Origin of the sequence: Halomonas sp. MCCC 1A11062, assembly GCF_021404355.1 — a bacterium.
GTDB classification, from domain to species: domain Bacteria; phylum Pseudomonadota; class Gammaproteobacteria; order Pseudomonadales; family Halomonadaceae; genus Halomonas; species Halomonas aerodenitrificans.
Window position 1 is genome coordinate 1 of the sequence record NZ_JABFTW010000013.1, and the last position, 115,343, is coordinate 115,343.

Consider the following 115,343-nt stretch of genomic DNA (forward strand, 5'->3'; position numbering starts at 1 on the left):
GGAGGGTAGAATCGGTCATGGCGTATCCACTCATGTTGATTGAGATCTTGGTCGTGATCAATCAACAGGATACGCCACCCTTCCTACCTCCTCCCATACACCAGAAATCACCATAGCTCGTTCCGCGAGAGCAGGCGGCGTAATGCCGCAGGTGTAACCGCCCAAGCGGCCGGCAAGACGGCCGTACGGGTACCAGAGAGCAGGGGACGACGGCGATGAGCATGAAAGAACTGATGCGACAGAGAACAACGGCCAAGCGAGGCCAGAGCGGTTTCACCCTGATCGAACTGCTGATCGTGGTGGCCATCATCGGGATACTGGCGGCGATAGCGATTCCGCAGTATCAGAACTATACCAACAGGGCTCAGGACTCTGCTTGTTTGGCTGAAGCAAGGTCTTATGCATCTGGTGTAGCCGCCGAAAGAGCGACGGGGGGCACTGCTACAAGCCTGACTGACGTTTTTGGTGCTAACTATGCGGGGGATTGCGGTTTGACTGATGTTACTCCAGCAGACGCCGCTGTTACTTATGATTCAGGTACAGGTACAGCCAACGCGACAGGCAGTGTTAATATTGGAATAACTGGAAGTTAATTCACTAATAAGAATTCAAAGGTCGGCGTGTTGTCGGCCTTTTTTTGATTTATATATAAGGTTTGGGCATGTCCTTGGTAGGTATTGCCTTCCCCTTTTTAGTGGTGGGGGGAGGGCTTTTATTTTCTGGCTTGGGTGGTTTTTTTGATGTGCAGCGACTGCTGCAGTTTTTTATTTTCTCTGTGGTTTTGTTTTGTTCTGTTTTTTCGGTAGGTTTTTTCTTACGCTGTAAGGTTTTTTTGTTTCAGGTCAAATCTTGTGAATTTTATGTGACGCTATTGGTGCTGGCGTGGCTGTCGTTGGTGGTAACTCAGTCGCCTTTTGTACCGTTGTCCTTGTTGGAGCTGATTTTTTTCATCGTTCTGGTGGTGGTGGTCTCTTTAGTTTTAGCGGCGGCCAAGAGGTGGGTTGAGTTTAGTTGGTGGTTTCTTGGTGGGGTAGTACTATTTTTCTTGTTTTTTTATTCTTTCTTGTCGTTTGACTCGTTGCTATTTCAGAAGGATTTTTTGCATCGAAGATTTATTGCATACAGCTTTGATAATATTCGGCACTTCTCCGACGTGGCCGTCGGCTTGATGCCGTTGGCGCTGCTCTATATCGTCAGCCGGCCCAGACCTTCCGTGATCGCTGCCGTGCTCTGCTTCCTGCCGCTTTCGTTCTGGTGGTATCTGCTGTTCCTGAGTGAGGGGCGGGCGGGCATTCTCTCACTCGCCCTGGCCATGGTGATTGCCTTGGCATTGTTCAGGCAGTCTGCCTACTGGCCTGTCACGACCTTGTTTGGCTCTTCCCTCGCTGGGTTGGCGGGCTGGTGGTTCGTCAATCCTCTGCGTAAAACAGTCGAGGGAAAGGAGGTTATATTTCATCGTGATATTACCAGTGACAGTAATCGCTTTGATCTATGGCGTACCGCCATAGAGTACAGTCTGGAAAACTTCCCGTTCGGTATCGGCCCGATGCAATTCGCGGGAGATGGAAGGCTGAGCTACGCCCACGCCCATAACATTATCTTTAATACCGCGGCGGAGTGGGGGCTACCAATAGCGCTCATGCTGCTCGCGCTGATACTGTATGGCTGCTGGAAGATTTATCGGCGCTCCCGAGTCATTCCCGATCAAGACCAGCCGGTTTACGCCTGCCTGGTCATGGCCTTCGTTGGTGTCATCGTGAACGTGCAGTTTGCCGGTGCTCATATCTTCCCCTTGAGTTCACTGGTCATGGCTCTCGCCATAGGGTTGGTCTTCGGCTATCGCGATTCACGGCAACCGCTACCAGAGCGTCCCGTTGGGCCCGTGCCGATTCAGGCGACTCTTCTTTGGGCGGGCATGATGTTGATGATGGCCTATTTGCTCCATGCCGGCATGGAACTCTACTGGCTTTCCTTGGATTCTCGCCTGATTTGCATGCAGGAAATCGGGCGCGCTTACCTATATCCTCGCTTCTGGGCTCAGGGTCGCTTGGAGTGCATGCAAATGGTCGCACCGGACCACTGGCTGTTCTGGACGTGGCGATAGAGCAGAGGCTGGCCTCATCGTGATGCTAAGTTCTCCTAATGCTTAAGCGTGACCTCGTCTTGCTCTTAATGTAAAATTGTGTATCTGAATGGTTCCAGCTCGTCTGGAGGGCTAATGCCAGATACACGACACAAGCAGCAGGGCGCGGCGCTGGTGGTGGTGCTGTCCTTGCTGAGCATGGCGCTTATGCTCGGCATTTCCGCCATGAGCGGCAGCCTGGTCAACGAGAGGCTGGCCGGGAATTATCGTGCTTCAGTGATGGCGCAAAACGAAGCCGAAGCGGGGCTCTATGCTTTCAATGACGAGCTTCGCACCGCCATCGAGGCGATCAATAACGCTGAAACGCCTATACCGCCCGTTTATGCCGACCAGGGGAACGGCTTCGTTGCTGCGCTGCGTAGTGCGGCAGCTCAAGCTCGAAGTGAACAATCGACAGAAGCCTTGCAGGGCGCGCTCACGGGCTCCTGGTCGCCACAGGGCAATATCTCGGATAACGGACGCCACCGCTGGCGGCTTGCGCCCGCGCTGCCTGAAGACGATGTGCTGCTGGGTGGCCAGCTCGGGGTGAGAATCGAGAGTGAAGGCTATTTTGGTGCCACTGGCGATGAAGCCATGCGCACTGCGGTGGGGCTCGTGGCCCTGCCGGAACTGCCGCCACCAGGTTCGCGTGGTTTGTTGAGTTGCGATGGGGTGCAGGTTACGGGCAGCGGCATCATCGACAGCTACGACTCGCGTGAAGGGGCCTATGGTGGCAGCAACGCCCAGCGCAGCAACGTCGTGGTGGGAACCCAAACCGAAGGGGCGGAAATCAGGGCGACCGGTGCATCGCCCATCTACGGTGACGTAGCTGCCAGCGGCAAGTTCACTGCCACGGGCTCGGCTGCCGTGCACGGAAGTATCAGAGGTAACGATACGGTGACCATCAGCGGTGGCGGTGCCAATGTCTACGGCGATGTGGTCGGGTTGGGTGATGTAGCCATCACCAGTAGTGGAAGAGTCCACGGCGATGTTCAGGCTGGCGGCACGCTAACGCTGGGAAACTGGAGTTCGTGGATTGGTGGCAATGCGCTGGCATCCGCCGTCAACTCCGTGCGTAACCCAGCCGACCAGGTCGGTGGCGAGCTCAATGCCGGCAGTGGCGGGCCGCAAGGTCTCACGCCGGTATTCTCCGTTCCCACGGCAGCCGATTGTGAAATCCCCGTGCAAACGGCCCGGTACTCCCAATACCTGGCGCAAGTCGGTACTTCTTCCGGTGCGCTGAACATGCAGGGCGGCTCACGTAACATCGTTCTCGATGCGACGGGTTTGTATGACCCCAACAATGCCGTACCCAATGTAGGCACGCCCATACAGTACCAAGGCAAATCCATAGTGCGTTTCGATTCTCTCCGGTTAGGGGGAAGCGTCAACTTCCGCATCGGTAGCGTTGGCAATCCCGTCGACATGGTCATGGTCGTTACGGGAGATATCGATATAGGCGGTGGCGGCACGTTTCGCATTGCGGAAGGAAGTAGCCTCACCATCGTCACGGCCGGTGAATTCCGGCTGGCAAGCGGCATTCAAGTTGGCGATGGCAAGCCCACTCGAGTTGCCAATGACGGTAGCGTTAGCCCCATACTCTCAGTCATCTCCGTTTTCGACGACTCATCTCACAACCGTGCCGGGGTATTCATCGGCGGGGCATCGAATTTTTACGGCCAGGTCATAGCACCTCATTCCCATGTGGATATAGGTGGCAGTGGCCAATTTTTCGGAGAAGTCATGGGTCGTACCGTCGAAGTCAGAGGGGCGGGAGGTTTTCACTACGATGAAGCGTTTGGGGATACCGAGGGCGGTATTGGCGGTGGCGGTGGTCTAGTGTTGCCTCGGCTACAGGGAATTTGGGTCGGCTAGCGCTTCGTGTTCCACACTCCCTGCGCATTCCTTACCTAGGCTGAAAGAAACACAGCGGTAAGGAGCGGCCCATGCGTATTTCCCAACGAGCGGTACTCCACGGTGCTGCGGCACTGCTGCTGGCCGGTGCGACCTTTGCCCATGCCCAGCCTGCCGATAACCGTGGTCAGGGCCAGGGCCAGCATCAAGGGCAGGGCCAGGGCCGGGGGCAGGCTCAGGAAGCGGCGCCGGGGCAACAGGGGCGGGCTCAGGGGCAGGGCAGAGCCCAGCCCGGCGAGCGGGCGTCTCGAGGCGGGGAAGGGTGGCAGGGCGAGGCTCGCACAGGGCGGAATGTCGACTACGGCCCGCGCATCGATGAGCGCGAGATCCGCCGGTTGCTGCTCGAGCGACGTGACTGGATCGAGATCGACCGCAGCCGGGAAAGCCTGCCGCCTGGCATCCGCATGAACCTGGAGCAGGGCAAGCCGCTGCCGCCGGGCATCGCCAGGCAGCTGGACGATCGCATTCTGCGCGACCTGCCACGCTACGACGGCTACGAATGGCACCGCGTCGGCCCCGACGTCATCCTGGTGGATGCCGCCAACGCCATCATTTACGAGATACTGCGCGATATTTTCTATTGAGGCCGTAGAAGTAGCGAACTTCTAAGCGGGAAGCGCGAGGTTATCCGCTCTGAAATCTCCCAGCGCGGCCAGGCCGCGCCAGTTGTTGATGCGGATCTGCCTGTGGTCGCAGCTTTCGATTAGCCCCTTGCGCTTGATCTTGTTCAGCGAGCGGCTTACGTGAACGCTGGAAAGGCCTACCACTTCCGAGATTTCCGTTTGGGTGAGGGGGAAGAAATAACGCCCCTGGTAGGTCATGCCGGCCGCGTGAGAGCGGGCGAAGCATTCGCATAGCAAATTGGCGATTCGCCCTTCGGCATTGCGTGCCGAGATGTTGACGATCCAGTTCATGGCCACGCTGTGGCTGATATGGCCCGAGGCCTTGAACAGGCGCAGGATGCGTGGCCGCTCGAACAGCCGCTCGGCGCTTTCCGAGTCGATGGTGGTAAAGCGCAACGGCGTGATCGCCTTGATGGAATAGTCGAGCCGGTTGTACAGACCCTGGCCGTTGTCGCTGATATCGCCCGGCAGCAGCAGCGAAGTAATCGGCTCCCTACCGTTGCGCAGCATCGTGTAGCGGCAGGCCCAGCCCTTCTCGATCAGATGCAGGCACTCCAGTACCTCACCTTCACGGGCCAAATGGCTGCCCTTCTTCACTTCCCGCACGGGGCCCGTGTAGCTATCGAAAACGCGCTTGTCCTCGTCGCACAAATCCAAGCGTGACTTGAGGTTATGAAACAAATACATGCCATCCTTAGTATGCTTGACCAATGTCTCCATCCCCCCAGTGTAGCAAACGACCGAGCGGCAACAAGGCGGTAAATTAGAAGATGCCGATGGTAGGGCGGCACTTGGAAATCATCATACAAAGCAGGCGGCGGCTTCTTCCTCGTGCCGCAGCAGTTGCGGTTTTCCGAATTTCGTTTGACACATCTATTTGACGTTGCCGATAAAGTCGATGAAAATAAGATTGAGTGTTGTCATTTCGGCCGGGTTGTTGTATTTATAAGCCGCATCCCGCAAAACTCCCAAATGAATTACAGGATTGCCAATGTCCCTTCTTAGCGAATTCATGCAGAAAGAGCAGCAGCTCAAGCAGCTTCAGGCTGAAATGGAGCGGCTGCAAAACGACGAGCGCCTGAAGGCCGAGCTCGAGTTCAAGGACAAGCTCGAAGCGCTGATGCGCGAGTTCAGCAAGAGCTCCACCGATGTCATCAACCTGCTGGAGCCGCAGGGTGGCAAATCGGCACCGGCCAAGTCGGCTGCTGCCGGTGGTGGCGCCCGTCGCAAGCGCAAGCTGAAGATCTACAAGAACCCCAATACGGGTGAAGTGGTGGAAACCCGCGGCGGTAACCACAAGACGCTGAAAGCCTGGAAAGACGAGCACGGTTCCGACACCGTGGAAGGCTGGCTGGTTCGCGTCGAATCTTGATTGCGTACGAAGCCGGGCCATTGGCCCGGCTTCGTTCGATTTGCTTGTCCTTGCTCAAGGTTTAGTTGCTCGGATGTAGCGGTTATAGGACAAGCGTAAGGCTCATCGATTCTTTTGGACCGGTAGCCGCATCACGATCTCTTCCTGCGTCCACTCCACCTGAAGCGCCTCTCCCGTAGCGTGATAGCGCTCTGCGGGCAATCCTTCGCAAATCAGGTACTGCACCACGTCTGGTATCTCATCCAGCAATTCGACCGTAACGCAGGCCTGATACTGAGAAGGCACCTTCAGCAGGCGGAACGAGGGTGGAATGGGGATGCCCTGCGCTTCGCTCTGGCTGACAACCGGCCCGACGTCGATTCGATCCGTTTCGCTGGGCAATGGCGTGTTATACATCAAGGCAATGATACGGCCGCGTTTCAGGCGCTCGGATAGGCTTTCCGTGCCCTTGGCGTGTTGCCGCCATGTCTTCAGCATGCCCAGAGCGGGGCTGTGCGGCTGACGATAGAGCCGGGTCACCAGGGCATGGCGCATGTCGGAATGACGTATTTCAAACGTTGGTGGTTTACGGCCCCCTCCCTTGCAATAAGGGTTGTGGTGAAGCCTCAAACGTAACGCCTGGCGGTATTGGCGAGGTGTCTGTTTGTGGTATCGTTGGAAAGCACGGCTGAACGCGGAATGGTTCTGGTAGCCGCACTGGCTGGCAATGGTTCGTATCGAAAGGGGGGTCAAGGTCAGTAAACGCGCTGCCTTCTCCAGGCGTAAACTGTCTCGGTATGCACTTGGGGACAGCCCGAAGCACTGCTTGAACCTGCGCCGGACCTGTGAGGTCGAATAACCGAGTCGGCTGGCGAGGTCTTCTATTCCCTGCTGGCTATCCAAATGGTCTTGCAGCCAGATCTCCGCCCGCATCATCTCGTTAAACATAACTGTCCCTTGCTCGATTCGGCAGCAACGTTTCGTTTGCTGCGTCTGCCAAAACACTGGTGCCCTCACTGGCGCCTGGGCAGAGCCCGGCAGGCATAACGCCCGCTTTTCTTATGGCTTTTATGCACCTCTTTATGCGCTGAGGGGACGGGCAAAGGCAAGTTTGGTTAGCGAGTTTGACTGTTTGTGCATAATACGTACTGGGAATGATACGCAGCTCCTTCACGTCATACAGCCTCTGTTTTCAGCGTAGCGTAACGTCGTTTCTTCGCTACACAGCGGTTTGACGGTATACTGGGGCTCTTCGACAGCAGGTGCCGCGGGGGAAAGGCCCAGGTGCTTGAGTAAAAACGGATACACATGAGAAACCAAAAACCCAACCGTTCCATGGATGAGCGCGAAAAACTGCGCAAGTTTCGAGAACTGGACGACGCCTTCGCCGAGGCGCTGCGTGAGCTGGAGAAGCCCAATCCGAAGCTCGATATCCCCACGGGGCCGCCGGTGCGTAGCCTGGCAGAGCTGGAAGCGGAAGAGCAGCAGCAGCGGCAGCAAGTCTTCGAGCAGCGGCTCAAATCGCTGATGAACGAATACGCACAGCCCAGGGAAAGCGTGACAGTCCTGCTGCGCACCTTGCAGACCCTTGGGCGCATTGCCTGATCTGCAGCCTTCTATGACCTACTTCCTGGTGATGGGTAGCCTGGCGTTATCCGTCCTGTTCACGCTGGGGTGGGCGCTTTCCCGCCTGCTGCGCTGGGTGGCTTCCGGCCTCTCGCTTGGCGTCGGCAAGGGGAGTGCCAGGTCCCGGCGCTCGGCAGGGCGCGGTAGCCGGGCCGCCAAAACCGCCAAACCCAAACCCAAACCCAGGGCCAGCGCAAAAGCCGCTGCCAAGGCTGGGGCAACCGCCAAGGCCAAGCCTGTCGGCGAGCCCTGGCGTATCACCCGGCATCTGGCCGAATGGCGCTCCAGTACCGCGCTGGCGCTCGTCGCTGCGCTCACCTACCTCGTGGCACGCCTGGCCGAACACGGCATGAGCTATCGTCCGCCCCATACCCTGCCAAGCGGATTCAGTACCTTGCTGCTCGGCCTCGGTTGGCTTTCCGCCGGTTTGATCCTGCTTGCGCTGCTGCATCGGTTGGCAGTGTGGCGCTGCCGTTGATCCAGCGTCGGTCAGCTGTATGGCATGGGTTTGTAACACGAAAGACTGGCAGCGACCTCATGATCCAGAACTAATTGAACAACTGCTTGAGTTGTCAAGATAATTTGCGCGCAAGTAGCGGTAGAGCATCACGCGCAAGTGCCGTAGAATTCGGCTATTCCAATAACGATACCCGGCAGGGAGAAGGGGAGTGCCGTACGAATCGTTAGCAGGCGATTCGTAGCGCTGCCTGAAGTGTCGAGCCCCAGCTCGACTAGGGACCGAGAAAGCACTGCCCAGGGCTTGGAGCGCCTGTGGCTCTTTCATACGCGATTGCGCACGCCCCGTCCCGGCACATGATATCGCTACGTGACCAGGGCCAGGGAACCGCCCGGAACAATCCCCGGGCGGTAGCGTGCCTGGGCGGTGGCTGGCGAAGAGGGAGTTACCATTCAGGTTCTATGCTCGGCCAGGTTCGGTTAAGAAAAAATGGGCAAAATGCCAGTAAGTGAAAATTTTGTTGTTCAGCTGACAAAAAAATGACCGCAGCAGGCGGAAGTGAAAGCAAGCATTCGGTCGGGCGCTCGAACCAGACCAAGCAAGGCAGAGCGAATGAGCCCAGCCCGAATGAGACAGAGCATGAAACGGCTCGCATGAGACAGCTCGTATGAGGGCAGTAGGCTACGAACACATTCGTCAAGCCCATGGTTTGAGTGCTTTTCCCCCCGAGCGGCCTGCATACGTTCGGCCAGTGACGCGCTTAGCCCAGATAGAAGGCGGCCTGGCCGTCCCGGCCAATCGAGCCCCGGAGCAGGACAGCCTCCTGGAGCACCTGCTGTTCGCGCTCAAGCATGAGGGGGTTGAGCTGGCCATTCTGGCCGAGGTGCTGCCGAGGCTCGACCCCACAGAATTGATAGCCGCGCTACGTAAGGCCCCAAATGGTGCTTACCTGCGCAAGCTGGGCTTTCTCTTCGAAGCATTTACCGGCTCGCAGCTCGATTATCAGCCGGAGGTGCGCGGTAAAGCCGTGCCGCTGTTCGACCCACGCGCCTATGTGACCGGGCCGGTCCGGCGCGATTCACGCTGGCGTGTCGACTTCAATGGACTGGGCTCGCTTGCGTGGTGTGCCACAGTGCGGCGTTCGGCGCAGATCGAGAACCTGTTGCGGGAGGATATCCTGGCGCAGGCAGCAGAGTTCATCGAATCTCTGCCGACGGAAACGCTGGATCGAGCGGTGCAGTGGGCCTATCTCAGCGAAACCCAGTCATCGTTTGCCATCGAGCGCGAAACCCCCTCTGCAGACAAACAACAGCGTTTCGTACAGTTGCTCCAACAAGCCCATGAGCCGCGTGAGCTCAGCGAAGCCTATTTAGTCGAGCTGCAAAACGCCACGATAGACAACCCATTCGACAAAGCCTTCGGTTTTCGCGACGAACAGAACTACCTGCACAACGGGGCCCGTGGGGCGCTAGGGGTCAGCTATTTGCCGCCGCCACCTCCTCTCTGCCATGAGCTCATGCACGAGCTGCTGGAGTTTGCCAATGGCAGCGGTCCAGCCGTGCCGCCTCTTGTCGCGGCAGCCGTCACGTCATTCGGCTTCGTGCTGATTCATCCCTTCATGGATGGCAACGGGCGCATCTCTCGCTTCCTGGTGCATCAGCAGCTATGCCAGGCGGGGGTACTGAGGAAGGGGCTGCTCTTGCCGGTTTCGGTGGCCATGAAACGGCATGAAGCCGAATACCTGGCAGCGCTGGAGGCGTTTTCCCGCCCCGCGCGTGAGCGCTGGCGGGTCGAGTGGATCGATGCGGAGCATCATGAGTTCAGCTTCACCGGTAGCGAGGTGATTTACCGCTACTGGAACGCGACCCCCGCAGTCGAGTTCCTGCTGCGCATGGCCAAAGCCGCGTTGGAGAACGATCTGCGAGAAGAAACGCGCTACCTCGAGCGTTTCGACAAGATCTACCAAGCCGTCAACGCACGCTACGACATTCGCGGGAGTGACCTCGCCAAGCTGATCATGCAGTGTCTGAGCCACCACGGGCAGCTGTCGAACAACCGCCGTAAGCAATATCGCTATCAAGTGCCGGAAGCTGCGCTCGATTTCATCGAAAGCGAAGCCCAGCGCCTTTTGCACGAAGAGTGCGCATTCAAGTTAGCTAAGGGAAGCGAGTGAAACTGCTGATTACCGGCATTGCCGGCTTCATCGGCCACGCCGTGGCCAAACGCCTGAGCGGGCAGGGCCATGAGATCGTCGGTATCGACAATCTCAACACCTACTACGATGTCTCGCTCAAGCAGGCGCGCCTGCACGACCTGGCCGATTGCCACGACGTTCGCTTCATTCATCTCGATCTCGGCGATCGGGAAAAGATGGCCGCGCTGTTTCGCGAGAACGAATTCGACCGGGTGATCCACCTGGCCGCCCAGGCCGGGGTGCGCTACTCGCTGGAAAACCCCCACGTGTACGCCGACTCCAACCTCATCGGCCACCTCAACGTGCTGGAGGGCTGCCGCCAGCACAAGGTGGGGCACCTGGTGTACGCCTCCTCGAGCTCGGTGTACGGCATGAATGCCAAGACGCCGTTCGCCACCAGCGACAGTGTGGATCATCCCGTCAGCCTCTACGCGGCCACCAAGAAGGCCAACGAGCTGATGAGTCACACCTACGCCCATCTCTACGGCGTACCGATGACGGGGCTGCGCTTCTTCACCGTCTACGGCCCCTGGGGCCGGCCCGACATGGCCATCTTCAAGTTCGTCAAGGCGATGTTCGAGGGCAAGCCGATCCAGGTGTACAACCACGGCGACATGTCGCGGGACTTCACCTATATCGACGATATCGTAGAGGGCATCGTGCGTATCGCCGACGTGATACCCCAGCCCAACCCCGACCGCGCCGCCGCCACCGCCCGGCCCGACCAGAGTACCGCTCCTTACGCGCTCTACAACATCGGCTACGGCGCCCCGGTCTCGCTGATGAGCTTCATCCGCGCGCTGGAAAACGCCACCGGGCGTGAAGCCATCTGCGAATACCTGCCCATGCAGCCCGGCGACGTACCGCGCACCTGGGCCGACACCGAAGCGCTGCTCAAGGCCACCGGCTACCGGCCCAAGATGCAAGTGGAAGAGGGCGTGAAGCGCTTCGTGGCGTGGTATCGCGGGTTCTATAATGTCTAAATAGTCAAGTAGCTCTGAGGAGGGTCGCCATGCGTAACCTGCAATCAAGAATTACGATCAATCTCGAACAGTGCGGCGGTCGCCCTTGCATCCGTGGCATGCGCATCAGGGTCGTGGATGTGCTTGATCTTCTGGCTCAGGGGTTGACGACTGAGCAGATCCTGGAAGAAATGCCCGACCTCGAGCAGGATGATATCTATGCCGTGCTTCAGTTTGCAGCGCGTTGCATCGAGCCTTCGGTACTGGATCTGCAGGGTGGCCTGGAAAAATCCTCTAGCTTTGCTGGGAACGCTCTGAAAGTTCAAGATCACCTTCGTGATGAATGGAGCCAGCGCGATGGCTGGTTGAGCTGAGCGATAGGCGAACAATGCACCAGGAACAGTGATATGCCAGTTCTATCCATCTTTTTTGGCATAGTGGTACGCATGTGGCATGACGACCACCCGCCGCCTCACGTGCATGTCGAATATCAAGGGTTCGAGGCATTGGTCGATATCAGCTCCTGAGAAGTGAAAGCTGGAAAACTACCAAGAAAGGCGGCTAACATCGTTCGGGAATGGTGCCTTGAGCATCAGCATGAGCTACTCGAAAACTGGGAAAGAGCGCAGCAATTCGAGCCCTTGGAGCGAATTAGAGGAGCCGATTATGATTAAGCTGCTTTATGTCAATTATCTGAAAAATTTTCAATTCGAACTTGAGTTCTCGGATGGCACTCAAGGGGTATTCGATTTGGCGGAATACCTGAATAATCATCATGGGCCTTTACTCGAGCCTTTAAGAGATGAAAAGTATGCCAGACGCTGCTTTATCGATGCAGGAGCCCTCTGCTGGCCCAATGGGCTGGAGTTAGCGCCTGCTCGTCTTCACGAGCCACGATATCCTGGATTCATAGAATAACCGCAGCACTTTGGACACCACGGTGGAGGCAGGAGGGCCAGCGCCGGTACCCTTCTCGGCTCACCGACCAAAGTGAAGCAGAGCATGGGATACCGACAGCTGACCCAGACCCAACGATACCAGATCCACGCCCGCTATGACTTGGGCGTGAGCCAGCGTCAAATCGGCAGAGAGCTAGGAATCCACAGCAGCACGGTCAGCCGTGAGCTGCGTCGTAACGCCACTTCTGGTGGCTACAACCCCGAGCAGGCCCAGTCCCTCAGTGATCACCGCCGCCGCACCGCCTGGAAGTGGACGAAGCGCTTGCCCAGCCTGATCACCGCCGTTGCCGACCGGCTGCGAGAGGAGTGGAGTCCGGAGCAGATCAGCGGCTTCATGGCACCGTTGGCCGGCGTAGGCGTCAGTCACCAGTGGATCTACTCCTTGATCTGGGATGACAGAGCGCAAGGTGGCGATCTATGGCGGCATCTCCGCCAACCGAAGCGTCGCAGCAAGCATCGGGCTCAGGCCAAGAGCGCTGGGCTTGGCAAGATCCCCAGCCGCGTGGGCATTGAGCATCGCCCGGCAGAGGTCGATGCCAGGCTCGTCATCGGGCACTGGGAAGGCGACACCGTCATCCAGGGGCATAAGCAATCGGGACTGGTGACGCTGGTAGAGCGCCGTAGCGGCTATCTGCTGGCGGCGAGGTTGCCCAGGGTCTCAGCGGAGCTGACGCAAGCGGCCATGATCCGGCTGTTGAAGCCTCGCCGGGGTGCTGTGAAGACCATCACCCTAGACAACGGCTCGGAGTTCGCCGGCCACATAGCCGTAGGCAAGGCGGTGACCGCAAAGACCTACTTTTGCGATCCCTACTGCTCTGGCCAGCGTGGGAGCAACGAGAATACCAATGGCTTGATACGGCAGTACTTCCCCAAGGGAACGGACTTCCGCCAGGTCACCGATGCCGAGCTGCGCAAGGTGGTCGAGAAACTAAACGACCGCCCTCGAAAGCGACTCGGTTACCGGACACCGGCACAGGTGTTTCTGGGGGAGTACTCAGGAGCCCTGGACACAGCAGGTGCTGCGCTTATTGCTTGAATTCAGGTATCTAAAAAGCGTCGCATAGTTTACGTAAGGGATGACTTCTTGAACATTCTCCACCACGGCGGCGGGGCGGGTGTCACCGGCAGCTGCCACCGCCTGCAAATCGCCGAGGACCGCGCGCTGCTGGTGGATTGCGGCCTGTTCCAGGGCCAGGATGCCGATCACCTCGAAAGTCTGGAGCAGCACAGCGTGCGCTTCCCGGTGGAAGACGTGCTGGCGCTGGTGGTCACCCACGTGCACATCGACCACATCGGCCGGCTGCCCTACCTGCTGGCGGCGGGCTACAAGGGGCCGATTCTCTGCTCGGTGCCATCCCAGCGGCTACTGCCATTGGTCATACAAGATGCGCTTAGGGTCGGCTTCACCCGCGACCGGGCCCTGATCGAACGCTTTCTGGCCGAAGTGGAAGGGCGCCTGGTAGCGCTGGAGTACAAGCAGTGGCACACCGTACTCGACGACGAGCGCCACCGCATTCGCGTCAAGCTGCAGCGCGCCGGTCACATCCTCGGCTCTGCCTACGTGGAAGTGGAAACGCACGACAAGGCCAATGGGCAGAGCCAGCGCACCGTTTTTTCAGGTGGCCTGGGCGCGCCCCATGCACCGCTGCTGCCCGCGCCCAAGCCGCCGTACCGGGCTGACGTGCTGGTGCTGGAAGCCACCTACGGCGACCGCCTGCACGAAGACAGGCGCCACCGCCGCCAGCGGCTCAAGGCCGCCATCGACAGAGCGCTGGAAAACGGCGGCACCGTGGTGATACCCGCCTTCAGCGTAGGCCGCACCCAGGAGCTGCTCTACGAACTGGAAGGGCTGATACACAACGCACGCAGCAAACGCTGGCGCGAGCTCGAAATCATCGTCGACTCGCCCCTGGCTGCGCGTTTCACTGAAGTTTACCGCGAGCTCAAGCCGTGGTGGGACGCCGAAGCCCACCGCCGCCTGCGCAGCGGACGCCACCCGCTCAGCTTCGAGAACCTCTACACCGTAGACGACCACGCCGCCCACGAGCGCACCGTGGCCTACCTGGCCGAGAGCGGCAGGCCCGCGGTGGTAATCGCCGCCAGCGGCATGGTCAGCGGCGGCAGGGTGGTCAACTACCTCAAGCGCATGCTGAGCGACGAGCGCCACTGCGTGCTCTTCACCGGCTACCAGGCCCAGGGTACGCCGGGGCGCAACATACAGCGCTACGGGCCCAGCGGCGGCTGGGTGGAACTGGAAGGCCGGCGCATCGAGATACGCGCCCGCGTGGAAACCGTGAACGGCTACTCGGCCCATGCCGATCAGCACGACCTGCTCAACTTCGTACGCCGCATGCGCCACCCGCCAAGGGAAGTGCGCCTGGTACACGGCGACGCCCACGCCCAGGCTGCGCTCAAGGCCAAGCTGCTGGCATGGGCCGCAGGGGCAGGGCATGAGATGAGCGTGACGCTGGGTGGTGACTATCTCGCGGAGAGCACGAACGCAGAGGCGCCCGATCAGGCCTTGGCATGAGACTCAAGCTGAGCGGGTGTGAAATAATAGCGACCACGGATGGAAGAGCACAGACACATGGCAGGCCACGATAATAGCTATAAGCTACTTTTTTCGCATCAGCGAATGGTAAGAGACCTATTGACCGGCTTTGTGCATGAAAAGTGGGTCGAAGAGCTGGATCTGGATTCGCTCGAGAAAGCGAGTGGCTCCTACGTGACGGACGAGTTACGTGACCGCGAGAGCGATATCGTCTGGCGTGTAAGGTGGGGCGATACTTGGCTTTACGTTTATCTGCTCATCGAGTTTCAGAGCCGAGTCGACCGCTTCATGCCCGTACGCATCATGAGCTATGTGGGCTTGCTCTACCAGGATCTGATACGCCAGAAGGCGTTCACTCCGAGCGGCAAGCTGCCGCCTGTGCTGCCCATTGTGCTTTATAATGGGGAAAGGCGCTGGAACGCGGCACAAGATGTCGCCGAGATGGTCGAAAATGTAAGCGGCGGCCTGGAGAAATACTGCCCCACCGTGCGCTACTTGCTGCTGGATGAAAAGGCAATTGTCAACGATCCCGACTGGCCCGAAGAGACGCGAAATGTCGTTGCAGCGTTATTCAACCTTGAGCATTACCGTGGCGTCGATGAAGCCTTGAACGTTCTGGGGCGGCTGGTCGAGTGGCTTTACTCTGAACCACAAGAGGAGCTGCGTAACGCGTTCACAAGCTGGCTGAAGCAAGTCTGGGCCAAACGCCAGGCACCCAAAGAACACTGGCAGGAACTCAACCGACTGGAAGACCTGCGGGAGGTATACACCATGTTGCAAGAACGCACTGGTCAGTGGCCGAAGCGCTGGAAGCAGGAAGGCCGCGAAGAAGGCCGCGAGGAAGCGCTGCGCAGCACGGCACGGAATCTTATCCAGACCACCGATCTGAGCGATCGCGCTATTGCTGATGCCACCGGGCTGCCGTTAGATGATGTAAAAGCCATGCGCGATGAGCTGCAGCACTAAGAGAAGCTTCATATGCCCTCCCATTCATCCGCCGATCTCCGGGTCATGAGCGTCAGCATCGATGATGACCGTCTCACAGTTGAGCTGATGGACGGGCGGGCGATTTCCGTGCCCTTGGCATGGTACCCCCGGCTGGCCAACGCTAGCCAGGCTGAGCGCGAGCACTGGGAGCTGGCTGGCGCTGCACTTATTGCTTGGATTCAGGGAATCCACTGGCCGGATATCGACGAAGACCTGAGTACCGAAGGACTGCTACAAGGCGCTCGTGCGCCTCGTGTGCCGACTCCACCCCCATGCGCCTGACGGATACCCAACGCCAAACCATCCAGCGGATCGTTCATGAAGAGCTGGGTGAGAGCGCCACAGTAAAACTGTTCGGATCGCGTCTTGATGACACCGCTCGTGGCGGAGATATCGACCTGTTCGTGGAGCTTGATAAGCCCGTTGAGCATCCGGCACAGCTCTCGGCCCGGCTCAGCGTACGGATCATGCGCGCCATGCACGGGCGCAAGGTCGATGTGCTCGTGAGCGCACCGAACCTCAGTGAGCAGACGATACACAAGCTGGCACGAGAACAGGGAGTTCGCCTGTGAAAGACAATCTTTCGGAGCGCTTGCGCTTCTTGAAGCGAGTGGTCGAGCGGGAAGTTCATCACCTCAGCTACTCCTCGCGCAATGTCTTTACCATACCATTTACCGAGGAGCGTGCCGCCAAGCTGGGTGAAGAAAGTCTGGGCCAAACGCCAGGCACCCAAAGAACACTGGCAGGAACTCAACCGACTGGAAGACCTGCGGGAGGTATACACCATGTTGCAAGAACGCACTGGTCAGTGGCCGAAGCGCTGGAAGCAGGAAGGCCGCGAAGAAGGCCGCGAAGAAGGCCGCGAGGAAGGCCGCGAAGAAGGCCGAGAGGAAGCGCTGCGCAGCACGGCACGGAATCTTATCCAGACCACCGATCTGAGCGATCGCGCTATTGCTGATGCCACCGGGCTGCCGTTAGATGATGTAAAAGCCATGCGCGATGAGCTGCAGCACTAAGAGAAGCTTCATATGCCCTCCCATTCATCCGCCGATCTCCGGGTCATGAGCGTCAGCATCGATGATGACCGTCTCACAGTTGAGCTGATGGACGGGCGGGCGATTTCCGTGCCCTTGGCATGGTACCCCCGACTGGCCACCGCCAGCCAGGCTGAGCGCGAGCACTGGGAGCTGGCTGGCGCTGCACCTCGTGTGGCGACTCCACCCCCATGCGCCTGACGGATACCCAACGCCAAACCATCCAGCGGATCGTTCATGAAGAGCTGGGTGAGAGCGCCACAGTAAAACTGTTCGGATCGCGTCTTGATGACACCGCTCGTGGCGGAGATATCGACCTGTTCGTGGAGCTTGATAAGCCCGTTGAGCATCCGGCACAGCTCTCGGCCCGGCTCAGCGTACGGATCATGCGCGCCATGCACGGGCGCAAGGTCGATGTGCTCGTGAGCGCACCGAACCTCAGTGAGCAGACGATACACAAGCTGGCACGAGAACAGGGAGTTCGCCTGTGAAAGACAATCTTTCGGAGCGCTTGCGCTTCTTGAAGCGAGTAGTCGAGCGGGAGGTTCATCACCTCAGCTACTCCTCGCGCAATGTCTTTACCCTACCTTTTACCGAGGAGCGTGCCGCCAAGCTGGGTGAAGATGAAGCACTGGCAGAAAGAGTGGAAGCATACACCAGCCGCTTCTGTCGTCTTCAGGACACGGCTGGAGACAAGCTTCTACCGCTTTGGCTTCGTGCTTTAGGTGAGAAAACAGGAGCCGTGGCCGACAACCTGGACCGCGCCGAGAAACTGGGTGTGCTCGACTCTGCCGACAAGTGGCTCGAGATCCGTCAGATCCGAAATCAGATGATCCACGAGTACATCGAATCGCCCCAGGTGCTAGCTGATGCCCTGACAACCGCGTACGACTATCAGGAAACGCTAATTGCGTTTGCCCAAGCCATGCTTGCTGATGCCGAGCGAAGAGGTTTGCTGGATTAAAGACCAACACGACCTGCTCAACTTCGTGCGCCGCATGCGCCACCCGCCAAGGGAAGTGCGCCTGGTACACGGCGACGCCCACGCCCAGGCTGCCCTCAAGGCCAAGCTGCTGGAATGGGCCGCAGGGGCAGGGCATGAGATGAGCGTGACGCTGGGCCGACATCACACTGAACAATCACTCTCAATGAGCGTTTAATCATAAAGGAACGGCGATGAACGTTACCGTATTCGGAACCGGCTACGTGGGTCTGGTACAGGGAGCCGTGCTGGCCGATGTTGGCCACCACGTAGTGTGTGTGGACGTGGATGCCGCCAAGGTGGAACGCCTCAAGAAGGGCGAAATACCCATCTACGAGCCGGGCCTGGAGCCGCTGGTAAAAGAGAACTTTGTCGCCGGGCGGCTGGAGTTCACTACCGATGCCGCCGCTGGTGTGAAGCACGGCCAGGTCCAGTTCATCGCCGTGGGCACCCCGCCGGACGAAGACGGCAGCGCCGATCTCAAATACGTGCTGGCCGTGGCCGAAACCATCGCCCAGCACATGGAGCGCGACCAGATCATCATCGACAAATCCACCGTGCCGGTAGGTACCGCCGACAAGGTGCGCGACAAGGTGGATGGCGTGCTGGAAGCCCGTGGCCGCAAGGACCTGCGCTTCGATGTGGTCTCCAACCCCGAGTTCCTGAAAGAGGGCAGCGCGGTAAGCGACTGCCAGCGGCCGGACCGCATCATCATCGGCACCTCCAGCAAGCAGACCGAAGACGTGATGCGCGAGCTATACGCTCCCTTCAGCCGCCAGCACGACAAGATGATCGTGATGGACGTGCGCAGCGCCGAGCTGACCAAGTACGCCGCCAACTGCATGCTGGCCACCAAGATCAGCTTCATGAACGAAATGGCCAACCTGGCCGAACGCCTGGGGGCGGACATCGAGATGGTGCGCCAGGGTATCGGCTCCGATCCGCGCATTGGCTACCACTTCATCTACCCCGGCGTGGGTTACGGCGGCTCCTGCTTCCCCAAGGACGTACAGGCGCTGATTCGCACCGCCGACGATATCGACTTCGACGCCAAGGTGCTCAAGGCGGTGGAAGCGCGTAACGAAGAGCAGAAAACCACCCTGTTCCAGAAGATACACAAGCACTACCAGGGCAACCTGGCAAGCAAGACCTTTGCCATCTGGGGCCTGGCTTTCAAGCCCAACACCGACGACATGCGCGAAGCCCCCAGCCGCGTGCTGATGGAAGCCCTGTGGCAAGCCGGCGCCAAGGTGCAGGCCTATGACCCGGAAGCCATGGAAGAAACCCAGCGCATTTACGGCAACCGCGACGACCTCACCCTGTGCGGCACCAAGGAAGCCGCTCTGCGCGGCGCCGACGCCTTGGCAATCGTTACCGAATGGCAGAGCTTCCGCGCCCCGGATATCGAACTGATCAAGCAACAGCTCGCCCAGCCGGTGATTTTCGATGGGCGCAACATGTTCGAGCCGAGACGCATGGCGGTGAAGGGCATGACCTATTACTCAGTAGGGCGCACTTGATGGTACCGTTCCACCATGTGCCAATGCCGACAAGATTTAGATAGCCAGATGAAGAGTGCTGATTGGAGATGAAGCGTCCTTCGCGCCGGATGCGCAGAAAACCGAAAGAAGCTCTCTTGGAAGCGGAGTTGCTGCCCCCCGAGCAGCGTCAGGAACTTGCCGAGCAGGTATGTTACCGCGGGAGCCCTTACCATAAGCGTTTTCCGGCTGATTACGGCTTTTCCGAGCCAAAACCGAGACCTGACAAGACGCTTTGTGATGCCGATAGAACATTTTCACTCCATGAAGCTCAGGAATTGCTGCGGGCCGGCGTAAGGAGAGCTATGGTGAGCGTACAGTCCCGGAATGGTTGGCCGCAGAATATCTGGGCGGTACATGACGGCCTTGTGTTCGAGTCACAGCTTCAGAATCAGGAGCTTGGAGAGTATCATGGCTATCCAATGGTCTTGGACTCAGCCTTTGCAGGCGTAGTTCTTGAGGAATGGGAGAGGCGAGCCCCATGAGCATGCAGATCGGTGCACGATGGTTGGAAGCCTACCCGGTTAGCCGGGGCGCCAAATGGGAGTCGATAGCGGACAATGCCACCTTAGCCGAGCTTGAGCTGATGGTGGCAGACCTCTGTTTGACTCGCGCTGAGGATACATTGACTGGTGGAGTGCGCCGTCATGCCGTGTTGGCAGCCAATCGCCTCGCTGAGTGGCTGGTGTGGAATTGGTGGCGCCTTTGCTATGAGCCGCGTAGTAGCGGAAAAGAACAAGTCCCTGGCTGGTTCGAAGCTCACCGCATGCCGAATGTTGGCGGTGGTTGGCTGTGGCCAAATGTGGAGTTTGTCAGCGATGGCGTACGCATGCGGATCAGCGCAAAGCAAACTTCAGTGACTGCACATCAACCCTTGCGCTATCTATCCTCAGATCATGCCATTATTCCTCTTATAAGTTTTGAAAAATCCGCGGATGACTTCATTGAAAAGGTCTGCGAGCGTCTTAACGATCAGAGAGTAGCTGAAGCAGACCTACCATTGATGTGGGAAGAGCTGCAAGCAGAGCGTGCCGATCCTGAATTGACTGTCTACCGTCGCCTTGAAGCTCTGTTGGGCTTTGATCCAGATGAATGCCCTGAACAGCTGATAGTGACCTTACACCATGATGCGGCCCTGCTAGGGCAGGCGGCTGTTGAAGAACTGGCGGCGGGCGCGGGCAATGCGGTAATCAGTGCAAGCCAACTCCAAGAGTGGGCACACTCTAAAGGTGTTGCATCGGTCAAGAAGGATCGGCTGAAGTGGGCTGGACATGAGTTTCGGATCGATCATCAATTGGCAGCCTGGCGTAATGGCGTAAGCGCAGCGCGAACACTGCGCGCTCAAGAAAAGCTGGATGGGCACCCCATCACCAATCGATGCCTTGCCGAGTGGTTTGCAGTACCCATAGAGCTACTTGAAAGTGGCAACCATAAGCCCGAATTGGCTTATGAACTCGACTGGGAAGGTGGGCAGAGCCGAGTATTGCTCCGTTCAAAGTGGGAGACTGGTCGGCGTTTCGAACTGGCACGGCTATTGGGTGATACCCTGGTGCAGGGCACGAACGAGCGCCTACATCTGGCAACTATGCAAAACACCTACCGACAAAAATTTCAGCGCGCTTTTGCAGCAGAGCTATTATGTCCCATCGAACCTTTGAAGGACGTGCTGGAAGGAGACTATACAGATGATGCTATCCAAGGAGCGGCTGATAATTTCAAGGTAAGTCCGCTGATGGTGACAACGCAGCTTGTCAATAACGGTGTGCTGCATAGCGATGAGCTCAACGGCTTGGATCAAGACTTGGCGGTTGCTTAACGGCGCTTTCTATTGGCATAGATCTATATCTCGTTAGGCGATAGCGCGCTTTTTTCGCATCACGCACCTTTTAAGCGGTAAATCATCCTTTATGTTATCTTTGCTAAAAGAACTCTACAGCCTGCTCACACCTAGGCAGCGCAAGCGTTTTCTGCGCCTGCAAGTGCTGGTGGTGATCATGGCGTTTGCGGAAATTGCCAGTGTTGCCGCCATCGCGCCCTTCATGGCTGTGGTGGGCGATATGTCGCGCCTGGAAGGCGATGGCATGCTGGCGCAACTCTACGCCGCCAGCGGGGCAGATTCGCCGGGTACCTTCCTGTTCTGGCTCGGCTCCGGTGTACTCCTAGTGATGGTGGTGGGCACTGGCTTCTCGATGCTGACCACTTGGCGCATGGCGATGTTCGCGCATAGCGTGGGGGCACAGATCAGTCAGCGGCTCTATACCCACTACCTGCACCAGCCATGGCTATTCCACGCCAGCGGCAGCAGTAGCCAGCTGACCAAGCAGGTGGCACAGGAAACCGGCCGGGTAACCAATGGCATTCTCAACCCGGTGCTGCAACTCAATGCCAAGCTGACCATGGCGGGCTTCATGGTGGTGGGGCTTGTTTTCTACGATCCAAAAGTAGCCTTCGTGGGCTTGGCAGTTTTCCTGTTCTCATACGTGTTGCTGTTCAAGGTGGTTCGCAAACGCTTGGCTGACAATGGCCACCGTATCTCCAACATGAATACACTGCGCTACAAGTTGATGAATGAAGGATTCGGTGGCATCAAGGACGTTCTGCTACTCGGCAGACAAGCTCTGTTTACCCAGCGCTTCATTCAATCCAGCGATAAATTGGCCAGGGCGCAGGGAGTGAACCAGGCTTTGAGCGAAGTGCCTCGCTACGCCATGCAACTGATCGCCTTCGGTAGCATCATGTTGCTGGTGCTTTATTTGCTGGGGGTACACCAGGGTAGCTTGGGCCATATGCTGCCGGTACTTTCTGTTTACGCCCTGGCCGGCTTCAAGATGCTGCCCGCTTTCCAACAGGCCTACCAGAGCCTGGCGAAGATCAAGGGCAATACGGCAGCCTTCGAATCGATTCGCGAGGCCATGCAGCAGAGCTACCAGCAAGCCATTGACCAGGATGCAGTAGTTGCCATGGCCGCCGGTGAGTTAGCGACGACAGACAAACTGGCCGTTAACGAAGAAATTCAGCTGCGCAATATTTCGTTGACTTACCCAGGTAAGGAAGAGCCGGCTTTGAACGATCTGACATTGACTATACCTGCGAGGCAGGTAATCGGCCTGGTAGGAGCATCCGGTTCGGGCAAGTCGACGGCAATCGATGTGCTACTGGGCCTGATTCAGCCTCAGCAAGGAGAGTTGTTGGTCGATGGGCAACCGATCAACGATGCCAACCGTCGGCAATGGCAGAACAGCATCGGTTTCGTACCCCAGAGCATCTTCCTGGCGGATGCCAGTATTCGCGAGAACATTGCCTTCGGTATTCCGCCTGAAAAGATCGATGAAGCACGGGTACAGCAAGCTGCTCAAATGGCACATCTAGACGAGCTGCTGGAAGAGCTCCCACAAGGGTTGCATACGCGTGTCGGTGAACGCGGCGTTCAGTTATCCGGTGGGCAGCGCCAGCGTATCGGTATAGCAAGAGCACTCTACGATGATGCTGATGTGCTGATTCTCGATGAGGCAACGAGTGCGTTGGATGGCATTACCGAGAAGCTGATCATGGACGCTATCCACGATTTTTCGGGTAAAAAAACCATTGTCATGATTGCCCACCGTTTGGCGACAGTGAGGCAGTGCGACAGTATTTATTTGTTGGCTAACGGTCAGTCTGTGGATGATGGTTGCTATAGCGAACTGGCCGAGCGCAATACCATATTTCAGCGCATGGCTGAACATGCTTGACGATTGTTGAAAGGAAATTTCTGAATGTTCAATGACGCATCCATTCTTGTCACCGGCGGCACTGGCTCTTTCGGCCATACCTTCATCCCCATGCTGCTTGAGCGCTATAATCCCAAGCGGGTGATCATCTTCTCGCGTGACGAGATGAAGCAATGGGAGATGGCCAAGAAATTCGAAGGGGACTCAAGGGTACGCTTTTTCATAGGCGATGTACGTGACCGGGATCGGATCTATCGTGCCTTGGACGGTGTGGATTATGTCGTGCATGCAGCGGCTACCAAAATCGTGCCTACCGCCGAGTACAATCCCTTCGAGTGTGTCAAGACCAACGTCATCGGCGCGATGAATCTGATCGATGCCTGTATCGATAAAGGCGTCAAAAAGGTGGTGGCACTTTCGACCGACAAAGCTAGCAGCCCCATCAATCTCTATGGTGCTACCAAGCTGACCTCCGACAAGCTGTTCGTGGCGGGCAACTCCTATGCCGGTGGGCATGACACTCGCTTTGCGGTGGTGCGCTATGGCAACGTGATGGGCTCACGTGGCTCAGTGATACCGTTCTTCATGTCGATCTGCGACAAGGGCGTGCTGCCGATTACGGATGAGCGCATGACGCGCTTCATGATCAGCCTGGAGCAGGGCGTAGAGCTGGTGTGGCACGCTTTTGAGGATATGGAAGGCGGTGAGATCTACGTAAAGAAGATCCCCTCCATGAAGGTCACTGACCTAGCTCGTGTCGTAGCCCCCGAGGCAAAGCAAGAAGTGGTCGGTATTCGACCCGGCGAGAAACTGCATGAGCAGATGATCGGCGCCGAAGATGCCTATTACACTTACGAGTACCCCGAACATTTCAAGATCCTGCCGGCAATCAACAGCTGGGACAAGGACGCCAACCGCATCAAGGATGGCCAGAAAGTGCCGGAAGGCTTCGTCTACGCTAGCGACAACAATGCCGAGTGGATGAGTGACAGCGAGCTTCGGGCATGGATCGATGCCAATTGGGATAAGATCGGAGCCATCTAATGATTCCCTACGGTCGCCAGGACATTCAACAGGCCGATTTCGACGCCGTGCTTGAGGTACTGCAGTCGGATTTCCTAACCCAAGGCCCGGTGGTACCGCGCTTCGAGCAAGCCGTCGCCGACAAGGTTGGCGCCCGCCATGCGCTGGCGGTGAACAGCGCTACCTCTGCTTTGCACATTGCCTGCCTGGCGCTGGGCCTGGGCGAGGGCGACTGGCTGTGGACCTCTCCTATTACCTTCGTCGCCTCAGCAAACTGCGGACTTTACTGTGGTGCCAAGGTGGATTTCGTGGATATCGATCCACGCACCTACAATCTCTGCCCCCAGGCGCTGGTAGCAAAACTGGAGCAAGCCGAGCGGGTAGGGCGCCTGCCAAAGGTCGTGGTGGCAGTGCACCTTAGCGGCCAGCCCTGCGATATGCAGGCTATCCACGCGCTAAGCCAGCGCTACGGCTTTCGCATTATCGAAGACGCATCCCACGCCATCGGTGGTAAATATCAAGGCGAGTACATCGGGAACGGCCGCTTCAGCGACATCACGGTATTCAGCTTCCATCCGGTGAAGATCATCACCACTGCCGAAGGCGGCATGGCGCTGACCAACGACGATACACTGGCCAGACACATGGATCTGCTGCGCAGCCACGGCGTGACCCGTGATCCGGCGCTTATGACTCACGAGGCCGACGGCCCCTGGTACTACCAGCAGGTCGAGCTGGGCTATAACTACCGTATGACCGAGCTGCAGGCCGCCCTGGGGCTTTCCCAACTTGAGCGCCTGGACGACTATGTGGCTCGGCGCAACGCCCTTGCCGAACGCTACGATGCCGCCCTGGCCGAGCTTCCGGTCACCACGCCCTGGCAAAATCCGGACAGCTACTCAGCGCGCCACCTCTACGTTATTCGCCTCAAGCTCGATCAGGTCACCTCTACACATCGCCAGATCTTCGAGCGCCTGCGCGAACAGAGCATCGGCGTCAATCTGCACTATATCCCCGTGCACACCCAGCCCTATTACCGTCAACTGGGCCAGGGGACAGGCGACTACCCGGAAGCGGAGCGTTACTACGCCGAAGCCATCAGTCTGCCGCTCTATCCCACCATGAGCGAAGCGCAGCAGGATAAAGTCGTGACGGCGTTGACACAGGCGGTGGTGGGAAAATGACCCAGGGATTTGAGGAGCAGGCCATTGCCATTATCCCCGCTCGTGGTGGCAGCAAGCGGATACCGCGAAAGAATATTCGTGAATTCGCCGGCAAGCCAATGATTGCCTGGTCGATCGAGGCCGCATTGGCCACTGGCTGCTTCGCGCGGGTACTCGTTTCTACCGATGATGACGAAATCGCGTCGGTGGCTCAAGCGTATGGCGCTGATGTGCCGTTTTTCCGGCCAGCCGACCTATCCGATGACCATACAGGCACGATTCCGGTCATTGCGCATGCCATCGACTGGCTGCGAGAACAAGGTGAGGCCCATGAGGCGGTCTGTTGCCTCTATGCCACGGCTCCCTTCGTGTTGCCGGAGGATTTATTTGCGGGTTACGAGGCACTGCAGAGCGGTCATGACGTCGATTATGCCTTTTCTGTCACTAGTTACGCCTTTCCCATTCAGCGGGCGCTACGCCTGACCCCCCAGGGCCGAGTGGCCATGTTCCAGCCGCAACACTTCCATACCCGTTCCCAGGATCTCGAAGAGGCCTGGCACGATGCCGGCCAGTTCTATTGGGGCAGGGCCGACGCTTGGTGTGCCGGGGCGCCCATCTTCAGTGAGCGTGCCGTGCCGCTAGTGCTGCCACGTCATCGTGTACAGGATATCGACACTCCTGAGGATTGGCTTCGAGCCGAATGGCTGTTCAAAGCTTGGCGGGCTCAGCAGCAGAGTGGTGAAGCATGACTGCAGCACCCTCGCCATCCTGCTTTCATGGGAAAGCAATAGCTTTCCGCGTTGACGCCTCGTTGGAGATTGGAAGCGGCCACGTCATGCGCTGCCTGACACTCGCCGATGTCCTCCATGAGCTAGGTGCCGAGTGTCATTTCATCTGCCGTGAACATCCGGGGCATCTGTGTGACGTAATCGAAGCGCGTGGCTTTGTTGTGCACCACTTGCAAAAACAAGATAGCGAAGTTGAGCCTGCGTCTGAATTTGAGACGAGACCCGCTCATGCGCATTGGTTAGGCGGAAGTTGGGAGCAGGACGCCGCTGCATGTTTACCGATCCTGAGCGAGCTGAGTCCCACCTGGCTGGTGGTGGACCATTACGCTCTGGATCATCGCTGGGAAACGACAGTGCTTGATGGGCTTCCCGCCTTGGCGCCGCGACTGCTAGTGATCGATGACCTGGCGGATCGACGCCATGTTGCCGATCTTCTGCTAGACCAGAACCTCGGCCGAAAGGCGGAGGACTATCGTGGTCTGGTGCCTGATGCCTGCCAGGTGCTGGCAGGCCCAGGCTACGCCTTGCTACGCCCCGAATTCCGCGAGTGGCGTGAGGCCAGCCTCAACCGACGTTCCCGGGAGCCTCGCTTGCAGCGCCTACTGATCAACCTCGGCGGCGTGGACAGGGACAACGTGACCGGCCAGGTACTGGACGCACTGGCAGCCTGCGACTTACCGGATAGCCTGCAGATCTGCGTCGTGATGGGCGCCACCGCCCCCTGGCGGGAAACGGTGACAGCCCAGGCCAGGGCGATGCCCTGGCCTACCGAGGTGGTGTTCAACGTCAGCGATATGGCCCAGCGCATGGCCGAGGCGGATCTCGCAATCGGTGCCGCCGGTAGCACCTCTTGGGAGCGCTGCTGCCTGGGGTTACCCACCTTGATAGTGGTATTGGCAGATAACCAGGAAGAGAGTGCCCGCGCGCTTGTAGAGAACCGAGCCGCGTTACTTCTAAACGTGGCTGAACTGAAGGAAACTTTGCAGAGGCAACTGGGCGCACTGGCTTCTCCCGGCGTGTTGAGCACGATAAGTAAAAAAGCAGCCGAGTTGGTGGATGGGCAAGGTGTAGCTCGCGTGTTAGCTGAGATGCAACACGTTAGCCGTCATAGGCTACGGTCTATGGAAGAGCACGACCTTGAGCGAGTGCTGGCCTGGCGCAACCATCCTGACGTACGTCGCTTCATGTACACTCAGCGGATGATTACGCTGGATGAACATCTCACCTGGTTTGAACGTGCTAGGCAAACCCCCGAGCGTCATTTGCTAATCTATGAGCAGGACGGACAGCCGCTGGGCGTTGTCAACCTCAACGTGGTGGACACCCAGGCAAGGCGCGCCGAATGGGGCTTCTATCTTGCACCAGACGCACCACGCGGCAGCGGTCAGGGGCTAGGACGGTGCACCTTGTATTATGCTTTTGCCACCCTTGGCTTGAATAAGCTGTGCGGTGAAGTCCTTGCCGATAACCAGCGTTCACTTCATTTTCACGAGCGCCTAGGGTTTCGTCGCGAAGCAACCCTGCGTGACCATTTCCATGACGGCAGTGCCTACCATAATGTCATCGGCTTCGGTCTATTGGCCGATGAATGGTATGACTCACAAGGAGCCAAGCACTAATGACACAGCCTTGGATCGAAATCGACGGCCGTCGGATTGGCCCCGGCCATCCACCGTACATTATTGCTGAGCTTTCAGCGAATCATAACGGCAAGATAGAAACAGCGATGCGCATCATTGAAGAAGCCGCTAAAGCCGGTTCGGATGCCGTCAAGCTGCAGACCTACCGCCCTGATACCATCACCTTGGATTGCGATAGCGAGGACTTTAAGATCAAAGGTGGCCTATGGGATGGGCGCACGCTCTACGAACTCTACGAAGAGGCGCACATGCCGTGGGAGTGGCATAAGCCCCTTTTTGAGCATGCCCGTAAGCTAGGCATCACCATCTTTAGCTCGCCCTTTGATCCCACGGCCGTGGATTTTCTTGAAGATTTGGGGGCGCCTGCCTACAAGATCGCCTCGTTCGAAGCAGTCGATCTCCCCTTGATCGAGTACGTGGCCAAAACCGGCAAGCCGATGATCATCTCCACCGGCATGGCCGACGCCGAAGAGATCCAGGAAGCAATCGACGCCGCTCGTGGTGCCGGTTGCAAGCAACTGGCGGTTCTGCACTGCGTTAGCGGCTACCCAGCACCGCCAGAGGATTACAATCTACTCACTATTCCCGATATGCTTGAACGCTTTGGGTTGGTGACGGGACTGTCCGACCATACCATCGATAACACCACTGCTATCACTAGCATTGCTCTAGGAGCCAGTCTTGTCGAGAAGCATTTTACGCTAGACCGTAATGGCGGCGGTCCCGACGACAGCTTTTCGTTGGAGCCTGCAGAACTTGCTGCCCTATGCCGTGATGCTAAAACTGCTTGGCAGGCTTTGGGGAAAATAGACTATGGAAGAAAATCCAGCGAACAAGGAAATATAAAATTTCGGCGCTCTCTCTATTTTTTAAAAGATTTAAAAAAAGGAGAGCTAATATGCTCTTCTGCTGTAGGAAGCATAAGGCCTGGCTATGGTCTTTCTCCTAAATATCTAAAAGATATAGTTGGAAGAAGAGTTAATAGAAACTGTAGTGCTGGCATGCCTGTTAGCTTTAAAGAACTTGATCCGGCGGAGTGAGTTTTAAGGTGTTGAAATGGAATATGTCGAGAAAAAGATTGCTACTTATTTTTATAAGGAAAGTGCTGGGCGTGAGATGCTATATCAGCTTCTTGTCCAAAATGGTTTTAAAAGGAATAGATAAAGAAAAGCCAGTTGTTTTATGTGTTGGGAGGAGTCTGTTCAAAAAGGACTATAAGCAATTTAGTCAAGACAAGACGTTTGCTTGGATCTGGGTAGACACGTATATGCTTAAGCTTGCTCTTGATGATATAGTGCCTAGCGAATACCAGCATCAAACGCAGTATATAGATTCATTAGAACTACATAAGGAAGAATGGCGTTCCGCAATAAATTTAATGAGCAAATTCCTTGAAAAAATCAAAAAGAGGGTGGCGGTAAATTCAGTGCTAACAGCGAATATTGATTATTGGCAAGATTACGCACTGAAAAAAGCTGCGCAAGACCAGTCAGTAAAAGTGGTTGTTCTTTCTAAAGAGTTCCCAATAAATAAAAAAGTTTCGGAGGAGTATAGGAGAAAATATTACAAATTTGAACATTTAGCTGACTATATCTGTTGTTTTGGAAGCAGGTTGCAAGACATATTTATTGATTCAGGCCTAGGCAACAAAAATAACATTGTCGTCACTGGAGCACCCCGTCTAGATGCATGGCGATCGGCCCAATACATACAAAGCGGTAATATCGTTACACTTCTAAGTTTCAGAGAGGGCTATGGGGGGGATAGTGAAATTTTTTTTTATGACGTAATGGAAAGAACTATAAAAGCACTAGAAATCAAATCTGAGAAGTATGTTCTATACATTAAAGCCAAGAATAAAATTGATGAAAAATTAATTAAAGAAGAGGTGGGGGAGTCAAAGAATGTAATAGTAACTAGTTCGGTTGAACTAACTGACCTTTTACCTAGATCTAAAATAATAATAGGATTTAATAGCTTGTCATTAGTTGAGGCGCTATTAACTGAATCTGTAATATTAGTACCTGATTGGCATGGCCTAGATAAAAAGGAAGATATGTTAAGCACTTTTTCCTTTGTTCCTCCTGGGACAATAAACCTAGTTACTAAAGAAAAGCTTTCAAAGCTGTTAGAAAATATAGAAAGTACAGTTGATGAATTAGCACCCATTAGGGAAAATAGGTTGAGTATGCTAAAAGAATTTATGCAATGGGATGACGACGAAACAAGTACTGAGAAGCTGGTTAAAATTTTAAAGAAAGAAGGATTAAAAGATAAAGAAATATGCTGAGTCGATATTTGTATCTCCCGGTAGAGATCTATAAAAGAGAGTTCATGGCTAAGCTCTTTTTGGGAATGAGGGCTGCTTCAAAAGGCATGGTTGTTGTAATAGGCAGCCACTCTTCGCACTGTTTTAAAAATGTCTCTTCTGGTTTTTTGCTACATAAAGATCATGCTCCATGGAGCTATGAAAAAATATTGAATCTAAAAAGGAGTGGTGTCTGTGTCGGGGTGTTGGATGAAGAAGGTTTAATCTACCGCTCGGAAGAGATATACAAAACAACACGGGTGTCAGAAAAAGTATTTCAAGAAGTAGATGTGGTTTACCTATGGGGCAGTGAGCAGAAGAGATTAGTAGAAGAATATGTGGATAAAGGAAAAATAAAAATTGTTGGAAATCCACGGTTTGATTTATTAAAGTACATCAAAAATCAGAAGCAAGCTCAGCCAAATGAACCGTATAATATTTTAATAAACACTAGATTTCCTTCATGTAATAATATTAGAGGTAGTGGCGAGTTAGACAACTTGATAAAAATTGGAGTTATTAGTAGTGAAGAGCAAAAGCAAACCTATTTAAACTACGTGGAAAAAGATGAAATAATATTCAAAGAATTTTTGAGGCTGATAAAACTATTTGGTGATGAGAAAAAGTTCTTTGTAACTATAAGGCCGCATCCGGCTGAAAGCATTGAAATTTATAAAAAAATAGCGGAAGGCTATTCAAATGTAATAGTTGACAATGAAACAGAGTTAGTAAAGCAGCTTATTTTAAATAATTGTGTCATTCACGACGGCTGCACTACAGCGATAGAAGCCTATGCAGCAGGGAAACCTGTAATTGGCTTAAGGCCGCAAAATCTTTCTTTCGAATATGGTGATTTTTGTAATCGCTTTTCTAATAACTTCAGCAATGCTGACGATGTTTTAAGTTACTTGAAATCTAGTGATTTTAAGTCTTTTGCTTTAATGCCTAAGCAAGAAGTCAAAAAATATATAAAAAATTGGCTTAGCGAGAGAGATTGTGTAGATAAAATAGTTTCCTCAATACAAGAAATGAATATAAATGAGGAGTATTACGATATAAAAAAATTTAAGCAAGAGGCAGGTTTTAAGTCAAAACTAATAAGCTACGTCGTGAGCGGGAAAATTAATCACTATTTAATGAGCTTTTTTTTCAATAAAAAACTCAAAAAAATCATGGCCAAACATGCTGTTGCCAATTCAAAGTTCCCAATCATCAGCAAGCAGTTGGTTTCAGATAACATTGAGTTTCTAAAAAACCTTACTGACATTGAAGAAGCCTATCAAATAGATATGATTGACGATAAATCCTTCGTTTTGAGAATTAAATAAAAGGCTGAGCTTTGAAGATAGTATATATATCAAATTCTTTTGTTCCTTCGCATGCAGCAAATAGCGTTCATGTGATGCGGATGTGTCAAGCGCTCGCTTCAAATGGTAACGATGTTGAGTTGATAATTCCTAGGAAGGATAAAATATATTCTGATCCGTTTTTGTATTACGGTATAAAGCCAAATTTGTTCAAGATAAGCCGTGTATTATGGTTGCCTATCAAAGGGAAAGGTTATCTTTATAGCCTTTTTTCGGCAGTAAAGGTAAGGTTTACAAATCCCGAAATTGTTTATTCTAGAAATCTTGTTGCTGCTTGGGTTGCTGCTTTTTTGGGATGTAAGGTGATATTTGAGTCACATTTTCCTGTTTCTAGCTCTGGTTTTATCTCTAAACGTATTTTTAACTCCCTTATAAATAAAAACAAGCTTATTAAATTGGTAGTTATTACTCATGCACTAAAAAAATATTATGAGGAGGATAGTCCTAGCTTAAGAAAGAAAATTCAAGTTCTACCTGATGCTGCTTATGCGTATGATGAACAATGTTCTCCATTACCTTTGCAAGGAAATGTTGATAATGTGAATGTTGGCTATGTAGGAAGTCTGCATAAGGGAAAAGGACTTGAGATAATTTCCAAGCTGGCTATTATTTGTAGTTATGCTAACTTCCATGTGGTGGGGGGGGAAGCTTCTCAGGTGAAATACTATACAAAAAAATTTTCAAATATTCCAAACTTGTTTTTTTATGGCCACGTGGAACATCATAAAACAAAGAGTTATATAAAGGCATTTGATGTGGTGCTTCTTCCTAATCAGCAGGAAGTGAAGACGTCTGGCAGAGGTGTAAATATTGGGAAATGGACATCTCCCCTAAAGGCCTTTGAGTATATGGCAGAAAAAAAACCTATCATTGCTTCTGATTTGCCAGTGTTGCGTGAAATTTTAATTCACGAAAGCAATGCGCTGTTGTGCTCCGCAACAGACATACTCCAATGGCGAGAGGCTTTAGATAAGCTTAGAAACGATAGTCATCTTTCTCGAAGCCTAGCAGAGAAAGCTTACAATGACTTTTTAAATAATTACACATGGACTGCGAGGGCTAAGAAAGCAGTTCATGACGTTGGTGGGAATAATGAGTAAGGTCATGTTTTTTCTCCCATCTCTACGTGGCGGTGGGGCTGAGCGTGTTATGGTCACCGTAGCCAATGTTCTAGCCTCAAAAGGTTTTGATGTTGATTTGGTTGTATGTCAATTAGAAGGCCCTTACTTGAATAATGTATCTCCCCAAGTCAATGTTGTGAGTTTGCAGGTAGGCCGTGTTGTATTGGGTCTACCTAAATTGATTCGTTATTTAATCATTACCAGACCACTGGTTGTGCTTTCTACATTAGTGCATGCTAACGTGACTATGTCTCTTGCACATATGGTGTCGCTTTCCTCTTCTACGCTGGTTTTGCGTGATGCTAATGTTGTGCATGCCGGAAACTCTTCGTCTGTATCAATGTATATAGTGAATCTTGCCTCTCGTTTTTTCTATCGTCGTGCTGATAAAATCATAGCAGTTAGCCAAGCAGTAAAGGATAGCCTTGTTAAATACAGAAAAGTCCTTATAGAAGATATAAATATTGCTTATAACCCTGTAGTCGATGATGAGTTAAAAACACAATCTTATCTACTGCCAGAACATTCTTGGTGGAGCAATGAGGCTAATTTAACTAATGGCTGCGTGAAAAGGGCTCCAATAATTTTGGCTGCAGGGCGGCTAGCGTATGCTAAAGGGTTTGATGTTCTTATAGAAGCTTTCGCAAAGCTAAATATTGATAACGCTAGGCTGGTTATTCTTGGTGAAGGTCATTGCCTTAAAGATTTACTAGCATTGTCTGACAGGCTGGGAGTTGGTGCACGTGTTTCTCTTCCTGGTTTTGAAAAAAATCCGTTCAGCTTCATGAGGCATAGTGATCTCTTTGTACTTTCATCTCGTTGGGAGGGATTGCCTAATACCTTAATACAGGCAATGGCATGTGGCACCCCTGTGATTAGCACTGACTGTCCTGGAGGGTCGAGGGAAATTCTGGAAGGGGGGAAGTGGGGAAGGCTAGTGCCGGTTGATGATTCGGAAGCTCTAGCCTTGGCCATGCATCAGTCCCTTGAGGCTGAAGATCATCCTGACGTGACGCGTCGTGCACAGGATTTTTCTGTCGATGCTGCAGTCGAACGTTATATGGAGATAATGGGCCTTCCATGCCCTACATAAACCACATGAAAATTGTATTCTTTATCGGTGATATGTTTCAGGGTGGAGCAGAGCGACAAATAGTCTATCTTTGCAATGGACTTGTTGCCAAAGGGCATGACGTAACGTTGCTGACTTTGAGAAGAGGAGATGCCTACTCAAGCTTCCTCTCAAAAGATGTTAAACGTCATGTGTTAGATGAATATTCATCTTTTGGTATTTTTTTTCGTCTTGTCAGCTATCTTTGTAATAACCGCCCCGATGTGTTGGTTAATTTTTTGTTTCATGCTACCCTTTTGGGTAGGGTTGCGGCTTTTTTTGGTAGGGTGAGGGCAGTCACGTCTCATCGGAACACTAGCTACTCGCGTAAGTCACGGGATTTTCTGATTCGTCTGACAGAACCCTTGGATAGCGCAACCCTATCGAATGTTGCAGGAGCGGATCAAGCACTGAGACCTATCTTTGGAGCCCGTTCTGTACGAGTTATTCCAAATATTTTTCTACAGCAAAGCAGTGACCCCGGCACTAAAAACACATTCCTGAAGGCTACGGAATTCCGCTGGTGTTATGTCGGCCGACTTGAACAGCAAAAAAACCTGCCAGCATTGCTGGAGGCGATAAAAATTCTCTCACTCGATCAGTCGCTACACTTGGATGTTGTTGGAGGCGGAAGGCTGCATTCGGAGCTAGAAGAACATATTAATTGCCTCGGCCTTGAATACTGTGTCGCTTTACATGGCCAATTGGATGATACTCACCTTGTGCTATCTCAGGCAGATGCCTTTGTATTGCCTTCTTGCTGGGAGGGCATGCCCAATGCACTGATGGAGGCAATGGCTGCCGGACTGCCCTGTGTTGCTACGCCCGTCGGTGCGGTTCCCGACATGCTACGGGATGGACGAGGCATTTTGGCGGAAGGCACGGATCCTGGAGCACTGGCTGAGGCCATGCGAAAGGCCATGTCGCTAACTGTGGAAGAGCGGCAGGAAATGGGGTGTCGGGCTAAGGCCTATATCGAACAGGAGTGTAGCCCTGAAGCTGTTATCGAACGTTGGGAGCGAGTGCTGCTCAGCGTCGTCAAGGAATAGAGAGTGAGTACAAGGATATGTATACCTCCGCAGATTGGCTGGCAGTGTCTCCGTTGCGGCTTGGTGTGGTGGCGGGTACCTGTTCGCTGGCTGCTACCTGGTTTATTCAGCTAGTTCTGCTTGGGTTGATTCTGCCACATTGGAGTGATGGGAGTGGATTGATTCCCGGCCAGGATGTGGTGGGCTTTCATCGAGTGGCGGCTGAACAGGCCGAAGCCATTGCTTTGTATGGATGGTCCGCCTGGGAACTGCGACCAAACGGTTGGGGCATCTCCGGCTTGATGTCGGCCTGGTATGCGCTCACCTTGCCTGAGCCTTGGGTATTGGCGCCCATTCAGGCACTGCTTTACGGCGTGAGCGTGGCACTGCTTGCCAAGCTGGTTTTCGCCGTTACTGAGAATAATAGGATTGCGCTGCTGTCTGTACTGCCCGCAGTGCTGCTGCCTTCTGCCGCCATTATCTATGCCCAGCCCCATCGCGATCTTTACGTGATGTTTGGGCTGATGCTGGCTATCTATGGTTGGTGGTTACTGTTTCGCATGCAGCAGGTGCCTTTGCAAAAAGCGCTTGGGCTGGCGGCTTGTGGATCTGGGTTGATTGCCGTCGGTTTCATCGTAGCGTGGTTGGTTCGGGAGTTTTCCGCTGAGATTTTCCAGGGGCTTGGTGGGCTTTTCGTATTGCTTTTGTGTCTGTTGGCTGGATACGGTTTACGCCAAACTCGCCGGTATCTGGCCAGTACTTTGGCCAGCCCTGTGGTTGCTTTACTGCTGCTGTTCGCTATGGCGTCGTTTCACTCCGGTGACTTTTTTACCCGTGAGCTTCAGGTGGCGCCTGAAGTAACTGAGTCACCCGGTGCGCCGGAAATGGATGTAGGAGACGGCTGGCGCTCAGTCAATTGCTTACCAACACGAATCGACGACTCCTTGCGCCGCCTGGCAGGAGCTCGTGAGCACTTTATTCGAGGCTACAGTCACGGACGTACAGCAATCGATACGCATATCCACTTTCGTGATGTGACGGATTTGCTGGCCTACACCCCCCGTGCCGTGCAAATCGGGTTGTTCTCGCCGTTCCCCCATCAATGGCTGCCGCACCCTGAGGCCGAGCCGGTGCGCAATGCTTACCGCGTGTTGGGTGGCGCGGAGATGGTCGTGCTCTATCTTGTGTTGCCGTTCCTGCTTTATGCCGGCTGGTGCTGGTGGCGGCGACCGGCCTTTTGGGTAATGTTGGTGCCAGCCTTGGCCTGGGTCATGGTGTATGCCTATACCGTACCGGTGGTAGGCTCGTTGGTTCGCTATCGCTTCCCCGGGTATGTGATATTGGTGGCGTTGGCTGTGGCCGGTCTGTGTCAAGCGGTGCTGCATTGGCGTGAGTTCCGTCGCAGCCGGTTGGTGGCTCCGAAGTGACAGACTGCGGAACGAACCTAAAGTTTTGTGAACAAATGCCGCTATAGCGGGTGAACTAAGGACGGGCGGCATTTGATGAAAGTAGCTTTCATTGCCAATTCGGTTTGGTATCTCTCCAATTTTCGTGCCTCTACGCTCGAGGCTTTCTCCCGACGGCATACGGTCAGTTGCCTGGTTCCCACCCAGGACGACCCGAGCCCGTTGGCCAGGCTCGATGTGGCCATGTCGCCGTTCTATCTGGATGCCGTGAGCACCCAGCCGTTTAAGGAAGCGCGGGCATTGCTTTCTCTTATCGCCACGCTGCGCCGTGTGCGTCCCGCGGTGGTGTATAGCTTCAACCCCAAGACCAACCTCTACGCGCTGATTGCCTGCTGGCTGTTGCGCCTGCCCTGTGTGCCCAACGTTTCCGGCGTGGGCGTGGCGTCGCAGCTGGGCGGGGCGAAGGGGTGGCTGTACCGTGGGCTGGCGGGCTTTTTCTATCGCCGTGCCAGGCATGTGTTCTTCCAGAACCGGCAGGACCGCGAGGCCTTTCTGCAGGCGGGGTGGGTGAGTGAGGCACGCAGCGAGGTGATCCCCGGTTCGGGGGTGGATCTCGCACGCTTCGTTCCCAGGCCGCGTGAGCCCGGTCGGCCGGTACGCTTCCTGATGGCGGCACGTTTGCTCAAGGCCAAGGGTGTGCCGGAGTATTTGCAGGCCAGCCGTGAGCTGCAGGCCCACATGCCTGGAAAAGTGGAGTTTCTGTTGGCTGGAACGCTGGAGCCCACCGAGCGTGGGATACCGAAAGCGAGCATCGAGGCCTGGGCAGGCGAGGCCGGTATGACGTTTCTCGGCCACATTGACGATATGCCGGCCTTGCTCGATACGGTAGATTGCGTGGTGTTGCCCTCTTACTACCCTGAAGGCGTGCCCCGCAGCCTGATCGAGGCCGCTGCGGCAGGCAAGGTGATCGTCACCACGGCCATGCCTGGCTGTGAGGAAGTGGTACTGCCTGGGGAAAATGGCTGGTGTGTGCCGCCGCAGAACGTCCCGGCACTGTGCCAGGCCATGCAGCGCATTGCCGAGCTCGATGAGGCCGGGCTCGCTCGCATGGGGCAGTCATCACGGGCATTGGCAGAGCAGCGCTTCGATGAGGCGCTGGTGATCGAGCGCTACTGGCAGGTCCTGCCGCAGGATGAGGCAGGGAACGAGAAAGTCGAGGGGTCACGGTGACCAGGAGTACGTTAGTGGCCGAGAATTACGAGCGCCGTCATTCCCGTTGGTACGAGCAACTGCTGCTCGGTGTGCCGTTCCAACTGCTGGTGGGCCTGCCGCTGGTGCTGTTGATCCCGGGGTTGGACCGTTGGGGCTGGGGCTTCTGGCACTTTCTGCCCGATTTCCGCAGCAATACCTTGATCGCCATTGCCGTGGCATTCGTGGTGATCATGTTCACCCTGCGCCGGCTCAACCGCTTTCCCGGCGCGCAGATGGTGGCCTATACGCTGCCTACGGTCAGCATCGTATTTTTGTTGGCGGTGGCAGTGTTGTTTTTCCTTAGGGAAGAGTACACGCGCCAGGTGCTTTTCACGGGCTACCTTGCCTGCCTGGCGTGGTTCTTTGCCGGCAACTTTCTTGGCCGGCGCTATCGGCGCATGAAGTTCGCCGTGGTGCCGGTGGGGCGGGCCACCCGGCTGCGAGGCACGAAGCAGTTCGATCTGCGCCATCTGGAGGCGCCGGACATGCAGGGCATACGTTACGACGGCATCGTTGCCGACCTGCACAGCAGCGAGCTGGGGTCCGAGTGGCAGCGCTTCCTGGCCAAGTGCACGCTGGCGCATATTCCGGTGTATCACGTTACCCAGATTCGCGAATCGATTACCGGGCGGGTGGAGATTACCCACCTTTCCGAGAATGAGTACGGCGCACTGCTGCCTTCTGCGTTTTACCAGGGCTTCAAGCGACTGACCGATATCGCGGGGGCGTTGATACTGCTGCCGCTGCTGGCCATTCCCATGCTGATAACCGCCTGGCTGATCCGGCGCGACAGCCCCGGCCCGGCGCTGTTCGTTCAAACCCGCATGGGCTACCGCGGCCGGCCGTTCAAGGTTTACAAGTTCCGTACCATGTACTGCGACCGCAAGGGGCGCGGCTTCACCGAGGGGGAAGACGACCCCCGCATTACGCCCATCGGCCGGGTACTGCGCAAGTACCGCATCGATGAGCTGCCGCAGATCTTCAACGTGCTGAAGGGGGAGATGAGCTTCATCGGCCCGCGCCCGGAATCCATGAGTCTTTCAGCGTGGTATGAGAAAGACGTGCCGTTCTTCAGCTACCGCCACGTGGTACGCCCCGGCATTTCCGGCTGGGCCCAGGTGGAGCAGGGCTACGCCGCCGAAGTGGATGGCATGATCGAGAAGCTGCAGTACGACTTTTACTACATCAAGCACTTCTCACTGTGGATCGATGTGCTGATCACCTTCAAGACGTTGAAGACAATTTTTACGGGGCACGGGGCAAGGTAGGCAAGGGGGGCGTTCGTGAGGCGTAGGCGACATGGTGTATTCAACCCCAAGCGAGTGCTGGGAGAGTTAACCCTGAGAGAGTGTGAAGAGTTGGCTGAAAGGGTAAGCTATGGAGGCAATCCTGAGCATAAGGCGAACCCCGGTGATTTTGGCTTGACGCCACCTGTCGCGCCTAGGTGCGACAAGACACTCTGCGATACAGCAGGTATTTTTGAGCGCTCGGTTGCACTGGCATTATTGCAGGCGGGTGCGAGGAGCGGTCTCGTTAGCCAGCAGGTAAAGAACGGCTATCCTCAAAATATCTGGTCTGTCTCTCAGGGTGGTGTGCCGATGGAGGCTCAATTGGAAAATTCCGAGCAAGGTGTCTATCATGGCTACCCCATGCCGGAAGGTGATCCTATGCGGCATGTAATTTTGGGTGCCTGGCGTGAACGAGGTCATTATGTCTGACCGCATGGATTTCCGACTGGAGTGGTGCCATAACGACGCCTCGGACAGGCAGGCTGGAAAGGCCCTGTGGGCCTTGGCAATCAATGATCAACTGGCAACCGAGCTGGAAGACTTGTCGACCGAAGCAGTCCGTACCCGAGTCGTAGCGCCAATGGAACTGCTTGGCGAATGGTTGGCCCATAACTGGTGGCGGTTGCGTTGGGAGCCGGAGCAGCTTCACTCCAATCATGACTGGAGAATGAGCCACTCTTTGCCTGCGATTGGTGGGGGTATGGCATGGCCAAACTTAAGCTTTTCTAGTGACGGTGATTATATCCAGTGTCGTTGCGTGCCTACCGAGAGGTCAAACGATAGTGGAATGCCTGTCAGGTATTTGTCGCGTTTTGAAGAAACAATAACGGCGGGTGAGTTCGAGCGCTCTATTGATTGCTTTATGGAGCGTTTGAGCAAGCGACTCAGGTCTTCCAAATATCGGCAAGATGTCGTGGCGCTTTGGCAAGAGGTTAACGCTGAGAGACGTGACCCTGTCGCTTTTATTTGGCGTAGGCTTGAGGCGTTGCTCGGTTATGATGTCGATGCAGGCCCAGAGATCCTATTGAGTTCATTGATAGAGCGTTTCGATAGCTTGGGGAAAGAGGCCGTCAACGAAGTGGCTGCGGTAGGGCGAAGTAATACGTTAGCTGTGCTTGAAACCCTCGAAGCCATGGCGGCAAGTGGTGCGCATGGAGAGCGTCCACCCGATGAGCGTAAAATACGAGATTGTATATCGAACATTCCTCGCAACCAGCCTATTTGGCGACGCGCTGCCATGGCTGCTGACATGGCGAGACGGCAGTGGGGGTTGGGAAGCGGCCCAATTTCAGACAGCCAACTGCTTGAGCTTTTCGCTTTGCCTAAGCAAGTTCTTGAAGACTCCTCGATAGAAGGTGTCGAACAACCTGTCGCGATGCGCACCGAGCAGGGGTTGAAAATTGTACTCAATAGAAAAAGGGTTACTGGAAAACGGTTTGCCTTGGCAAGAGTGCTGGCAGACGAACTCTATGCCCCGTTAGAAGATAAACTACTCCCTGTTACGGATAGCAAGACGGCCCGTCAGCGCTTTCAGCGTGCTTTCGCGCAAGAGTTTCTTTGCCCCTTCAGCTCTTTAGAAGAGGCATTGGGGGAGCGCCACGTCAATGAAGAATTCATCGAAGATATGGCCGAGCACTATAGGGTTTCACCACAAACAGTCAGTTATCTTCTGCAGAACCGTGGGGTTTGGCATGCTGCTTGACGTAGCTGGTCCAGATACAATACTTCTCGCCTTTCTCGTACAGGGCATGTAGAGAGGAACGCAAGGAAATTCTTTCATGATATACTCGCGCGGGCGCCCGGTTGGGCGCCCGCGGCGTTTGAGGGGCCGCCGTTTTTGTGCCTTTGCTCCTGCTCATGCTTCAGGGTGATCATGAATCGTTTTTTCTCTCCCCCCATGGCCGTTAGGCTCAATCTTGCCGCGCTGTTCCTGATTGTGGCGGTACTGATCGCCACCCCCATACGCAGCCAGATCTTCGCCGCCTTGCTGATGCTTTACGCCATCGGCTACCTCATCACCCATCGGGCCACTCTGCACGTGACGCGTTTCGATTGGGCGGTGGTGGGGCTATTGAGCCTCTATCTGCTCTCTCATCTGCCGGTGTTCGTGCTCAGCGGTTACAGCTCGCGCTACCTCTCGCCTGGGTTCCATATGCTGGCCATGGTGCCGATCTACCTGATGCTGCGACACCTGGTGGAGCCGGTGGCGCTGCCGCGCTTTCGTACCTGGCTGGAGTGGGGTGTGATCGTGGGCAGCTTGGGGGCCTTCCTGCTGGGCATGTATCAGCTGCTGTGGCTGGGGGAGAGGCGTATCGACGGTTTCCTGTTCAGTATCAATTTCGGCTATCTCAGCTGTGCCATGGGCTTTTTGGCATTGGCGCTGGTGCGTGGCTCCGTGCGCAAGGCGTGGCTGATAGCGGCGGGCATTGCGGTGTTGGTGGCCTGTGTGATGACCCTGGCGCGCGGGGGGATTCTGGCCATTCCAGTGCTGATGGTGCTGTTGATGCTGCTGAACGCCGACCGGCTGGGCTGGAAGGTGCCGGTTGCGGCCCTGGTTAGCATGGTGCTGCTCTCGCTGCTGGCCTATGCCACGGTGCCGGCAATAGAGCGGCGAGTTCACTACACCATTGATGAGGTGGTCAATCTGGTACAGGGCGATGTGGGAGCGGCAGTATCCAGCGGTGGGCGGCTGCAGCTGTGGAAAGCGGCTTCCCATGCCTTTGCCGAGCGCCCGTTGATCGGTCTGACCTACGTGGAGCGTGAGGCGCAAATCGTCGAGATGATCGAGCAGGGCGAGCTGACTCGCTGGGTGGGCACGGTAAGCCGGGGCCATGCTCACAGCCAGTATTTCGAGATGGCGGCCACCGGCGGGTTGCTCGGCCTCATCGCGCTGGCGGGGTTTCTGGTGGCGCCGGGGGTGTACCACTTGCGGCTCTATCGGCGAGACCGCAGCAATGGCTACGCCTTGACGGCGCTGGTATTCACCAGTGGTTTCGCGCTTTACTGCTTGACGGAAGTGGCCATCAACCATGAGCTCATGGTGACCTTCTACAGCTACATGCAGGTGCTGCTGCTGGTACTGGCCATCGAACATTCGAGAAAGGGAGCCCTGGCATGCCCGGAGCCTTGACCCACAGAATTCGCGCCTGGCGGGACGATACGCGTCGTGCCATCGTGTCCCGTTTTTTCGACCGGGAAAAACCGGAGGTGGAGCGGCTGGAAGGGCTGCGCCGGGTGCTGTTCGTTCGTTGGGATGCGAAATGGGGCGATTCGGTGGTGTTCTCCTTCGTGCCGCGTGAGCTCCAGCGCCACGGTATCTCGGTAGAGGTGATTGCAACTTCCGAAATGGGGCCGATGTTTCGCGACCAGTTCGGTGTCGATGCCGTACACGAGACGAAGAAGCGCCCCGGCTATGGTGAGATCCGTCGCTTGGCCAGGCGGATCGGCCCGGTCGATCTGGTGGTGTTCTTCAGCCATCTGGCCAATCATCGGGCGGTGTATCTGCTCAGCCAGCTGCAGGCGACGCACATTGCCGGGCTGGACGACAGCGTAGGCCTGGTGGATCTCAAGCTGGGGGCGGCCACTCGGGGCAAGCATTTTGCCGAGAAGTACCTTTCCCTGCTCGAGCGCTGCGGGGTGCAGGGTGCGGATACCCGCTATATCGTGCCGCGCGAGGAGCAAAGCGAGAAGAGTGTGTCGGCCTTTCTTCAGGGGCGTCGCCCATTCGTTTGCTTGAATGCCTACAGCAAGGGCAGTGCGCGCAGCTTGAACCTGGAAACCGCAAAGCGCTTGATCGAGCTGTTGCTGAACCAGCTCTCCGAGCACGACGTGTGCGTGCTTTCGGCGCCGGGCAAGCAGCAGGAAGTCGAGGGGCTGTGCCGGCAGATGGCGGACGAACGGGTTTTCTGTTTGCCCGAAACGCAGACCATCTACGACAACATCGAACTGATTGCCCGAGCCGATGCGCTGGTTTCCGGTATTACCGCCACGGTGCACATGGCCGATGGCTTGGGTGTGCCTTCCTTCGTGCTGTTCCCCTTCGACCCGGCGGATCGTGATGACTGGCACAGCCGGCATCCGCTTTCGGTGAATTTTCTGGCCGAGCCCAGTGAGCCGCTGGACGTGAATCGGTTGGATTGGGCGCGTCTGGAAACGGAATTCTGTGCCTTCTCCGCAGCGCTGCAACCCCCGCATGGAGGCCAGGCAGCGGCGACTTCCGCCTGACTTGTCATGACACCTCGCATGACCATGGCCGTCGGCCAATGGCGGGCAGCCATTGATCGACAGGCATTCATGCTTGCTTGGGTGGAGAGTTCCGAAGGGTTTGGTTCAGCTTATCCAGCGCGTTCATGCACTGCGAAAGCGGAAGTTCGGCCAGCGGCCCTTTTATCAGCGTTACCACGTTGGCGCTTGCGCGCGGTCGCCATACCGGTTCCAACCTGTGGTAGAGCCCCAGGGTAGGGATGTCGTAGGCGCTGGCAATATGAATGGCGGCCGTATTGGGTGAAATCAGTAGCCGGGCGTGCTTGATCATCACGGCCGTGCGCAGAATGCTGGGCTCGCCGGGGTAGGCGTGCACGTAGGGAAATTCCTCGGCCAGTGCCTCGGCCTTTGCGCGCCCGGCGGGGTCGAAAGGGATCACGATGGCCAGCCCCTGGGCGCGGTGTATTTCCGGAATCATTTCCCTCGCCTTGGCCAGCGATATTTGCCTTTCGCGCACGCTGCCATCCAGGTTGAACACCAGGTAGGGGCCCGAGTTATCGAGCAAGTCATCGAGCCAGGGCTTCACTTCATTTTCCACGGCGGCGGGTACGGGGAGCTCGAAGCGGCCGGGTACCTCGGCAATGCCGGCATCGCGCATCAGCCATGCCCAATTCTGTGGCGGTGAGGCTTCCTGATAATGTGCTGCGTGCTGGTTGCACAGTGGGGCATACAGCTTCATGCGCGAGCCGCTGAGCTGCAGGTTCATGCGTGCCCGCAGTGTGCCGACGAAGTAGATGGAAGGCGAGGAGATCAGCGTGGTGGCTTCTACGCACAGGTCTATCTGGCCTCTTGAGCGGCGAATTTCCCTGGCGATGCCGCGTACGGCGCGGTAGTCGCGGTCGTGCGAAACCTCGAATACCTCGACGCCTTCCGGCTTGAGCGCCTCGTAAACCGGGGCGCTACGGTGTGAGGCAACGATACCCAGCCACTCGACGCCGCGTGCCTGCAGGGCACGTATTACCGGATAGATGCCCATGCCGTCGCCGATGGATTTGGGCATGAAGATAACGGCCGAGCGGATGGCGCCCGGATCGAAAGGCTCGGGCTGGTAGTCGTACCATGCTTCCAGCAGGTACCGGCCCACGCGTCTGCGGTTCATTGATTTCGTCCTGGATATCGAAACCGCTGCGGCTTTTACGCAGCTTGGCCCCCCCATGCTGCGCAGAAGAGTAAAGCATGCTAAAGGTGTGTTCTCAATACGCCGGGAGTATGGTTGGCGGGTTAACCACGCATGAGAAACCGGCCGGTGACGATATGAGGCATCGTCACGGGTCGGTCACGCACGGCATTCTGTTACCAGTGGTAGCCTACCGTAAGGCGAGCCCCATGCTCGGTTTCGCGGTTCGAGAACGAACCTTCGTAGCTACCGCTGAACGCTAAACTGCTGTTGCCGTTCAGTTCCCGTTCCCAGCGCAGGCCGCTGTTGATATCGGCAGAGTGCACCGTGCGGTTGTCGGGCGAAATGACGAAGCTGTCGCCGGTGGTATCGGCGCTGAGCGTGGCGTGGGTGCTGCCGCCGGAATGTGCGCGCATGCCCCAGGCCAGGCCGCCGGTCCATAGGATGGAGGTCTGCTCGGTTTGGCGCAGTAGCTGTCCGGCATCCAGGCCCAGGCTGGTGCGCCACACTTGCTGGCGCTGTGAACCGTAGGTCATGGTGAGCGCCGAATCGCCGCTTTCCTCGTAAGCGCTCTGGTGCAGCCAGCTGTGCATCAGCCTGGCGTGGGGCACCAATTCCAGCCCGTCTCCGCGCTCGATCACGTAGCTGGCGCCCAGCCCCAGGGTCACTTCTTCGCCGCGGTTGCTGCCTTCCACTACCTCGGTTGTCAGGCCGGCCACTTCGCGACGATGTTCGTTGTCGCTGAAGCCGGCAAGCAGGGTGGCGTCGAGGATGACGTTGCCCTGCCTACGCGCGGTGTACACGCCGGTGGTAACGCTGTCGATCTCGGTGCGGGCATTTGCGGCGTCGTCGCCCTGTACCCGACCCTGGCCGACGCCGATGAACAGCCCGCCCAGCCAGTGTTCGTCGAAGCGCCGGTCCATGCCGAACAGGGCGCCGTGGGTGCGGTAATCGTAGTGGTCACCGCTACCACGGCTGACGAAGCCTTCGGCCCAATTGCTGCTGTGGCCAACCCGGGAACTCCCCTGGTGCGAAAGCTGGGAGGCCAGGCCAAGCAAGCCTTCCAGCGAGTCATGGTCGCCGTACTGCAAGATGCTGCTTCGTGGGTCGTTGCCGGGCATCATGCCCAGTACGGTACCGCCTTCCAGCTGACGGCCGGCGGTATGCCCGGCGAAGGTGAAGGGCGCCACCAGGCCGCGGCTCATCTGGCCGCCCAGGCCGGTGCTGCTGAAGCGTTTGCCCACGGTATTCAACATGCTGCGGCCGGCATTCAGAGTGGCGTCGCGCATGCCGTCGCGGGCAACGTTGGAGCTCATGCTCTCGACGAACCGAGCGCGCTGCGATTCGTCCAGGGTGGCAAGGCTCTGCAGTGCCAGGACGAGCGGGCTGTTGGGGTCTTGCAGGCCGAGTTCGTTGACGACCCGATCCAGGTAGGCGCCGCCGGGCTGGCTGCGCTGGCCCTCTACCGGGGCTTCGAAGATTCCGTCGCGACCTACCAGCATGACGAAATCGGGCCCATGCACGAAGAAGGATTGCGGAAAGCCGATCTCCATGTCGGGGTTGTAGGTACTGATCACCACGGTGTATCGCGTATTGCCCTCTAGCGTCAGTTTCAGGGCGGGCAGCGCTGGGGGCGTTGCTGAGAATCCGAAGAGCAGGAGACCAGCGTGATGCCGGCTGCTGTCAGGTCGCTGGAAAGGTCGGAGCCGTCGAGCTGGTGTATCCAGTCGTCGTTGCCCGTTATCCAGCCGTTACCCGGCTGGTTGGCATCGAAAGCGCCTTCGAAGATCAGCAAGACGGTATCGACCGGGGCGGCCGTTTGGCCAAGCAGGTAATCGCCGGCGGTGTTGACGATGAATTGCTGACCCACGTAGCGAAAGGTGTTGGGGCCCGTGGCGAGCGGGACGTCGCGCAAGTTGGCGGTGCTCATTCTCTCCCAGTCGATCGACATGGTACCGACGTTGGGGTGGCCATCCGTGAGGGTGAACTCGGTGAGGCTGCCGGCCTGGGCCGTGGCGGCCAGGGGCGCGGTGGCCAAAGCGGTAGCGGAGGCAAGCAGGGTTTGGCAAAACAGGGGAGTCTTGTTTTTTTGTCGTCATCGATCTCGGCCATGGTGCAGTGAAAGCAGGCAAACGGTTGCCGCTCTCCAAGGTATCGGCAGCCGGGCGAGGTGACTTTAATGTTGATTGGCCTTGTGTGTCGCCGGCCGCCGGTTGGTTCTCTCCCTTGGCGAGGGCATGGTAGAGTAAGCCGCTTTCCCGGAACCGTACGGCCTGGGGCGTGTCGTAGCTGGGGTTTTCTCGAAAGGGGATGAGCTTGAAAAACATCGGTGTACTGGCCTTCGCCAGAGTCGTGAAGCTGTTGGCCAACGTGACGAAGCTGGCGGCCTATCCCTTCCACTACCTCTTCCCCAACAAGCGGTTCACCATTCCCGAGCGCGCCGCGCCGTGGTGGCAGTCGAGCAAGCCGGCCAAGGTGCCGCGCATCATCTGGCAGACCAACTTCACCGATCAGGCCACGCTGCCGGTCTACCTGAACTACCTGTTCAACCGCCTGATGGCGCCGAGCTTCGAGTATCGCTTCATGATCACCGAGGCGCGGGCCAGGTTCATCGAGGAGAACTATCCGGGCGAGATCCATGAGGCCTTCTCGCGGTTGCAGGTAGGGGCGGCCCAGGCCGATTTCTGGCGAGTACTGGTACTGCAGAAGCACGGCGGGGTGTATCTGGATATCGACGCCCACGCGGTGTGGCCGCTGGCGCGGATCGTCAAGCCGGAGATGGATGAGCTGTTCGTCACCACCAAGCGTGGCGACATCAGCAACTACTTCATTGCCAGCAAGCCCAACAACCCGCACCTGCAAAAGGTGATCGACGCCATCTACGCCAACATCGAGAGCGACGAGGACAAGGGCATCTTTCACCTCACCGGCCCCACGGTTTACAACGAGGTGCTGCCCCGTGACGAGGTACGCACGGCTTCCTACCGCTACACCTGCAACCAGGGCAACTTCACCAACGAGTACTTTCAGTACATCGACAAGCCCCAGGGCAAGTGGACCAGGGAGCAGTACCAGGTCGACGTGGTGCGCAAGCGGTAGTGGGGCTTCGTCAAGCCGGCTCGATATCGAAGGCGACGATCTGCCGTCGCTCTCGGGAGAACTCGACACCGATCAGGCGGATGGCCAATAGCGCAATGGTGCTTTCGGTGGTATCTCATGCTGCCAGCATATGCCCGTGGCCATAGACCCTTTTGAGTTCGAGAATCAGCCCTGGCACCGGCCATGGGGAAACGGTTCAGCTGGCTCGAACATGGGCGGCATGCAATTGAAGCTGCTCCTTGATTTGGGCATTGCCTCGGCCACGTGCGCTTCATCTGAAGCGCTTGCGGATCTTCTCCATCCAGGCCAGCATGCCGGGCGTGGCGGCAAATACCTCGCGCATGGCTTCACGGTAGTACCAGGCTTGGTCGGCGCCGCCTATGGTCATGCCGGTGGGGTCCAGCTTGGGCGGCTTGCGCTTGCTGGAAATCAGGTAGGTGAGCACCTTGGGCAGTGCCCGGTGGGCGACCTGCAGCGCTTTTTCGGCCTCATACAAGCGGTTGAGTTGTACCAGGGCGAGGACGCGGCCGTAGTGGGTATCGGCAAGGTGGTCACCAGCATGGTAGCGCTCGGCAATGGCCAGGGCCTCGGCGGCTCGGTGTTGACGCAGCAGCTCGTTGATCAGAAGTGCCCTGACGCCGAAATTGTCCTGCGGGCATAGCGCCAGCACGCGGGTGAGCAGTGCAATGGCGGCGTCTGTATCCGGTTCGGCTCCTTCGAGCTTGACCAAGGCCTGGTTAACCATCATCCGCAGTAACGGGCGATGCTCGATCCAGCCCCAGCTCAACGTTGCCCCTTGAGACAGTGCTGCGAGAATGTGCTCGATCAAACGCTCTCTTTGCTGGCCCAGCGCATCATTGAAGGCCTGCTGTACACGGTTCATCGGGCTGCCGGCGTAGTCGCCGAGCTGTTCGATGAAGGCGGCGCTCTGCAGCAGCGCGGGATGCTGGCGGATCAGCGCGATGTCGAGCGGGTCGATGCCTTCCGGGGTGCTGTAGAGCACACCTTCTGCCTTTTCCACCTGTGGCGGCAGTATCAGCACTTGGCTGTCGGCGCCGATGTCGGGCTCCGGTGGGCCGGGCTCGAAACGCACAGGGTAGAGCGGCTGGTTGATGGCGCGAATGAGCTGCTGCGTGACCGCTTGCAGTTTTTCGTCCGGCGCGCCGAAGAGCAATCGTGTGTCCTTATCGTCGCCGGGCGCCGGTTCGTCGGCTGCTGGCTCGGTCAGGAGAGGATCATCGTAGTCAGGCGGTTCCATGGTAGCCAGACGCGCCTGCGCTTCGAAGAATGCGATAGCCTCATCGTTGCCGAGCTCCCGGGCGAGGGGTAGCCACTCCTGAGCGGCGCGTTGGGCCTCGGCGTCTGCCCCCAGGGCACGCAGAGAGAGAATCTTGTGCAGCGCGACACCGAGGCTTCCCGGATCGAGCGCTTCCGCCTGCAGGACATGGAGCATGGCTTGATCTGGGTTGCCATCTTTCACCGCCTCGGCGCTGAGCCAGCATAGCGCCTCTGAGGCAGCAGGCGGCTCGAGCGAGGGCAGGAGTTGGTGGAAAGCCTTCTGACCCGCGATATGGTGGCCAAGTTGCTCGTAGGTTTCACTCAACAGGCCAACGGCATGCTGCTGTAGGTCGGATTCCAGCCCGCCCTTGCGCAGCAGGGCCAGTAGCTGGTTGCGGGCCTTGCCGGGATGGTTGTCGTCGAGCTCCCTTTGCGCCACCGCCAAACGCACTTTCGGCGGAGCCGATCGCGCGGCGGCCTGGCACTGCTGTTGGGTGAACATAGATACCGCCATGTGAATGACCGGCATCTCCTCGGTCAGGCTCATGGTGTGAGCCGACGCCAGCTGCTGGCAGCAGCGCTTGTACTTCTTGCCCGAGCCGCAGGGGCAGGGGGCGTTGCGCTGTGGCTCGGCGATAGGCTGTGGGCGGAAGCCGTGGGCAGGCTGCGGGGTGACGTTCCAGATCGAGCGCCCGATATCCCAGAATGGCATGGCGGCATCGAACCAGTCGGTCACTTTCGTGATGCTGGCGATCTCGGGCACTGCCTGGAGGAAGCGCTCGGCGTTCTGGTGCCGCAGGATGTACCATACCGAGGCTTGCACGAAATGGTTGACGGCCTCTTCCAACTCTTGGTGGATAGCTGGTAGTTCGTCGTATTGCATGTCTCTCACTTTTTCCTCTTTCTCAAGCCGCCGCGACATCGAAGGCGACGATCTGGCGCCGCTCGCGGGAGAATTCGACGCCGATCAGGTGGATGGGCTTGCCCTGGCCGCGGTATTTGTCGGCGTAGCCCTTCTGCTGGAGCTGCTGCAGCGCCTTCCCTTGAGGCAATTGCTCGACCACCTTGAATTCGAACAGGTAGAGGTGGCCGTCGAAATCGACGGTCATGTCCACCTTGCCGGTGTGGCTGGCGTCCTCCACCGTCACGCTCACACCCAGCGCGGCGAAGTGGCTGTAAAAGACGCTTGCATAGTGTCCTTCGTACTTGGCGATTGGATTGTTGCGGTACCAGTCGTGGGGCAGGCCGGCGTAGAGGGCCTTGAGGTGGGTTTCCAGTGCTGCCAGATCGTGAGCTTTGAGCACGTCCAGCAACCCCAGTTGGGTCTCCTGCATGGTTGAGTCCGAAATGCCAAGCGCTGGCAGCAGCAGCTCGTTGAGGCTGGCCTCGACCTCTTGATTGGGGAAGCCCAGCGTGTAGAGATGGTAGCCCAGTATCGGCTCTTCCCATTTCTTGATGGTGAGATAGCCGGTCTGGAACAACAGCCCTTCGGTGGTCATGTCGTCGACATCGAAGCGGCCCAGTAGCTGTGCCTTGGCCTGCACTCGGTCGAGACGGGGCGTGAAGACGCCACGCTCCTTGAGAACTTCGATCAAAAAGGAGGGTGTCGCGGTCTCGAACCAGTAGGGGCGGAACTCACGCTTCTGCAACAGCAGCAGCACGTCGAACGGGTTGTAAACGGAGGGCACGGCTTCTCCACCCCAGCGATAGCCGTTGTACCAGTGGCGAATCTGCTGGCGGTCCAGGCCGGGCAGCTCTGGCGCGAAGACCGTATCGATGTCCTCATCGGTATAGCCGCAGATGGTAGCGTGAGCGGTGTCCAGTGTGATGTCGTTGAGGTTGTTGAGCCCCGAAAATAGGCTGACCTTGCTGAACTTGGAGACCCCGGTGAGCAGGCAGAATTGCAGGTGACGGTCGGCGTCCTTGAGCACGCTGTAGAGGTTGCGCAGACCGTCGCGTAGTTCGCGGGCGCGCTCCGGCTCGGTGATGTTATCGAGGATCGGCTTGTCGTACTCGTCGATCAGCACAACGACGCGTTGGCCGTGATGCTGGTTAGCCTGGCGAATCAGCTCGGAAAACTCTCCCGGGATATCTGTATCGCGAGAGAGGGTGAGCCCCAGGCGTTCGCGGTTGATGTGCAGCTGGTCGCGTATCCGCCGGTCCAGCGCTGCGCGATCCTGCAGGTTGCCGTCGGCGAAACTCAGGTGGATGACCGGGTGATGCTTCTGCCAGTCCCACTTGTCGTGAATGTAGAGCCCTTGGAATAGTGGCTCCCGGCCTTCGAACAGGCAGCGTAAGGTATCCACCAGCAGGCTCTTGCCGAAGCGGCGCGGGCGCGAGAGGAAGAAGTACTTGCCCTGCTCGATCAGGCGGTGGATGTGTGGGGTCTTGTCGACGTAGTAGTAGCCGCCTTCGATGATGTCGGAAAAGGTCTGGATGCCGATGGGCAGCTTGCGACGAGACGGGGCGGACACGGCGACGCTCCTGCGCTGGAAACATGATGAATTGAGCATACCACGCCGGTGACTCTGAGGCTGTGTGGGAACAGGGCACATGGCGCTTGCGCTATGTCAGGGCGCGCTCGAGCATGCCGGGCCGGCGGGGTGGCTGGCCACATTGTCAGCTCAGCATGGTCATTACAGGTCGTATTCATCGAGTCGACTGCTGGCCTGCTGCCTGAGGAGATGCGGAAAGGCGCGTTCTACTGCCTGCGTTGCCGAGAACTCGCGTAGCTCGTCGCGTAGTAGCGTGGCGACGAGGCGTGCCTGGGCCTCATCGCGATGGCGCTTGAGGGGCTCTCGGTCGGGCTGCTGACTGACATACCACTTGTGAAGCACGAAAGCTCGCGGGTCCACGGTCGAGAGCCTTAACGGCATGCCTTTCTCGTCGAAGACGACGGCCTCGAAGCGTGGTGAAGCGATGGCCCACTTTAGCGAGTCGATCCCTACCGGTTTCAAGACTTCCGCTTCCAGATAGCGCTCGAAGTCGCTCATCTTCATCGGATCAGCGGCTTGAGTGATGAAGTCGATCATGTAGCCTTTGGCGTTGGCAGCACGAAACTCGTAGGGCGCTTGGGTGAGCGGCTGGAAAGATCGGTCGCTGGCCCGTATCACCGATAGCAGCGTTTCCCCGGCGAGGGCGGTGATGATTCTCAAGCCTTGCCGGGCATCCATGAGCACATCGATATCGGCGGTTGCCAGGTGCTCGGGCTCGATCAGCACCCCGGCGCGGGCTTCATAGGCATACAGGGCGTTGGTGCCGATTACCCTGAAAGGGATTTCCTTGCGTTGAAGCGCCCTTATCGCCCTGGCGCCGGCCAGGGGGAAGCGGTTCAACCGGTTGGCCCGTACATAGGCCGCATGCAGCTGAAGCTGCTCCTTGAGCGACTGTTCTCGGGCATGGTAATTCGTTTTTTGCGCCTCGAACGCTTGCTGAATGGCTTCTGTTTCGGGGGAGCGCGGGCCGAGAGAGTGGTTCTTGCCGCCTGTGTACGCGCGGTAAAGATACTCTCGTCCATTGATGTGTTTCCAGTGCATCGAGCCCTTTACCTTGCGCGCTTGAGCACGATGCTGCTCCAGTGCCTCGAAGAGCTGAATGGCGTTTACGGCTACACGGGATGCCTCGGATTGAAGGCGTTGGTAGGACATCGAGAGCCCCCTGGATGGGCTTTAACTAATTTTAATCAGTTTATGATCAATGATTAGTTAAAGTCTAGGGGACACGGTTGATGCCGCTTGGCGCTACGTTAGGGCATGTTCGAGCATGCCGGGCTGGCGCGGGAGCAGGCCCACCTTCAGGCCCAGCGGCCGATATACGCGGTTCATGGTGTCCAGCGTGATGTTGGCGCGGTTGCGTTCCAGGTCGGAGAGGGTGCGCCGGCTGATGCCCACCAGCTTGGCGTAGGCTTCCTGGGAGAGGCCCAGCACGTCCCGCCGCAGGATACGCAGGGCATCGCCCTCGTTGATCTCTTCGGCAAGCAGCTGGCGCACGACCGCCACCAGCTTCGCTTCGCGCTCGTCAGGGCTCAGTTGGCGCCTCTTCATGGCGTGCTCCCGTTCATCGACCTTCCCTTGATAAAAGCCCCCAGCGCTCCAGGCGCCGTTCCAGCGTGCCCAGGCCTACGGCCGGTAGGGTGAGAATGCGCTCGGGCACGCCGCGCCCCGCGAGCCGTTGTTGCAACCCACAGAGTCTGGCGGCCAACTCTCGAAGTTCTTGCATGAGCTGAGAGGCGGGCACCAGGTCGTCGAGCGCATTGGCGATGGCGGGCCAGTCGAATTCGCCTCCTTCTTCAAAAGGCGAGCCCCAGCGCGTAGTGCGGGTCACTCCTTCGGGGTCGGCTTTCATGGGAGCAAAGTCGTAAACGGGGCTGTGCCAGATGCCTTCCGGGCGCTTGAGCAGGGCGGCATTGCGTCCGTGATTGTCGGAATTGCCGAAGGCCACGTTGAGCAGGTCGCGCTTGACCCATTCGCTGACGAAGGCGGCAGTATCGAAGCCCCCTTTTCCATGCGTGACGCGGTATTGCCGTTCGAGCCGCTCGACCAGGCCGCGAATCACCTGAAAGTGGTTGAGGTAAGAGCCAGGTGCGGCACCGAAGATGGCATAGATGGACTCCAGCCCATAACGAATCTGGCCCTCTTCGCGCATGGCGATATCGAAGCGTGGTAGCCACAGCGAGGGGTAGCGTTCGCCCTCGATCAATTCCATGGCGTCGGTATCGATGGTGTCGATGCCCAGAGCCGCCAGTTCCCTGTAGTAGTGATATTCGGCGCGCACAATGTCGCAGTCGTCCTGGCTGCGCTGGCCGCGAGGAAATTTCACCAGGTAGGCGCGGTCGCGGTTGTGCGGGTCGTCCTGCCAGGTGTCGATCCAGACATTGTCGTCAGCGGTGCGGCGCAAGAGCAGCTTGGGCGCCTCGCCACCTGCACCGGTGGCGCCGCCGCTGGCCGCGCCCATCTGCTGGGCATATTCCAGAAAGTCGGCGTGGCGTTCCACCACGTCTTGCAGGGTGAAGCGGCGCTCTTCCAGGCGCGAGCCGGCGATACGTTGGGGAACGGCTTCCTTGATCCTCAGGTTGCCCACCGGGGCGATGGTGCCATGGCGAAGCAGGGCGCTGTCTTGCTCACCGGTAGCGGCGCTTTGCAGTCCCAGGTGGGTCACCCAGTAGCGACGACCGGCGCCGGCGGGCATGATGTCCTCGAGAAAGCCGAACCAACGCTCTGCGTGGTGCTTCATCATGAGTTCCACCGGCAGCGTAAGGCTGCAGGCATGCTCGTCGTCGTGGAACAGCCAGGTAAGAGCATGCTCCTGCAGGTAGGTCAACGCCGCAGCGCCATCAACGCCCCGCTCGGGGTGGGGTATCTCCAGTAGCGCTGCATCGTGCCAACGCTGGTCATGGTAGATCTGGATCGTCAGCTGCATGGTTGAGCCATATGAGCAACATGATGCTCAATTGTAGCCTTTATTTTTATTTTTGAGTATTTAAATGCTCAATTTTGAGCCAGGACGTAAGATTTGAGCAACTTGCTGCACATTTTGCATGCGCGAGGAAATTATCCCGATTGGGAAAATTCTCACTGGTTGGGAGGCGAGGAGCTGAGTTTTTTCCCGTTAGGGAAAAAATGCGCTAAGTGAAGGGCGCATGCTGTGCCACCGGCCGGCACGCGAGGCGTGCCGGCCGGGATGGAGCGGGGCTTCAGGGTGCCGGCGGTTCGCCCAGGATGTCGAGCCCGGTGCCCAGCTTGGCCTCGATGGCCTGGCCGATGGCCAGCAGGCGGGCCTCTTGCCAGGGGCCGGCCAGTACTTGCAGCCCGACCGGCATGCCGGCGGCATCGCGACCGACCGGCAGGGTCAGCCCGCACAGCCCCATGAAGTTGGCCATCACGGTGTTGCGCAACGCCTTCATGTTGGCCTTGGGGTAGGCGCCTTCCGGCGCTAGGCTTTCCAGCGTGGGCGGTGTGATGGCCACGGTGGGGGTGAGTACGGCATCCACCTGGCCCATGCGCTCGGCGGCGGCAGCGCAGAGCTTGTCGAGCAGGCTGCGGCGCCGCACGTACTCCCAGGCAGGCATGTCGTCGGCGGCGCGTACGCGGGCTGCTACGTTGGGGTCGAGCGCGTCTTCCATTTCGGGCAGTTCGGCCTTGAGGAAGGCGGCCAGCTCGGCGGCGGCCAGGCCGCCTTTCTGGAACAGCTCGTAGGCTTCGTCGGTGTTGGGCAGTTCCAGGGTGACCACCCGCGCACCGGCGGCTTCGAGCTGGCGAATGGCCTGTTGCACGGCTTCGGCAATGCCGGGGCTGCAGTCGTCCCAGAAGAAGGTTTCCGGCACGCCGAAGGTGAGGTCGGCCAGCTCTGGGGTGGCGCTTACCCGTGAAGGCCGCGGGCTCAGGTTCGCATCCAGGGCATCGAAGGCATAGGCCAGGTCGTCGACCCGGCGGGCCAGCAGCCCGGGGGTGTCCAGCGTGGTGGAGAGCGGCACGATCTGCTGCGCCGGCCAGCGGCCTGCGGTGGTCTTGAGGCCGACAACGCCGGTCATGCTGGCAGGGATACGCACCGAGCCGGCGGTGTCGGTACCCAGCGCCAGGCCGGCGGTGCCGCTGATCAGCGAAACCCCAGCGCCGGAGCTGGAGCCGCCTGGGGTGCGGTGTGCTTGGCTGTCCCAGGGGTTGCGCGGTGCGCCCCAGTGGGCGTTGGTGCCCAGTCCGCCGAAGGCGAACTCCACGGTGTGGGTCTTTCCCATCAGGCTGGGCAGTTGCGCCAGCAGTGCCTTGACGATAGGCCCCGGCCGCTCCCAACTTTCCGGCAGGCGACGCGAGGAGCCGGCATAGGTGGGCAGGCCGGGCACGGCGTAGATGTCCTTGATCGACACCGGGATGCCCATCAGCGGGCCGCTGTCGCCGCCTTGGGCGATCAGGGCGTCGGTGGCGCGGGCGAAGGCCAGGGCGGCCTCGCCTTGCCAGGTGAGGTAGGCGTTGTCGTGCTTGCCTCGGCTGGCGTAGGCCGCGCAGGCGGCTTCGGCCAGCTCGCTGGCGCTCAGCGTGCCGTTACGCAGGGCAGCGGCCTGTTGGCGCAGGGGCTGAAGCAGCGGTGAATTCGTGGTCATGCAGTCTCTCCTGGACAAGAGGCCCTGTTCAATCGCGAATCTCGAAGATCGCTTCGACTTCCACCGCGGCGTTGCCGGGCAGGGTTGCCACGCCAATGGCGGTGCGGGCGTGGCGGCTGGCTTCGCCGAACAGGTCGACGAACAGCTCCGAGGCGCCGTTGATGACCAGCGGCACGTCGTGGAAGCCTGGTGCCACGTTGACGAAGCCGTTCATCCGCACGCAGCGCACCACACGCTCGATATTGCCATCCACGGCATCGCTGAGCGAAGCGAGCAAGTTCAGCGCACAGGCCTGGGCGGCAAGCTTGCCGGTTTCGAGATCGAACTCTGCGCCGACCTTGCCGGGGTATAGCACTTCGCCGCCGCGCTCGCAGATCTGGCCGGCTAGGAACAGTTGGTTGCCGAGCCGCGACCAGGGCACGAAATAGCCGCGGGGCTGTGGGATGGCCGGCAGTGTGAGGCCGCGCTCGGCGACGGCTTGGGCGATGGTCGTCATTTTCGTTGTCCTTGTGTCATGGGTTGAGCAGTCTTTCGACGGAGTCGGCGAGGGCGCGTACGGCCGTTTCGGCGTCGCTGCGCTCGATGTGTTCATCCGGGTGGTGGCTGATGCCGGCGCGGCAGGGCGTAAACAGCATGACGGTGGGGCAAACCCGTGCCAGGTGAATGGCATCGTGGAAAGCTCCGGAGACCAGCTGCGGGGCGTTTGGGCTGTACGACTTCGCGGCGCTGTCGGCGAGTTCGACCAGGGCTGGATCGAAGCTCACCGGTGCGACTCGCGACGTGACCCTAAGGCTGACATCGCAGCCGGACCACTGGCGTTGGGCCAGCCGATGAAACGCGGTATCCAGCCTTTCGAGTACGGCCTGGCTGGGGTGGCGCAGGTCGATGGTGAAATCGGCTCGTTGTGGAATGGTATTGGTGGAGCCGGGCGAGACACTGAATTTGCCGATGGTGAAGCGTACTTGTTCGTCCTGCCCGGCGACGGCATCGCGCAGTGCGCCGATCAGTGCATGGGCGCCCATGAGGGCGTCGCGGCGTGCGGCTTCCGGCGTGGTGCCGGCGTGATTGGCCTGGCCGTGCACCTCGATCTCGTACCAGTTCACCCCTTGGATGCCGCTGACGGCGCACACCGGCACGCCCAAACTCTCCAGCACCGGGCCCTGCTCGATATGCAGTTCGAGGAAGGCATGAGGCACGAAGGGCGCGGGACGGAAGGCGGATGCCCCATGCCGCTCGAGTTCTGCGAGGCATGCCGCCAGGGCATCGGCAAAGCGGGTGCCTTGATCGTCACGGGCTTCTAGGATGGTGGCGGCGTCGCGCTGGCCGGCGAACCAGGAGGAGCCGGAGGCTCCGGGCGCAAAACGTGCGCCTTCTTCGTTGGTCCAGGCCACCACTTCGATGGGGCGTGCATGCTCGATGCCTTGTTCTTGCAGCGTGCGTAGCACCGCCAGTCCTGCCACCACACCTAGCGTGCCATCGTAGCTGCCGGCGCTGGGTTGGCTGTCCATATGGCTGCCGATGAGCAGCGCCGCCAGCTCCGGCTGCTGCCCCTCGCGGCGCAGGAAGACGTTGCCCATGGCGTCGTGAAAGGCGTGACAGCCCAGCGCCTGGCCCTGGTCGATCAACCACAAACGAGCGCGGTTGTCGTTTTCGTCGAGCGCCAGGCGGCGCAGCCCCCGCGGGTGCAGCGCGCCGATTTCGGCTTGGGCCTGTAGGTCGGCCCAGAACAGCTCGCCATCGAGACGCTCGCCCAGGGAAGGAGTTTGACTCATGTTCGGGTTTCCTCTTTCTGGTGAGCGTCAGTAGATCAACGAGGGCACCCAGGTGCTGAACCAGGGTACGTAGGTGAGCACGATCAGGGCGATGAACATCATCACGATCAGCGGGATGCAGGCACGGAACACCTCGAGCAGCGACATCCGCGAGATGGCCATGGCCACGAACAGGTTGAGGCCCACGGGTGGGGTGATCATGCCCACCGAGAAGTTGACCAGGGTGATGATGCCGAAGTGCACCGGGTCGACGCCGACCTGGGCCGCAATGGGCTGCAGCAGCGGCGAGAGCACGATGATGGCCGAGGCGCTGTCGAGGAAGAAACCGGCAACGATCATGACCACATTGAACAGTGCCATCACCTGTACCGGATGGTCGGTGAGTGAGAGTACCTGGCTGGCCAACTGGGTCGGGGTGCCGGTGATGGCCAATAGCCAGGAGAAGGCCGAGGCGCCCGCGGTGATCAGCAGCAGCGTGGCCGAGGTCAGCCCGGAGTTGCGCAGGGTGCCGAGTAGCTCGCGCCAGCTGATGGTGCGATATACCACCATGCCGACGAAGAGACCATACATGCAGGCGACGGCGGCGGATTCGGTAGGCGTGAAGATGCCGCTGTAGATACCACCGAGCAGGATGACCGGGAGCCCCAGCCCCCAGGCGGCGGACTTCACCGCGGCAGCGATCTCGCGCAGGGTGGGGAAGGGCGCACGGGCGTAGCCCTTGAACGAGGAATAGACCATGCAGTAGGCGATCAGCAACGAGGCGATCAGGATGGCCGGCAGCAGGCCTGCTGCGAACAGGCGCCCGACCGAGGTGCCGGTTACCGAGCCGTAGATGATCAACGCGATGCTGGGCGGCACGATGGGGCCGAGCGTACCGGCGGTGGCGATCAGGCCGATGGCGAAGCGCTTGTCGTAGCCGGCCGCCACCAGCGCGGGGAACATGATCGAGCCGATGGCTACCACGGTGGCGGGGCTGGAGCCGGAAATGGCGCCGAACAGCAGGCACGAAAGCACCGTGGCGGCAGCCAGGCCGCCCGGTACCCAGCCGACCAGGGCCTTGGCCAGGTCGATCAGTCGACCAGGGCCTTGGCCAGGTCGATCAGTCGACTCGACAGGCCGCCGATACGCATCAGCTCTGCGGCCAGAATGAAGAAGGGGATGGCCATCAGCGAGAAATTGTTCATTCCCGTGAACATGCGCATTGGCACGATCACCGGATTGGTGTTGCCGAAGAAGTCGATAGCGAGGAACACGGCGAAGGCCAGTGAAGCGAAAATGGGCAGCCCCAGCAGCAGCACCGCGAAGAAGATGGGAAGCAGAGCCGTAATCATGAGGAACTCCAGTCGTCAGACGAGCTTGTCTTTTTCGGCGGCGAGCTCTTCGGCGAGGCTGACCGGTGGCTTGGTCCAGGCTTCGTGAATCACCCACAGATAGCGCAGGATCAGCAGAATTCCCGAGATGCCTATAGGCAGGTAGAACCAGGCCATTGGCAGGCGCAGGGCTGCGGTGAGCTGGCCACGCCCCAGGGTATTGAAGTAGAGCTGGAAGCCGTAATAGGTCAGGTAGCCGGCGAAGGCGATGCCGAGCAGGGCGGCGATGATGTGCAGCCAGCGATTGACGGCAGGCGGCACGAAAGCGTTGAGGACGTCGACGGAGATGTGCACCCCATGACGTACGCCCATGCTGGCGCCGACGAAGCTCATGCAGATGATGGAGTAGATGACGACTTCCTCGACCCAGAAGATCGAGCTGTTGAAGCCATACCGATAGACGACTTGAAGCGTGGTGAGCACGGTGGCGATCGACATGAACACGACCATCGCCACGCTCTCCAGAAAGTCCAGAACCTTGTTGAGTGCGTCGAACATGGTTGAGGCCACTCGGTTGGAGTCAGGGAAGGCACGGTACCGCTGCCCGGCGCTCATGGCGCGGGCAGCGGCAAACCTGCGGGTGCGTGGCTTCAGTAGGAGATGCCGACCTCGTCGTATACCTTGTGCAGCAGCTCGGTGGTGACCACGCTTTCGTATTCGCGGTGAACCGGCATGCTGGCTTCGATGAACGCCTCGCGGGCCTCTGGGGTGAGCTCGTTGATGGCGATCTCGTCCTGGATGGCCTCGAGAATGCGCTCTTCATCCTGCAGGGTCAGTTCGCGGGCCATGTCGCGGCCGTTGTCGAAGGCTTCGCGCATGACCTCCTGAAGGTCCTCGGGTAGGGAGTTCCAGGAGTCGCTGTTCATCACGGCGGCATAGCCGTGGTAGGCGTGGTTGGTCAGGGTGAGGTAGTCCTGCACTTCATGGAAGCGCATGGTGTAGATGTTGGCCAGTGGGTTCTCCTGACCGGAAACGACACCCTGCTGCAGGCCGTTGTAAACCTCGGTGAAGGCCATGGCCGTGGCGTTGGCGCCGAAGTTCTGATAGGTGGAGATGATGATCGGCGCCTGCATGGTGCGCATGCGAATGCGCTCCAGGTCGTCCGGGCCCTCGATGGGTCGCTCGTTGTTGCTCATGTGACGGAAGCCGGCTCCCCAGAAGTTCACACCGTACATGTTGTGGGCTTCCAGGGTGTCGAGGATCTCACGGCCCACGTCGCCGTCCAGCACCTTGACCATGGTGTCGTAGTCCGAGATCAGGAACGGTAGATCGAGGATCTGCAGGCGCGGCTCGAAGTTACCCAGGGTGGCCGTCGGCGGGATGCCGATGTCGATCAGCCCCATCTGGATCTGTTCGATGATCTCCACGTCGCCGCCCACCTGGGCTGCCGGCAACACGTCGATACGAATTCTGCCGTCCGAGTTCTCTTCCACTTCCTGCTTGAAGCGCAGCGCGGCCTGACCGTTCGGGGTGTCCTCGATCAGTACGTGTGCGAAGCGGAAGGTGTATTCGGCGGCCTGGGCCTGACCCATGCCAAGGGAGGCGGCGGCAATGGCCGCGACCAGCGTTGCTTTGCTCAGTTTGTTTTTCATCTTTCACCTCGTTGTGGGTTCTTGTCGCGTGTCCAACGTTGTTGGTTGCGCATGGGCAGCCGATTGCGGCTCGTACGCCATGCGTCATGACCTCGTTTCCCTGCGAAACTCGCCCGAGGCAGGTTCCTGGCTCATGCCCGCTATGGGGCGTCAGGCGGCCAGGAGTTTCACTCTCTCCGCCAGTGGCTGAGCGCCGGTGGAGGCAAGTAGTGTCGATAACGCCAGGCGTGCCTTGCGTGCGCTAAGGTCGGTAACCGGCATGACCCCCGCCGACTCCAGGCTGGCGAGGCTGCCGATGAACTCGTAACTGGCGTGAACGGGGCCGCTGGCGCAACTGCTGACCACCATGACCGGTATGCCGCGTGCGGTGATATTGGCGATGGCTTGCATCCAGTCGGGAGGTACGTGGCCACGCCCAAGCCCCTCGATCACTAGTCCGACTGCACCGCTTGCCACCGCCGCTTCGACCAGGCTTGGCGAAGCGCCGAGATAAGCGGGCAGGATGTCGACCCGGGGCATGGCGCTCTCTATCGGTAAGGGCGTGCCTGCAGGACGCTGAGGGGTGGCGCTCAGCCGCACTTGGGCGCCGTCCACGTACCCCAATGGCCCGGTGTCGGGGGCGGCGAAGCCGTGCACCTGAAAGGTGCTGACCTTGCGTACCTGTCTGGCGGCGAAGATCGATTGGTTGAATACCACCAGCGGACCGAGCCCGGCCGCTTGTGACGAGGCTGCTACCTTCAAGGCATCGGCGATGTTGCAGAAGGCGTCGGTGCCCGGCTCGTGTGGGGCCCGCTGCGAACCGGTCAGCACCACTGGCTTGCCGTCGGGTAGGGTGATGTCGAGAAAGTAGGCTGTCTCTTCGAGGGTGTCGGTGCCGTGAGTGATGACGATGCCTTGCACGTCGTCTTGTGCAGCGATATCCAGGCACGCTTCACGTAGGCCCAATAGGTCTTCGAAGGTAATGGCGTTGCTGGGCTTTTGCAGGAGCGAGCGCACCTCGACCTGTGCGGTGAAATCGGTCGGCAGGCTGACCTGGGCCAGCAGAGTTTCGCCCTGGAGGGCGCCGGAGCGGTTGCGTCCCGAGGCGTCGAGTTGACTGGCGATGGTGCCGCCGGTGGCCAGTACGACGATTCTGCTTTTTGTCATTGCTCGTGTCCGTGGTGTTGCGCAAGCGTAACCTTGAACGCCTGCTGGCAAGACATCTGATGTCTGATGTCAGTTGTGATATGCTATGCAAAAATTTGCTACAAACGCAAGAGCGCGACACAATCGAGAGGCTATGGACGATTCTTGAGGGGCAGGTAGAGGTGCGTTAACTGGTTGTTGTGTCTAATAAAAATTTGTAAGTTCGTTAACCGTAAAACGAGAGGCCACATGAGTACGAAACGCCAGCTCACCGCCCGAGCCACCCCATGCGACTCTTTTGGTGGCTCCATCGAGAGAAGCTCAGTGGCCATGCAACTGCTCGAGCGAATCAAGGGCGCTCTGATCCGTGGCGAGCTCAAGCCTGGCGATTTCCTGCCCACCGAGACGGAGTTGACGCATAGCCTGGGCATCGGCAAGTCCAGCGTTCGTGAGGCCATCAAGATGCTCCAGGCAATCGGCATCGTGGAGGTGCGGCGTGGGCAGGGCACGATGATTCGGCGCGAACCCGGTGAGCCGATCGTCGACCCCATGGCCTTCGGCATGATCCTGGCCCGCGGCATGACCCGCGACTTGCTCGAGTTTCGCCGTATGTTCGAGCCGGCCTACACCTTGCAGGCGATGGGCAATGCCACTGCGGAGGATCATGCGCGGATTCGCCAGGCCATCGACGACATGGAGGCGGCCATTGCCAACGGTGAGCAGACGGCGCGACACGATGTTGCCTTCCACCGGGCCATTCTTCACGCCACCCACAACCCGATGACCATTCGCGTCGGCGAGACGCTGCTGCAATTGATCGAGGCGGCGCTGGAAACCTCCATGCAGACCCTGCCCGACGTGGCACTGAAGGATCACAAGGCGATCTACCAGGCGTTTCAGCAAGGCGATGGCGAAGCCGTTCGCGCCGCCATCGAAGTCAGTAGCAAAAGCTGGGAAACCAACCTGACCTACGTGGAAGGAGAGACCTAGCGGTTGATCAATGCGCGGTCCAGCCGCCGTCGACCATCAAGGCGCTGCCGGTGATCAGGTTGGCGGCGGGCGAGGCGAGAAACACCACGGGGCCCATCACGTCTTCGATGTGGCCGAGCCTTTCCAGCGGTATTTGCGCGAGCACTGCCTCCCGGAAGCCGGGTTCCTGGAAGAAGGGTTGTGTCATCGGGGTTTCGATGAAGGTCGGGCAAAGGCTGTTGACGCGAATGCCACGAGGGCCCAGTTCGACCGCCATGGCGCGGGTCATGCCTTCCACTGCCGCTTTCGAGGCGCAGTAGAGGCTGCGGTTCTTGGCGCCCACGTGTCCCATCTGTGAGGAGACATTGATCACGCTGCCGCCGGCGGACATCTCTTCGATCACCGTTTGGGTCAGGAAGTAGGTAGCCCGGACGTTGAGCGCCATGACCGCGGCGTAGTCCTCTTCCGTGACCTGGTCGATCGGTTTGGGGCGGTTGGTGCCGGCGTTGTTGACCAGTATGTCGAAGCGCCGGACCGCCAGGGCGCGACGGGTGGCGCCCTGGTCTTGCACGTCCAGTGCCAGGCCTTCCGCTTCGTGCCCGGCGGTGCGCAGAGCCGCGACCACTTCTTCCAGCCGCTCGGCGTTGCGGGCCACCAGAGTCACTCGTGCGCCCGCTTGAGCCAGGGCGCAGGCGCAGGCCAGCCCGATGCCCTGGCTGGCGCCGGTGACGAGAGCGCTGCGCCCATCCAGGCGCAGGCTCGGGGTTTGCGGCAGCTTCATACCGGTACCGCGGAGGCATAGGGTACGTCACGCTTGCCGTAGCGGCGTACGCGTTCGTTGGCCTGCTCGCCGTGTCCGGCAAAGCCTTCCAGCGCACACAGGCGTGAGCAGTAGCTCCCAATTTCGGCGGAAGCCTCGTCGGTGAGCACCTTCTGATAGGTGCAGGTCTTGAGGAACTTGCCGACCCACAGCCCGCCGGTATAACGCGCGGCTTTCCGGGTCGGCAGGGTATGGTTGGTGCCGATCACCTTGTCGCCGTAGGCCACGTTGGTGCGCGGGCCGAGGAAGAGGGCGCCGTAGTTCGTCAGCCTGTCGAGATAGAGGTTGGGGTCTTCGGTCATCACCTGGACGTGCTCGTAGGCCATCTCGTCGGCGACCTGCAGCATTTCTTCGTGGCTGTCGCAAACGATGACCTCGCCGTAGTCGTTCCATGCCTGGCGGGCGATCTCGGCGGTGGGCAGCTTGGCCAGCAGCTCATCGATGGCGGTGAGCGTCGCCTTGGCCAACGCCTCGGAGTTGGTGAGCAGGGCTGCGGGCGAGGTGGGGCCGTGCTCGGCCTGACCCAGCAGGTCGGTAGCGCAGAGCAGGCCGTCGACGGTTTCGTCGGCGATGACCAGGGTTTCGGTGGGGCCGGCGAACAGGTCGATGCCGACCCGACCGAAGAGCTGTCGCTTGGCTTCGGCAACGAAGGCATTGCCTGGGCCGACCAGCATGTCGACCGGTTCGATGGACTCGGTACCGATGGCCATGGCGCCAACCGCCTGTACGCCACCAAGCACCAGGATTTCATCGGCTCCGGCCAGATGCATCGCCGCCACGATGGCCGGATGCGGCTTGCCTTGATAGGGCGGGGCGGCAGCGATGACGCGTTTGACACCGGCTACCTTGGCGGTCAGCACGCTCATGTGCGCAGAAGCGACCATGGGGTAGGCGCCGCCGGGTACGTAGCAGCCAACGGAATTGACCGGGATGTGCTTATGCCCGAGCACTACGCCGGGCCGTGTTTCCACTTCGACGTCTTGCATACTGGCCAACTGGGCCTCGGCGAAGCGGCGAATCTGCGCTTGGGCGAAGCGGATGTCGTCGAGTTCTTGCGCCGTGAGCTCCGATATTGCCCGTTCGATCTCGGCTTGGCTCAGCCGGAAGGTGGCGGGCGACCAGCGGTCGAATTTTTCCGAAAGCTCTCGCACGGCTTCATCGCCGCGTGTCTCGATGGCTTGAAGCGTTTGTTCGACGGTTTCCCGAACCTTACGGTCGGCTTCGGCGCGGGCTTCGCTCGGGGCGCCCGCTTTCAGTCGTCGGATCATGGCGGTTTCCTGCTGAATTGTACGAGTAATCGAGTTGCCTCGACAGACGGCTCACCGCAAAGTTAGTATCGATTGCATACGAATGCAATTGTCTTGTTTCAGCCATTCGAGCCGAAAGTCATTTGAGTCAATAGGAGGCAGCATGTCGGAGCCTATCGCGGTAGTGGGGGCAGGACTGATAGGACGGGCTTGGTCGATGGTCTTTGCTCGGGCGGGGCGCTCGGTGAGGCTGTATGATGCCCAGCCGGAGGCCCTGGCGGGTGCGACGCAAGCGATTCGCCAGTCGTTGCAGGACCTGCAGCGCGCCGGCCTGGTCGATGATCCCGAGGCGATTCTGGCGCGCATCGAGATCGAACCCGACCTGGCACTCGCGGTGGGTGAAGCCGCCTACGTGCAGGAGTGCGGCCCCGAGAATCTCGAGGTGAAGCAGGAAATATACTCGCGCCTCGAGGCGGCAACGGCGCCCGACACCATTCTTGCCAGCTCCACTTCAGGCATTGCGGCGTCGCGCTTCACGGGGCACTTGACGCATCCGCAGCGCTGTCTGGTGGCGCACCCGGTGAATCCCCCTTATCTGGTGCCGGTGGTCGAGGTGGTGCCTGCACCGAACACAAGCCCGGATGCGGTCGAAAGAACGCTGGCCTTGATGTCCGAGGTGGGCCAGGTGCCGGTGCTGGTCAAGCGCGAGTTGCCTGGCTTCGTTCTCAATCGGCTGCAGGGGGCGCTGCTCAACGAGGCGCTGCGCCTGTTCCGTGACGGCTATGTCTCGGCCGAGGATCTGGACAAGACCGTCAAGCATGGCCTGGGGCTGCGGTGGTCGTTCATGGGGCCGTTCGAGACGATCGATCTCAATGCCCCGGCGGGGGTGACCGATTACGCTCGCCGCTATGGCCCGCTCTATGCCGATGTGGATGCCCAGCGCGATGGGGCCTCTCCCTGGCAGGCGGAAACCCTTGCGGCGCTGGAGGCGGAACGACGCACGGCGCTGCCTCTCGAAGGGCTGGCCGAACGCCAGGCTTGGCGTGACCGCCAACTGATGGCGCTTGGCGCTTACAGCAAGCTGCAAGACGAGCGCGACGCATGAAGCGGAGGTCCGTGACCTCTCGCGATGTGGCTCTACTGGCCGGATCTCGGATCACGAGTTCTTCACGCACCAGAGGGGCTGAGGGCCGGGCCTGACGGCCCGACCTGCATGCCCTGACGTTTTCGTATCCAATTCTCGCAATCGACACGAAGAGCCTGCCTGCAAGGGCCGGCTCATACTCCTGCTTACGGCACGCCTCCGCACGCCGATTGTTAGGCTCAATCGTCCTGCCTCTGGAAATTTATTTAAATACATATGGTTAGTTAAGACTTTCGCTTTGGCGGTGAAGAGCCTTGTGAGCGATACCCTGCTGTGCATCAGCTGGACAAGGTTAGACAAAGGTCTGGTTATAGGCTTTCTTGACTGATCGTATCCAATAAACTAGTTTGGGATACAAGTCAGGGCGACTTTGGTCAGGGTTGAGCCCGCCCGAATCGCTCGTATCGCCAAGAACAATTACTAAATGGGCACATGAAGCGAACGTAAAACGATCGCAAACAATCGCAAAAACAATAGAAAGAGAGGAGCAGGCATGACTGTCCAGCCCAAGATGAAAACGACCGCCAAGGCGCTCTTTGCCGGCGCTATCCTCGTGGCCGCAGCGCCGGGAGCAGCCTTTTCCGCCAATGCTGCCGAATGGCCGACGGAAAACGTCAGGCTCATCCTGCCTTTTAGTGCAGGTGGCTCCATCGATCGTTTTGCGCGCGGGTTGACCCAGCATTGGGAGGAGTTTCACGACTACGCCATGATCGTGGACAACCGTGGTGGGGCTTCAGGCTTGCTGGGCTCCAGAACGTTTCTCGGTTCTCCGTCCAACGGTCACTACCTGTTCGCAGGCATTCAGCCGACCTTGAGCATGAACATCGTGGCTCAAGGTGCCGATTTCGATCTGGACGACTTCACCTTCATTAATATCGAGCAGCGCGACTATACCTCGATCGTCGTTCGTGCCGACTCTCCCTATGAAACCATCGAAGAGCTGGTCGAGAGCATTCGCGAGAACCCGGGTAGCGTTACCATGTCCATGGCGACCGGCTCTGGAACGCACCTCTTTGGCCTGGCATTTCTCGATACGCTGGAGCTGAATCCCAATATCGTGACCTTCGATGGTGGTGGCGAGCAGCGCACGGATCTGCTTGGCGGTCACTCCGATGCCGCGTTTTCTTCGGCATATGGCGATATGACACTCGGTGATCAGGTGCGTGTGCTGGCCGTTTCTTCACATGAGACATTCCCTGGCTGGCCGGATGCCCCGCCGGTGAACGAAGCCTTTCCAGAGGCGGACCTTCCCGCCATTGGCGATAACCGCTTTCTTGCCGTACATACCAGCTTTGCTGAGGAAAACCCTGAAGCTTTCGAAGCCATCGTTGCAAGCTACCAGGAAGTGTTCAACAGCGATGCTTACCAGGCACATATCGAAAACCTCGGCTCCGACTTGATTTCAGGCTACTACGGGCCTGAAGAGTCGAAGGAAATTATTTATGAAATCCATGAGGTCGTGGAAAGATACGGCGATATGCTGTCAGGAAACTGATCGATAGGGAGGGGCGCTAGCGCGCCTCTCCTTTTCCTTGGCACGCACTAATTGCTTTATGGGATGAACGCTTATGGATTTTTTAAGGCAGTTGGGAAAGAAGGGCGGTGAGTTTATCGTTCCTTCTATCATGCTGGCTTACGCAACTTACTACTACATGGAAGTAAGCGGGTTGCCAAGGCGTGAAGTTAACTTGCTGCTCATTCAGCCGGTATATTTCGTTATAGTCGTGGCGTTTACCATTCTGGTAGCTGCTTACGTGTATAGCTTGCTGATTGGTAAGCCAGTATCCGCTTCCGGCAGCGAAGCAGGCGAGAGAAAAATCACCAACAAAGCAGCAACGGTGTCGTTTGCGGTGCTGACAGTGGCTTATGTGTTTGGAATTGAGTGGGTGGGTTTCGTGATCTCATCCTGGCTCTATATGGCATTGCTTTTGATTTTGTTCTCCGTTAAATCTTGGCTGATTATTGTAATTTTTCCCGCAGGAACGGCTCTGTTCATTCATTTGACTTTCGATATGTGGCTGAGCATCCCGCTTCCTAAAGGAATTCTATTTTAACCGCTTGGTCGGAGATTTTTTATGTTCGATGCTGCTCCTATCTTGGAGGGTCTTGGCCTTCTTGCCGATTGGAAAGTCATGTCCATTATTCTTTTAGGAGTGTTTTTCGGAATCATTACCGGTGCCATTCCTGGGTTCAGTACGCCTCTGGCCATCAGCATCATGCTGCCGCTGACTTACCCAATGAGCCCGGTTCTGGGGATAGCATTTCTCACTGCCATTTATGCGGGAGGGAATTTCGGCAGCTCTATCTCCTCGATTCTGCTGAACATACCGGGCTCTCCCCAGGCTATCGTGACAGGCTTTGACGGTAACCCCATGACGAAGCAGGGAAGAGCGAGTGAGGCACTGGGTATGGCAGTCGCCTCCTCCGCCATGGGTAACCTGCTCGGTGCTTTCTTTCTGATTCTGGTCATGCCGCTTATCGTCACGGTTGCGTTGATGTTCGGTCCGCCCGAACTGTTTCTGGTGGGTGTGTTGGGACTTACGGTTATTGCTGCGTTGCATAACAGCTTTCTCAAGGCCATCATCGCGGGTGGTTTTGGGGTACTGTTGGGAACCGTAGGCATGACGTCGACCGGTGCAATTCGTGGTACCCACGGTTATTTTGAATTGATGGACGGCATTCCTGTCATACCGGCTTTGATAGGACTGATCGGTTTTTCAGAACTGTTCTATATGTTGCAGCAGCGTTACGTTACCGGTGGAAGCAAACGCAAAGGCGAAAGTGAAAAAAATCTGCATAGTCTTCTCTACGGTTTCGGTCGTGTTTTGAAGCATCCCTTGACAGTGTTAAAGTCAAGCACCATCGGTGTTATCATCGGCGCTCTGCCTGGTGCTGGTGCCACCGTGGCTAGCGTCGTAAGCTATAATGAGGCCAAGCGAAGCTCAAAGAAGCCGGAAGGATTTGGAAAGGGAGCGGAAGAGGGGTTGATCAGCGCTGAGTCGGCAAACAATGCATCCGAAGGGGGTGCTCTGGCTACCATGCTGTCCTTGGGCATTCCGGGTGGTTTAGCGACTGCGGTAATGGTAGGTGCCTTCATGCTGCAAGGGCTAATTCCCGGGCCGAGATTGTTCATCGATCACCAGGGCCTCGTATACGGGATCATGTTTGCGCAAGTCGTAGCTTCTTTCTTCCTGTTCATGGCTGGTCTGCTGGTATCGCTGTACGCAGCCAAGGTAATCAATATACCTACTATCGTTTTGATTCCCTTGATTGCTGTATTTTCAGTGGCGGGAACTTACGCTATCAGCCTGCAAATGTTCGATGTGAAGATCATGCTCGTTTTTGCAGCGTTGGGAATCTTGATGAGAAAATATGACTACCCCCTGATAGCGGTCATTCTCGGTATCATCCTCGGCCCGATACTGGATCGCCAGTTGATGAGAACCTTCCAGGGGGCGGGTGAGCTCTCCATAGGCATTTTCCTGAACCGACCTGTGAGCCTCATCCTGCTATGCATGATCTTGTTCTGCTTGGCGCCTATCGCCTTTAAGATATATCGTAATGCAAAAGAGAGTCTGGGGTATGCAAGGCGTACCTGATTGATCTATGGAATGAGAAAATATCGTGCAAGGTGGGAAAATATGGAAGTTTTAGACACAGCTAGCCCAAGATTCACTAACCTTCCCGCTCCTGAAAGGGCTTATATCATCATACGCGAAGCGATTCTTGCCGGTGAATACCAGCCCAATGACAGGCTTCGTGAAGATGAGCTGGCAAATCGGGTGGGTACCAGCAGAACACCCGTGCGAACGGCGTTGCATCGCCTCGCCCAGGATGGATTCGTGGTGTTTCATCCCAATTCCGGTGCTGCGGTGCGTGGCTGGACAAGGAAAGACGCGATAGAGATATTTCAGGTCAGGGCCTGCCTTGAAAGCTGTGCCGCCGGGCTTGCGGCGCGAAATGCCACGCCGAGGGATATCAGAGATCTCGAACTGATCTGCGAGGAAATGGAAAGCTATCGGTTGGCGCCTGAGACGGTCGAGTCTCTGTCGGTATTGAACAGAAAGTTTCATACCAAGATTCTGAAACTGGCAGACAATTCCAAGCTTGAGGAAACGGCGCTGTCTCTCATGGATATCGGTTTCTTGATTCGGTCGTATCGATTCTTCTCGGCCAAGGATGAGCAGCGCAGTTTGATACACCATCGTGATCTCGTAGCGGCCATAGCGGCAGGTGATAGTGACTGGTCCTCATCGATAATGAAGTCGCACATCATGGCAGCATGCGATCTTGTCAGGACGAGCGAGGAGGAATAATGCCAGGTTTCGTTTTCAATACTACGCGACAGCTGATCGTCGAACATGGCGCGGCTGAGCGTCTTCACGAAGTGGTGGGCAAGTTTTCGGCCGAGCGTATCTTTGTGGTCACGGACCCGGGGATTGCCGAGCTAGGTTTGCTGGGGCCGGCGATAGAAAACCTCGAAAAGTATGGAGCCAAGGTCGAGCTGTTCGACGGCGTCGTGGCGGATCCTCCCGAAGCGGTTGTGCTCGAGGCGGTGGAGCGGGCCAGGCGGATGCGTGCCCAACTGGTCATCGGGTTTGGCGGCGGCAGCTCAATGGATGTTGCCAAGCTGGTGGCGTGCTTTGCCCATCTGCATTGTCGCCAGTCGCTGCAGGAGGCCTATGGGGTGGGCAATCTCGAGGGAGAGAGGCTGCCACTCGTCCAGGTGCCGACGACCGCAGGTACGGGCTCCGAGGTGACGCCCATCTCCATCGTGACGACAGGCGAGACGACTAAATCGGGCATCGTCTCGCCGGTGTTGCTCCCGGATGTCGCCGTACTCGATGCCACCCTGACGGTGGGGCTGCCACGCCATGTGACGGCGGCGACGGGTATCGATGCCATGGTGCATGCGATTGAGGCCTACACGAGCAAGATTCGCAAGAATCCGATGTCAGATACGCTCGCCAGGGAGGCTCTGCGCCTACTCGTCACACATATCGATCGGGTCATGCAGGATGGCCGGGATCTGGAAGCGCGACAAGCCATGCTGCTGGGTTCCTGCTTGGCCGGGCAGGCTTTTGCCAACGCTCCGGTAGCTGCAGTACATGCCTTGGCTTACCCGCTGGGGGGCCATTACCACGTGCCCCATGGGCTATCCAACGCCTTGGTGCTTCCTGCAGTACTGCGTTTCAATGCGGTGACGGCTGCCGATCTCTACGCGGAGCTGGCTCCCATTTTCACGCAAGAAGCGCGCTCCCGCTCTAACGTAGACGATTGCGAAAGCTTTATTGCAAGCATCGAGGCCCTACTTAAAAGAAGCGGTCTGCCGCTCAGGTTGCGTGATGTCGGTGTTCTCGAGTCCTCTCTTGATGAGTTGGCGTCAGACGCCATGCAGCAGCAGCGCTTGCTCGTGAACAACCCTCGGGAAGTGACGGAGCGGGACGCTCTCGAGATCTATCGAACTGTCTATTGAGGTCACGATACGGGCGGAGGGGGTAAAACCCCAGCCCGCCGGCCGCTAGTCACTCGACTTGCTGATCATCAGTCGGCGCAGCAGAGGAAAGCTGAGGGCCATGAACATCAATCTGGCCAAATGATGGATTCCGACGAACCCTGCGTCGTGACCGACTGCGAGAGCGATCAAGGCCATGACTTCCGCACCGCCGGGGGCGTAGGCCAATAGCAGCTGGGTAAAGGGTATGTCGGCTGCCACGCTGATGGGAAAGGCGATCGCGCCGGTTGCCAACAGGGTCAACGCTACGGAAAAACACGACACGGGCAGCAGCTTGGCCATTCTGCCGAGGCTGCTGTCGGTGAAGCGTGTTCCGATCATCGCTCCGGTCAGAATGAAGATCGTTACTTTCAGGCCCGTGGGCAGCCTGCCCACTTCGAACCCACTGAGGGAAACCAGGGCCGCCCCCAAGATGGCACCCAGGAGAGCGGCAGCAGGCAGCCGACAGCGCTGACATATGGCGGCGCCCAGGCCCGCTGCGAGAACGAGCAGGGCGAGTGCCGTGTAGTGGGTACCCTGAACTTGATGAACTCTTTCGCCTACGGCTCCTTGTGCAAGTAGCGGAAAAAGCACGACGAGAAAAAGTAGTCGTATGCTCTGGATCATCGTGACTTGCGGTACATTGCAAGGGTATTGCGATGCCGTTTGCAGAATCAGCACCATGTGCCCGGGGTAGGCTGAGAGAAAACTGGTATTCCCGGAGAGCTTGGTAAGTCTGGCAAGCGTATAGGAGACGGTAAACGTGATGGTGAGCATGGCGACCATCAGCCCTGCCAGGCTGGGAAGCCAGGAAGCCGCTTCGGAGAAGAATCGTGGGCTCAAGGAGCTGCCGATACTGATCCCCACTAGTACCAGGACCAATGACTGGAGCTCGCCGGGGTAATGGAGGCGAAAGCCGGCGAGGCTGGCTGCCAAGGTTGCGCCGATGGCGCCAAGCAGCCAGCCTGCAGGAAGCCCGGCAGCGCTGCCGACTAGCCCGCCCAGGCTGGCCAAAGCCAGGGTTCGGGCCGTACTCGAAATATGGGTGTCCAAACCGTGAGTCCTGAGTGGCTGGGCATGGAAATCTCACCGGGCCAATGCCCGGTGAGTCATCGGCAGAGGCTAGCCCATATAATGCTTTTCGAACTCCCAAACTTCCGGGAAGCCAATCAGCTTATTGAACTCACTGAAGCTATACAGCTGGGAAGAGTCGGTTACGTCGCCGTTTTCCTTCAAGTCCGCATAGCTCTTTTCCAGCGCCGCGGCGGTGGCCAGGAAGCCGGCGGCAGGGTGGATGGCCAGAGCGAAGCCCAGCGACTGCAGCTTTTCGGCTGACAATAATGGTGTACGACCCCCTGGTACCATGTTGGCGATCAGCGGCTTGTCGATGTGCTTGCCTATGGTTTCCATTTCCTGCTCCGACTCGGGCGATTCGATGAAGATGACGTCGGCACCCGCATCGCTGTAGGCCTGCGCGCGCTTCAATGCTTCATCGAGTCCCAATGCCGTGCGCGAGTCCGTCCGTGCAATGATCACAAGATCGTCGCTACGCCTTGCATCGCAGGCGACCTTGATCTTTTGCACCATGTCTTCCAAGGGGATGACTCGACGGTCTGGCGTATGACCGCATTTCTTCGGGAATTCCTGGTCTTCCAGTTGAACGGCGGATGCCCCGGCTTCCTCATAGCCTCGTACGGTATGATGAACGTTGAGCAGGCCGCCATAGCCGGTGTCGGCATCGGCGATTATGGGGGTGTCGGTCATTTTCGCCATGGTGGCGATTCTGCCGACCATGTCGCTGTAAGTGGCAATGCCGGCGTCGGGTAGGCCCAGGTGAGAGGCAACCGTGCCATAACCCGTCACGTAGAGAGCCTTGAAGCCCATGCGATCGGCTATCAGGGCTGAAATCATATCATAGATGCCTGGTGCAACGACGATTTCGCCAGAGTTAAGCTGTTCTTTAAGTGACTTGGCTGTCATTTTTTACTTCTCCTTTGTATATACCGATTGTTCACCTTCGGCACCCTCATGATGCTGGTGGTGTTGCGACCCATGGGTTGGCGTTGATGTGGTGTGTTTCGAATTTTTTGATTTTATCTAGCAGACGATAAGTCATTTGAATTTCCGACTCGCCTTTTAATAGAGCTTCTTTTCGATAGGCATCGATTTCAAAGGGGTAACGTAAATCTGAGCTGTTGATGATGCTTTGCTGAGGCAAGTCAACGGTCAATATTTGGGGTTGACCTTCTTCTTGCATCAGAGACTGGATGCTTTGCTCATCCAGGCGAATCACTAGCAGACCGTTCTTCAGGCTGTTATTGAAAAAAATATCGCCAAAATCCGGAGCAATGACGACACGAAAGCCATAATCGAGAAGTGCCCATACGGCGTGCTCGCGTGATGAACCACATCCGAAGTTTCTCCCGGCAATGAGAATAGTTGACTCTGCCTGGGTGGGGTCATTGAGGGGAAATCCTACTTTCGGCTTGCCATCAGGCGTAAAGCGCAGATCATGAAAGAGTTGATCCTCGTATCCGGCTTCACGGGGCCGATGTAGATATCGCGCCGGTATGATTTGATCGGTGTCGATGTTTTCCCAAGGCAAGCTCAGAGCCTGTCCACGGTGAGTGGTAAAAGCTAGCATTTGGTGCCCTCCAGCTCCCTGACGTCGGTGAGGTGACCGGTAATGGCAGCGGCGGCGGCCATTGCTGGGCTCATGAGATGCGTACGACTTCCCGGGCCTTGGCGGCCAGCGAAGTTGCGATTGGAGGTGGATGCGCAACGAGCACCGCTTGGTACCGAATCGCCGTTCATGGCAACGCACATGGAGCAACCAGGCTCACGCCACTCGAAACCTGCCTGGTGAAAGATTTCGTGCAATCCTTCTTTTTCTGCTTGCTGACGGACTTGCTGAGAACCGGGCACGACGATAGTAGGCACTTTGGCTCTGCCAAGCTTTGCAATTTTCGCGGCTTCACGAAGGTCTTCCAGGCGGCTATTGGTGCAGGAGCCGATGAATACCCGGTCGACTTTCAGAGAAGTGAGTTTCGCACCCGGCTCGAGACCCATGTATTCGATGGTGGCTTGGTATTGCTCCATCTTGCTTGTCTCGATGTCTCCAAGGTCCGGAATGTGACCGGTAATGGGCAGGGCCGTTTCGGGGGAATTTCCCCAGGTTACCGTGGGGGCAATCGAGCGGGCATCTATGGCAACTTCCTTGTCATGATGGGCATCGTCATCGCTCTTGAGGCCTCGCCATGCTTCTACGGCACGTTCGAAAAGCTCTCCTTGTGGCGCAAAGGGCTTGCCCTTCAAATATGCAAACGTGGTTTCATCGGGTGCAATCATGCCGCCCCGAGCGCCGGCCTCTATCGACATGTTACATAGCGTAAGACGTGACTCCATCGACAGGTTGTCTATGGCTTCACCCGCATATTCAATGACATACCCGGCACCACCATTGGCACCGATGGTTCTGATGATGGTGAGGATCAGGTCTTTTGCCGTGACATGCACTCCCAGCTCTCCATCGATGCGGATCCGCATTGTCTTGGGGCGCTGCTGCCAAAGCGTCTGTGTGGCCAGTACATGAGCGACCTCAGAGGCACCGATGCCAAATGCCAGTGCGCCTAATGCGCCGTGGGTGGAGGTATGGCTATCGCCGCAAACGAGCAGAGTGCCTGGCAGGGTCAGCCCCAGCTCGGGACCCGCTACGTGTACGATCCCCTGGCGCTCATCATTCGCTCCGAAGGAGGTGATTCCCTGCTCGCGAGCATTTTCTGCCAGTGTCGTCACCATGGCGTCATGCACGGGATCGCGATCAGGGTCGTCATGAGTGGCAATGTAATGGTCGGCCATACCGAACGTAAGGTCGGGCCTTCTTACCTTCTGTCCCTCGCTCTTGAGCTGGTCGAATGCTTGCGCTGTGGCGTCGTGAACTAGGTGGCGGTCGATGAAAAGGAGTGCAGTGCCATTGTCTCGTTCGCTGATGACATGCGACTCCCATATCTTGTCGAAAAGTGTTCTTCCCATCGCTGCGTGCCTCGCTGTCGTTGGCCTCGCTGTCGTTGTTAGCCATCGCTGGGCGTGTGATGCCAGCTAGAGTATACATATACCACATATCGTATCCAATCAAGCGCTACGAGGGATGTTTCCCCATGCCGAGGCGATGCGCTGGCTATTGATGTTGCTGCTGAGTCCGTTAGGCGGGTGCAACATGTCGGTGAACATAATCTATTGATATTAAGCAATTAAAATTCTAATTCTGACAGTTGGTGCGGCCTTTCTTTCGGATCGTCAATTTTTTTCCGCTCGTCCGAAAGGGCTGGGATTTGACAAAACGTATCCAATGAGCAAGGCTGAGATTCGCCAGTATACAGACAAGAATCTATCAACTGGAGATGAGACATGGCACAGCACGGATCAGGGCCTGAAATTTGGGAAAAAGGTTTCTCAAACAAAAGCTTGAACTCTTCCGGAGGAACTGGGCCATGTGCCGGTGGCGTTGTCGGCCCCACGCCGAGGGCTTGGAAAAGCCAGGAGGTGGTAGATGCTGAGGACGCCTGGGTCAGGGTGTTGTCGCAGGAAGAGCGTGAAGGGCTGCTCGGGGGCTTGGCGGCTTTTGAAAATGCCGGTAAGCCGCTGCTGGCAACCTGTGCCCGAGACTTCCCATTCGGCAACCTCGATCGCTTGCTTGCCGATGTAAAAGAGGCGGTCTCGCATGGGTTGGGCTTTGTCGTTCTGCGTGGGTTGCCTATCGAGTCGTTGTCCGTTGAACGTATCCGGGCGCTGTACTGGGGCTTGTGCAACCACTTGGGAGTACTTCGGCCGCAGGGAGTGAATAGCGACTTGCTCGGCGACGTGCGTGATGCCGGCGGGAATTACCGCTCTGCGAGCGGGAGGGGCTACAACACAAACGCGCGTCTCGACTACCACACAGACATGGCGGATCTGGTCGGCTTGCTTTGTATCAATACTGCCAAAAGCGGCGGAGAAAGCCGTATTGCTTGCTCGATAGCGGTGAGAGACGAGATTGCCTCTACATCTCCGGAGCTTTTTGAAGCCCTCTACAAGGATATTTATTACTCTCGCAAAGGTGAGGAGAGTTCCGACGAACCGCCATATTATGCTGCTCCTATATTTTCTGAGCGAGATGGCGAGTTCTGTTGTCGGTATGTTCGCAACCACATTCGCTATGCCCATGAGTTCGATGGCGTTCCCCAGCCTGATGCCACTCAGACTGAAGCGATGGATATGCTGGATAGGCTTGTTGCATCTGATGATTTTACTTTAGAGATGGTGTTGGAGCCGGGGGATATGCAAATTCTTAACAATCATGTGATCTTGCACTCGAGAACTGATTTTATCGATTTTGAGGAGGAGGAAAAGAAACGCCATTTGTTGAGATCGTGGATTTCTACCCCGTACAGTCAGCCGCTCTCTTCCGCGCTTGAAGCAGCCTACCACGATGTTGCCGCGGGTGCCGTGCGTGGCGGAATCGTTGGCAAGAAATTCGATGGAGCAAAAAGAGAGTACACGAAGCAGGCGGCTGAGTTTCACGGCATGCCCTATCTGATACCAGCCTGAAGCATAAAAAGTAACTTGTCCCGGGAGATAACAATGAAAAAATTGTCTATTGTTGCCGCAGTATCTGTCGCCGTTGGCTTGAGTGGTGTAGCAACGGCACAAGCCAATAGCTACCAAATGCTCGTTCCCTTTCCGACCAATCATGCCCTGAACGACATTGCTCACCTGTTTGTCGAAATGGTCGATGAGAAGTTCGATGGTCGTTATCAGATACGCCTGGTTGGCGAGGACGCAATCCCCGGGTTCGAGCAATTCGACCCGGTGAGCTCCGGTGTTTTCCCGATGGCGCTCTCGACTGGACCGTATCATACCGGAGTCACTGGCGTGGGGCTGGCTGCCGACGCCATTGATGCGGACCCGCAAGCGCGCCGGGAGTCAGGCATCTGGGAGGCCTATCAGGACTACTACCTGACACACAATGTTCGGATGATCTCGTTTCCCTCCGCCAATCCTGGTTACCATTTCATGTTGACCGATCCTATCGGGGATGATGGTGGGTGTGAAGGCCGTATCATTCGTGGCACGCTGACCTACCATGGCCCCATCCGTGCCTTTGGCGGATCCCCAGCTGTGATGCCTGTCTCGGAAATTTATACCGCTGCAGAACGTGGTGTGATCGAGGGTGCTGGTCACAATATTTTCGGTAATTACCAAATTGGGCTGCACGAAGTACTGCCCTACCTGGTTCGGCCCGGCTTCGGGGTAACCAGCTTGATGGTGGTCTTCAATGAAGACTACTGGGCAGAAATTCCCGAAGAGGACCAAGCGGCGTTTTTGGAAATTGGGCGTGAGTTGGAGGATGTCTCGCTTGCTCATTATGACGGCCTCATCGCTGAAGAAACGGAGTTGATGGAGGGGGTGGGTGCAGAGCTCACTTACCTGGGTGAGGAGCAGCAGCAAATGCTCGATCAGGCATTTGCAGATGGCTTATGGGAAGAGGCTATTCGTATTTCGGGAGAGCCTGCCGAAAGCATGCGCGAACTCGCCCGTGAGGCTGGCCTTACCCCCTGAAAGTCAAACCACGAAAGGAGTTCATCGTCACTGGCCGCCTGATGCGTGGCCAGTGACGATTTAGAATCAAGCATCAGAGGGCTGAGGTGAAATGAATAAGATATACTCTGGCCTTGGCAAGACGCACGATGCGATAACGGATATAGGCTACTGGCTTGGTGTGCTGGCCTTGTTTGCTATCTTGCTCATGTTTTGCTATGAAATTACGGCGCGTTATTTTTTTCGCAGCCCTACTCAGTGGATCAACGATTTTACAGGGTATTTTCTGCTCTTTTCGACCTTTCTTTTGGCCCCGAGGTTGACGCGGGAGCGGGCCCATATTGAGATAACCTTCATTAAAGATGCCTTGTCGGATAGGGCTAGGGGCTTTTTCAATTCACTGTTGTTTTTACTGGCCACCATAGCTTGTATATGGGCAGGTTGGTATGCCTTCGAGGAAGCCATGCGCCAATACGATCGTGGTATCAGAACCATGGCGGTGATGTCGGTTCCCAGGTGGTGGATGAGCGCTGTTATCTCGTATGGCCTGATGAGTTCAGGGGTATATTTCTTTCGAGCTAGTGTCATGGAGTTGAAGAGCTCTTTGGCGAGTCGAGATCTTTGAGGCCTTATAAAAAATTCAACAAAGGAGGTAAGTATGGAATGGCTACAGATCTTGCTTGCAGGTTTGGGGATTCTTCTCTTCCTGTTTGTGCTCGGCGTTCCCGTATTTGTGGCATTTCTATTCACAAATCTGGTTGGAGCAATGTACTTCTTCGGCGGGCGTGGGTTCAGTATATTTACCAACAGCATTTACGATACGCTTGCTTCTTCGTCTCTTGCTACCATAGCACTTTTTATTTTAATGGGTGAGGTCTTGTTCCGTTCGGGAGCTACCGATGCCGTCTTTCGCTCGACCGATACGCTGATTGGGCGTGTGAAGGGTCGCGATTTTGTTCTTTCGGCTGCACTGGGAACGATCTTTGGGGCTCTGTCCGGGGCTGCTATGGGGGTCGTGGCGATGCTGGGGCGATCCCTTCTTCCTCAGATGCTTGCCAGGGGTAGCGACCGACGACTATCTATCGGGGCCATTCTGGGTGGGGCAAACCTGGCGCCTATCATACCGCCTAGCGTGCTTATCATTGTCATCGGCATGTTGGCCAATATCTCGATATCACGCTTTCTCATTGCAGGTATAATACCTGGGCTCATCATCGCTTGCCTGATTCTCTTGTATACGTCCGTCCGCATTGCAATCAACCCTGGATTGGCTGGCCAGGCTTCCCAGCATGATGTGCCCGTAAGGAGTTTCAAGGATAAGGTTGTTGCCGTCATTCAATTGCTACCTTTCTCGGTCATTATTTTCTTCGTGATGGGATTCATTCTGCTGGGGATCGCCACTCCTTCAGAGTCGGCAGCTTCCGGAGTGGTAGGGGCTCTACTTGCGGCTGCTTATTACAAGAAACTTTCCTTTAGGATGATTCTTGAGTCTGTGCAGTCTGCTGCTGCAGTTTCGGCCGTCATCCTGATCATCATGGCCAGTTCAAAGCTGTTCAGCCAGTTGCTTTCTTTGAGTGGTGCAACATCTGCCATAGCTCAACTCTCCGTTGCGACTTCTCTGGATCCGCTTGTCATGCTGTTTATCATGATGTTGATACCATTTATTTTCTGTATGTTCATGGACCAAATAGCGATTAGTATCGTCATTATTCCCATCTATGCGCCTGTCATAGCCGCGTTGGGATTCGATCCGCTGTGGTTCTGGGTTCTGTTTCTCATCAATGTGACTATAGGTGGTTTTTCTCCACCGTTTGGCTATGTTTTGTTTGCTTTCAAGGCGGCGGCACCTGAACTAAAAGTGAGTGACCTCTATGCTGCCGCCTGGCCTTTTGTGGGTGTCTTTATTCTGGCCATGGTGATCATTGCCATGTTCCCCGCCTTGGTGACTTGGTTGCCGGGCATGTTGTGATAAGCATGTTATGATCAACGGAGAAGAAAAATGACGAACGACAATCTTCAGGAAAATTACCGCGACACCTTCAATGGTTCGACCGGTTTCGGTAATGCTTCGGCTGTACTGGCAATAGACTTCATGAAGGCTTATACACTTCCTGATAGTGGGCTGTATGCGGAAGGTGTCGTCGAGGCGATCAATCATGCGGAGACATTATATAAATGTGCGCGTCGATGCGAAATTCCAGTCATCCATACCCGTGTTGTCTTTTCGGAGGATGGGGCTGATGGCGGAGTGTTCATAAAGAAATTGCCTGTTCTCCGCCAGATGACGGAGAGCAGTGTTTATTCGCAATTCGATGAAAATGTCTTGCCTGCTCAAGGCGAGACTGTCTTGCGAAAACAATATCCAAGCGCCTTTTTTGGTACGCCTCTTGTTTCGATTCTAGTTGCTCAGGGGATCGATACGGTTGTCATTACCGGTTGCTCAACGAGCGGATGCGTTCGTGCCACCGTGGTCGACGCCATCTCATATGGGTTTCGTGTGGTCGTTCCTCGTGAGTGCGTGGGAGACAGGCATCAGAATCCACATGAGGCAAATCTGTTCGATATTCATGCCAAGTATGGCGATGTCATGAGCATGAGTGAGGTGATGCGATACTTCGAGGAGCGAAAATGACATGCTCTATAGCGATTATGTCGAACGAAATTTCATGCTCCTGACCGGGGTTGAGCCTCGAAAGGGCGATGTCGAGCGGACTTCTGAAGTACTTGCTCGGGTGCTTGGCGCTATCGATTATTCCTGTTGCTCAGTGGCTGGTGAAGATGCTGAGGAAGTAGGGGATTTCGATCGTTTGATAGAAGAGTCCAAGGTTCATGGGGGCCGCAATGAATGATCCGATGAAGTGGACATTGAAGGAGGCCGCTGCAGCCGTTTTGAAAAGAAGGATCGGGTGTGTCGAACTCGTCTCGGCGAGCCTCGAGGCGGCTCGCCGCATCAATCGGGTAACGAACTGCTTCACTCGCATAGAGGAAGAGTTTGCCTTGAGTTCGGCACGAGCGGCAGATTGCCGTTCTGCTCATGGAAAAGTCCCTATGGCGGGTATCCCATTGGCCCACAAGGATATGTTTCATCGCAAGGGTATGCCTTGCTCTTATGGGTCGTCACCTGAGCTGGCCCAAGTGCCGAAAGCGACTTCTCACCTGCTTGCTGAGCTTGACCGCTCGGGAGCGGTGCAGATTGGTAGCCTCCACATGTCTGAGTTCGCTTTTGGCGCGACGGGACATAACGATCATTTCGGCCCTTGTCGCAATCCTTGGAATTCGGCGTATATCTCAGGAGGTTCATCCGGTGGCTCCGGGGTTGCTGTCGCTGCCGGTGCTGTTTTTGCAGCATTGGGCTCCGATACGGGAGGCTCGATTCGCATACCGGCTGCCGCTTGTGGTGCCGTTGGCCTGAAACCGACGCATGCATTACTGAGCAGTGATGGCGCCATGCCGATGTCGCGTTCGCTCGACTGCTTCGGGCCGATTGGCCGCACTGCAGAGGATGTCGCGTTGATGATGGACTGCCTTGCATCGGCGGGGGAAGGAGAGGCTGCACGCTTTTCCTGTCGTTTGGAAAGCGATGTCAAAGGTCTGCGCGTCGGCATCCCTGAGAATTACTACTATGACGATATAGACCCTGTGATCGAGTCGCTGATGGAAGCAAGCCTGTTGCGGCTCGAACGGCTCGGCTGCAAGCTGGTCAAGGTCAAGGTGCCCGATCATCAGGAACTCACCAGTTTGTCCTACATCATTCTGGGGGCTGAATCTGCCACCTATCATGCGGAGCGCTTCGCCAGGCACGAGGCAAGTTACGGCCAGCAGACACGGGCCCGGTTATTACACGGCTTCTTCATTCCCGCAGCGGCTTACGTTCAGGCAAAGCAGCTCAGGGGCCTCTATTTCAAGCGATTCATGAAAGACGTGATGAGCCAATGCGACGTTCTGCATACCCCTGTGCTTCGGCGGCCAACCCCGACGCTGGAAGAGACGGACCTTGGGCATTCGCTCGAATCGACAAGTATGATTTCGGATTTGAGTCATTGCACCCGGTTGACGAATTACCTCGGGCTCCCGGCAGTGTCTCTACCGTGTGGATTTTGCCCCAACGACCTTCCGGTCGGCTTTCAGCTCATTGGTAGGCCTTTCGATGAGCCGACGTTGCTGGGCTTGGCTCACGCTCATGAAAAGGTATCTGGCATACGTAATCTCGTTGCGCAGGTTGCCTGAGCCGCCAGGCGCCATCCCCGGTGATCTGGCGATCTGGTGGGTGGCGATGGGGCGATGGGCCAAGAGTTTTGTAACAAAGCGTTTACTTGACCGCGGTCATGTCTATAATAGCTAAGACCTAAGAAAACTAGGTCGCTCAGCTCATAACAATGATGACAAATGCTGGTTGGGTGCGTGGTAAGTGTCGCTCAAGCGTCACGTTTGCCTGATACCTTCGGCTGGCTTCCTGACGGTGAACAAGCTGACCATGGCCCTGATCTCATTTGCCAGTAGAGAGTACTCCGAGCGCGAGCGTCTCGATGCGGCACGCGAATTCTATGCGGCCGTTGCCAACGTCGAGTTGGCGGTCCCCCATGGGCAGCCCCCCGAGATCGAGGCGCGTATCCGGCTGCTGCCGGGCGTTTCCATTGCCAGCGTCGAATGTTCCCCTCTGATTGCCCAGCGTGAGCTGACGAACCTTGCCGACGGCAATGACGATCTCTCTTTTCTGCTGAACCCCTCGGGGCAGGGCGGCTGGACCTCTTCACAACCCAGGCTGGGTGAGGCGACCTGCCGCGCCGGAGAAGGGTGTCTGGGGTTCAACGAGCTTCCTGGCCAGGTCGCTTTCCATGGCTCGCGGGCACGCTTTCTCAGCATCGGTTTTTCACGCCAACTATTGTCGCCGCTGCTGAACCAGGACATGCGGCCCGCAGTGAACAAGGTGTTGCGTTGCGAGCCGCTGGGTCACCTGGCCCAATTGGCGCTGGCGCTTACCACGGGCAGGGCGTCACAGGCCGAGCAGGATCCTGTCGCGCTGACCGAACAGATGACCGATTTGGCGGTGCTGTGCCTTGGGGCGACGCCGGAGGCAGACCGCCGTGCCCGAGGCCGTGGCCTGCGTGAGGCGAGGCTGCGTGCTATCAAGGCCGATATGTTCGCTCTTGCCGGCCGTGGTGATCTCACGCTGACCGACATGGCCAAACGGCACGGTGTTTCACCAGGCTACCTGCGGGCGCTTTTCCGGCATGAGCACACCACCTTCACCGATTACCTGTTGACGCTGCGCTTGCAGTTGGCGTGGCGGCGGCTGACGGATCCGCGCTTTGCGCAAAGAGCCGTCAGCGAGATCGCTTTTTCTTCCGGCTTCAACAACCTTTCCTGGTTCTATCGGGCCTTCAAGCAGCAGTTCGACACGACGCCCACCGAGGCGCGTGCCGAGGCTGGCGCTGATGCCTCTGCTATGAGGGTGAGTGTTTAGGCGTCGATGTGACGCTGAGTGGAAGATAAGAAAAAAGTGTGCTGATAGGCTCATGCCAAAGCAGCAAGCATAAGTAAAACGATAATGCGACGTGGCTGTGACCGCGTCGAGTGCGCAGTAGGAGCAACATGACAATGAAGGTACGCGGGACCCTTCCCCTTCGGCGCCTGGCCGTGGTGCTTGGCTTCGGCTTGATGTCGCCTCTGGCGATGGGCAGCAGCCTATTGCAGCTGCATGAATTGGCCACCAGCAACGACCCTCAGTTCCAGGCCGATTTCTACGGTAAGCAGGCCACCGATGAGCGCTATTACCAGGCGCGTTCGGCGCTGTTGCCGCAGGTCAGCGTCAATGCCAGCCGCAGCGAGATCACTCAGGACATCGTCAGCTCCGACAACGAAGTCTTCGACAGCGGCAGCACCTCCTATCCCACCACCGTATACGGTGTTTCCATCGAGCAGTCGCTGTACGACTACTCACGCTGGGCGGCCTTCAGCCAGGCCAAGCAGGAGATCCAGCAGGCGGCCTCCGAGCTCGAGGCGGCGCGTCAGGATCTCTACTTGCGCGTGGCCGAGCGCTACTTCACGGCCTTGGCGCTGCACGAGAACCTGAGCTTCCTGCGCGCCGAGAAACAGCAGGTGGGTACCAACCGCGACCAGGTGCGTGCACGCCACGAGGATGGCCTGGCTCGTGAGATCGATCTGCTCGATGCCGAGGCGCGTTTCCTGCAGGTGGAGGCCCGCGAGCTCGACGTCGAGAACCGCCTGCGCGATGCACTGAATGCGCTGGAAGAGGTTACCGGCTTGCTGCCCAGCCGCCTGCGCCTGGTCAACGACAACCTGCAACTGGAGCGCCCCCAGCCGGATTCACCGGATGCCTGGACCGAGCTGGCCCTGCAGCGCAACCCGCGCCTGCAGGCTGCCAGCCTGGCGGTGGACGTGGCCATGCAGAACGTGAGGGTGCGGCGCGGCGGTCACTTTCCCACCCTGGGCCTGAGCCTGAACTACGAGAACGACGATACCGAAGGGTCGCTGTTCGGCGGTGGCAGCCAGGTCGAGACCCAGACCATCCGCCTGGGTCTGAACGTGCCCGTTTACAGCGGTGGCATGGTCTCTTCCCAGGTGCGTGAGGGCGAGCAACTCATCGAGGCCGGTCGGGCGCGTCAGGAGCAGGTGCGCCGTGAATTGCAGCGCAACGTGCGGGCCGGCTATCAGGGCATCGTCACTGCCATGGCACGCGAGCGAGCGCTGCGTGAGTCGCTGCGTGCCAATGAGCGTATCGCCGAGAGCCGTCAGGTGGGATTCGAGTCGGGTGTGATTCCTCTGCTCGACCTGCTCGATGCCGAGCGTGACCTGTTCTTTGCCCGTAGCGAGCTGGCCAGTGCCCGCTACGACTACCTGATCAGCGTGCTGCGCCTGAAGCATGCGGCGGGTGTGATCAACAGGGAGGATCTCGCCGAGATCGATGCCCTGATGAGTCAAGAAGTGGATCTGGTGGCCTTCAGCCGCCTGTAAGCGCTGCCTGCGCGACAACGGCTCCCGACCGCCGGGTGGGGAGCGACGACAAGATGCAATGCAAGGAGGCCAACTTGGCTACTCAACTCCTGATCTATCGCAACGTGCAGCCGATCACCCGTGACAAGCACGGTGAGCTGTCTCTCAAGGTCGGCAAGGATTTCGGTTTTGCCGGTCAGGTCAATTCGGTGCCGCTGATGGCCGCTGAGTTTCCCGCGGCGGCAAGCGACCTGCCGATCGTGTTCACCGATGCCGAGGGCAGCGTGCTGCCGGTAGCGGTGCTGGGCATCGACCAGGACTCGAACCTGATGGTGGACGGCGAAGGCCAATGGCGTGGCGAGTACGTGCCGGCCTTCCTGCGTCGTTATCCCTTCGTGTTCGCCTCCAGTGAGGATGGCAAGACGTTCACCCTGTGCATCGATGAAGACTACGAAGGCCTGAATGCCGAGGGCCGCGGCGAGCGCTTCTTCGACAGCGACGGCGAGCAGACCCAGTACATGGCCAAGGTGCTGGACTTCCTGCAGGACTATCAGGCGCACTTCCAGCGCACCCGCACCTTCTGTGCGCGGCTGGCCGAGCTCGACCTGCTGGAGGCGGTGGAAGCCCAGATCAGCCTGCCCGAAGGCGGCAAGCGCACGCTGACCGGCTTCAAGGCGGTGAATCGCCAGAAGCTCAAGGCGCTGCCGGAAGATGCCTTGAAGAGCATGCTGGCCACCGATGAGCTGGAACTGCTCTACGTGCACCTGCAGTCGATGCGTAACTTCAATCGTCTGAGCCGCTTGGCGCGCGGCGGTTCCCGCGTGGGAGCACTGAGCAAGGGCGATCCCGCCGATGAGGCGGTAAGCCAGAGCGATACCGACGAGAAACCGGTGCATTGATGCCGATGGCGGCTCGCGTGCGATACGCGAGCCGCCTCTAGCAGGCGCCATGTGAGGCGCTATGCGAAAGAGGTGTGCCGCGCGTCGGCATGAGTGGCAGCCCGTTTTCGCATAGCGGTTTGACTACGTAGCGGAAAAAAAGAAGAACCAGGAGCATCGAGATGAATCGCCCCCTGCGCAAGCCCCTGTCGGACCTGATCTCTTCGCTGGCGCGCAAGTCGCGTCGGGCCAAGCGTGCCCAGGCCGAGCCCTCGCGTTTCATCTTCGAGGGGCTCGAGCCGCGCATGTTGCTCTCCGCCGATCCGCTGACGGCAGCGGTGGCCGCCGGCAGCGATATGGTGCTGCGCATGTCGGAGGACAAGCAGCGCCTGGAGTTGGTGGAGCGTCTGGAGGAGCAGGAGCAACTGCTGCACAGCTTCGATCTGGCCGCGGCACGCGATGCGGGGAGCATCACGATTCAGGGCAGCGAGGACGACGATTCGCTGAGCTTCGATGCCAACCTGCTGGATGCCGATCTGAGCGGGCTGCTGATCAATTTCCACGGTGGCGACGGCGACGACACCCTGAGCCTGGCCAACAGCCAGGGGCTGGTCATCAACTTCGTGGGGGGCGAGGGCGATGACCGTATCCAGGGGCTCGAGGCCGGCACCGAGTGGACCGTGACCGGTACCGGCGAGGGCCGAGCCGACTATCTGGCCAACGAAGTGCTGAGCGCCAACTGGCTCAGCTTCAGCGGGATTACCGACATCGATGCGGCCTGGTATCGCGAGGCGGGCGATATCGCCCCCGAGGATGACGGCTTCACGCATCGTCTTTCCGCTACCGTGGACGGCATGAGCTGGGCGCTCTACGACGAGCGCAGCCTGGCCCTGGGAGGTATCGCCTTCGAGGGCGTCGACGTTCTCGTCGGACGGCACAGCCAGACCCTGGACTATTCCGACTATGCCACTTCGGTGGCGGTAAACCTCGGCACCGGCAATGCCAGCGGCTTCAAGCAGGTGGGCGGCTTCGGTCATGTGATCGGCACCAACGGCGACGACATTCTGATCGGCGATGCGTCAGCGACCCTGGGCGTGACGCTGGACGGTCGCAATGGCGATAACCTGATCGTTGGCGGCGGCGGTAACGATCTGCTCAAGGCGGGCGCTGGCCAGAGTACTTTGGTCTCCGTTGGCGGCAACGACACCTTCGCCCTGAGCGACAGCCTGGGCGACGACTTCAGCCCCGAAGAAGCCGAACTGACCTACGTGGTGGAGCGCTCAGCCGGGAACATCACGCTGACCAACCAGGGCGCTCAGGCGCAGATCGCGACCCAGCTGGGCAGCGTGGCGTTCACTCATCAGCCGGTCGAGATCGTGCTGGCGGCGGCGGGCAATGGCCAGACCCTGAGTGCCGCCGACTATGCACTTGGCGGGGTGACCTTCCAGGCGCGCGACACCGCGTCGAGCACCACCATGCTGGGCAGCCAGCAGAGCGACCGCTTCATTCTCGGCGCGGGCGGCGGCTCGGTACATGCAGGTGGCGGAAGCGAAAACCTGATCGAGGCCCAGGCCGATGCCGATATGACACTGACCGATACCAGCCTTGTGGTCGTTGGCAGTGACTGGGAGGCGTGGACCCTGGCCAACGTTCAGCTCGCCCATCTGATTGGCGGCGAGAGCGACAATGAGCTCGACGCCAGCACTTTCACCGGCAGCGTGCGTCTGGAAGGGGTGGCGGGCAACAATATCCTGAAGGGTGGCAGCGGCAACGACATCCTGATTGGTGGCACTGGCAACGATACGCTGCTGGGCGGCAATGGCGACGACCTGCTGTTCGGCAACCGCGGCAACAATACTCTTGACGGTGGTGACGGTACCAACACGGCCATGGGCACCACGTCGCACTCGCTGCGCCTGTTCAATGTGGAAAACGAAGTCTTCGATTCCCTGCTTCTGCGCGGAGATTTTGCCGAGCAGCATGAGCTGGTGTGGCAGCGTACCGCTGGCAACATGGTCGAGTTTCATTTCGGCGATGAGCAGACCATTGCCGTGAGCATCGATGCCGAGGCCTTGGAGGTACAGCACGCCCTGGAGCAGCTCATCGGTATCGGCGCGGGCAACCTGCAGGTGGCCCGTGAGGCGACGGACGACGAGGTGCGCTGGACGGTGCGCTTCGTCGGTGATTTCATGCGTCTGCTCGACGATGGCACCTTCGCCAAGGCCTTGGACAGCGAAGCCTTCGGCGTGGCGCTGGTAGGAGCCGGCGCGGCTTCGGTGATGTCGACCCAGACCCGCGCCCGCCAGGCCGGCAGCGATACCCTGATCAATATCGATAACGCCGTGCTCGAGGCGGAGTTCGGCAATACCGCGCTCGATGCCCGCGGTTTCACCGGCGATGTACTGTTGCAGGGCGGCAGCGGCAACGACACGCTGTATGGCGGCGACGGCTTCACGCAGTTCTTCACCGTGGCCGGCGACAACACCCTGCATGCCGGCAGCGGCGAGAACGACATCGTCGGTGGGGTGGGCCGCGATCATCTCATCGTTCAGGGCTCCAGCGTCACTGTCTCAGGTGACACCTTCGAGGTCGGCGACACGACCTCGAGCTATGTCAATGTCGATCGGCTCACCCTGGTGGGCACTGATGGTAACGATACCCTGGATGCAAGCGGCTGGCATGGCTTGGGCGAACACAGCTCCTTGATTGAGCTGATGCAGCGCCACGATGCCCTGCAAGCCGACATCGACGCCTTCCTGGCCGCCCTGGGTGGCGACCTGGCCGATGACGAGCTTGAGGAGTTGGGCGTCACCTCGGCGATCCTCGATATCACCTTGTCCGATGGCTCCGAGCATCGTCTGAACATTGCCGATGCCCGCACTTTAGGCGACCTGCTGCTGTTGCTGGGCACCGTGGAGGGCCTGGAGGCGGAGTTCGATACGGCCGAAGGCAAGCTGCAGGTGCGCGATGTCTCTGAAGGCGAGGGCACCTTCGCGATTGCTGCCAATGAGAGTGCGGCGCTGCTGACGGATGCGCTTGGCTTCGGCATGTCGGATAGTGATTGGGTCAGCCAGCCCTTGGCGGGTGCCGGAGTGACCTTCGACGCCAGGTTGGGAGGTAACAATACCCTCAAGGGCAGCCGCGGCGACGACCGCTTTATCGTGGTGGCGGGCGAGCACGATATCGATGGCGGCGCAGGCAGCAATACGCTGGTGGCGAGCCACGAGCACGGCGACATGACGTTGACCGACGGTAGCCTGGTGCTGGGTGACGATACTTCGGCACTCAGCAACCTCCAATTGGCCGAGCTGCTGCTGGCGGGGGGCGCTGGGCATACGCTGAGCACCGCAGCGTTCGGCGGTGAGTCGTTGATACGTCTCTTGCAGGGCGTGTCGAATATCACCGTCGATGCCGATAGTGACGATCAGGTGGTGGTCGATCTGCAAGCCGACGAGCTGGATGGCCTAGAGGGTGTGACGGTCACGGGTGGGGCGAAGCTGGTCGGCTACTGGAGCGGCGACAGCATCCTCAACAATATCGAGCGAAATTTCAAAACGGACATTGAACTGCGCGCCGACGGCAAGCTAACGCTTACCGACACGACCTTGACCACCAATGGCACTGACCTGACCCTGATCGCCCGCCACCTGACCATCGATGACGACAGCAAGCTAGACAGCGGTGCCGGTGATCTTCACGTCAGCGCTCAACTGCCGCCCAAGGTGCTAGCGCCGGTCAACGGCTTCGTCGACGTGGGCCTGTTCGATCTCTCCGTGAACATCGGCGATGCCACCCTGACCGGTGGCAGCGTACGTATCGATGCCCTGTTGGTCGACCCCGAGCGCGACTGGTTCAATCAGCGCACCGGGGTTGGCATCATCGACAAAGGCATCGATGCCACCCTGAATTTCCTGCAGGGTCTGTCGCTGTTCGGCAGCATTTCGACCCTGATTGCCAATGCCACCATCGATATCGGCGCCGATGCCAAGATCACCGCGACTGACGGTGACATCGTGGTGGCCTCGGAGATCGATATCACCGCCGACGTGTCGCCCACCAAGGCGTGGGGTCTTGGCGTGTCGGTGAGTACGCTGATCACTCGTTCCAACGTGCATGTGCATGGGCAGCTGACGGCGTCCAATGACATTCACCTGAGCAGCAGCGTGACCACCACCCAGAACGTGGAAGCCGCACCGGGCGGGCTTGGTGGTGTGGCGGGCGCGGTGGCGGTGAGCGTGCTGGTGAGCGAGTCGCGGGTGATGGTGTGGAACGATGCCGTCATCGATGCCGGCAACGATCTGACCGTTTCCGCCACCACGGTTGAGAACAACACGACGAAGGCTACCTCGGCGCCCGACAAGGGGGTGGTGGGTATCGCCATAGCGGTGAACGTGGAGAGCAGTCGTACCGAGGCGCAGCTGGCCGGCGACGTCACGGTCGGTAACGACCTGCTGGTGGAAGCGACGACCAAGCAGGGCGAGAGCAACGGTGCCGTCACCGCCAGTGCCGGCACGGCCAAGCCTTCCGGCGGGCCGAGCGACCTGCGCGACGGCATCGAGTCGTCGTTCAAGGACGCTTCGCCCACGGCGCTGATCGGTAATTTCCAGAGTGCGCTGACAGATGCACTGACCGACAAGATCAAGAAGACGGTGGGCGAGAAGGCGCCCAACTTCATCGGCAAGCACTTCCGCGAGTCCGAGGAAGACAAGAAGAACTCCCTCGATGTAGCCGCCGCCCTGGCGGTTTCCGTCGACCTCAACATTGCCGAAGCGCGCCTGGGTACCAGCGTCGATCGGGCCGGCAATGCACTGGGCGATGACGAGCGCAGCCGCATCGTCGTCGAGGGCGACGTCACGGTGCAGGCGCTGAGCCAGCATCGGCCCGCCGTGAGTGCCAGCGGTAGCGCCGAAGGCGTCGACCCGAACAAGAAGGAAGAGGAGAAGAGCTTCACCGACAAGGTGCTGGGTAACACGATCATCGCCAAATATCTGGCCGCCGAGAAAAAGTCGGCAGTGAAGGGCAACGATTCCGCCGAGGCGCAGAAGAAGCAGGCCCAGGATGACAAGAGCGAAGCCAGCGAGGCGGCCAAGGTGGGAGTGGCCGGTGCGGTGAGCTTCGGCCTGCTCGACAACAGGGCCAACGCCACCATCGAGGGTAATGTCGATCTCGATGCCGGCAAGGCGATCTCCGTCGAGGCCGCGAGCCTCAACACGGTGGATATCGGAAGCCTGTGGGGCATGAACCTCTATACCGCGGGCAAGGCTTTCGACGATCTCGAAGGCACCTACGACCACACCAGCAGCGAAGGCGCCGTGGCCACCGCACCGAGCGAGAAAGTGCTGGTGGCAGACGGCCACCAGGCCGGCGGCGAGGCTGGTTCCGTCTATCGCTTCCTCGGTGAGAACGCCGAGAACATCGATCTTGCCAGTGAGGACTTCTCCGACGAGGAGCGGTGGGAGAACCTGGGAACTCCGCTCAATATCCGTATCGGCGAGTTCGTCGATACCCTGAACGGCTACACCTCAGGCGACCTCGGCCTGCCCGGCAGCTTCGACAGCTGGACCATGGCCACCGCCGAGGGCAGCAAGCTTGCCGTGGCGGGCTCGGCCAACGTCTTTTTGGTCAACCAGAACAGCGATGCGCGGATTCGCGAGGGTGCGCGTATCAACCTGGGCGATGAGACCGACATCGGTGCCGTGGAGCCGCAGGCTGGCCAGAGCGTCAGCGTCGTGGCGCGTAACGACAACCATCTGTTTTCTCTGATCGGCAACGTCAGCCTGCCTTCGTTTTCCGGTGCCAACAAGGCCGACGGCGACGCCTGGAAGAAGGCTTTCAAGAACGATATCGATACCATCAAGTCGGGCCTTGCCGGGGTGAAGTCGGAGGGCAGTGCCATCGGTGCCGCGGTGGGTGTGCATCTGCTGGGCGGTAGTGCCACTGCAATGATCGAGCGTGGCGTGGAATTGGTGGCCGACAGCCTCGACGTGCGGGCCTCCAACGAGACCCTGCTGCTCGGCATGGGGGTTTCCAGCGGCCAGGCCGACAAGGTGGCGTTCAATGCCACGGCGGTGGCCAACATCGTGAACAGTTTCACCCTGGCCCAGGTTCAGGACGGCGTACGGCTGAAGATCGGCAACGGCAGCGTGGAAGGCGAAACTGCAGGCCCTTCGCTGCGCATCAGTGCCAACGACGATACCTACGCCTTCGGCATTGCCGGTGGCGTGGCACGTGGCGGCAGCGTCGGTATCGGCGCGTCGGTGGTGGTCTCGGTGATCGAGCGGGATACCACGGCGGTGCTCGGCAGCCTGGCCGAGGATCTTGCCTTCGCAGGTCGCATTGCCGTTGGCGGTGACGCCTTGGTCGAGGCCAACACCTTCGGGGTGGTGGTCGACATGGCCCTGGCCGGCGCCAAGGCCGGTGGCAAGGCACCCAGTGGCGTCAGCTCCGACAGCGGTTCCGGTTCCGGCGGTAGCGGCGGCGGTAGCGGTGAAGACGACCCCAACAAGTGGCCCAACAACCAGAGCAACTACGACAACGTACTGGCCGAGCTGACGGGCAAGCTGGGCCAGGGCGGCAGTAGCGGTGGCGGCACCGGCGGCGGTGGCGGCGACAAGAAGGGCGGCTTCGGCGTCGGCGTTTCCGGTTCCGTGGTGGTACACGTCGGCAACGACGATACCCAGGCCCTGGTGCAGGGGCTCGAGCTGTTCGATGTTTCGGGTTCGACCCGCGTGGCAGCCAATGACAGTACCCATCTCGGCCTGCTGGCGGGCGGGGCATCGCTGAGCCTCGGCGGCAGCGGGGCTCAGGTGGCGGTAGCCGGTGCCGCGGCGCTGGCCTTCCAGGATGGTATTACCCGAGCGCGTATCGACCATGTTGCCCGCTTCGACAGTCAGGGCTTGGAGGTCGAGGCGCTGCGCGGTGGCTGGGCGGTCGTTGCCTCGGCCGGGCTGGCCATGGCCAAGGGTCAGAAGGGCTTCGGTTTTGCCGGATCGGCCAGTGTGCTGCGCTCGCTGCGCACCGTGGATGCCGGCCTGCTCAACATTCAGGCCGGCAGCCTGGGCGAGGTGAGCGTCATCGCCCGCGATGCCGCCAATACCATTCTCGTTGCCGGTGCGGTGGCCGGTGGCGGTAAGGCCGGTGTGGGCGGAGCAGCCGCTTACGCCGAGATCTCCCATGATGTGCAAGCGCAGGTCGATGGTCTGGGTAGCGATGGCGCTGCCATGGCCGTGAACGGTATGTCGGTGGATGCCAAAAGCGAGGCGCTGATCGTCAGCATTGCCGGCTCCGCCGGCATCGGCGCCAGCGCCCAAGGCGTGGGCCTGGCCGGTACCGTGGCGATCAATCGCATCGAGAACACCACTCAGGCACTGCTCGAGGATGCTTATCTGACAGCACCTGAGGCAGAAGGCGAGCAAGACGCCGTGCCGTTCGCCGTACGGGTGAGCGCCGAGGACCGCAGCAGCATCTGGTCGCTTTCCGGCGCCGTTGGCGTGGGCGGCACGGCCGGTTTCGGTGCTGCCATCTCGGTCAACTACCTCTCCAACTCCACCAGCGCCTTGATTCAGGGCGGGGTGATCGAGCAGGCGGCCGGCGTGGCGGTGCTGGCCGCCAATACCGGCCTGTTGCGCACGCTCACCATCGGCGTGGGTGCCAGCAAGAAGGTGGCCGGCTCGGGCAGTGTTTCGGCCAATATCATTGCCAACTCGCTTCGCGCGGGCATCGATAGCCAGCGTATCGAGGCAACCAGGGCGATCTCGGTGCTGGCACAGGACCGTACCCAGTTGATCGCCATCAGCGGCGCCGCTGCCGGTGCCGGCAAGGCGGCGCTGGCCGGCAGCGTCTCGGTCAACATCATCGACAACGATACCCGGGCCACGATTCTCGACAGTCATCTCACCACCGACGAGGGGGTGCTGCTCAGCGCCACTTCCAGCTCGCTGGTGGTCTCGGTGGCCATTGGCGGCGCGGGGGCCGGCAAGGTGGGGCTGGCGGGCGCGGTGACGGTCAATCTGGTGTCCGGCCAGACGGTCGCTCAGGTCAAGAATTCCCAGTTGACGGCCGGTGGCGATATCCAGGTTCAGGCCACCGATAGCGCGCAACTGGTGGTGGTGGCCATCGGTGCCGCCGGCGCCGGCAAGGTGGCGGGCGGTGTCAGCAGTACCACGGTACAGACCGACAACGCCATCGTGGCGCTGGTGGAAGGCGGCCGGCTCGAGGCCGATAACGTCAGGATATGGGCAGGCCTTGCCGAGGACACCGAACGTGGTGCTTTCGACCTCGAGGCGCTGACCGGGGTCAACCCGGAAACCGAAGGCACCGAGTTTGCCGAGGGCGAGGAGGAGCCGGATATCGCTGCCCGTGACATGGGCAACCTCAATTGGTCCTCCGGTGTCGTGAGTGTGAGCATTGCCGGTTCCGGTGCGGGGGCCGCGGCCGGCTCCGCAGCGGTGAGTCTCAACTGGATGCGCAGCTCGATTCGCGCTGAGGTGAGTGGCGGTGCCGTGGTGGTGTCGCGCAACGATGTCGAGGTGAAAGCCTACGACAAAAAAGGGCTGGCCAGCTTCGCCTTCGGCGTGGCCGGGGCCGGCAAGGTGGCCGGTGGCGCTGCCATCTCCTTCAACTACATCGGCGGCGATCCTTCGGATCCGTCGCGAACCATCGATAATACCAGCGACGACGACGTCAACGCCTCTCAGGACATGCTGATCCTGGAGGGCAGCGGCAACACTTTCGGCTACAAGGCCGGTCAGGTGGCGGCGGTGATCGACAATGCCACGGTGACTGCCGAGGCGGGCAACGTCATGGTCGAATCCCATGCCGAAGCCCAACTTCTGAACATTACTGCCGGTGGCGCCGGGGCGGGCAAGGTGGCGCTGGCCGGCTCCATCGCCATCAACTTCATGCAGCACGATCTGCTGGCGCGGATAGGCGGTGGCGCTCAGGTGACCGCCAACGCGGCGGTGGGTGACGCCACCACCGGTCACGTGAACGTGAGCGCTTCGGTGGCGCCGATCATGATCAACATCGCCGGTGCCGCGGCCGGCGCCGGTGCCGTTGGCCTGGCGGGGGCTTCCGCTACCAACGACATGGCCTCTATCGTCAGCGCCCGTATCGACGGGGCCGCGACCCGGGTGACCGCGGACGGTAACGTCGATGTTCAGGCTCGCCTGCTGCGAGTGACCGACGGCGTGCCGCAGATGAACGTCGACAGCAGCCTGATTCCCGAAGAAGAAGAGACCGGTGAGCGGCCGGCGACGCCGGAGCAGGGCGACCAGATCTGGAGTTTTGCGCTCAGCGGCGCGGGCGCGGGCAAGGTGGCCGTTTCAGGCGCGCTGTCGTTGAACTGGCTGCGTAGCAATGTCGAGGCGGTGATCGACGCCGCCGAGGTGAGCGCCGAGGGCGACGTGCGGGTTGCCGCCTCCGACGACCTGGGCCTGAACGCCTTCACCGTGGCGGCCTCCGGTGCGGGCGCTTTCGCTGCCGCGGGCTATTTCGCCTACAACTACGTTGGCGGCAATCCCGACAATCCCGCTGACGATGCCAGCAACCGTATCGCCGCACTGATTCAGAACGGCGCCAACGTCACGGCCGGTGGTAGCGTGCTGCTCGAGGCCACCTCCGATTCGCGCATCAACGCCTACACCATCGGCGGTGCGGTGGCGGGCTTCGCCGCGCTGAGCGGTACCACCACCCTCAACTTCACCCGCAAGGAGATCCGCGCCGAGGTGCTGGGCGGCGCTACCCGCGTGGAAGCCGGTGAGCACATTCTGATCGAGGCCGAAGACAGCAGCCGCATGACCTCCGCCAGCGTTCAGGTCAACGTGGCGGTGAAGGGCGGTGCGGCCGGTATCTCGGTGGTTTACCACGACATCCAGAACCGTATCGTGGCGGGCAGCCAGGGGGCCGAACTGGAAACCCGGCAGCACGGTGGCGGTGACGTGGTCATTCGCGCCGATTCTCTTTCCAGCAATCTGATCACCAGCGCAGGGGTGACCTACGGTACCTTCGGCGCCGGGGCGGCCAACGCCGGCAGCTCGGTGATCCGCAACCTGGCCGAGGCCAGGGTGGACGGCGGCACGGTGCGTGCCGACGGCACCTTGCTGGTGCATGCCGACGTGGTCGATACCAGCCGTATCGTGCTGGGTACCGTGGCAGCCGGGGCCGTGGCCATCGGCGGCGGGGTGTCGGTCGATCTGATGGGCAGCGACAGCCGCGCCTGGATTGGCGGCAATGCCGACGTGCTGGCGCGGGGTAACGGTGACGGCCGCGCCGTGACGCAGCGCTGGGACGATGGCTGGAAAACCGAGAATCGCAAGGGGGTGGTGGTGCTCGCTACCAGCCACATGACCTTCCTGACCGTGGCGGCCACGGTCGCCGGGGGGCCCGGTTCGCTGGCGGCCAACGTCACGGTGGATGGGGTCAACGGTTCGACTCAGGCCTATATCGAGAATGCCAGGGTTCGTAGCGGCGGCGATGTCGTCGTGCGCGCGCTGCACCATATCGACGCCGACAGTGGCGGCGGCGCGGCTGCCATCGGCGCCGGCTTGGCCGCCGCAGCGGGTGTCGACACGACCCTGCTCGGCCATCGCACCGAGGCCTGGATAGACGGTTCGGGTTACAGCTCGCCCGAGGCCATGGTGAAGGCCGACGAGGCGTTGATGGTCGAAGCCGAGGCCTCTGTGGCGTTCCTCTCCGTGGTCATGGGTATTGCGGTGGATATCGCGCCGGGTGCGGCGTTAGCCGGTTCCGCCAGTGCGGTGAACGTCTCCATGGAGACCCGCGCCACGGTGCGCCAGGCCAGCGTCGAGGGTCGCACCATCGATGTGCGTGCCGAGAATCATGTCGACGGGCGTTTCATCGTCGGGGCTCTGGCCGGCAGCGGTGGCTTCGGTGCCGGCGCTTCGTTGGCCGTGGGCCTGCTCAACCCCAGGGCCGTGACGTCGATTCAGGGGGCGAGCCTGACGGCGAGCAACGACATCCGTATTGCCGCCAGGCAGACCTTGGACATGGGCATCAGCGTAGTGGCCGGTGCCGTGGGCGGCGGCGCGCTGTCCGGGGCCTTCTCGGTGATGATGGCCAATGCCCATACCGAGGCTCGCGTTGCCAGCTACGCTGGCCAGCGCAGCGAACTGCACTCCACTGGCGGCTCGGTGGAGGTGCTGGCCAATACGCTCACCAAGATGAACGTACGTGAAAACGCCGGCGACTACCTGCAAGGGGTAGGCGCCGTCAGTGTGGGCGGCGTCGGGGCCGGCGCCTCGGTGGAAGTCATTGTGCTGCGTGAGCGCACGCTGGCCTCCATCGACGATTACAGCCTGGTGCACGCCGCTGGCGACATTCGCGTGGAAGCTCTGCTCGAGCGCGGCATCAATTCCGCCGTGCTGGCCTTCACCGCCAGCGGCTCGCTCAGCCTCAACGGTGCCATCTCGGTCATCAGCCTGGGCGCAGGGCTCAGCGAGGATGCCGTGGCCGACGTCGAGGAGCTTGGCCAACTGGTCTCGGGCTCCTTTGCCGGCTTCGCCAACGGCGACTATGCCATGCAGGAGACGGCCACAGAGACCGACTCAGGTACCGATGATCCTCTCGATCCCAATGAATTCGAGAATGATTTCGATGCGCCGGCCAACGCCGGCAATCAGAACCAGGCCAACCGCAAGACCACCAACCAGGCCCTCGATGAGCTGACCTTCCAGGTGAGCTTCGACGTCGAGAAGAACGGCCAGGTGATCGGCGACACTACCGCCAAGGTGGGGCGCTTCACCGAGCTCGATGCCGGCGGCGATATCGTGGTCGAGGCGAAAGAGCTGCTCAAGGTGGGGATCGTGACCGGCGGAGCGGCCATTTCCGGCGCCGCCAGCGTGGGCATTTCCATCGCCGTGCTCGAACTCAACGGCGCGGTGAGTGCCACCGTGGGCTACGGAAGCTCGCTCGCTGCCGACGGTCAAATTCGCGTGGCCAGCCACGCTGAGTTCCACAGTAACCTGCATGCCGTGGGCGGCGCGGCAGCCCTGGGTATCGCCATAGGCGGCCAGAGCACCATCATCCTGGATCGCAGCATCCAGCAGGCCTATATCGAAGATGCCGGTACGCCGGCTCAGGCTGTCGTCATCAATACGCCCGGCAACCTGACGCTGAGCGCCAGTGTGGACCGTCAGCATCAGGCGTTGGCGGCCGGCGGCAGCATCGGCAAGGTGGCGGCGGGTATATCCGTAGGGGTGGTCGAGATCAGTGGTGCCACTCAGGCGTGGCTCGGTGAGCGTGCGATCCTGGGTGACGATACCTTGTTGAACAACGTGATGGTGTCTGCCACCAGCCTCGACAGGGTCAATCTGACCGTGGTTGCCGTGGCCGCCGGCCTGGCCGGTGCGGGCACCGCCAACGTCTCCACCGTGAGTCTTTCCAACGATGTGCAGGCTTGGCTGGGCAGCGGCATTACCCTCAGCGCCTTGGGCGATGTGGTCATCAGCGCGCTGCATACGCCGCGGGTCAGCGTGGAATCGCTCGGGGTGGCGGTTAGCGCCGGGGTCGGTATCGGCGCTTCGGTGGTGGTGGGCAACCTGGGCACCCGGGTGCTGGCACAGGTGGGTACGCCTGGCGGCGCCAACAGCGACATCAGCCTGCGCGCCGCCAACCTGAACGTCGAGGCGGGCAGCACGCTGTTGAATGACGCGCCGTCTCTCTACGCACGGGCTGTCGGCTCCGCCGGCGGGGCGCTGCTGGGCCTCAATGCCACCGTGATCACCCTGCGCGACAATGCCCGCGCCGAGGCCGTGATCGGCAATACGCAGTCCAACCGTGCCGCGCCGGGCGAGCCGCAGAGTGACAACAATATCGAGGTGGCCGGTCATCTGCGAGTCGTCACCGACCTGCGTACGTCGCTGGAAGGTCGTGCCATCAGCGTGGTGGGTGGTTTGGTGGCGGCCGGTGCTGCCGTGGTGGACGTGCGCCAGAATACCCAGAGCCGGGCGAGGATCGGCGATGGTCATCTGATCGGCGCGGGGCGAGTCAGCGTCGAGGCCGGCGGTCACCAGCAGGCGGAGCTCTACTCCTTGGCCGGCAGCGGCGGTGTGGTCGCCGGTGCCGGTGCCGGTAACCACCTGCGCCAGACGGCCATTACCCACGCTACGGTGGGGGCCTCGACCCTGTCCGTCACGGCGCCGTTGGCTTCCACGGACCCGGATGCCGGCAAGCTTCTGATTCGCGCCAACCAGATCTTCGAGATGGAGAGCCAGATACTGGCGGCGGCAGGGGGTGTGCTCGGCGGTACCGGGGCGGAGGCGCGCTTCCGCATTACCGCCGATACCCTGGCAAGCGTTTCGGCCAACGCCAATGTCACGGCTGACAGCCTGGACATGTTTGCCGAGAGCGAAGTGATTCGCGAGCGTCTGGCGGGGAACGGCCACGATACCATTCGTGGTGTTGCCGGCGGTGCCGTGGCCGGCGCCGGTGCCAGCACCGATGCGCTGTTCGATCTCGATACCCGTGTGGAAGTGGGCGCTGGCGCGAAATTGACCACGACCGTGGGCGATCTGCGTCTGGAGGCACTCAACGCCATCACCTTCCACGATCAGATCAACCTCACCGCTGCCGGCCTCGGCTCCGGCGCCGGCATTACCTCGCACATTCGCGATGACGATATGGCGGCCAGCGTGCTGATCCATCAGAACGCCGTGCTGCACAGCGCCGGTGAGCTGGTGGCGACGGCGCGCGGCACGGGTGACCTGAGTTCCGTCCTGCTGATGGATACCTACGGTGCCGCCACCGTAGGCGTGGGCGACGTGCGGGTGATCTTGAGTCCCAACAATCGCATCGTGATGCATGAAGGCGCCAGTGCCACGGCCTTTGGCGACATCAACTTCGCGGCAGGCGGCGATATTCGCGGCAATCGCGATGTATACGCGCTGAGTGCGACGCTGGACAGCTTTGCCGGCAGCCTGATTCCGATTACGGATCTCAATGCCCGAGCGGAGATGAACCAGTCGCATCTGATCGATATCCGCAGCGGTGCCGAGCTGGTGGGCGCAAGGGACATCACATTGTTCACCGAGCGCTTCGGCTTCAGCGACATGAATGCCCAGGCCAAGGGCGTGAGTTGGATTTCGGCGGTCACGGGGGCCATCGATGCCGCCCTGGGTGGCGGTGGTGGCTCCGAGATACTCGATGGCGATGTGGTGACCCGCTCCAACGGTCGGGTCAACATCGACGGCACGGTGCGTACCGGTATCGACCGGCATCAGCGCCTGGTGCTGGAGATGGCCAATATCGATTCGCTGGCTCGCGACATCAACCAGGCGCTGGAGTCTCTGCGAAGTGAGCTGCTGACCATTCGCAGCGCCAATGAGCCCGAGATTCTGTCGCTACTTGGCCAGATCGACCCGCTCGAAGCCGAGCTGGCGTTGCTCGAGGAGCAACTGGTCGAGTTGAACGATGAGCTGGTTGCGCTGGAGGCGGAGAAGGTCGAACTCGAGGACGAGCTGGCCGTTCTGCAAGGCGAACTCGCCGTACTGAAAGCCGAGCTCGAGGACGCTGAAGCGGCCGAGGAGCAGGACGAAGACGAGATTGCACGCCTGAAGGCCGAGGTCGAGGCCAAACAGGACGACATTGCTGCCAAGCAGACCGCCATTGCGACCAAGAATACCGCCATTTCCACGAAGAACACTGCCATCACGACGACGGAACAGTCGATTGACAGTACTGAGAGCGGTATCGCCTCCCGGCAGGGCCAGATCGAACAGAAGCAGAGCGAGATCGATGCCAAGCAGGCTGAGATCGATGCCAAGGAGGCCGAACTCGACGCGCTGTTCACCGGCAATGCCGGCAATTTCCTGGTCGCGCGGGAGGGCTACGACGACATCGGCTTCAGCGTGGGCTATACGCGCGGTCAGTCCGAGCTCGTCGATGAGCTCCGCGATCTCAGGGAGCGCTTCGCGCTGTACCGCAGTTCCGGCAACCAGCAGCTGATCGATTTCTATACGAACGAGATTGCTCGTATCGAGCAGCGCCTGCTGGATGAAGGCTTCGCCGAGAAAGTCGGCAACGACATCCTGATCAACGAGGTGGACCAGCTCACCGTCTACATCGACGATGTGTGGGCCCAGGCCGGCACCGTCTATGTATTCGCCGACGATCTCACCGGCAGCGGCGAGGTGGATGCGCCGGGCGATGCCAGCATCACCATTCTCAATACCGCACCGTCACGCATGGTGCTGGGTAGCACCGAAATTCCCCAGGTGGTCGGCGGGCTTTACTTCAACCTCACCGAGGTGGACAGTGCCGCGGCGATCAATCTGCTCAACTCGAGTTTGACCACCAGCCTGTCGGGGCTCAACCCGGTGGGCAGCGAGGGGGCGACGCCGCGTATCACCATCGTCAACAGCCGCGGCGTCTATTTCGACTCCGCCGATGGGGTGCGGGGCCAGGTGCTCGATGCGCTGGTGCGTGGCTTGCAGTTGGAGGGGCTCAGCGACACCGCGCGTGACGCTTTCCTCTACGACAACAACGACTATGGCAACTCACCGGCAGCCAGCGTGCTGTTCGCGGTCACGGGTATTACCCGCAACGTCTCCGGCGAGATCGTCGCCTATGCGGTGGGCTCACTGGAGATCGAAGGGGAAATGCGCGCCGAAAAGCTGCTGCTCTCCTCGGCCGGGGAGATTTCCGTGCGCGGCCTGTCGCAGTTCAACCCCGGCGGCAACCCCGATGCTCAGGCGGTGAAGGCCCACAGTGGCGACGGCGTCGGTGGGCTCAGCGCGGCGGCACTGGAGGCGATTCGCAACAGCCGTGGCGATTCGCCGGACCTTTCCGCCGGCGTGATCGTGATCGATGCCGAGTTCGTCAACCTCAACGGCTACATTCGTGCCGGCGAGGAGATTTACCGCCTGGTGCTGGGCGACGCCGATGCCCAGCGTATCGCTGACCACATCCGCAGCGGCAGCACCAGCAGCATCGTGCTGCCGGCCTCCAGTGGCACGGCGTTGGCCATCTTCAACCCGCGCACCGGCCAGATCGAGGTGCAGAACATCGCCATCGAGGGTGGTCGTCTCGATATCACCGGCCACGTGGTCAACACCGGTAACGGCCTCCTTGAAGTGCTGGGCGGCTACGGCACCATCGAAGTGATCAACAACACCCAGTACGCCCTTGCCGTGGGCGGGCTGGACGTGAGCCGGCCGGGGCAGGGCATTCTGCGCATCGATGACAAGTTCACCGGCTTGCACGAGTACCGCTACGACGCCGACGGCAACAACACCTACACCTTCAAGCCGAAGGAAGACGCGCGTTACGGTTTCAGCGTGGCTCAGGACAGCACCGAGCGGCAGTATGCCCAAAAAGGGTCGAGCAGCTGGCTGGGTATCGATGCGCTGGCCGCCGACCCGCGCACGCTGAAATGGGGCGACAGAGAGGTCAGCTCCGGCAAGCTGCAGGATTCGCTCTCCTATTTCTACACCTCTAGCGAGACCGGCTACCGATACGCGCAGAGCCAGATCGGTGCGGAGCCGGGCGAGGCCTCGCAGAACTGGAACGACATCCCGGTGCAACTGGTGGACAAGTGGTCGACCAGTACCTGGTATGGCAAGAAGACCAACTACGCCAAGTTCGTGCAGGAGCGCGAGAGCGTGATTCTGCATACCCACTCGGTGGAGGCCAACCGCGACGTCCAGATTCGCTTTATCGGTAATGCTACCGGCACCATCAACATCGATTCCCGCGGTGACGTGGTGCTGATCGGCGATCTCGCCAACCACAACGGCACCAGCACCGTGAAGACGGAAGGGGCCATCCGTCAGAACGACGATCAGCGCCGCGACATTCGCATCAGCGGTGCAGAAATCGTGTTGCGTGCCGAGGATGGCATCGGTAATGGCCGCGCCATCGATCTGCACAACCGCCTGGGGCCGGACGCTGCCGCGGCACCGCCGATGCGCCTGGACGCCGTGACCGTGCGCGGCGACATCAACGTTCACCAGCTCAACGGTGACCTGACCGTGAGCCGTGCTCATGCCGGCGGCAACGTCAGCCTGATGGCCTCCGGCAGTTTGATTGCCGGCACGCTGCAAGGCGGCACCACGGCTCATGTGCAGGGTGGCAATCTGACCCTGATTGCCGAGGGCGGCAGCATCGGGAGCATCGCTGCCAATAATCCGCTGCTGATTCAGCAGTCGGGCGAAGGGCGCCTCAACGCCACCGCACGTGGCGATATCGCGTTGCATCAGGTCAGCGGCGATCTCGGCGTGGAGCGCATCGTCAGTAGCCAGGGTGATGTCTGGCTGCGGGCCTCGGGCGACCTGCTCGACCGCAACGACGACAGCCGGCGCGACGAGCGCACCATCGAGCAGCTGCGCGGGGTGTGGGATCGCATGGGGCTGATTCCCGGCGAAGAGGGCGGACGCATCGAGGCCGCCAAGCAGGAGCTCAAGGACCGCAAGGCCAATGAGTACCAGGCCTACTGGAACTACCGTTTTGCCACCAGCGATGACGTGATCGGCGGGCTGGTGGACGGTGAAACCTACCGCATCAAGAGCATCGACGAATACGGCAACCTGCTGCTGGAAGTGGGCAGCGGCGACGAGCGTACCGAAGTGCGTCTGGCGGCGCCCGACATTGCGGCGGACGATCCGCGGGCAGGCCATCGCTTCTACACGTCCGGCAGTGACTTCTTCACCATCGACAGCCTGGCCGATATCACTAGCGACGGTCTGCTGGCCGCCGGTGGCGCGCTGGCCGTGGGGCAGACCCTCACTTATCGCCGTGTGGTGGAGTACGACCCCGAACAGGGCGTGATCCTGACCGAGCAGGAGCGCAGCGCCTATCGGCAGGCACTGTTGGAGCTGGATCCCTCGTTGGCCGACGACGAGGCCGCCCTCGAGGCGCGAATCGACGGCATTGCCCAGGACCGCACCACCGTCTATCGCCAGCTGCATGCCATCCATGGCGTGGACGAGAACGGCTCCGCAACGCTGCTGCGCGAGCTGAACTATCAGGCGACCTTGACGGCTGCCGAGGCGGCCAACATCGAGTCTTCGGTGAAGGAGTGGACCGAGCAGGAGCTGCTGTCGCTGATCGGCGCCGGGCTGCTGCAGGAAACCACCAGCACCCGTACCGAGATTCAGGCGGCCAACGTCGAGGCGGCGGGCAACATCACCCTGATTGCCGGCGGTAACATCGGTGTGGCCAGCGGCCGTGAGCTGCTCGACATGACCAACGGGCTGGCGGGGTTGAGCGAGGAACAACGCCTGATGCTTTCCGCTGCGGAGCGTCAGGATGTCAGCTACCTCAAGCACGCCCCGGTGGCAGCCAACGTCAATTTCGTGGTGGGCGATAGCGTGGGCGGTGTCACCACCGTAACCCTCGAGCGTACCGATGGCGAGGCCTGGGACACCACCTGGTTCAAGCCGGGCGAGACCCTGGACATTAACGGCAGGTCGCTCAACGTCACCGAGAATGGCCTCTACTACCAGATCGTGTCGGTGGATGGCGGTACCTTGGTGCTGACCACTTCACTGGACGTGGTGGCGGAGTCGGGCGTCGATATCGAGCTGGCCGCGGTGCTGCTCGATCCGCGCAGCACCGAAGCCTTCGGTCCCGACGGCCTGCCGGTCATTCGCTTCATTTCCATCAGCCTGGTGGAGGATTTCAACGTCAACAATGGCGGTGAGATCTACGTCGAGGCCGGGGGTTCGGTCTACCTCGGTGCCGATGCCGAAGAGGGCGAGGCCAGCCTGCGCCTGGCCAAACTGCACGCCGGAGCGGATGCCCGCATCAAAGTGTCGGGCAGCATTCTCGCCGCCCAGACCCTCTCGGGCGACCTGGTGATTCGCAGCGGCGACCTGGTGCTGGAGGCGGCTAACGGGCAGATCGGCTCCAGCCCCGATTCGCGACTGCAGCTGGACCTGAAGGAAGGCGCGACCGTGACCGCCCGAGCCCAGCAGGGTATCCACCTGCATGCGCTTGGCAGCGACATGCGTATCGGCACCATGTTCTCCCAGAGCGGCGACCTGTGGTTGAGTGCCGATGGCAGCATCCTCGACGGCCTGAACCACGGGCTGATCAACATGCTGGCCAACAATATCCACCTGACAGCCGGCGAGAACATCGGCAGGGAAAACAATTTCCTGGAGTTCGCCACGCGGCCCGGTGGCGTGATCAATGCTCAGGCCGGCAACGATATCTATCTGGATACGGTGGATGGCAGCATGACCATCGGCTACATCGAAGCCGGTGAACATGTCTACCTGCGTGCCTTGCACTCGATTCTGGGCACCAACGGCAACGAACTGGCCGGTGACATCAAGGCCACGACCCTGCGCCTGGAGACCCGCATTGGCGGAGTGGGCCAGGCCGACCGCCTGCTGGCGATCATGACCGACGACGAGATCGGCCGGCTGGATCTCGATAGTGCCGACACCGCCTTCGTACGTGAAGTACTGGGCAGTGCCAGCCTGGGCCGCAGCGGTGACTTGCGCCTGGGTCAGGTCAGGGCCGGTAGCGACAATACCCTGGCGCTGATCTTCTCGGAGGTGGGTAACATCTTCAACGCCCTGGACGAGGGCGAGATCAACATCCTCTCCTACGGCGTCTACCTCGTGGCTCAGCACAACATCGGTCGTCAGGACAAGGTGATCACCACGGCGACCGGTGTGCTGCAGGGCGAGTCGCGCGAGGGGCAGGTGTACCTGAACAACAGCGGTCACCTGGTGATCGACGGTAAGGGCCTGACCGCCGCCGGCGACATCGAGATCACCACCAACAGCCCGTTGACCGTAAGCGAAAACGTGATCTCCGAGTCGGGGAATATCTTCTTCTATGCGATGGAGGCCGAAGACTCACAAGACAATGGCGATGTCGTGACGTTCACCAACGGTGTTCGGGTCGAAGCGCAGCAGGGTAGCATCTTCGTTTCCGCAGGCGACGGCATCGTCATCGAAGACGATCAAGTCGTGCTCAGGGCCTCCCGCGATATCCATCTACGGGTGGAAACCTGGGAGACCACTCTGCTGGGTACGCGTCTCGACGATACGCAGGCTTCAAGCGTGTTGCGCGGTACTCTTGAAGCGGGCGAGTCCATCGTGATGCGTGGTGGCAATGAAAAAGGACAGCATTGGCTGATCGAAGAGAGCGCCACGCTCATCGCCACTACCGTTGAGCTGGATACGGGCAATGGTAACAACTACTTCGAGCTGCAAGGCCGGATCGAAGCCACCAGTGTACTGCTGAATGGCGGTAACGATGGCGACGTGCTGTGGCTGGGCGGCAGCATCGAGGCTGGCCAGGTACTGATCCAGGGCGGCGCGGGCGACGACCGCGTGACCTTCGACGGCGAGCACGCCCTGGGACGCCTGGAAGTGGATCTGGGCGCCGGCAACGACACCCTGCGGGTACACGGCACCATTCATGCCGAGCTGGGCATGCGTTTCTACGGCGGTGCCGGTAACGATGACCTGATGCTGCATGCCGATGAGCTGCTCGGTGAGATCGAGCTGCTCGGCGGCGAGGGCAACGATACGCTCACCGTGGTGGAGCTCAATAGCCGTACCGATGGCCTGCTGATGGATGGCGGTAGCGGCAGCGATACCTATCGCATCGTGCTGCACCAGGGGGCGAACGCCAACTACGAGATCACCGTGGCCGACGGCGGGGCGATCAACGACGGCGTGGACTTCCTGTTCATCGAAGGCCGCGGCTTCGACGACTACCCGGGCATGCTCGACCGCGACCTGGGGGCCTTCGTCGACGGCGACATGAGCGACCTGTTCCTGATTCGCCGCAATTTCATTGCGCGGCTGGAGGGCGATTCGACCCAGGGCGTTACCGGCGGCAACGTGGAGCGCATCAACTACGGTGCCGACATTAACGGCCGGGTCACGGTCAATGGCCATGACGACGATGACGTCTTCGTGGTGGACGATACCTCCGCCCTGATGACCCTGGACGGCGGCAACGGCAACGACCGCTTCCAGATCGGCCAGCTGTTTGCCGAGCATCCCAACCCCGAAGGCACGGCGGTGGATGGCCATTACGCCTCCGGCGTGCGGGTGGGCGACGAGATTCGCGTCACGCCTACCAGCCTGGGGTATCTCAGCTATGGCAACAGCGAGGCCATGGTGATCTATGGCGGTGATGGCGACGACGAGTTCATCGTCTACAGCAACAAGGGGCTGCTGCGCCTGGAGGGTGAGTCCGGCAACGACAATTTCGTGGTCCGTGCCTTCATTGCCGAGAACGACATCGAGATACGCGGCGGCAGCGGCGATGACAACATCGAGTACAACATCAACGCGCCGGTGAGCATCGACGGCGGCAGCGGCTACAACACCGTGACCGTGCTGGGCACCGAGGGTGCGGATCAGTTCGTCATCACCGAAGACGGGGTGTTCGGTGCCGGTTTGAACATCGGCTTCGAGAACATCCAGCGGGTGCGGGTGGACGGCCTGGAGGGCGACGACACCTTCTACGTGCTCAGTACCCGTTTCGATGTGGTGACCGAGCTGATCGGCGGGGTCGGTAGCGATACCTTCATCGTTGGCGGCGACGTGACAGGACGCATCATCTCTGCCAATCCCGAGGGTCGCAGCAGTCTGGTGACGCATGGCTTTGCTTCCGCCGAAGAGGCTTACCAGACCTTGCTGGCCGATGGCCTACCGGTCAGTGTGGTCGACCCACGCTCCGGTGTCGTGGTGGTCACCGAGCCCGGTGGTTCCACGAGGGTGGTGGAAGGCGGCGGCCCCAGCTCCTGGTTCGTGTCGCTGGCACTGCCTACCGCTGGGCTGGCCAATGGCACGCTGGTGACATTGACAGTCTCGGCGGCGATGGCCTCTTCACACGACCGCAGCCGCACGCCTCATGGCGGACGTAGTGCGGAGACGGTCAAGCTCTCCTTGCAGGAAGATGGCGAGTACACCCAGGCGATCACCGTGGACTTCGTGCTGGAGGATGGCGTATGGACGCCTGCTCAGGAAATCTTCGTCAAGGCGCCGGATGACGACGTGGTGGAGGGCACGCGACTCGTCACGGTGAGCTACCAGGCGCAGGTGGCCCTGCCCGAAGGGCACGACGGCGAGATGCCGGAAGCGCTGCAGGCGCTGCTGAGCCAGCCGCTCGCCAACACCATGGTCACGGTCTACGACAACGACCGGGGTGACGTGGTGCTGAACGTGCCCGGCGACCGCTTGCAGTTGATCGAGGGCGATTCGGTGACCGGCCAGGACGGCAGCTTCGAGCTGCGTCTCTCGGCGCCGCTTCAGGTAGGCGAAGTGGTGACCGTGACTCTCGATCTGTCGGCCTTCGGCGACCGGGTCTCGGCCAGCACCACTACCTTGGTCTTCGATCACACCAACTGGGATCAGGCGCAGACCGTCACGCTGACCGCCGTCGACAACGACCGTGTCGAGAACCGCCTGGATGGGCGCGTGCTGTTCGAGCTCAGCAGCAACCTCGATGGCTCCATCTACGAGAACGTCAAGGCGAGTACCGTGCGGGTCACGGTCTACGACAACGACAGTCCCGGCCTGGTCATTCAACAGACCGATGGCCGCACCCTGGTGACCACCACCGGAGCAACCGACAGCTATACGTTGCGCCTTACCCAGGCCATCGTCGAGCCGGTGACGGTCCGCCTGTTCTCGGACGGCCTGACCGATGTGGTACTCGGCGATCGGGTCTTCCTCGATACGCTGTTCAGCGGTGCGGTGGCCATCGAGGTGTTGGCAGGTGCCGAGGCCGGGCCGCGCTTGCGGCTGCTGGAGAGCTCCTGGCCCGAGCTGGGAGTGAGCGTGGGGATGACCCTGACGCTGGTCGATCCGGAGGGCGATGTGCTGCAGGTTCGCGTCAATCATGTCGATGCCGACGGCTATCTGCACCTGACCCAGGGCGTGGACGTGGCAGCCGGCAACTGGCAGCTGACCGAGGTCGCCATTCCGGCCGTTACCTTCACGGCCGACGACTGGTACCGCACGGTAGAGGTGACGCTGAGAGCCGATAACGGATTCGTGGCAGCGGAGAGCGAACGCTACGTGATGCCTTTCGCGCCGCAGCCCCACGTGCTGGATCGCATCCAGGGGCCGTTGATCCTGGAGGGTGGTGTGGGCGATACCGATCGCACCTTGAACGACGCCATCATGCTGCCCCATGAGTCGACCGGCCAACTGGGCGATGGCCTCGGGCAAGGCCTCGGCGATGACGATCATACCGACGATACCGATACCCTGATTCTACATGCCGATGCCAGCGTGCAGTCGTTGCATGGCAACCTGACCGCCAACCGCGTGACCGGGCTGGGCATGGGCGAGGGCATGCTGAGTCAGGACGATGGGCGGGGTACCGGAACCACCATCGACACCCTGCGCGGCGTGACCTTCCATGGCATGGAGGTGGTGGAGTTGCTGCTGGGCAGCGGTGACGACCATCTGGAGATCGACCTCGACCCCGTGGCGTTCTCCGGTGAGTGGTCGGCCGCCGCCAGCGGTGATAGGGCGATGCTGATCCGTGATGGCAGCTGGCGCGAGGATGGTTTCAGGGCCGGTGACAGCCTGCTGATCGGAGGCGAGCGCTTCCTGGTGTTCGGCTTCACCAGCGCGGGACACATGCTGCTGGATCGTCCGCTCGCGGCACTGCTGGACGCGCTGGGCGACCAGCGCCCGGCGATCATTCGCGAGATGCCGCTGACCGTGGTGCATGGCGGTGGCGGTGACGATCTCATCGAGATACGCGGTGGCTACGATGCTCAGATTCCGCTGATCGTGTTCGGTGACACCTCACGCAGCGGTTCGCGTTACAGCGCCGTGAGCGGCGAGCCTACGCGCCTGGCACAGCCCTTCACCAAGCCTGGCAACAATGTTCTCGATGCCAGTCAGGCAATCGGCGGCGTGGTGCTGGTGGGCGGTGCCGGTAACGACACCTTGATAGGCGGTGCCGGTAACGACCAGCTGTTTGGTGGCGGCGGCAACAATACGCTGGATGCCCGTGTCGGAGGCAACAACCACCTCTACGGTAACGGCAGCATCGACGTCGATCTGAGCGTGCGCCTGTCCCAGGCGGAGAGGGTGATGACGCTCTACTCGGCGACGGGGGACGTGCCTCACGCGACCGGCGACCGCCTGGTGGCGGGGAATAACCACCTCTATGGTGGTGACGGCAACGACATTCTGATCGGCGACCATGGCGTGATCGAGCTCGAGGCGCGCGATGGCATCGCCAACCTGCGCCTGCTCGACAGCCAGCGCGTGATCTCGGTGCACAGTACCGATCCCGCATCCTATGGCCACAATCACCTGGAGGTGACGGGTGGGCGCAACATCCTGATCGGCGGTAGCGGCAACGATACCCTGCAGGGTGGCAGCGGCGACGACATCCTGATCGGCGACCATGCCGATGTGACGTTCGGGCGTGTCAACGACTTCAGCAACATCGTGAAGATCGTGGTTCGCGACGAGGGCTTTGATGGCGATGACATCATCGAAGGCGGTAGCGGTAATGACGTTCTGCTGGGAGGTGGCGGGAACGACATTCTCTACGGCGGCACGGCGCTGAGCGGAAACCACACAGGGAATGACGTCCTGGTAGGGGATTTCGCCGTTCTAACCTTCGTCAACGGGCAGTTGCGCCATCTTGTGACTCTGCCTAGCGCGAGAGCCGGGCATGATGAATTGCACGGTGGGGCAGGTAACAACGTGCTCGTGGGTGGTGAAGGCAACGATACCATCACGGGGGAGAATGGCCGTAACGTCGTACTGGCTGATCTGGGCGAGCTGGTGTGGAACTCCGCAGGGCATCTGGTAAAAGCAATGTCCACCAACCCGGGTCGGGGCGGCAATGACACTGTGACGCTTGGCCACGGTGGCAACCTGGTGATTGGCGGCGACGGCAACAACACCATTCACAGTGGTGACGGCAACGACCTGTTGGCCGGCGATCACGCCGAGGCGCTGTTCGATCAAAATGGCGTGATCCTCTCCTTCACTTCGCTGCATTTCAATCACGGCGGTAATGACACCATTACCAGCGGGGCCGGAAACGACTGGATCATCGGCGGTCACGGCAATGACAGAATCACCGTCACATCGGGTGACAACGTGGTGCTGGGCGACAATGGCCGGATCCTGGCTCGCGACGGCATTCGCCAGCGCGTGGAGAGCCTGGATACCCGCGCCTCTACCGGGGGCAACGACGTAATCCACGTTGGCACCGGCAACGATCAGGTGATCGCCGGGGTAGGAAACGACCATGTCACCAACGTGGCGGGCGAGACCGTGATCATCGGCGATGTGGGTGTGATCCTGAGCGATGCCCGCGGGCGTTACACCATGGCCGAAACGGGCCGCACCGATCTGGGCGGCGACAACCGGCTGTTCGGTGGCAGCGACCGCGACATCATGTTCGGCGGCAAGGGCAACGACTACCTCGACGGTGGGCCGGGTAACGACATCCTGTTCGGCGACTTCGGCCGCGTGACCCGCACGTCGCAGATGATCACGGTGGAGACCATCAACCACTTCGAGGGCGGCAACGATACCTTGATCACCGGCCCTGGGCGCAACATCGCCATTGGCGGTGCCGGCAACGACAGGTTCGACGGCAACTTCGACCTCGACACCATGATCGGCGAGTATGCGCGTATTCGCATCATGCTCAGCGGCAGTAACGAAGCCGAGCAGATCACCTCGATCGTCACGCTCGCTCAGGGGCGCCTCGACCTGATTCGTCAGGCGCAGCAGAACCTCTATGAAGAGGAGCGCGACGATGGGGTGCAGGAGGCACTGGGCTGGCTCGACATGACGCCGCAGGGACTGCTGGGCAATGGCAACCTTTTCGCTCGCCACGACCAGCCCGGATTCCAGGCACGGGGCATGGAGGGGCTGCGGACGCTGATCGACGAGTGGGTCGAGCGCCAGCAGGGGGCTGGCAGCAGCGGGTTGCGTACCAGCGTGGCTTCCTCGGTAGCGGCCAGTGTCGGTGAGGCGTCGGCCCCAGCCCAGGCGCCGTTACAGGATGCCGCGCCGGAGAATGTGACGAACGAGTCGAGCGACGAGGTGCTGGAAGCCGAGCCGCAGGAGCTGCCGCTGGAAGAAGCCGAGTTGCCGCAAGAGGCAGCGGATGAGGGGGAGCCTGCCGAGGTCACCCAGGAGGTCGACGAAGATGCAGCGCTCGAAGTCGCCGGCTTGATCGGCGCCTTGGCCGGGGCCAGTGGCTGGGGCGTGGCGCGTTCGAAGACGAACGGCACGGAACCCGCGCGCATGGCGGCGCTGCGCCGCGAGCAAGCCGCCTGTGAGTGGCAGCGCCTGATGAAGAGTGATAATGGCGCAGAGCGTCAGCAGGAGCACAGCGAGGATGAGTGAGGCCCGTTCGCTGCCGGGAGGCGTGCATGCCGAGATGATGCAGACCTTCCTGGCGGCGCTGGATATGCCCTATGGCATTGAGCGTTCCGCCAAGTGGCGGCCGCAGCGCTGGTCCACGGATCGCCTGCTCTGCAGCGCCCCGGTCTCGGCATGCGGTGCGGATGTCCTCGCTCGGCAGTTGCCCGCGCTGCTGGAGCAGCTGGGCATGCAGTACACGGACATGCAGGCGTTTCTCGCTGAGCTGCAACCGACTGCTGGGGAGGTGCCGCACTATCTGCATCTCGGGGTCGAGGATGGCCGCTGCAAGGTGTACTGGGAGGCGAGCCAGCCTGAGCAATTGGCACAAGAATCGCGCTTCGTTCTCTATCGTGCCTGGAAGTGGCAACCGGGCGAGGCCGCTGCGCTATCCGACTACGTGCTGGAGCCTAGTGCCGGCCAAGCCGTGCGCGCGATCAAGGCGCTGCTGGCCGAGATGCCAATGGCATTGGCCGATCTGCTGGAACAACTGGAGGTGAGCTTTGCGCTGAAGCAGACGCCCTGGCCGCCATTGACGGTGCGCATCGAGGAGCGTGTGGGCGGGCGAGAGACGCAGCGCCACTCGTTGAATCTGCATCTGCACCAGGCCCGGCTGCCGCTGGGTGGGATTGCCGGCCTGTGCATGGGGCTGGTGCGGGAGTGGCAGAGTGCGCCACGGAGTACCGTGGTGGAGTGGGTCGCAGCCCACGGCAGCGAAATGCTGGGCAATCTGTCGTTCGGTATCGGCGACGACGGCCAACCGTTCCTGACCTGTTATCACGGGGCCCGGTTGTGCAAGCCGTAACAGAGTGAAGGTAATGCAGCTAGGCGATAGCGGGACCCAGGCCATTGCGGCCTGGCAACAGCAGGTCCAGGGCGTTCAAGGCTGGCTCGCGCGGCACTGTGAGCAGGCGCCGCGCCCGGAAGGGGCCGGCGTGACCCAGGGTGTGGTGCTCTGGCGTCAGGGTGAGCAGTGGCAGCCCGTTGCGCTGTGGCCCGGTCAGGCGGATGGCGCTGCACTGCTTTCGCTCAGTGAAGAGGTGCGGGACGCAGGGCGGGGGCTGGTGAGCCAGCTTGGCGAAGACAGCCTGGGCATCGGTTATCCGGTGCGAGACCTGGCCAGCGACGAGGCCGAGGGTGCCCAGCCGGGAAAGGGTGCCTTGCTGGGAGCGGTGGCCTTGCGGGTCATGTTGCCCGAGGCTCTGCGGGGCCGCGATAGCGCCGTGCAGACAGCCCTGCTGCCGCTGATGCAGCGGCTCGAGGATGGCGTCGCGACTCTCGAGCGCGACGTGTTGCAGCGCTCGTATCGCAGCGGGCGACAGCTCCAGGACCGGCTTTCCCAGCACCTTTCTCTGCTGGCGGCAGTGCTCGCCGAACCGCGTTTTGCCTCCGCTGCCATGCAGCTCGTCTCGCGCCTGGCCAGCCACTTCGAAGCGGAGCGGGTCAGCCTGGGTTGGCGGCGCGGTTCTCGTACGCGAGTCGAGCAGATTTCTCACAGCGCTCAGTTCAATCGCAAGATGAATCGCATCCGCGCCACGGAAACTGCTATGGACGAGGCGTTGGACCAGCGCATCAGCGCAGTGTGGCCGGCTCCCGCCGGGCCGGGGTGGGAGCACCGTGTGGTGCGCGCCCAGGCGGCGCTGGGCGGCATGACGGGGCTGGGAGCGGTGGTCAGCTTGCCGTTGCTGGATGGAGCGGAGCCCCTCGGCGCCGTTACCCTGGAGCGCGACATGCCCTTCGATGCCGAAGAGGTAGCGGCGCTTGAGAGTTTGCTGGCACTCTGCGCCCGGGCCCTCGAAGAGAAGCGGCGCAACGACAGACCGTTGCCGCTGAAGATGGCGGTGGCTACGTCGGAGCAGTTGGGGCGGCTGTTCGGCCCGGGGTTCCTGGGCTACAAGCTGACCGGATTGGTGCTGGCAGGGTTATTGGCCTTCTCCTGGCTGGCGACAGGAGAGGAGCGCATCGCCGCCGATGCGATACTCGAGAGCCGCGAGCAGCGAGTGATGACGGCGCCGTTTCGTGGCTATATCGATGCGGCTCTGGTGCGGCCCGGCGATAGGGTCGAGGCCGGCCAGCCCCTGGCCGACATGGAGACCCGAGACCTGTTGCTAGAACGCCTGCAGTGGCAGAGCGAGCTGGCCAAGTTCGAGCGCCAGGAGCAGGAGATGCGGGCACGGGGCGACCGTGCCGGCATGAACGTATTGGCGGCGCAGCGCGATCAGGCCCAGGCAAGGCTGGCTCTGGTGGATTCTCGGCTGGAACGGGCCACGCTGTTGGCGCCATTTGCCGGCGTGGTGGTCAGCGGCGATCTCACCCAGCGACTGGGAGGTGCCGTGGAGCAGGGGGAGGAGCTGTTCCGGGTTTCGCCGCTGGACGACTTCCGTCTCGAACTGGAGGTGCCGGAGCGCCGCATCGATGACGTCAGGGTGGGGCAGCGGGGCGAACTGGTGCTGGCGGCGATGACCGGCGAACGGTTGCCTTTCGTCATCGAACGGCTCACACCGCAGACCCGCAGCAGTGATGGCAGCACTCGCTTCGTCGTCGAGGCAAGCCTGGTGCGCGATGCCGAGAGCATCGATGGCGCTGCGCGACGCGAGTTGCGTCCGGGGCTGCAGGGCGTGGCCAGGATAGAGACCGGCGAGAACAAGCTGATCGTCATCTGGACGCGGGAGCTGGTGGACTGGCTGCGCCTGACGCTATGGCGTTGGTGGGGCTGAGGCGTGGCCGGCCCGCTGTTCAGCCAGCATTGGCATCGAGTGGCCGACCTGCGCTTGCGGCTGCGTCATCATGCCAGCCTGCATCGCCACGAATATCGCGGCGAGCCGTGGTACGTGCTGCACGATACCCTCACCGGACAGGTGCACCGCTTCACGCCGGAGGCGTATCAGATCGTCGGTCGGCTGGATGGCAAGCGCACTCTGAGTGAGATATGGGATCAGGTGAGTGCCTCGCTGGGCGATGCCATGCCGACCCAGCAGGAGCTGATCGCCTTGATCGGAAGGCTGCACGGGGCCAACGTGCTTTCGGGCTACGGCGACATCGATATCGACGAGCTCTCCCGACGCCAGACGAAGCAGAAGCGGGGCAAGTGGCTACAGCTGGTGCGCTCTCCTCTGGGCATTCGCATCCCGCTGCTCGATCCTGAGCGCTTCATTGCTGCCAGCTACCCGCTGGTCAGGCCTTTCATCAGCCCACTGGGTGGGGTGCTGTGGCTGGCAACGCTGCTACTGGCGCTGGTAGTGGCGGGGGTGCACTGGCAGTCGCTTACCGACAACCTGGCCGATCGGGTGTTCGGTATCGGCAACTTGCTGATGCTGGCGCTCATCTATCCGCTGATCAAGGCGCTCCATGAGTTGGGCCACGCCTGGGCGACCAAGGATGCCGGGGGCGAGGTACATGAGGTCGGCGTGATGCTGCTGGTGTTCTTTCCGGTGCCATACGTGGACGCCAGTGCCGCGGCTGCCTGCCCCGACAAGTCGCGCCGCATGCTGGTGGGGGCGGCCGGCATCATGGTCGAGCTGTTTCTGGCATCGCTGGCGATGCTGGTATGGGCGGCGGCCGAACCGGGCCTGCTGCGGGCAGTGGCGTTCAACGTGATGCTGATCGCGGGTGTGTCGACGCTGCTGTTCAACGGCAACCCATTGCTGCGCTTCGATGCCTATTACGTGCTGGCGGATTACCTGGAGATTCCCAATCTCT

Annotated in this window: 86 protein-coding genes and 2 pseudogenes (1 of these 88 running past the window's edge); 64 read left to right on the forward strand and 24 right to left on the reverse strand. The window is 59.4% G+C overall.

Annotation, left to right across the window (positions count from 1 at the left end; translation table 11 throughout):
* Positions 1-233 precede the first annotated feature (233 nt).
* From HOP58_RS14435 to HOP58_RS14450, 4 genes and pseudogenes are all read left to right on the forward strand, one after another.
* Positions 234-374, forward strand: a pseudogene (locus HOP58_RS14435) (prepilin-type N-terminal cleavage/methylation domain-containing protein); the annotation flags it as partial.
* Between the two features lie 287 nt (positions 375-661).
* Positions 662-2,104 carry an O-antigen ligase family protein gene (locus HOP58_RS14440; protein WP_234260698.1) on the forward strand — a complete coding sequence of 481 codons (1,443 nt, stop codon included), beginning with the start codon at positions 662-664 and terminating at the stop codon, positions 2,102-2,104.
* A 114-nt stretch (positions 2,105-2,218) separates the two neighbouring features.
* A complete protein-coding gene (locus tag HOP58_RS14445) occupies positions 2,219-3,997 on the forward strand; it encodes a collagen-binding domain-containing protein (protein WP_234260699.1) in 1,779 nt (592 codons plus the stop codon).
* Positions 3,998-4,068: 71 nt separating this feature from the next.
* Positions 4,069-4,620, forward strand: coding sequence for an anti-virulence regulator CigR family protein (locus tag HOP58_RS14450; protein ID WP_234260700.1), 552 nt, complete (start codon positions 4,069-4,071; stop codon positions 4,618-4,620).
* 21 nt (positions 4,621-4,641) lie between these two features.
* On the opposite strand, the gene HOP58_RS14455 is transcribed toward HOP58_RS14450, so the two are convergent.
* The gene (locus HOP58_RS14455) at positions 4,642-5,346 is read right to left on the reverse strand and encodes a Crp/Fnr family transcriptional regulator (protein ID WP_234260701.1); all 705 of its coding nucleotides are present in this window, start codon (positions 5,344-5,346) and stop codon (positions 4,642-4,644) included.
* A 304-nt stretch (positions 5,347-5,650) separates the two neighbouring features.
* Here HOP58_RS14455 and HOP58_RS14460 point away from each other — a divergent pair, with 304 nt between their 5' ends.
* Positions 5,651-6,031 (forward strand): histone-like nucleoid-structuring protein, MvaT/MvaU family, encoded by a 381-nt coding sequence (locus HOP58_RS14460; protein ID WP_191224570.1) that lies wholly within the window; start codon positions 5,651-5,653, stop codon positions 6,029-6,031.
* Between the two features lie 102 nt (positions 6,032-6,133).
* On the opposite strand, the gene HOP58_RS14465 is transcribed toward HOP58_RS14460, so the two are convergent.
* Positions 6,134-6,958 (reverse strand): AraC family transcriptional regulator, encoded by an 825-nt coding sequence (locus HOP58_RS14465; protein ID WP_234260702.1) that lies wholly within the window; start codon positions 6,956-6,958, stop codon positions 6,134-6,136.
* Between the two features lie 360 nt (positions 6,959-7,318).
* Between HOP58_RS14465 and HOP58_RS14470 the strand changes: the two genes are divergently transcribed.
* The 37 genes and pseudogenes from HOP58_RS14470 to HOP58_RS14645 all read left to right on the forward strand — a co-directional run bounded on the left by HOP58_RS14470 (position 7,319) and on the right by HOP58_RS14645 (position 42,729).
* Complete coding sequence (locus tag HOP58_RS14470) at positions 7,319-7,615, forward strand: hypothetical protein (protein WP_234260703.1); 297 nt, start codon at positions 7,319-7,321, stop codon at positions 7,613-7,615.
* A gap of 13 nt (positions 7,616-7,628) precedes the next feature.
* A complete protein-coding gene (locus HOP58_RS14475; protein ID WP_086508903.1) occupies positions 7,629-8,114 on the forward strand; it encodes a hypothetical protein in 486 nt (161 codons plus the stop codon).
* A 730-nt stretch (positions 8,115-8,844) separates the two neighbouring features.
* Positions 8,845-10,266, forward strand: a complete 1,422-nt coding sequence (locus HOP58_RS14480) for a Fic family protein (protein ID WP_234260704.1) — start codon at positions 8,845-8,847, stop codon at positions 10,264-10,266.
* Positions 10,263-11,270: an NAD-dependent epimerase gene (locus tag HOP58_RS14485; protein WP_234260705.1), complete on the forward strand. Its 1,008-nt coding sequence runs from the start codon at positions 10,263-10,265 to the stop codon at positions 11,268-11,270. The genes HOP58_RS14480 and HOP58_RS14485 overlap by 4 nt, the downstream gene beginning before the upstream one ends.
* A gap of 29 nt (positions 11,271-11,299) precedes the next feature.
* The gene (locus tag HOP58_RS14490) at positions 11,300-11,623 is read left to right on the forward strand and encodes a DUF433 domain-containing protein (RefSeq protein ID WP_234260706.1); all 324 of its coding nucleotides are present in this window, start codon (positions 11,300-11,302) and stop codon (positions 11,621-11,623) included.
* Between the two features lie 72 nt (positions 11,624-11,695).
* Positions 11,696-11,923, forward strand: a pseudogene (locus tag HOP58_RS23055) (DUF4160 domain-containing protein).
* Complete coding sequence (locus HOP58_RS14495; protein ID WP_234260707.1) at positions 11,835-12,167, forward strand: DUF2442 domain-containing protein; 333 nt, start codon at positions 11,835-11,837, stop codon at positions 12,165-12,167. The pseudogene HOP58_RS23055 and the gene HOP58_RS14495 overlap by 89 nt, the downstream one beginning before the upstream one ends.
* Before the next feature lie 84 nt (positions 12,168-12,251).
* Positions 12,252-13,244, forward strand: a complete 993-nt coding sequence (locus HOP58_RS14500) for an IS30 family transposase (RefSeq protein ID WP_234260708.1) — start codon at positions 12,252-12,254, stop codon at positions 13,242-13,244.
* A 48-nt stretch (positions 13,245-13,292) separates the two neighbouring features.
* Positions 13,293-14,738: an MBL fold metallo-hydrolase gene (locus tag HOP58_RS14505; protein WP_234260709.1), complete on the forward strand. Its 1,446-nt coding sequence runs from the start codon at positions 13,293-13,295 to the stop codon at positions 14,736-14,738.
* A 57-nt stretch (positions 14,739-14,795) separates the two neighbouring features.
* Positions 14,796-15,725 (forward strand): Rpn family recombination-promoting nuclease/putative transposase, encoded by a 930-nt coding sequence (locus HOP58_RS14510; protein ID WP_234260710.1) that lies wholly within the window; start codon positions 14,796-14,798, stop codon positions 15,723-15,725.
* Between the two features lie 45 nt (positions 15,726-15,770).
* Entirely contained in the window at positions 15,771-16,028 is a 258-nt protein-coding gene (locus HOP58_RS14515) for a DUF2442 domain-containing protein (RefSeq protein WP_267963448.1), read from the forward strand.
* On the forward strand, positions 16,019-16,318 hold the full coding sequence (locus HOP58_RS14520; RefSeq protein ID WP_086508900.1) for a nucleotidyltransferase domain-containing protein: 300 nt from the start codon (positions 16,019-16,021) through the stop codon (positions 16,316-16,318). Before HOP58_RS14515 ends, HOP58_RS14520 begins: the two co-directional genes overlap by 10 nt.
* A 213-nt stretch (positions 16,319-16,531) precedes the next feature.
* On the forward strand, positions 16,532-16,762 hold the full coding sequence (locus HOP58_RS14525; protein WP_234260711.1) for a hypothetical protein: 231 nt from the start codon (positions 16,532-16,534) through the stop codon (positions 16,760-16,762).
* A 45-nt stretch (positions 16,763-16,807) separates the two neighbouring features.
* On the forward strand, positions 16,808-16,981 hold the full coding sequence (locus tag HOP58_RS14530) for a DUF2442 domain-containing protein (RefSeq protein ID WP_267963456.1): 174 nt from the start codon (positions 16,808-16,810) through the stop codon (positions 16,979-16,981).
* Entirely contained in the window at positions 16,972-17,271 is a 300-nt protein-coding gene (locus HOP58_RS14535) for a nucleotidyltransferase domain-containing protein (RefSeq protein ID WP_086508900.1), read from the forward strand. Before HOP58_RS14530 ends, HOP58_RS14535 begins: the two co-directional genes overlap by 10 nt.
* Positions 17,268-17,744, forward strand: coding sequence for a hypothetical protein (locus HOP58_RS14540; RefSeq protein ID WP_234260712.1), 477 nt, complete (start codon positions 17,268-17,270; stop codon positions 17,742-17,744). The genes HOP58_RS14535 and HOP58_RS14540 overlap by 4 nt, the downstream gene beginning before the upstream one ends.
* Positions 17,716-17,940 carry an MBL fold metallo-hydrolase RNA specificity domain-containing protein gene (locus HOP58_RS14545; protein ID WP_267963449.1) on the forward strand — a complete coding sequence of 75 codons (225 nt, stop codon included), beginning with the start codon at positions 17,716-17,718 and terminating at the stop codon, positions 17,938-17,940. The genes HOP58_RS14540 and HOP58_RS14545 overlap by 29 nt, the downstream gene beginning before the upstream one ends.
* Positions 17,941-17,956: 16 nt before the next feature.
* A complete protein-coding gene (locus HOP58_RS14550; protein ID WP_234260714.1) occupies positions 17,957-19,282 on the forward strand; it encodes a UDP-glucose/GDP-mannose dehydrogenase family protein in 1,326 nt (441 codons plus the stop codon).
* 499 nt (positions 19,283-19,781) lie between these two features.
* A complete protein-coding gene (locus HOP58_RS14555; protein WP_234260715.1) occupies positions 19,782-21,116 on the forward strand; it encodes a hypothetical protein in 1,335 nt (444 codons plus the stop codon).
* A 91-nt stretch (positions 21,117-21,207) separates the two neighbouring features.
* Positions 21,208-23,031: an ABC transporter ATP-binding protein gene (locus HOP58_RS14560; RefSeq protein ID WP_234260716.1), complete on the forward strand. Its 1,824-nt coding sequence runs from the start codon at positions 21,208-21,210 to the stop codon at positions 23,029-23,031.
* 24 nt (positions 23,032-23,055) lie between these two features.
* Positions 23,056-24,054 carry a UDP-N-acetylglucosamine 4,6-dehydratase (inverting) gene (gene pseB / locus HOP58_RS14565; RefSeq protein WP_234260717.1) on the forward strand — a complete coding sequence of 333 codons (999 nt, stop codon included), beginning with the start codon at positions 23,056-23,058 and terminating at the stop codon, positions 24,052-24,054.
* Positions 24,054-25,217: a UDP-4-amino-4,6-dideoxy-N-acetyl-beta-L-altrosamine transaminase gene (gene pseC / locus HOP58_RS14570; protein WP_234260718.1), complete on the forward strand. Its 1,164-nt coding sequence runs from the start codon at positions 24,054-24,056 to the stop codon at positions 25,215-25,217. The genes pseB and pseC overlap by 1 nt, the downstream gene beginning before the upstream one ends.
* On the forward strand, positions 25,214-25,945 hold the full coding sequence (gene pseF, locus HOP58_RS14575) for a pseudaminic acid cytidylyltransferase (RefSeq protein ID WP_234260719.1): 732 nt from the start codon (positions 25,214-25,216) through the stop codon (positions 25,943-25,945). Before pseC ends, pseF begins: the two co-directional genes overlap by 4 nt.
* On the forward strand, positions 25,942-27,603 hold the full coding sequence (gene pseG, locus HOP58_RS14580) for a UDP-2,4-diacetamido-2,4,6-trideoxy-beta-L-altropyranose hydrolase (RefSeq protein ID WP_267963450.1): 1,662 nt from the start codon (positions 25,942-25,944) through the stop codon (positions 27,601-27,603). Before pseF ends, pseG begins: the two co-directional genes overlap by 4 nt.
* Complete coding sequence (pseI, locus tag HOP58_RS14585) at positions 27,603-28,664, forward strand: pseudaminic acid synthase (RefSeq protein ID WP_234260721.1); 1,062 nt, start codon at positions 27,603-27,605, stop codon at positions 28,662-28,664. The genes pseG and pseI overlap by 1 nt, the downstream gene beginning before the upstream one ends.
* A 71-nt stretch (positions 28,665-28,735) precedes the next feature.
* Positions 28,736-29,914, forward strand: a complete 1,179-nt coding sequence (locus HOP58_RS14590) for a hypothetical protein (protein ID WP_234260722.1) — start codon at positions 28,736-28,738, stop codon at positions 29,912-29,914.
* Complete coding sequence (locus HOP58_RS14595; RefSeq protein ID WP_267963451.1) at positions 29,908-31,260, forward strand: surface carbohydrate biosynthesis protein; 1,353 nt, start codon at positions 29,908-29,910, stop codon at positions 31,258-31,260. Before HOP58_RS14590 ends, HOP58_RS14595 begins: the two co-directional genes overlap by 7 nt.
* Positions 31,261-31,334: 74 nt before the next feature.
* Entirely contained in the window at positions 31,335-32,399 is a 1,065-nt protein-coding gene (locus HOP58_RS14600) for a glycosyltransferase (RefSeq protein ID WP_267963457.1), read from the forward strand.
* Entirely contained in the window at positions 32,392-33,513 is a 1,122-nt protein-coding gene (locus tag HOP58_RS14605; protein WP_234260725.1) for a glycosyltransferase, read from the forward strand. The genes HOP58_RS14600 and HOP58_RS14605 overlap by 8 nt, the downstream gene beginning before the upstream one ends.
* 5 nt (positions 33,514-33,518) lie before the next feature.
* Positions 33,519-34,580: a glycosyltransferase gene (locus HOP58_RS14610; protein ID WP_234260726.1), complete on the forward strand. Its 1,062-nt coding sequence runs from the start codon at positions 33,519-33,521 to the stop codon at positions 34,578-34,580.
* Positions 34,581-34,597: 17 nt separating this feature from the next.
* On the forward strand, positions 34,598-35,986 hold the full coding sequence (locus tag HOP58_RS14615) for a hypothetical protein (RefSeq protein ID WP_234260727.1): 1,389 nt from the start codon (positions 34,598-34,600) through the stop codon (positions 35,984-35,986).
* Between the two features lie 75 nt (positions 35,987-36,061).
* A complete protein-coding gene (locus HOP58_RS14620) occupies positions 36,062-37,195 on the forward strand; it encodes a glycosyltransferase family 4 protein (protein WP_234260728.1) in 1,134 nt (377 codons plus the stop codon).
* Positions 37,196-37,209: 14 nt separating this feature from the next.
* Entirely contained in the window at positions 37,210-38,484 is a 1,275-nt protein-coding gene (locus HOP58_RS14625; RefSeq protein ID WP_234260729.1) for an exopolysaccharide biosynthesis polyprenyl glycosylphosphotransferase, read from the forward strand.
* 90 nt (positions 38,485-38,574) lie between these two features.
* Positions 38,575-38,934: a hypothetical protein gene (locus HOP58_RS14630; RefSeq protein ID WP_234260730.1), complete on the forward strand. Its 360-nt coding sequence runs from the start codon at positions 38,575-38,577 to the stop codon at positions 38,932-38,934.
* Complete coding sequence (locus HOP58_RS14635) at positions 38,912-40,207, forward strand: hypothetical protein (protein ID WP_234260731.1); 1,296 nt, start codon at positions 38,912-38,914, stop codon at positions 40,205-40,207. The genes HOP58_RS14630 and HOP58_RS14635 overlap by 23 nt, the downstream gene beginning before the upstream one ends.
* 171 nt (positions 40,208-40,378) lie before the next feature.
* Positions 40,379-41,635 (forward strand): O-antigen ligase family protein, encoded by a 1,257-nt coding sequence (locus HOP58_RS14640; RefSeq protein ID WP_234260732.1) that lies wholly within the window; start codon positions 40,379-40,381, stop codon positions 41,633-41,635.
* Positions 41,620-42,729, forward strand: coding sequence for a hypothetical protein (locus HOP58_RS14645; RefSeq protein WP_234260733.1), 1,110 nt, complete (start codon positions 41,620-41,622; stop codon positions 42,727-42,729). The genes HOP58_RS14640 and HOP58_RS14645 overlap by 16 nt, the downstream gene beginning before the upstream one ends.
* Before the next feature lie 67 nt (positions 42,730-42,796).
* Here HOP58_RS14645 and HOP58_RS14650 read toward each other — a convergent pair whose 3' ends face one another.
* The 3 genes from HOP58_RS14650 to HOP58_RS14660 form a co-directional block, all read right to left on the reverse strand.
* On the reverse strand, positions 42,797-43,867 hold the full coding sequence (locus tag HOP58_RS14650; RefSeq protein ID WP_234260734.1) for a glycosyltransferase family 9 protein: 1,071 nt from the start codon (positions 43,865-43,867) through the stop codon (positions 42,797-42,799).
* 194 nt (positions 43,868-44,061) lie between these two features.
* Complete coding sequence (locus HOP58_RS14655; RefSeq protein ID WP_234260735.1) at positions 44,062-45,465, reverse strand: autotransporter outer membrane beta-barrel domain-containing protein; 1,404 nt, start codon at positions 45,463-45,465, stop codon at positions 44,062-44,064.
* A 32-nt stretch (positions 45,466-45,497) separates the two neighbouring features.
* On the reverse strand, positions 45,498-45,923 hold the full coding sequence (locus HOP58_RS14660) for a hypothetical protein (RefSeq protein ID WP_234260736.1): 426 nt from the start codon (positions 45,921-45,923) through the stop codon (positions 45,498-45,500).
* Between the two features lie 272 nt (positions 45,924-46,195).
* On the opposite strand from HOP58_RS14660, the gene HOP58_RS14665 reads away from it, so the two are divergent.
* Positions 46,196-46,984 (forward strand): glycosyltransferase, encoded by a 789-nt coding sequence (locus HOP58_RS14665; protein ID WP_234260737.1) that lies wholly within the window; start codon positions 46,196-46,198, stop codon positions 46,982-46,984.
* A gap of 271 nt (positions 46,985-47,255) precedes the next feature.
* On the opposite strand, the gene HOP58_RS14670 is transcribed toward HOP58_RS14665, so the two are convergent.
* From HOP58_RS14670 to HOP58_RS14730, 13 genes are all read right to left on the reverse strand, one after another.
* On the reverse strand, positions 47,256-49,145 hold the full coding sequence (locus HOP58_RS14670) for an SEC-C metal-binding domain-containing protein (protein WP_234260738.1): 1,890 nt from the start codon (positions 49,143-49,145) through the stop codon (positions 47,256-47,258).
* Between the two features lie 22 nt (positions 49,146-49,167).
* A complete protein-coding gene (locus HOP58_RS14675; RefSeq protein ID WP_234260739.1) occupies positions 49,168-50,736 on the reverse strand; it encodes an ATP-binding protein in 1,569 nt (522 codons plus the stop codon).
* Positions 50,737-50,898: 162 nt separating this feature from the next.
* Entirely contained in the window at positions 50,899-51,909 is a 1,011-nt protein-coding gene (locus tag HOP58_RS14680; protein WP_234260740.1) for a GSU2403 family nucleotidyltransferase fold protein, read from the reverse strand.
* 93 nt (positions 51,910-52,002) lie between these two features.
* A complete protein-coding gene (locus tag HOP58_RS14685) occupies positions 52,003-52,305 on the reverse strand; it encodes a helix-turn-helix transcriptional regulator (protein ID WP_191224712.1) in 303 nt (100 codons plus the stop codon).
* Between the two features lie 13 nt (positions 52,306-52,318).
* Complete coding sequence (locus HOP58_RS14690) at positions 52,319-53,680, reverse strand: HipA domain-containing protein (protein WP_234260741.1); 1,362 nt, start codon at positions 53,678-53,680, stop codon at positions 52,319-52,321.
* A gap of 274 nt (positions 53,681-53,954) precedes the next feature.
* Positions 53,955-55,358 (reverse strand): amidase, encoded by a 1,404-nt coding sequence (locus HOP58_RS14695; protein ID WP_234260742.1) that lies wholly within the window; start codon positions 55,356-55,358, stop codon positions 53,955-53,957.
* A gap of 28 nt (positions 55,359-55,386) precedes the next feature.
* Entirely contained in the window at positions 55,387-55,854 is a 468-nt protein-coding gene (locus tag HOP58_RS14700; protein ID WP_234254101.1) for a RidA family protein, read from the reverse strand.
* A gap of 16 nt (positions 55,855-55,870) precedes the next feature.
* A complete protein-coding gene (locus HOP58_RS14705; protein WP_234260743.1) occupies positions 55,871-57,130 on the reverse strand; it encodes a M20 family metallo-hydrolase in 1,260 nt (419 codons plus the stop codon).
* Positions 57,131-57,157: 27 nt separating this feature from the next.
* On the reverse strand, positions 57,158-58,204 hold the full coding sequence (locus HOP58_RS14710) for a TRAP transporter large permease (RefSeq protein WP_234260768.1): 1,047 nt from the start codon (positions 58,202-58,204) through the stop codon (positions 57,158-57,160).
* Positions 58,201-58,461, reverse strand: coding sequence for a TRAP transporter large permease subunit (locus tag HOP58_RS14715; RefSeq protein ID WP_234260769.1), 261 nt, complete (start codon positions 58,459-58,461; stop codon positions 58,201-58,203). Before HOP58_RS14715 ends, HOP58_RS14710 begins: the two co-directional genes overlap by 4 nt.
* 15 nt (positions 58,462-58,476) lie before the next feature.
* Positions 58,477-58,998, reverse strand: coding sequence for a TRAP transporter small permease (locus HOP58_RS14720; protein ID WP_234260744.1), 522 nt, complete (start codon positions 58,996-58,998; stop codon positions 58,477-58,479).
* Between the two features lie 92 nt (positions 58,999-59,090).
* A complete protein-coding gene (locus tag HOP58_RS14725) occupies positions 59,091-60,092 on the reverse strand; it encodes a TRAP transporter substrate-binding protein (RefSeq protein ID WP_234260745.1) in 1,002 nt (333 codons plus the stop codon).
* A 150-nt stretch (positions 60,093-60,242) separates the two neighbouring features.
* A complete protein-coding gene (locus HOP58_RS14730) occupies positions 60,243-61,238 on the reverse strand; it encodes an asparaginase (RefSeq protein ID WP_234260746.1) in 996 nt (331 codons plus the stop codon).
* A 228-nt stretch (positions 61,239-61,466) separates the two neighbouring features.
* On the opposite strand from HOP58_RS14730, the gene HOP58_RS14735 reads away from it, so the two are divergent.
* The gene (locus HOP58_RS14735) at positions 61,467-62,207 is read left to right on the forward strand and encodes a FadR/GntR family transcriptional regulator (RefSeq protein ID WP_234260747.1); all 741 of its coding nucleotides are present in this window, start codon (positions 61,467-61,469) and stop codon (positions 62,205-62,207) included.
* Between the two features lie 7 nt (positions 62,208-62,214).
* Here the strand turns inward: HOP58_RS14735 and HOP58_RS14740 are convergent, their stop codons facing one another.
* The gene (locus tag HOP58_RS14740; RefSeq protein ID WP_234260748.1) at positions 62,215-62,967 is read right to left on the reverse strand and encodes an SDR family oxidoreductase; all 753 of its coding nucleotides are present in this window, start codon (positions 62,965-62,967) and stop codon (positions 62,215-62,217) included.
* Positions 62,964-64,274 carry a histidinol dehydrogenase gene (gene hisD, locus HOP58_RS14745; protein ID WP_234238854.1) on the reverse strand — a complete coding sequence of 437 codons (1,311 nt, stop codon included), beginning with the start codon at positions 64,272-64,274 and terminating at the stop codon, positions 62,964-62,966. The genes HOP58_RS14740 and hisD overlap by 4 nt, the downstream gene beginning before the upstream one ends.
* Positions 64,275-64,416: 142 nt before the next feature.
* Between hisD and HOP58_RS14750 the strand changes: the two genes are divergently transcribed.
* From HOP58_RS14750 to HOP58_RS14775, 6 genes are all read left to right on the forward strand, one after another.
* Complete coding sequence (locus HOP58_RS14750; RefSeq protein ID WP_234260749.1) at positions 64,417-65,358, forward strand: 3-hydroxyacyl-CoA dehydrogenase; 942 nt, start codon at positions 64,417-64,419, stop codon at positions 65,356-65,358.
* 532 nt (positions 65,359-65,890) lie between these two features.
* Complete coding sequence (locus HOP58_RS14755; protein WP_234260750.1) at positions 65,891-66,892, forward strand: tripartite tricarboxylate transporter substrate binding protein; 1,002 nt, start codon at positions 65,891-65,893, stop codon at positions 66,890-66,892.
* A gap of 73 nt (positions 66,893-66,965) precedes the next feature.
* Positions 66,966-67,451, forward strand: coding sequence for a tripartite tricarboxylate transporter TctB family protein (locus HOP58_RS14760; protein ID WP_234260751.1), 486 nt, complete (start codon positions 66,966-66,968; stop codon positions 67,449-67,451).
* A 21-nt stretch (positions 67,452-67,472) separates the two neighbouring features.
* Positions 67,473-68,996 carry a tripartite tricarboxylate transporter permease gene (locus HOP58_RS14765; protein ID WP_010628734.1) on the forward strand — a complete coding sequence of 508 codons (1,524 nt, stop codon included), beginning with the start codon at positions 67,473-67,475 and terminating at the stop codon, positions 68,994-68,996.
* 42 nt (positions 68,997-69,038) lie between these two features.
* The gene (locus HOP58_RS14770; protein WP_010628733.1) at positions 69,039-69,713 is read left to right on the forward strand and encodes a GntR family transcriptional regulator; all 675 of its coding nucleotides are present in this window, start codon (positions 69,039-69,041) and stop codon (positions 69,711-69,713) included.
* Positions 69,713-70,873, forward strand: coding sequence for an iron-containing alcohol dehydrogenase (locus HOP58_RS14775; RefSeq protein WP_234260752.1), 1,161 nt, complete (start codon positions 69,713-69,715; stop codon positions 70,871-70,873). Before HOP58_RS14770 ends, HOP58_RS14775 begins: the two co-directional genes overlap by 1 nt.
* A gap of 45 nt (positions 70,874-70,918) precedes the next feature.
* Here the strand turns inward: HOP58_RS14775 and HOP58_RS14780 are convergent, their stop codons facing one another.
* The 4 genes from HOP58_RS14780 to leuC form a co-directional block, all read right to left on the reverse strand.
* On the reverse strand, positions 70,919-71,944 hold the full coding sequence (locus tag HOP58_RS14780) for an AbrB family transcriptional regulator (RefSeq protein ID WP_234260753.1): 1,026 nt from the start codon (positions 71,942-71,944) through the stop codon (positions 70,919-70,921).
* A 69-nt stretch (positions 71,945-72,013) separates the two neighbouring features.
* Entirely contained in the window at positions 72,014-72,871 is an 858-nt protein-coding gene (locus HOP58_RS14785) for an isocitrate lyase/PEP mutase family protein (protein ID WP_234260754.1), read from the reverse strand.
* A 46-nt stretch (positions 72,872-72,917) separates the two neighbouring features.
* Positions 72,918-73,535 carry a 3-isopropylmalate dehydratase small subunit gene (gene leuD / locus HOP58_RS14790; RefSeq protein ID WP_234260755.1) on the reverse strand — a complete coding sequence of 206 codons (618 nt, stop codon included), beginning with the start codon at positions 73,533-73,535 and terminating at the stop codon, positions 72,918-72,920.
* Positions 73,529-74,923 carry a 3-isopropylmalate dehydratase large subunit gene (leuC, locus tag HOP58_RS14795; RefSeq protein WP_010628728.1) on the reverse strand — a complete coding sequence of 465 codons (1,395 nt, stop codon included), beginning with the start codon at positions 74,921-74,923 and terminating at the stop codon, positions 73,529-73,531. The genes leuD and leuC overlap by 7 nt, the downstream gene beginning before the upstream one ends.
* Positions 74,924-75,298: 375 nt before the next feature.
* On the opposite strand from leuC, the gene HOP58_RS14800 reads away from it, so the two are divergent.
* The 14 genes from HOP58_RS14800 to HOP58_RS14865 form a co-directional block, all read left to right on the forward strand.
* Positions 75,299-76,477: a TauD/TfdA family dioxygenase gene (locus tag HOP58_RS14800; protein ID WP_234260756.1), complete on the forward strand. Its 1,179-nt coding sequence runs from the start codon at positions 75,299-75,301 to the stop codon at positions 76,475-76,477.
* Positions 76,478-76,510: 33 nt separating this feature from the next.
* Positions 76,511-77,488 (forward strand): TRAP transporter substrate-binding protein DctP, encoded by a 978-nt coding sequence (dctP, locus tag HOP58_RS14805; protein WP_234260757.1) that lies wholly within the window; start codon positions 76,511-76,513, stop codon positions 77,486-77,488.
* Between the two features lie 91 nt (positions 77,489-77,579).
* Complete coding sequence (locus HOP58_RS14810) at positions 77,580-78,092, forward strand: TRAP transporter small permease subunit (protein WP_010628725.1); 513 nt, start codon at positions 77,580-77,582, stop codon at positions 78,090-78,092.
* Positions 78,093-78,125: 33 nt separating this feature from the next.
* Positions 78,126-79,436 (forward strand): TRAP transporter large permease, encoded by a 1,311-nt coding sequence (locus HOP58_RS14815; RefSeq protein WP_234260758.1) that lies wholly within the window; start codon positions 78,126-78,128, stop codon positions 79,434-79,436.
* 30 nt (positions 79,437-79,466) lie between these two features.
* Positions 79,467-80,099 (forward strand): N-carbamoylsarcosine amidohydrolase, encoded by a 633-nt coding sequence (locus HOP58_RS14820; RefSeq protein ID WP_234260759.1) that lies wholly within the window; start codon positions 79,467-79,469, stop codon positions 80,097-80,099.
* A gap of 1 nt (position 80,100) precedes the next feature.
* On the forward strand, positions 80,101-80,316 hold the full coding sequence (locus HOP58_RS14825) for a hypothetical protein (RefSeq protein WP_234260760.1): 216 nt from the start codon (positions 80,101-80,103) through the stop codon (positions 80,314-80,316).
* Entirely contained in the window at positions 80,309-81,694 is a 1,386-nt protein-coding gene (locus HOP58_RS14830) for an amidase (RefSeq protein WP_234260761.1), read from the forward strand. Before HOP58_RS14825 ends, HOP58_RS14830 begins: the two co-directional genes overlap by 8 nt.
* A gap of 232 nt (positions 81,695-81,926) precedes the next feature.
* On the forward strand, positions 81,927-82,931 hold the full coding sequence (locus HOP58_RS14835; protein WP_234260762.1) for an AraC family transcriptional regulator: 1,005 nt from the start codon (positions 81,927-81,929) through the stop codon (positions 82,929-82,931).
* A gap of 128 nt (positions 82,932-83,059) precedes the next feature.
* Positions 83,060-84,442: a TolC family outer membrane protein gene (locus HOP58_RS14840; protein WP_234254087.1), complete on the forward strand. Its 1,383-nt coding sequence runs from the start codon at positions 83,060-83,062 to the stop codon at positions 84,440-84,442.
* Positions 84,443-84,516: 74 nt separating this feature from the next.
* Positions 84,517-85,320, forward strand: a complete 804-nt coding sequence (locus HOP58_RS14845) for a SapC family protein (RefSeq protein ID WP_035591305.1) — start codon at positions 84,517-84,519, stop codon at positions 85,318-85,320.
* Between the two features lie 161 nt (positions 85,321-85,481).
* Positions 85,482-111,629: an LEPR-XLL domain-containing protein gene (locus tag HOP58_RS14850; RefSeq protein ID WP_234260763.1), complete on the forward strand. Its 26,148-nt coding sequence runs from the start codon at positions 85,482-85,484 to the stop codon at positions 111,627-111,629.
* Positions 111,622-112,449, forward strand: a complete 828-nt coding sequence (locus HOP58_RS14855) for a hypothetical protein (protein WP_234260764.1) — start codon at positions 111,622-111,624, stop codon at positions 112,447-112,449. Before HOP58_RS14850 ends, HOP58_RS14855 begins: the two co-directional genes overlap by 8 nt.
* Before the next feature lie 13 nt (positions 112,450-112,462).
* Positions 112,463-114,361 carry an HlyD family efflux transporter periplasmic adaptor subunit gene (locus HOP58_RS14860; RefSeq protein ID WP_234260765.1) on the forward strand — a complete coding sequence of 633 codons (1,899 nt, stop codon included), beginning with the start codon at positions 112,463-112,465 and terminating at the stop codon, positions 114,359-114,361.
* A gap of 3 nt (positions 114,362-114,364) precedes the next feature.
* Positions 114,365-115,343, forward strand: the 5' end (the start) of a protein-coding gene (locus tag HOP58_RS14865) for a biotin/lipoyl-binding protein (protein ID WP_010628714.1). 1,181 nt of this gene lie beyond the right edge of the window; only the first 979 of its 2,160 coding nucleotides appear in the window; it begins with the start codon at positions 114,365-114,367; its stop codon lies beyond the right edge, outside the window.

Excerpts from the sequence above, each read along its gene's own strand:
- HOP58_RS14440 (WP_234260698.1), top strand. The coding sequence starts at position 662 with ATGTCCTTGGTAGGTATTGCCTTCCCCTTTTTAGTGGTGGGGGGAGGG.
- HOP58_RS14445 (WP_234260699.1), top strand. The coding sequence starts at position 2,219 with ATGCCAGATACACGACACAAGCAGCAGGGCGCGGCGCTGGTGGTGGTG.
- HOP58_RS14450 (WP_234260700.1), top strand. The coding sequence starts at position 4,069 with ATGCGTATTTCCCAACGAGCGGTACTCCACGGTGCTGCGGCACTGCTG.
- HOP58_RS14455 (WP_234260701.1), bottom strand. The coding sequence starts at position 5,346 with ATGTATTTGTTTCATAACCTCAAGTCACGCTTGGATTTGTGCGACGAG.
- HOP58_RS14460 (WP_191224570.1), top strand. The coding sequence starts at position 5,651 with ATGTCCCTTCTTAGCGAATTCATGCAGAAAGAGCAGCAGCTCAAGCAG.
- HOP58_RS14465 (WP_234260702.1), bottom strand. The coding sequence starts at position 6,958 with ATGTTTAACGAGATGATGCGGGCGGAGATCTGGCTGCAAGACCATTTG.
- HOP58_RS14470 (WP_234260703.1), top strand. The coding sequence starts at position 7,319 with ATGAGAAACCAAAAACCCAACCGTTCCATGGATGAGCGCGAAAAACTG.
- HOP58_RS14475 (WP_086508903.1), top strand. The coding sequence starts at position 7,629 with ATGACCTACTTCCTGGTGATGGGTAGCCTGGCGTTATCCGTCCTGTTC.
- HOP58_RS14490 (WP_234260706.1), top strand. The coding sequence starts at position 11,300 with ATGCGTAACCTGCAATCAAGAATTACGATCAATCTCGAACAGTGCGGC.
- HOP58_RS14500 (WP_234260708.1), top strand. The coding sequence starts at position 12,252 with ATGGGATACCGACAGCTGACCCAGACCCAACGATACCAGATCCACGCC.
- HOP58_RS14510 (WP_234260710.1), top strand. The coding sequence starts at position 14,796 with ATGGCAGGCCACGATAATAGCTATAAGCTACTTTTTTCGCATCAGCGA.
- HOP58_RS14515 (WP_267963448.1), top strand. The coding sequence starts at position 15,771 with ATGAGCGTCAGCATCGATGATGACCGTCTCACAGTTGAGCTGATGGAC.
- HOP58_RS14520 (WP_086508900.1), top strand. The coding sequence starts at position 16,019 with ATGCGCCTGACGGATACCCAACGCCAAACCATCCAGCGGATCGTTCAT.
- HOP58_RS14525 (WP_234260711.1), top strand. The coding sequence starts at position 16,532 with ATGTTGCAAGAACGCACTGGTCAGTGGCCGAAGCGCTGGAAGCAGGAA.
- HOP58_RS14530 (WP_267963456.1), top strand. The coding sequence starts at position 16,808 with ATGAGCGTCAGCATCGATGATGACCGTCTCACAGTTGAGCTGATGGAC.
- HOP58_RS14535 (WP_086508900.1), top strand. The coding sequence starts at position 16,972 with ATGCGCCTGACGGATACCCAACGCCAAACCATCCAGCGGATCGTTCAT.
- HOP58_RS14545 (WP_267963449.1), top strand. The coding sequence starts at position 17,716 with ATGCCGAGCGAAGAGGTTTGCTGGATTAAAGACCAACACGACCTGCTC.
- HOP58_RS14550 (WP_234260714.1), top strand. The coding sequence starts at position 17,957 with ATGAACGTTACCGTATTCGGAACCGGCTACGTGGGTCTGGTACAGGGA.
- HOP58_RS14555 (WP_234260715.1), top strand. The coding sequence starts at position 19,782 with ATGAGCATGCAGATCGGTGCACGATGGTTGGAAGCCTACCCGGTTAGC.
- HOP58_RS14560 (WP_234260716.1), top strand. The coding sequence starts at position 21,208 with ATGTTATCTTTGCTAAAAGAACTCTACAGCCTGCTCACACCTAGGCAG.
- pseB (WP_234260717.1), top strand. The coding sequence starts at position 23,056 with ATGTTCAATGACGCATCCATTCTTGTCACCGGCGGCACTGGCTCTTTC.
- pseC (WP_234260718.1), top strand. The coding sequence starts at position 24,054 with ATGATTCCCTACGGTCGCCAGGACATTCAACAGGCCGATTTCGACGCC.
- pseF (WP_234260719.1), top strand. The coding sequence starts at position 25,214 with ATGACCCAGGGATTTGAGGAGCAGGCCATTGCCATTATCCCCGCTCGT.
- pseG (WP_267963450.1), top strand. The coding sequence starts at position 25,942 with ATGACTGCAGCACCCTCGCCATCCTGCTTTCATGGGAAAGCAATAGCT.
- pseI (WP_234260721.1), top strand. The coding sequence starts at position 27,603 with ATGACACAGCCTTGGATCGAAATCGACGGCCGTCGGATTGGCCCCGGC.
- HOP58_RS14595 (WP_267963451.1), top strand. The coding sequence starts at position 29,908 with ATGCTGAGTCGATATTTGTATCTCCCGGTAGAGATCTATAAAAGAGAG.
- HOP58_RS14600 (WP_267963457.1), top strand. The coding sequence starts at position 31,335 with ATGCGGATGTGTCAAGCGCTCGCTTCAAATGGTAACGATGTTGAGTTG.
- HOP58_RS14605 (WP_234260725.1), top strand. The coding sequence starts at position 32,392 with ATGAGTAAGGTCATGTTTTTTCTCCCATCTCTACGTGGCGGTGGGGCT.
- HOP58_RS14610 (WP_234260726.1), top strand. The coding sequence starts at position 33,519 with ATGAAAATTGTATTCTTTATCGGTGATATGTTTCAGGGTGGAGCAGAG.
- HOP58_RS14615 (WP_234260727.1), top strand. The coding sequence starts at position 34,598 with ATGTATACCTCCGCAGATTGGCTGGCAGTGTCTCCGTTGCGGCTTGGT.
- HOP58_RS14620 (WP_234260728.1), top strand. The coding sequence starts at position 36,062 with ATGAAAGTAGCTTTCATTGCCAATTCGGTTTGGTATCTCTCCAATTTT.
- HOP58_RS14640 (WP_234260732.1), top strand. The coding sequence starts at position 40,379 with ATGAATCGTTTTTTCTCTCCCCCCATGGCCGTTAGGCTCAATCTTGCC.
- HOP58_RS14645 (WP_234260733.1), top strand. The coding sequence starts at position 41,620 with ATGCCCGGAGCCTTGACCCACAGAATTCGCGCCTGGCGGGACGATACG.
- HOP58_RS14650 (WP_234260734.1), bottom strand. The coding sequence starts at position 43,867 with ATGAACCGCAGACGCGTGGGCCGGTACCTGCTGGAAGCATGGTACGAC.
- HOP58_RS14665 (WP_234260737.1), top strand. The coding sequence starts at position 46,196 with ATGAGCTTGAAAAACATCGGTGTACTGGCCTTCGCCAGAGTCGTGAAG.
- HOP58_RS14670 (WP_234260738.1), bottom strand. The coding sequence starts at position 49,145 with ATGCAATACGACGAACTACCAGCTATCCACCAAGAGTTGGAAGAGGCC.
- HOP58_RS14680 (WP_234260740.1), bottom strand. The coding sequence starts at position 51,909 with ATGTCCTACCAACGCCTTCAATCCGAGGCATCCCGTGTAGCCGTAAAC.
- HOP58_RS14685 (WP_191224712.1), bottom strand. The coding sequence starts at position 52,305 with ATGAAGAGGCGCCAACTGAGCCCTGACGAGCGCGAAGCGAAGCTGGTG.
- HOP58_RS14690 (WP_234260741.1), bottom strand. The coding sequence starts at position 53,680 with ATGCAGCTGACGATCCAGATCTACCATGACCAGCGTTGGCACGATGCA.
- HOP58_RS14695 (WP_234260742.1), bottom strand. The coding sequence starts at position 55,358 with ATGACCACGAATTCACCGCTGCTTCAGCCCCTGCGCCAACAGGCCGCT.
- HOP58_RS14700 (WP_234254101.1), bottom strand. The coding sequence starts at position 55,854 with ATGACGACCATCGCCCAAGCCGTCGCCGAGCGCGGCCTCACACTGCCG.
- HOP58_RS14705 (WP_234260743.1), bottom strand. The coding sequence starts at position 57,130 with ATGAGTCAAACTCCTTCCCTGGGCGAGCGTCTCGATGGCGAGCTGTTC.
- HOP58_RS14715 (WP_234260769.1), bottom strand. The coding sequence starts at position 58,461 with ATGATTACGGCTCTGCTTCCCATCTTCTTCGCGGTGCTGCTGCTGGGG.
- HOP58_RS14720 (WP_234260744.1), bottom strand. The coding sequence starts at position 58,998 with ATGTTCGACGCACTCAACAAGGTTCTGGACTTTCTGGAGAGCGTGGCG.
- HOP58_RS14725 (WP_234260745.1), bottom strand. The coding sequence starts at position 60,092 with ATGAAAAACAAACTGAGCAAAGCAACGCTGGTCGCGGCCATTGCCGCC.
- HOP58_RS14730 (WP_234260746.1), bottom strand. The coding sequence starts at position 61,238 with ATGACAAAAAGCAGAATCGTCGTACTGGCCACCGGCGGCACCATCGCC.
- HOP58_RS14735 (WP_234260747.1), top strand. The coding sequence starts at position 61,467 with ATGAGTACGAAACGCCAGCTCACCGCCCGAGCCACCCCATGCGACTCT.
- HOP58_RS14740 (WP_234260748.1), bottom strand. The coding sequence starts at position 62,967 with ATGAAGCTGCCGCAAACCCCGAGCCTGCGCCTGGATGGGCGCAGCGCT.
- hisD (WP_234238854.1), bottom strand. The coding sequence starts at position 64,274 with ATGATCCGACGACTGAAAGCGGGCGCCCCGAGCGAAGCCCGCGCCGAA.
- HOP58_RS14750 (WP_234260749.1), top strand. The coding sequence starts at position 64,417 with ATGTCGGAGCCTATCGCGGTAGTGGGGGCAGGACTGATAGGACGGGCT.
- HOP58_RS14755 (WP_234260750.1), top strand. The coding sequence starts at position 65,891 with ATGACTGTCCAGCCCAAGATGAAAACGACCGCCAAGGCGCTCTTTGCC.
- HOP58_RS14760 (WP_234260751.1), top strand. The coding sequence starts at position 66,966 with ATGGATTTTTTAAGGCAGTTGGGAAAGAAGGGCGGTGAGTTTATCGTT.
- HOP58_RS14765 (WP_010628734.1), top strand. The coding sequence starts at position 67,473 with ATGTTCGATGCTGCTCCTATCTTGGAGGGTCTTGGCCTTCTTGCCGAT.
- HOP58_RS14770 (WP_010628733.1), top strand. The coding sequence starts at position 69,039 with ATGGAAGTTTTAGACACAGCTAGCCCAAGATTCACTAACCTTCCCGCT.
- HOP58_RS14775 (WP_234260752.1), top strand. The coding sequence starts at position 69,713 with ATGCCAGGTTTCGTTTTCAATACTACGCGACAGCTGATCGTCGAACAT.
- HOP58_RS14785 (WP_234260754.1), bottom strand. The coding sequence starts at position 72,871 with ATGACAGCCAAGTCACTTAAAGAACAGCTTAACTCTGGCGAAATCGTC.
- leuD (WP_234260755.1), bottom strand. The coding sequence starts at position 73,535 with ATGCTAGCTTTTACCACTCACCGTGGACAGGCTCTGAGCTTGCCTTGG.
- leuC (WP_010628728.1), bottom strand. The coding sequence starts at position 74,923 with ATGGGAAGAACACTTTTCGACAAGATATGGGAGTCGCATGTCATCAGC.
- HOP58_RS14800 (WP_234260756.1), top strand. The coding sequence starts at position 75,299 with ATGGCACAGCACGGATCAGGGCCTGAAATTTGGGAAAAAGGTTTCTCA.
- dctP (WP_234260757.1), top strand. The coding sequence starts at position 76,511 with ATGAAAAAATTGTCTATTGTTGCCGCAGTATCTGTCGCCGTTGGCTTG.
- HOP58_RS14810 (WP_010628725.1), top strand. The coding sequence starts at position 77,580 with ATGAATAAGATATACTCTGGCCTTGGCAAGACGCACGATGCGATAACG.
- HOP58_RS14815 (WP_234260758.1), top strand. The coding sequence starts at position 78,126 with ATGGAATGGCTACAGATCTTGCTTGCAGGTTTGGGGATTCTTCTCTTC.
- HOP58_RS14820 (WP_234260759.1), top strand. The coding sequence starts at position 79,467 with ATGACGAACGACAATCTTCAGGAAAATTACCGCGACACCTTCAATGGT.
- HOP58_RS14825 (WP_234260760.1), top strand. The coding sequence starts at position 80,101 with ATGCTCTATAGCGATTATGTCGAACGAAATTTCATGCTCCTGACCGGG.
- HOP58_RS14830 (WP_234260761.1), top strand. The coding sequence starts at position 80,309 with ATGAATGATCCGATGAAGTGGACATTGAAGGAGGCCGCTGCAGCCGTT.
- HOP58_RS14840 (WP_234254087.1), top strand. The coding sequence starts at position 83,060 with ATGACAATGAAGGTACGCGGGACCCTTCCCCTTCGGCGCCTGGCCGTG.
- HOP58_RS14850 (WP_234260763.1), top strand. The coding sequence starts at position 85,482 with ATGAATCGCCCCCTGCGCAAGCCCCTGTCGGACCTGATCTCTTCGCTG.
- HOP58_RS14855 (WP_234260764.1), top strand. The coding sequence starts at position 111,622 with ATGAGTGAGGCCCGTTCGCTGCCGGGAGGCGTGCATGCCGAGATGATG.
- HOP58_RS14860 (WP_234260765.1), top strand. The coding sequence starts at position 112,463 with ATGCAGCTAGGCGATAGCGGGACCCAGGCCATTGCGGCCTGGCAACAG.